The following is a 110,618-nucleotide window of genomic DNA, read 5'->3' on the forward strand; positions in this document are numbered from 1 at the left end:
AATGGCGTAGCGCAATGGAAATACCGCCGCCAGCAGCGGGCAGGTGCCGGGTTTGAAGGTGTATTTAGGCATGAGTTGAAGGCCTCGAATGGACCTTCGGACTCAAGGCGAGTGAGCTTGAAAACAGGGCGATCATGGGCGCTGAAGTGAACATCCGTAGTCCTTTACTCAGTCAGTAAAGGTCGGATTCTGCGTGTCCTGGGTGGTGGGTTGAATGGGTCTGATAAAAAACAGAAAGGTCTGACGTTGCCTGGTTAAAAAGGCTGACGCGACGGCGGAATGCCTTGTCCGCAGGGAGTAAAAATGCCATCGCTGGCAGCGGTACTGGCACGTATTTCAGGGTGTAAAAGCGGCAGCTATTCGGCGAGTCACTGGACTATAGTTCGGTGGTCATCGACGAATCGGTGACCGGTCTTAGCCGATCGAAACTGTTACGAAACGCAGAAGCGCCCTATGATATCGGCGCTTTTTGCTGCCTGGTTTTTTGCTATGGCGGCTGTGCGTGGGACACCTGCGGGTGTGCCGGGTTTCGTAATAGTCCCGGTCGGCTAACCCGCGTACAGCTGCCACCCTCGTTTGTTTAGCCGCAGATGTTGGTGACTCTATGACTATTACGGAGTGACACCATGACTAATTTCCGCCCGCTACAAAGCAACCTCACTGACGCCCCGGTCCTCTACCTCAAGCTCGATGTCCCGGTGCGTAACCTCTACGAATTTGCCATACAGCGCCTCAAGGCGGCTCGCGACCTGAGCCACAGCCTGACTTGCATGAGCATCGGAAATACCTGCGATCGCGATCTCCAGCATTTCGCCGCAGCAGCCTATCTGTTGCAGCAGGATGGATGCGATGCGTTGGATGCGATGCAGGGGCGGTTCACGGATCCGCAGGCAAGCGCCTTGCAGGCCTGATTGGACACAGCACGAGACTCTGAAAACGCCACGTAACCTGTAGGAGCCGGCTTGCTGGCGATGGCGGCCGATCAGGCTCTGCAAGGCTCAAGGGCCTCATCGCTGGCAAGCCAGCTCCTACAAGGGATCGTGTTCGACCGTTGCCGTGTGGGTGGGATCAGTCGTGGAAAACCATCTCCCGGTTTTTCCCCATCAACAGCGCCTGATTGCGCTCCGTCACATCCCGGATGTAGTCCCACAACAAGGTAATCCGCTTCAACTTGCGAAGATCCTCCCGGCAGTACATCCAGAACTGCCGGGTGATATTCACCTCATCCGTCAGCACCGGCAGCAACTTCGGGTCCTGGGCCGCCAGGAAACACGGCAGGATCGCCAGCGCCCGACCCTGCTGCGCTGCCACGAACTGGGCGATCACGCTGGTGCTGCGCAAGTTGGCGGTTGCATTCGGTAGAGCATTGGCCAGATAAAGCAGCTCATTGCTGAACGCCAGGTCATCGACATAACTGACAAACCGATGCCGACCCAAATCACTGGCGCGGCGGATCGGCGGGTGCTGGTCCAGATACTCCTGGGTCGCATAGAGCTGCAGGCGGTAGTCGCACAGCTTGCAACACACATAGGGCCCATGCTCTGGCCGCTCCAGCGCAATGACGATATCCGCCTCGCGCTTGGACAGGCTGATGAAGTGCGGCAACGGCAGGATATCGACGGAAATCGCCGGGTACGCGTCGACGAAATGACTCAACTGCGGGGTGATGAAAAAGCTGCCGAAGCCTTCCGTGCAACCCATGCGCACATGCCCCGACAGCGCCACGCCAGACCCCGAGACCTGCTCGCAGGCCATGTGCAAGGTGCTCTCGATGGACTCCGCATACCCCATCAAGCGCTGGCCTTCGGCCGTCAGCACAAAGCCATTGGTGCGCGACTTCTCGAACAGCAGGGTGCCCAGCGCACCCTCCAGCGAGCTGATGCGCCGCGACACCGTGGTGTAGTCCACCGCCAGGCGTTTGGCCGCGCTGCTAGCTTTACGGGTACGGGCGACCTCGAGGAAAAACTTCAGGTCGTCCCAGTTCAATGAACCCAAAGACGTGATGTTTTTTTGCATGTTGGTCCGGTTTTTATGTGCATTCTTATTAGAAGAACGCACATCTATACTCCAAAAACAGTCCAGTCACCATGCCCGGGCGCTGCCTCGCCCGCTTCGGATTCGGCCCCACAATAATTCAGGAGAATTCCATGAACGTTTCTCTCAAGCCCGACGCCACCCTCAAGACCGCCAAGCTGCTGATCGATGGCGAGTGGGTCGAATCCAAAACCGATGAGTGGCATGACATCGTCAACCCGGCGACCCAGGAAGTCCTGGCCAAAGTCCCGTTCGCCACCGCCGATGAAGTGGACGCCGCCATCGCGGCCGCCCAGCGCGCCTTCCAGACCTGGAAGCTGACCCCCATCGGCGCCCGCATGCGCATCATGCTCAAGCTGCAAACACTGATCCGCGAACACTCCAAGCGCATCGCCGTGGTCCTCAGCGCCGAGCAGGGCAAGACCATTGCCGACGCCGAAGGCGATATCTTCCGTGGCCTGGAAGTGGTGGAGCACGCCTGCTCCATCGGCACCCTGCAAATGGGCGAGTTCGCCGAGAACGTCGCCGGTGGTGTCGACACCTACACCCTGCGCCAGCCCATCGGTGTCTGCGCCGGGATCACCCCGTTCAACTTCCCGGCGATGATTCCGCTGTGGATGTTCCCGATGGCGATCGCCTGCGGCAACACCTTCGTCCTCAAGCCGTCCGAGCAGGACCCGCTGTCGACGCTGCTGCTGGTGGAACTGGCGCTGGAAGCCGGTGTGCCGCCTGGTGTACTGAACGTGGTGCACGGCGGCAAGGATGTGGTGGATGCGCTGTGCACCCACAAGGACATCAAGGCGGTGTCCTTCGTCGGTTCGACCGCGGTCGGCACCCATGTCTATGACCTCGCCGGCCGTCACGGCAAGCGTGTGCAGTCGATGATGGGCGCGAAGAATCACGCGGTGGTGTTGCCCGATGCCAACCGCGAACAGGCCCTCAATGCCTTGGTCGGTGCCGGCTTCGGCGCGGCCGGCCAGCGCTGCATGGCCACCTCGGTGGTGGTGCTGGTGGGCGCGGCGAAACAGTGGCTGCCGGACCTCAAGGCCCTGGCGCAGAAACTCAAGGTCAACGCCGGCAGCGAGCCGGGCACCGATGTCGGTCCGCTGATTTCCAAGCGGGCGAAAGAGCGCGTGCTGGGGCTGATCGAAAGCGGTATCAAGGAAGGCGCCAAGCTGGAGCTGGACGGTCGCGGCGTCCAGGTGCCGGGCTTCGAACACGGCAACTTCGTTGGCCCGACCCTGTTCTCCGGGGTGACCACCGACATGCAGATCTACACCCAGGAAATCTTCGGCCCGGTGCTGGTGGTGCTGGAAGTCGACACCCTCGACGAGGCGATTGCCCTGGTCAACGCCAACCCGTTCGGCAACGGCACCGGCCTGTTCACCCAGAGCGGTGCCGCGGCGCGCAAGTTCCAGAACGAAATCGATATCGGCCAGGTCGGTATCAATATCCCGATTCCGGTGCCGGTACCGTTCTTCAGTTTCACCGGTTCGCGCGGTTCGAAGCTGGGCGATCTCGGTCCGTACGGCAAGCAGGTGGTGCAGTTCTACACTCAGACCAAGACGGTCACCGCGCGCTGGTTCGATGACGACAGCGAGAACCACGGCGTGAACACCACCATCCATCTGCGCTGAACGAGGAAGCTGCCATGAAGATTGCATTTATCGGCCTGGGCAACATGGGCGCGCCGATGGCGCGCAACCTGATCAAGGCCGGGCACAGCCTGAACCTGTTCGACCTGAACAAGACCGTGTTGCAGGAGCTGGCGGCCCTCGGCGGGTCGATCAGCGAATCGCCGAAAGCCGCGGCCCAGGGCAGCGAGCTGGTGATCACCATGCTGCCGGCGGCGGCCCATGTGCGCAGCGTCTGGCTGGGCGAGGACGGGGTGCTGGCCGGTATCGGTCGGGGCGTGCCGGCGGTGGACTGCAGCACCATCGATCCGCAGACCGCCAAGGATGTCGCGGCGGCGGCGGCCAAGCAGGGCGTGGCGATGGCCGACGCGCCGGTTTCCGGCGGTACCGGCGGTGCCGCGGCCGGGACCCTGACCTTCATGGTCGGTTCTTCCCAGGAACTGTTCGACACCCTGCAACCGGTGCTGGCGCAGATGGGCCGCAATATCGTCCATTGCGGCGAAGTGGGTACTGGGCAGATCGCCAAGATCTGCAACAACCTGCTGCTGGGCATTTCCATGGTCGGGGTCAGCGAAGCCATGGCCCTCGGCGCGGCGCTGGGGATCGACACCCAGGTGCTGGCCGGGGTCATCAACAGTTCCACCGGGCGTTGCTGGAGTTCGGAGACCTATAACCCCTGGCCGGGGATCGTCGATACGGCACCGGCGTCGCGCGGGTATACCGGCGGTTTCGGCGCCGAGTTGATGTTGAAGGACCTGGGGCTGGCGACGGAAGCGGCCCGTCAGGCGCATCAGCCGGTGGTGCTGGGTGCGGTGGCGCAGCAGCTTTACCAGGCGATGAGTCTGCGTGGGGAAGGCGGCAAGGATTTCTCGGCGATCGTTAACTCCTATCGCAAACCGTAGACCTTGTGGGAGCCGGCTTGCTGGCGATGGCGTCCGATCAGGCGCTGCAAGGCTCAAGGGCCTCATCGTCGGAACGCCGCCCGCAGCAAGCTGGCTCCTACAAGGTTTTGTGGTGTTCTCTCGACCTGTGAGACACCTGAACGGCCAGGACGCGTAGAATCATCCCCCTGAAAAAGTTTTCGAGGTACGGGTGGTGGATCTACAGCAGGGTTTTGTCCTGACCCGGCATTGGCGCGACACCCCCACGGGCACGCAGGTCGAGTTCTGGCTGGCGACCGACCACGGTCCCCGGCATGTCCGGCTGCCGCCGCAACCCTCCGTCGCCTTCATTCCCGTTGCCCATCGCCAACGCGCCGAAGCCTTGTTGCAGGGCGAGCGCGGGGTCGAATTGCGTCCCCTGGAACTGCAGGACTTCCACCATCGCCCGGTGCTCGGCCTGTATTGCCAGCAACACCGGCAACTGATGAACCTCGAAAAGCTGCTGCGCAAGAGCGGCGTCGATGTCTACGAAGCCGATATCCGTCCGCCCGAGCGCTACCTGATGGAGCGCTTCATCACCGCGCCGGTCCTGTTCAGCGGCACGGCCAACGCGGACGGCCCGTTGCTCGACACCCAGATGAAACCGACGCCGGGCTATCGCCCGCGCCTGAAACTGGTATCCCTCGACATCGAGACCACCATGCAGGGCGAGCTGTACTCCATCGCCCTGGAGGGCTGCGGCGAGCGTCAGGTGTACATGCTGGGACCGCCGAACGGCGATGCCACGCAGGTCGACTTCAAGTTCGACTACCGCGACACCCGCGCCGGCTTGCTCGAAGCCCTGAACGACTGGCTGGCCCTGCACGACCCCGACGCGATCATCGGCTGGAACCTGGTGCAGTTCGACCTGCGGGTGCTGCATGAGCACGCCGAGCGCCTGAAGGTGCCGCTGCGCCTGGGCCGTGGCGGCGACGTCATGGGCTGGCGCGACAACGGCGCGCGCAACACCCATTATTTCGCGGCGGCCGCCGGCCGGCTGATCATCGACGGCATCGAGGCCCTGCGTTCGGCCACCTGGAGCTTTCCCTCCTTCAGCCTCGAATACGTGGCGCAACAGCTGCTGGGCGAGGGCAAGTCCATCGACAACCCGTACCAGCGCATGGACGAGATCGACCGCATGTTCGCCGAGGACAAGCCCGCCCTGGCGCGCTACAACCTCAAGGACTGCGAGCTGGTGACGCGGATCTTCGACAAGACCCAGTTGCTGACCTTCCTGCTGGAACGCGCCACGGTCACCGGCCTGCCCGCCGACCGCAGCGGCGGTTCGGTGGCGGCCTTCACCCATCTGTACCTGCCGCTGATGCATCGCCAGGGCTTCGTCGCGCCGAACCTGGGCGAGCGCACCCCTGAAGCCAGCCCCGGCGGTTTCGTGATGGATTCGCGGCCCGGCTTGTACGAGTCGGTGCTGGTGCTCGATTACAAAAGCCTGTATCCGTCGATCATCCGCACCTTCCTGATCGACCCGGTGGGGCTGGTGGAGGGCCTGCGCCATCCCGACGACAGCGACTCGGTGGCCGGCTTTCGCGGGGCGCGTTTCTCCCGCACGCGGCATTGCCTGCCGGCCATCGTCGAGAGCGTCTGGCAGGGCCGCGAGACGGCCAAGCGCGAGCACAATGCGCCGCTGTCCCAGGCCCTGAAGATCATCATGAACGCCTTCTATGGCGTGCTCGGTTCCAGCGGCTGCCGCTTCTTCGATACACGCCTGGCGTCCTCCATCACCCTGCGTGGCCACGAGATCATGCGACGGACCCGACAGCTGATCGAAGCCCAGGGTTATGCGGTGATCTATGGCGACACCGACTCCACCTTCGTCTGGCTCAAACAGGCCCATAGCGAGGAAGACGCCGCGCGGATCGGCCGCAACCTGGTGGCGCAGGTCAACCAATGGTGGCGCGAGCACCTGCAACAGGAACTCGGGTTGAGCAGCGCCCTGGAGTTGCAGTTCGAAACCCACTTCAGCCGCTTTCTGATGCCGACCATCCGCGGTGCCGAGGAGGGTAGCAAGAAGCGTTATGCCGGCCTGGTGAGCCGTGCCGACGGTTCCCGGGAGATGGTCTACAAGGGCCTGGAAACCGTGCGCAGCGACTGGTCGCCGCTGGCCCAGGACTTCCAGCAGGAGCTGTACCGGCGCATCTTCGACCGGGTGCCGTATCAGGATTATGTGCGCGACTATGTGCGTCGGACCCTGGCGGGTGAGCTGGATGAGCGGCTGGTCTATCGCAAGCGCCTGCGCCGCCAGTTGGGCGACTACCAGCGCAATGTGCCGCCCCATGTCCGGGCGGCGCGCCTGGCCGACGAGTACAACGACGCGCAAGGTCGACCCCGGCAGTACCAGAGCGGTGGCTGGATCAGCTACGTGATCACCCTGGCCGGCCCCGAGCCGCTGGAGATCCGGCGCGCGCCAATCGACTACGACCACTACATCACCCGGCAGCTGCAACCGGTGGCGGACGCAATCCTGCCGTTTGTGCAGGACGACTTCAGCACCCTGATCGGCGGGCAGCTGGGGTTGTTCTGAAGCGCGTCGGTGGGGCGGCTTCCAGAGGCTGAAGCGCGCCACCCACCGATGCGTGTCTGCCGTCGGTCGCGGCAGTTCGGTCCAGGCTGGGCGGGATCAGGCGAAGACGAAGTACTTGCGCACGGTTTCCACGACTTCCCAGGTGCCTTTCATCCCGGGCTCGATCACGAAGATATCGCCGGCGCGCAGGTGGATCGGCGCCAGGCCGTCCGGGGTGATGATGCAGTAGCCTTCCTGGAAGTGGCAGTACTCCCACTTCACGTATTCGACCTGCCATTTGCCCGGGGTGCAGATCCAGGTGCCCATGATCTTGCTGCCGTCTTCGCTGGTGTAGGCGTTGAGGTTGACGGTGTGCGGGTCGCCCGCCAGTTTTTCCCATTTGCAGGCATCGAGGACCGGCAACGGGTGGGTGTCGCGCAGAACGGTGATCGGTGGATTGGACATGCTGGGCTCCGGACGCAGGTTCTTGAGGAAGCCTGCACCCTAGCGGTCGTCGGGGCGGGGCAGTTGTCCAGGTTCGACATCGACCTGCCCATGAGCGCATAAGGCGTCGAGCAAGGCCCGGGCATAACCCGGCAGGTGTTCGAACGAACGGGCGCACAGCAGCAGCTTGCGCCTGGCCCAGGGCTCGGGCAGTGGGCGGCTGACCAGGGACGCCGCGTCCGGCCAGCGGTCCAGGGTCGCCTGGGGCACGATGCCTGGACCGGCACCGCGGGTGACCATGCGCAGCACACCGTCAAATCCGTCTGCCCGCACGCGCAGTTGCAGGCGCATCCCCAGGTGCAGGGCCTGCTCTTCCAGGTACACCGCCAGGGCACTGCCGGCGGGCAGGCCGACCTGTTCGTGGCGCAAGGTATCGCTGAAGCGCAACTGCGGCTGCCGTGCCAAAGGGTGGTCGCGGGGGATCGCCAGCACCAGCGGATCGTCGCAGAAGGCGCGGGTCTGCAAGTCCAGGGTATCCACCGCGTCGGAGACGATGCCGATCTCCGCCGCGCCTTGGCTGATGGCGTGGACAATGCGCAGGCTGGGCAACTCCTGCAGGTCGATGTCGATGTGCGGGTGGCTGCACAGGAAGTCCGCGAGCCGTTCTGGCAGGTATTCGCTGATCGCGGCACTGTTGCCTAGCAGGCGGACCTGGCCTTTTACGCCACGGGCGTACTCGGCCAGGTCCTGGCGCAGGTGTTCGGCCTGTTGCAGCATCAGCCGGGCATGCTGGGCCAGGGCCTTGCCCGCGGGCGTGGGGGTGACGCCACGGCGGCCGCGCTGGAAGAACGGTGTGCCGAGGGACGCTTCCAGGGCCCGTATCCGCGCACTGGCGGCAGGCAGCGACAAATGACTGCGCGCCGCCCCGGCGGTGATATTGCCGGCGTCGAGAATATTCAGGTACAGCCGGAGGTCGATCAGGTCGAAGTGCATGTTCAGCCTCTCTCTTTGCAAGAGGCTAGCTCAAGGCATGACAGATTTTCAAACCCGTCGCGCGGGTCCAGTCTGTGGCCATGAAGACCGTTATCGAGTTTTACCAATCCCTGGGCCTGGCCCTTTCGCTGCTGGTGCTGGGCACCTTCTTGCTGGCGGGCATGGTCAAGGGCGTGATCGGCCTCGGACTGCCGACGGTTGCCATGGGCCTGCTGGGCCTGGCTATGGCACCGACGCAGGCTGCGGCCCTGTTGATCATCCCGGCGACCCTGACCAATGTCTGGCAACTGGCGGCGGGTGGGCATCTGCCGGCCCTGCTTGGGCGATTGTGGCCGATGCTGCTGGCGATCTTCCTCGGCACCGCCGCCGGCACGCTGTGGCTCGGCGGGATGGACGGCGCTCATGGGGTGGTGCGGGCGTTGGGCGCCGCCTTGCTGTTGTACGCGTTGAGCGGCCTGTTGCTACCGGCGCTGCGGCTCGGTGTTCGGACGGAGCGTTGGTTGGGGCCGGTCTGTGGACTGGTCACGGGCATCATCACCTCGGCCACCGGCGTCTTCGTGATTCCCGCCGTGCCTTATCTGCAGGCGCTGGGGTTGAACAAGGATGAGCTGGTGCAGGCGCTGGGCCTGTCGTTCAGCGTCTCGACCCTGGCGCTGGCACTCGGGTTGTTCTGGCGTGGGGTGCTGGGGGATGGCGCCCTTGGCGCCTCATTGCTGGTCCTGGCCCCCGCGCTCCTCGGCATGCTGTTCGGGCAGTGGTTGCGCCAGCGGGTCAGCGCCGTGCTGTTCAAGCGGGTGTTCTTTATCGGCCTGGGTTTACTGGGAACCCACCTGCTGATCGGCGGCTAGCCGGCGAGGGGAGGCGCCGTTCCGAAAGCTGGAGAAGGCAACAATCAGCACTCTATTCCTGCGTTTACAGCAAAAGCGATTTGCTTCGAGGCTGTGGGCGGCTACTCTCAAGGCTGTTTTTCCAGCGAGGGACACAGGTGAAAGCCAGATCCGATGAGTTGCAGATCTTCGTGTGCGTGATCGAGTGCGGTTCGATTTCCGCCGCGGCCGAGCAGGTCGGCCAGACGCCTTCGGCGGTCAGTCGAAGCCTGTCGCGGCTCGAGGCCAAGCTGGAAACCACCTTGATCAACCGCACCACGCGGCGCATGGACCTGACCGAGGAGGGCAAGTTCTTCTTCGAGCGGGCCAAGCAGATCCTGGAGCAGATGGATGAACTGGAAGAGCGCCTCTCCCTGCGCCAGCAGACGCCGGCCGGACGCCTGCGGATCAATGCCGCTTCGCCTTTCATGCTGCATGCGGTGGTGCCTTACATCGCGGAGTTTCGCCGCCTGTACCCGGATATCCAACTGGAGCTCAACAGCAACGACCTGATCATCGACCTGCTGGAGCAAAGCACCGATATCGCCATCCGTATTGGCAACCTGGCGGACTCGACCCTGCATGCGCGTTCCCTGGGCAGCAGCCCGCTGAATATCCTCGCCAGCCCCGCGTATCTGGAGAAACATGGGGGGCCGGCCAGCGTCAGTGAGTTGTCCACGCATACGCTGCTCGGCTTCACCCAGACCGAGAGCCTGAACCATTGGCCGTTGCGGCATGCCCAGGGCGATCGTTGGCAGATCCAACCGGGTATCAGCGCATCCAGCGGCGAGACCTTGCGCCAGTTGGCGCTGGAAGGACAGGGCATTGTCTGTCTGTCGCATTTCATGACCCACCAGGATATCCAGTCCGGGCGTCTGCAGGTGATTCTGCCCGAGGCCAATAGCGGCTATCGCCAGCCGATTCACGCGGTGTACTACCGCAACTCGCAACTGGCGTTGCGGATTCAATGCTTCCTCGATTTTATCCAGGACAAGCTGGCGGGTTATGCCGTGTAGGCGCTGGTTTGCTCCCGGAGGTGCTCCGACGATGACGTCGATTTTTTCAGGTAATTCGTGATTCCCGCGCAAGAGTGAATTGGGTCATACGGGCTTATTCGGCACGGATAAGTCTTCGATACTGGCCCTATCACTTATCCCTGCACGGAGTTTCTCCATGAACGTCTTCATTACCGGCGCCGCCGGCTTTATCGGTGGTTCCATCGCCACTGGCCTGGTCAAGGCCGGTCATCAGGTCACGGGCCTTGTGCGCAGCGCCGAACAGGCTGAGGAAATGCGTCATCTGGGCATCATCCCGGTGATCGGCACCCTGGATGACAGCACGCTGCTCGCCGAGCAGGCACGGCAGGCCGACGCGGTGATCAACGCCGCCAGCAGTGATCATCGCGGTGCGGTCGAAGCCTTGCTCGGCGCCCTGCGCGGTTCCGACAAGGTGTTCCTGCACACCAGCGGTTCGAGCATCGTCGGCGACGCCTCCGGCGGCCTGGCCAGCGATAGCATCTACCACGAAGACCAACTGCCCGAACCGACCGTCGACAAGGCCGCACGCGTGGCCATCGACAATCTGGTCCTGGGCGCGGCAGCGTTCGGCGTGCGCTCGGCGGTGCTCTGCAACACGCTGATCTACGGCCACAGCCAGGGCGTGAACCGCGACAGCGTGCAATTGCCACGTCTGCTCAAGCAGGCACGCAAGAGTGGTGTGGTACGCCATGTCGGCACCGGCCGGAACATCTGGTCCAACGTGCATATCGATGATGTGGTGGCGTTGTACCTGCTGGCACTGACGAAGACCCCGGCGGGAGCCTTCTACTTCGTGGAAAGCGGCGAGGCCGCGTTCATCGAGATGACCACCGCCATGGCCCGGGCCCTGAACCTGGGCGAGCCGCAGGACTGGCCGCTGGCCGACGCTGAAGCCGAGTGGGGTTATGAGATGGCCAACTACGGCCTGGGCTCCAACAGCCGGGTGCGCGGCAAGAAAGCCCGCGAACAGCTGGGCTGGGTGCCCAAGCGCACTTCGGTCACCGAGTGGATTCTCAACGAGATGGCGTGACGCGGGACCGGCGCTTTGCGACGCGGTTTTTGCGACTGACTTCGCGCTTTTGGGGGTGGTGGCACCTGGCTATTAAAGAATCTGCTTTCCAGGCCGAAGTGCTTTGATCAGGTAGCCAGGAAGACCCGTCATGAGCTTCGGTAAAACCACTCCCATCTTGCGGATCCACGACGAGGGCAAGGCGTTGGCGTTCTACGTTGACTTCCTCGGGTTCCGTGTCGATTGGCAGCACCGTTTCGAGCCCGGGTTTCCGTTGTACCTGCAAGTGTCCCGGGGCGATTGCGTGCTGCATTTGAGCGAGCACAATGGCGATGCCATGCCGGGGGCGGCGCTGCGGATCGAGACCGACGAACTGGAGGTCTTCAGGGCGCAGTTGCTGGACAGGGCAAGCGGCGACACGCCGCTCGAGATCCAGGCCATGCCTTGGGGCAGCCTGGACATGACGATCAACGATCCGTTCGACAATCGGCTGGTGTTCACCAACGCGATTTGCGTCTGATCCCATCACCTTCACGCTCGCCTGCTCCATGGATTCCGTTCCGTGGAGCAGGCGAGGCCGTGATGTCACACGCGGAAGTGACTGACCATCATCTGCAATTGATTGCCCAGGCGGGCCAGTTCGACGCTGGATGCCGCGGTTTCTTCGCTGGCCGAAGCGGTCTGTTCGGACACGTCTCGTACGTTGATGATGCTGCGGCTGATTTCCTCGGCCACCGCGCTTTGCTGTTCGGCCGCCGCGGCGATCTGCTGGTTCATCGACTGGATGTTCGACACCGTGCGGGTGATGTTTTCCAGTGAGCTACCGGCCTTGCGGGTCAGGGCGACGCTGCTGTCGGTCAGGCTGCGGCTGTTGTTCATCACGTTCGCCACTTGCTGGGTGCCGTTCTGCAAGGCGGCCACTAGGCCCTCGATCTCCTCGGTGGACTTCTGCGTGCGCTGGGCCAGGCCGCGCACTTCGTCGGCCACCACGGCAAACCCGCGTCCGGCTTCGCCGGCCCGGGCCGCTTCGATGGCGGCGTTGAGCGCCAGCAGGTTGGTCTGTTCGGCCACGGCCTTGATCACGTCCATGACGGCGCCGATCTTGTCGCTTTCCTGCTGCAACACGGTCATGGCTTCGGTCGAGCGCACCACTTCGGTGGCCAGGCGTTCGATCTGGGCAATGGCCTCGCCGACCACCTTGTCGCCTTCACGGGCCTCACCGTCCGCCGCGGCGGCGGCCTGGGACGCCTCTTCGGCATTGCGCGCGACTTCCTGAACGGTGGCGGTCATCTCGTGCATGGCCGTGGCGACCTGGTCGGTTTCGACTTTCTGGCTGTTGACCCCGGCGCTGGTCTGCTCGGTGACCGCGGACAGTTCCTCGGCGGCGCTGGCGATCTGGGTGACGCCGTCGCGGATACTGCTGATCAGGTCGCGCAGGGTCGTGCCCATGCGCTGGATGCCTTGTTGCAACACACCCAGTTCGTCACGGCGGGTCACCACCAGGTTGTGGGTCAGGTCGCCGGCGGCAATGCGTTCGACCACGGCCAGGGTGTCGCGGATCGGGCGGGTGATCTGCCGGGTAATGATCACGGCGGCGAGAATCCCGACCAGCAACGCCAGCAGCGTGCTGCCCAGCTGCAAGGTGCGGGCCTGGGCGCTTTCGCTGTCACGACGGTCCAGCTGGATCTGGTACAGCGTTTCGCTGAGCGAGACGATGTCGGTACCCTGGTCGGTCATTTCCTTGCGTGACAGCACGATGGCGGCGTTGGCCGCCTTGTAGGCCTGCAAGGCGTTGCGGTAGTTGCCCAGGGCGGTTTCGAGCTGGCTCACGGAGCCTTGTTCGGCGCTACTGAACGCTTGCGCCAGTGCCTTGAGGCCGTCGATCGCTTCGTTCAGTTGGTTGAAGGCTTTCTGCTCGGTTTCCGGGGTGCTGTTGGCGGCATAGCCGCGTACTTCATAACGTGTCAGCTGGAACTGTTCCTTGGCCCGGTTGATGGCCTGGAAGCGTTCGAAGCGACCCTCCTCGCCGGGCGGCATTTGCAGCACCTGGTCGTGGATGGTGGTGATCAGCTTGCCGACGACCTCGGCGTTGTCGCCCATGGTCTGGCGTGCGCCGTTGCCGGTGCGATAGGCATCGCGCATCTTCTTCAGCGATTGCTGGTATTGGCTGATGACGTCGGCCTGTTGCTTGAGCAGCTTGAGGTTTTCCGGACTCTTGAAGCTGGCGATCAGCTTCTGCTGTTGCGCGACGAACGCGTCCAGGTTGACCTGGACGTTCTGTGCGGCGGTTTCGTCGCCGTTGGCCAGCATGTATTGCAGGCGTGCCACGCGCAGTTTGGTCAGCGAGGCATTGAGCTGGGTGATGTCGCTCATCCAGTTGCTGCGGTCGATCAGACCGCCCAGGCTGCTCCAGCCAGTCAGGGCCAGGATAGTGGTCAGAAGCAGAACCAGGCCGAATCCCAGGCCCAGTTTCAGGTTGACGCTGATATTGCCAAACCAGCTATTCATCGAATTCCTCCAGGAACTTGGTGTCGCGTGCTATCGGGTGGCTGGAAGGTGTTGTTGTTGGAGCCAGCTGAATTTGTCGGTAGAGCTTGTATCGGCGGTAGCACAAATAGCTGAACGGCATTTTGTCATACAGCATGTTTCTGAACGGCCGGGTGGCGAGGATAGCGTTGTTTGTCTGTGAGGGAAGCCGGTTTTTCCCTGGCGAAAAAAAACCGGCGCTTCGAGGCGCCGGTTTTTTACCCATGGAGCGGGTGGGGCAACTTACTGCCCATAGAAGTTGTAGATCCGCTTGCCCCCGATGGTGACCGTGGCCAGGACCTTGGCCGGTGCCGGCGGTGCCGACACTTTAATGCCCTGGTCGATGATGACCACGTTGTCCGGCGAGGCGGCCAGGAAGGTCGTCAACTCGGCTTCGGTCATCAGCACCTGCTGCTGGCGCTGGGTATAGAACACGGTGGAGGCCAGGCGTTCTTCCGGTTGGAACAAGGCAACCTGCTTGTCGTGGGCCTGCAGTTCGATGACCTGGTCGGTCAGCGGCTTGAAGGAGTTCTTGAGGTCGGAGCGCGACTCCATCACCGCCGCGACCAGGTAGCCGCAGACCACCAGCGCCAGCAGCCCCATGGCCAGGGGACGGTGATGTTTCACCAGTTTGGCGCTGAAGGACGAGGTGGCCGAGCGCCGGCGCAGCCATTCGAGAATCACCGCCGCGTATTCGGCGGCGATGATGGCGGCGGCGGGTGCCATGGACATCATGTAGACCATGCGCTTGCTGGAGGCCAGGGTCAGCAGGGTGAACTGGGCCAGGATCCAGACGGTGGCGAACAGCAGGTGGCGATTGTCCGCCAGGCGCTTGCGCAGGTTCCACAGGCCCAGGTACACCAGCAGGTTCCAGGGCAGGAAGGTTTCCGGCAGCTTGGCCAGGTAGTAGTAGAACGGCTCGTAGTGCCCGGCGCTGGTGAAGGAGCCGCTGAAGCGACCGACACTGTTGGCCCACAGCACTTGAGTGACGGCCTGCATGCCGCCGCGCTGGTGGAGCAGGACCAGCCAGATCAGCAGGGGGATCAGCCCGATCGCGGCGAACAGCGCCGGACGCAGCCAGTCGCCGAAGGTGAAGCGTTTGTCGATCAGGCTCTGGCTTACCAGGTAGGCGAAAATCACCACTCCGGGCAGGGCGAGGCCCAGTACCCCTTTGCTCAAGGTCGAGATCACGATACCGAGGGCGAATACACACCAGGCGGCCAGGGTCTGGTTGCCCTGTGCCCGTTGCTCGGTGGCGCGGAAGAAGGCCAGCAGGGCGAGGGTCACCCCGAGGCTCAGCAGCGCGTCTTCGCCGACCTGGCGGGCATTGCCGAGGTAGCTGGCCATGGTGGCGAGCATCGCGGCGGCGGTCCAGGCCAGCAGGGTGGGACGACCGATCTTGCGCAGGAAAGCAAACAGCGCGAGCACCGTGAACAGGCCGGCGAAGGCCGAGGCGAGGCGCACGGCCAGGGGCGTGCCGCCGAACAGCTGGATGGCACTGGAGTCGAGCCAGAGGCTCAGCGGTGGTTTCTCCAGAAAGGGCTCGCCCAGCAGGTGCGGGGTGACCCAATCCTGGGTCAGGTGCATTTCCATCGCGATCCCGGCCACCCGGGATTCAGTGGAGCCTTGCAGCTCGCGGTTGCCCAGTCCGAAAAAGAACAATAGGCAACTCATCAGGAGCAAAAGCAGGAAGGGGCGTGTCATTCGCATAGTGATACCGAAAGGGAGGAGTCGGGTCGCAAGACAATCTGTTGATCGAAAAAGTATACGGGGCGGTTTCTCAACATATTGTGAAGAGCTGTCCTGTCAGGGTGTGTCGAGATGTTTCAGTCGCCCAAGGCCGCGCCTTCACGCCGCGGATCGGCGCCGCCGGCCCATGACGACTGTCCCTTGTTGTCACGTACCCGCATGATTGCCTGGGTGCCGCTGGTCATGTCCAGTTCGCTGACGGTGTGCCCCTTGTCCTGCAGGGCCTTCACCAGTGGCGCCGAGAACAGGCCTTGCTCCAGTTCGGTGGGACCATTGCGGCTGCCGAAGTTGGGCAGGTTGATGGCCGATTGCGGATCGAGCTTCCAGTCCAGCAGGCCGACCAGGGTCTTGGCGACGTACTCGATGATCTGCGAGCCGCCGGGGGAGCCGACGGTGCCGAGGAAGTCGCCGCTCGCACGGTCGAACACCAGGGTCGGCGCCATGGACGAGCGTGGACGCTTGCCCGGCTCGACGCGATTGGCCACCGGCTTGCCGTCTTCGCTCGGGACGAAGGAGAAGTCGGTCAACTGGTTGTTGAGGATAAAACCCTCGACCATCAGGTGCGAACCGAACGAGCTTTCCACCGTGGTGGTCATCGACACGGCACCGCCCTGGTCGTCCACGGCGACGATCTGCGAGGTGGAAATGCGCATCGGCGAGCGGTCCGGGGCCAGGGCCACCTGGATCCCGGCCGGCACCCCGGGCTCGGCCTGGCCCAGGCTGCGTTCGCCGATCAGGCGGGCGCGGCTGGCGAGGTAAGCGGGGTCGACCAACCCGGAGACCGGCACCGGGATGAAATCGCTGTCGGCGACATACAAGCCTCGATCGGCATAGGCCAGGCGATCGGCTTCGGCGATCAGGTGCACGGCTTGCGGGCGTGGTTCGAGACCGGCGGGGCTGGTGCTTTTCACCGGGCCGAGCGGGGGCAGCGCCAGGCGTTTGTCCTTCGCCTCCAGGGCCTGCAAGGTGCCGAAGATCTGGGCGATGGCGATGCCGCCGGAGGACGGCGGTGGCATGCCGCAGAGCTTCCATTGCTTGTAGTCGGAGCACAGCGGTGTGCGCTCCTTGGCCTGATAGCCCTGCAGGTCGGCCAGCGAAAGCGTTCCGGGGTTGGCGCTGCCATTGACCGCCGCGACGATCTCCTCGGCGATGGCGCCCTTGTAGAGCGCGTCCGTGCCTTCGTTGGCGATGCGCTTGAGCACGGCGGCCAGCATCGGGTTCTTCAGCGTTGTACCGACGGCTTTCGGGCTGCCATCGGCATTGAGGAAGTACGCGGCCATGGCTGGCGAGTGGGGCAGGAACGGGCTGGCGACGATCTGCTTGTGCAGCCGCGGTGAAATGGGGAAGCCTTGTTCGGCCAGGTGGATGGCGGGCTCGAAGAGTTTCGCCCAGGGCAGGCGGCCCTGGGTGCGATGGGCCAGTTCCAGGGCACGCATCACTCCAGGAATACCGACCGAGCGCCCACCGATCTGTGCCTGGGTGAAGGCCATCGGCGTGCCGTCAGGGTTGAGGAACAATTTCTCGGTGGCGCCCGCCGGTGCGGTTTCACGCCCGTCGTAGGCATGCACCTGCTTGCCGTCCCAGACCATGATGAAGGCGCCGCCGCCGATCCCGGTGGCCTGCGGTTCCACCAGGGTCAGGACGGCTTGCATGGCAATCGCGGCGTCCACGGCGGAGCCGCCCTGGCGCAGGATCTCCCTACCGGCCTCGGCCGCCAGCGGGTTGGCCGCCGCGGCCATGTGCCGAGCAGCGTGTTGCGTGAGCAGGCCGGTGCGATAACCCGTGCCGATTTCCGGTGCGGCGGGCAGGGCGGTGTCAGTAGAGGGCGGTGGTGCGTTACAGGCCGTGAGCGCCAGGCTGATGACCAGGGCACAAAGGGAGAAACGACGCGATGGGAAATGTGAGTGCACTGTGTAGGCTCCTGCCTTGGACGTGCACGGCACTATAGTCCGGGTGCGGTGGCTGGAACAATCGTCGATCAGGATGATGCGAAAGTGTCAGCACTGCTGACACAAAGACAAGGGACGGGTGAGGGCGGCGCTGAATCAATACGCCCGGATCCAGCGCACTTTCGTCGAGGCCTGGGTCGCCGAGCCGCCACCTCCCGTGCTGGGCGGGGTGGTGGTGATGGTCTGGTCGGCGGTCACGCTCGACACGTCGATGGCGATGCCGCCCTGGGAAATGGTGGTCGTGCTGGTGCCGTTGCCGCCGGTGGAGAGCGCGCCCTTGATATTGGTGGTGCTCCCCGTGGTGGTGACGAGGCCGCCGAGGATGACGTTGCCATAGAGGGTCCAGCCGCTGCTGGCGAGCCCGCCGTTGGCCTCGATGGCGATGTTGCCGATGGGCAGGCCGCTGTGGACCACATTGGACGAGTCGGTCCAGGTGGCCAGGGTCCCTGCCGTTTTGTTGCACAGGTTGGTCGGGTAGAACGAACCGGTACACAGGTTGGTGTAGCCGGCAAAGTTCGGCGAGTACAAGGGCACATGGCCGCTGCTGGTCAGGGTGACATTGCCGTTGCTGAGCACGGTATTGTTCAACTGGCTCAGGCTCTGTACGCCATCGAGGGTGATATTGCCATTGAACCAGAGTACGCCCGGCGGCAGGGCCTTGATACCGGTGAAAGTCCATCCGTTGCTGGGGGACGCGCTGCTGCCGCACGTGGTGTTGCCATAGTTGCAGGTCAGGAAGTTGAACCCCAGCAGGGTGCGCATATCGGTGGTTGCAAGGTTGTAGGGGCCGGCTGACACCGTCGTACCGGCGGAGGTCTTGACGTTTTGGATCGTCAACGTCGGCACGCCGCTGACAAAGTCGAACACGTAGTTGGCCTGGCTTTTCAGGGGGGTGACGTCCACCGCGGAGACGGTGATGTTGCAGTACGGCACACCGGGCAGGCCGGGCGAGGCACCGGCGACATTCTGCGTCAGGTTCGCCAGTGCGGTGCCGGTGTAGGTCGTGCCGTCCTGGTTGAGCACCTTGCCGGCGATCTGGCTGGCCGTGGTGAACGATGGCGTGTTGGATGACTTCACGCTCAAATTGCCGCCGCCCTGGAACTGACCCACAGTCGCGGTGAGGATCGATACGTCGCTGTTCGCCTTGAGCGTGGTGTAGGTGCCGCTGTAGCCGCCGAACGTCAGGGTGTCGCCCCAGACGGTGCCGACGGTACCGGTGAGGAAGTTGACGCCGCCGCCGTATACCGAGTTGTAGGTCAGCGAGATGCTGGCGGGCAGGGTGCCGGTCCCGGAAATCAGCGTCGCGCCGGCCGTCGTGGTGATAACCCCGCCGGACTGGGTGACCTTGCTCAGGTTCAGGGTATAGACCGTACCGTCGGTGAGGGTGATCAGGGCGGTGCCGGTGCTGGCGGCGGTGATCGAGTTGTCGGTGTTTTTCGTGCCGCCGACCAGGGCGGTGCCGATCGTCGAGCCGCCCGACAGCACATTGGCCTTGAAGGCGCCCGCGGTGATCGCCACATAGCTGCCGCCGGACTGGGTGATATTGACGGTCTTGGCCCCCACGGTCAGGCCAGACGGCTGGCTGCTGGAACTCATGGAGAAGGTGCCCTCGGTGTTGAGGGTCGCGTTGGCCACGATACCGCCGCCACTGAGGTTGATACCACCCTTGGCGCAGCCGGAGACAGTAGCCTGTGAACCGTTGGAAATGGTCAGCACGCCCATCACGGCGATATTCGCCAGGGTCGTGCCGTTGGTGATCGACAGGCTGCCACCGCTGTAGTTGAAGTCACCGTTGAACTGCAGTGCCGGCGGCAGGTTGCCGCTGGCGGGCGCGCTCGCGGCGGTGGCCGGGGTCAGCAGGTAGACCACCTGCAGGGTGTTGGTCGCCAGGTTGTTGGTGGCGGTGATGGTGGCGGTGACCAGCGTGCTGCTGCCGCTGGCGACCTTGGAGATGATCTGCGCGCTGAGCCCGGTGGCGCTGATGGGCAGGTTGCCCACGGTGACATTGGCCAGGGTACTGTCCTGCAGCAACTGCTGCTGCAAGTACAGGCGCACCCATTCCACACCGCTCCAGACCCGCGACTCCGCCGGCGAGGTGGCGTGTGCCGCCACTTGCTGCTGCTGGGCACCGCGTATGCCGTACATCATCCCCAGGGCGGTCACGGTCAGCGCCATGCCGACGAACAGGATCATCAGCGTTGCGGCCATGCCGCGTTGAGCGGCGCGTGTCGATGTGGAAAACGAGGGGACTGGCATCGAGCGCTCGGCTAGGAAGTGGGCTTTTCGAAATTGATCAGACAGGCCGTCGCCTTGCTTTTGACGTAGGCGGGCTGGGGATCGGTGCTGTTGGGGTCCAGCGTGCTGTTATTGGCGCTCAGGGTCACTTGCAGGCGATAGGCGGTATTGGTGGTGTCGGTGGTGCGACCGTAGGGCCAGCAGGTGGCGAAGCCTACCGAAAACATCGTGGCGCCCTGGCCGGCTTCGATCAGCGTGGTACTGGTCCAGGTCGTACTGCTCCACTGCGATGAGGCCTGGGTACAGCCGGCCGCGCCCTTGAGGCTGACCAGGGCGCCGTTGATGACCGCCAGCCCTGAGCAACTGGCTACAGCCGTGGAGCTGGTCTGATAGGACCAGACAATGGCGTTGCCGGTGATGCCATTCGGTGCGGCGCTGGTCAGGGTCGGGAAGTTGGCCTGGGCGGTGGCGGTGCCGGCCAGGGTGCCGTTGGTCAGGGTGGCGCCGGACAGCAGCACGAAATAATTGTCGATATCGGAGCTGGCGCGCGCGGTGGCGCTGCCGCTCCAGAAACCTCCGTTCATCAGTTCGCGCTGGGCCGTCAACAGCGCCGAGGACACCTGGCCATCCTGCCTGGCGCTCTGGATCGAGGTCGCCGAGGTGTAGACCAGGTTTTTATACAGCGAGAGCATGGCCAGAATGCCGAGCAGGGAAATGACCGTGCCCACCATCAGGCTGATCAGCGTGAAGCCACGCTGCCCGCGGCTCATGACTCGTCACCCACGCGGATGATACCGCCAAAAATGCTGCTGTCCGAGCTGCGGGTGGTGAGCACGACCGAGCTCTGCGGCGCCCCGCCGGTGACGACGGTGTTGGTGCCGACCGTGACGGACGGGGCGCTGGTGCAGGTCGCTATGATCGGCACGGTGGCGGTCTGGGTGGGGATGGAGACGACAAGCAAGGCGGCGTTGGTGGTGCACAACAGCGCACCGTTCTGCTCCAGCAGGCTGCGCATCTGGCTGACCACGATATTCTGCAGTTTCATGTCGCGTTGGCTCACCGCTGCCCGTGACGCGGCATAAGTGATGCCCAGGCCGATGAGCGCCATCAGCAGGATGCCGACCAGGGACTCGAGCAGCACATCGCCCCGTTGCCGCCTTGAGGCCGGCTTATATGAGCGGGACATTGACTGAACTCTCGCTGCCTGCGGTCACCTGGATGGTACCGGTGGTGCACGAGGTGGTGCTGACCGCGAAGCCGCGGTTGCTGAAGGCGACGCAGGCCAGATCGGCGTTTGCGACCTGGATAACGGCGGCGCTCGGAAGTGGGGTGCTCCAGAGGATCTGCGTGGTCGAGGTACAGTCGATGGTCTGTCCGGGGGTGAGGCTGAACAGTTTCAGGTTCTGGCCGGAGCGGCACAGGACGGCGGCGGGCGCGGAGTCCTGCACGGCGCCCTGGTTGCGCAGGGCGATGGCCTTGGCGCGGCTGATTCCTTGCTTCAAGAGACCGGCGGCATCGCGCTGATAACCGCTGTTGGTCCACGACTGGGTCAAGGGCACCCCCACGAGCAGCAAGAGACCGAAGATGGTGATGGTAATCATCAACTCGATCAGGGTGAAGCCGCGGCCGTACATCACAACCAACTGCCGTTATACGGACTGCAGGAGGCGATGCTGCGGTTGTTGCCTTGATCCAGTGTGATGACGCAGCCATTGACGTTGCCGCTGGTGCCCGTTGCGGTCACGGTATAAGTCGTGGCGGTGGAGTTGATGGAGTAGCCGAAGGTGCTGGACTGGCTGGGTTGCCAACCCGACGACGGGCTGGTGCAGGGCGACGGGTTGCCGATCAGCGCGCACTGGATCGAGGTCGTGCCGCTGGCCGTCGAGACCGGGTAGGCCAACTGTTTCTGGTAGTAGTTTTCCAGGTTGAGGCTCAGCGCGACCAGGTCGGCCTGGGCCGCCTTGATGTTGCTCTTGGTGACGTAGCTGTTGTAGGCCGGAAGGGCGATGGCGGCAAGGATGGCGACGATCGCGACGGTGATCATCAACTCGATCAGGGTGAATCCCGGTTGTGTTCTGGTGTTGTTCATAGGCATTTGATTGAGATCTCCCCCTGACTCAATGGTCACGCAACATTATATGACATCATTGAATGACGGACTGGGAATCAGGCAAGGCAGAGCGCCCCGTCCTGAATAATCTTTCAGCATGCCGCTTATTTCAGATCCTTCTGTTGATCCCCATCAGTTCGCCGGCCAGCCTGACCGAACGCCGCTCCGCCCATGGCAGGGCTGCGTTCGGTCAGGTTGGCCGGCCTGTGTGTTCAGCTCGAGGCGGTTACGCCATCGCCAGCTGGACCACCTTGAAAATCACCATCCCCATGGCGACGACCAGGTAGCCGCGCAGCACCCCCATCCAGATCCGATTACGCCGCGACAGGACCATGGGCTTGAGCTTGCCCAGTGGCGGCATACGCCAGGCGTGCATCATCTGCTGAGTGAAGGTGGCGTCGTTGGCGGCCTGGCCGACCTTGTCCACGGCTTCACGGGCATGCACCACGTTCACCGCAATGGCGACGATCAGGCCCACGATACTACCGCCGATCAGGATGTCGGTGATGGTTTCGCCGGACATGTCCGGGAAGGCCACGGACGAGGTCAGGATCACGGACAACAGCACCAGGATGGCGACGATGACCGCCGTCACCACATTGGTGAAGCGCTTGTTTACCCAAGGGCCCAGTACTTCCTTGTCATTGCACAGCAGCAACAGGAACACCGTGGCGCTGGGCAGCAGTACGCCGGCGAGGGTCTGCACCGCGTTGGTCAGCAGGCCCAGCGGTACGCCGGGGATCAGCACCAGGGCTGCCGCGAGGGCGATCAGGCCGCAGTACATCAGGTAGAAACCCTTGGCATCGCCGGGTTTGCGGTGCAACGAGTGCTTCAGACTCAGAACGTCGCCCAAGGCGTAGGCGGTCGACAGCGACACTGCCATGGCGCCGATGATACTGGCGTCGATCAGCGCGACGGCGAACAGCACGCCCGGCAGGCGGCCGTGGTACTTGGCGATGCCCGCGGCGATGGCGCCGGCGTCGGTGAAGTTGCCGAACTCCGGGTGGCCGGCGAAGACCTGCGCGGTGAAGGCAATCATCGCCACCGCACCGATCACCACCAGGGCGATGCCCAGCCACAGGTCGGCGCGTTCGTACTTGATGAAGCGCGGGGTGATGCGCTTGTCGATCACGTAGCTTTGCTGGAAGAACAGCTGCCAGGGCGCCACAGTGGTGCCGACGATTCCGATGATCAGCAGCAACACTTCCGACAGCTTGCCGTCAGCCGGCAGTTGCGGGATGAAGAAGTCGTGGGCGACCTGCGTCATGGGTGGGTGAATCATCAGGAAGATCGGCACCAGCAGCAGGCTGCCGAAGACCAGGATCAGCGAGAAACGCTCGAAGCGCCGGAAGTCGCCCGTGCTCGCCGCGAACATGATGAACACCGCGGCCAGGCATACGCCGACCACCTTGGGCACCCCGAGGAAATCCATCCCCAGGCTGATGCCGATGAACTCGGTGACGATGGTCAGGGCGTTGAGGATAAACAGGTCGATGGCGCTGAATGCACCCCAGAACTTGCCGAAGCGGTCGAGAATCAGGCGGGCATGGCCGACGCCGGTCACCACGCCCAGGCGCAGGACCATTTCCTGGTTGACGTAGAGCACCGGGACCAGCAGGGCCAGGGTCCACAGCAGCAGCGTGCCATAGTTCTGGCCGGCCTGGCCGTAGGTGCTGAAGGCGCCGGCGTCGTTGTCGCCGACCATCACGATCAGGCCCGGGCCGAGAATCGCCATCAGGGTCTTGAGACGTTGCAGCCAGCCGGTGCGTGGGGCGATATCGTCATGGCGGATGGTGCCGAAGGCGCCGCGGATATCGCCGACGTGGGCGCTGTCGAGGACAGCGGATTCTGTATTCAGGTTGGACATAGTGAGTTCCTCCAAAGCGTGGCATTGGCAGCCGCTTTCGGTTCCCATCGGACAGACGTGCAAAGGTCTTCCTTCTCCTGGCCACGATCCGTGGGCGTTATATGGAGACGAAATGACAGGCATTCCTGGCGTTACGGGAAGCGCAAAAATTTGGGTATTCAACCGCTGACCGAGATCGGTCGGGGTCGCTTGGAGGTCACACGGAAGGGAATTGCGTAAAGCGAGGGGCGTTCGAGCGGGGGGAGATCAACCAGGGTCAGTCCTACCTGCCAGGCGGCACCATTCCAGTCAGTGTGACCGGCCTACTAGAGCTGGGGTCCATAGGAGTTCTCCGTGGGTATTTCTGTAAATGTAACAGAATGTGAGAAAAATGCTGAGTGAAACTTTATGAAACTTTTATGTGGGGCTGCCAAGGGGGAGGTGGGGGTAAGGTTTTGACCTAAGAGGGCATGTCCTGTATACGATACATTGTGAAGGTAATGTCGTGAATTCGAGACATGGACTATCAAACGATTACTCAACGGCTGGGGCTACAGATACGCGACAAGCGTGTGAACCGTGGTCTGACCCAGGCGCAACTGGCGCACCTGGCGGGGCTCACCCGGCAGAAGGTGGTGGCTGTGGAGAAAGGTAGCGGCACTGTCAGCGTGACGGCTTATGCGCGGGCGCTCGGGGCACTGGATTGCGAGTTGCGGGTTATTCCGGCGGTGATGCCGACGCTGGATGATGTGAAAGATCTTTTTGAATGAAGATGCGTTCGACGCGTGATGGCGGGAGGCCCCTGCGCTGATGCTGACCGGCCTGAATCATCTCACCTTGGCTGTTACGAATCTGGATCGTAGCGTCGACTTCTATGAGTCTTTGCTTGGCTTTCGCTTGAAGGCCCGTTGGGGGGCGGGAGCCTACCTTTCTCTGCAGGATCTTTGGCTCTGTTTATCTCTTGATGAGTCACGGGCTGCACAGCCACATGCTGATTACACGCACTATGCGTTTTCGGTCGGACAGGAGGACTTCGAAGCCTTCACGGCGTGCTTACGAGGACATGAGGTTACTCAATGGAAGCGCAATTCGAGTGAAGGGGACTCATTCTACTTTTCAGATCCAGATGGCCATAGGCTTGAGGTACATGTAGGTACTCTCGCCAGCCGGCTTGAGCAGTGCCGACGTCAGCCCTATGAGGGGATGGAGTTTTTTGACTGATAGCATCTGAGTGATGGCCGCGATTGACAGGCTGATAGCCAGTAGGCTGATCTATGGGGGGCAAGGATTGAGCTGTCTCAATCGATAGATACTTCTCGAAACGATACTTGTAAAGATTGCTGGCCCAAGGCTCATTGGTGTTCTGACAAGCTGGTTTCTTTCGATAGAAACAGTGAATCTTTATGGCACTGACGTACAGTCCGAAGGTTGGCGAAATTCTCGAATGTGATTTTGGTGATTACCGTAACCCACCTCTAGACCCCTCCTATGACGGGCTGATTCCCAACGAAATGCGCAAAAGGCGAATGGTCGTGGTGATCAATGGGAAATTGCCCAACGGTTGTTGCCTGATTGTTCCTGTTTCGTCGAGCGGGAACCGTAACTGCATAGACCGTGGTTTTCACGTTCCAATTCCGGCAGCACTGATCACTTCAACACGCTTCTATGATCGGCGTGATCGTTGGGCTGTGATAGAGTGTGTTACCCATGTGAGCAAAGATCGCCTGTTCAAAATCAAGAACCAGGGGGCTCCGGTCAGCGATGTTATGCCACGTGATGTGGTGGCTAAAATACAGCGGGCTATGATCAAGACGCTGAACGCAGCTGTGCTGCTGATTCCTGAAACAACTCCTGAAACATCCGCCGTTGACCTCGTTTCGGAGGGTTGCTAGCATTTAATCATTGCCCTAGAGGCCTTAGCTTCACCCTAGAGCCCTTCGAGGCCTAGAAAAAGCCCAGCTTATGCTGGGCTTTTTCGTCTCTGGCCATTCCATCGTCAGGCTTTGATCACTCACGGAGAAGAGATATGGCCATCCACTTCAGAACGCTTCGCTTGGTTTGCTCCGGCGCTCTAGTTGGGTTGGCGGTCGCCGGAGTCCTGGGTGTCGACACTTCCTCTCTCTCGGCGTCCTTCGGTTTTGCCGCAATCGGCGCTGGATCAACGTTCGTTGCAATTAAATCGCTCGCGATCATCTGACGCTGAGCAGATCCCGCCGGGGCATCCGAGGATGCCGTTCAGTCAGGGCTTCAAGGCGTCACATTGGCTGCGCAGGTCGCTGTTGGAGATCGAAAGGCAGCTACCCTGACCTGTCTTGGCATAACAATAGCTACGCTGGTCACTATCTCCGATGCTGCTACAGTCGGCATAGGCGTAACCACTCAGCATTAACAACACTGCAATGATGACTCTCATCACACCCTTCTATGATTTGCCAGGGAACAGCCTGGCACTGCTGGGGCCAATATGCATCAGCGCTACAAGGCGCTATCAAATTGACGTTATCGTGGGGAAAGTTCCCTTGAGTATTCCTGGAGGCTTTTGACATGTCGCTTGCGCTCTACGGTCATCCCTTCTCGTCGTACACACAAAAAGTGCTCATCGCGCTCTACGAAAACGGGACCCTCTTCGAGTTCCGCTGCCTCGGGCCGGACACGCCGCAGCACGCGGCCGAATGGCTGCGGCGCTGGCCGCTGGGCAAGTTTCCGTTGCTGGTGGACGGTGAGCGCAACGTAGTCGAAACCAGCATCATCATCGAGTACCTGCAACTCGTGCATCCCGGGCCGGTGCGCTTGCTGCCCGGGGACCCGCTGGTCGCGCTGGACGTGCGCTTCCTCGACCGCTTTTTCGATTTGCACGTAATGAGCCCGGTGCAGCACGCGGTAGGCGGTGCTCTGACAGGGGACCCGGTGAAGCGCCAGGAGGGACTGGCGTTTGCTGAGCAAAAGCTGGACCTCGCCTATGCGTGGCTCGAAGGGCAGCTCGCCGACAGGACCTGGGCCGCAGGTGCGGATTTCACACTGGCAGACTGCGCGGCCGCGCCGGCGCTATTCTACGCGGACTGGACGCATCGGATTTCCGAGGCGTTTCCCGTGCTCCGCGCGTACCGTGCACGGTTGCTTGCCCACCCGTCCTTCGCCCGGGCGGTGGAGGAGGCACGGTCGTTCCGTCCGCTGTTCCCGCTCGGGGCGCCCAATCGAGACTGAAAGACATAGATGTTCTGGCAGCAGGAAGATTGAAGTTGTTGCGGCTGGCCTCATCGCCAGCAAGCTGGCTCCTACAAATGGACCGCGTGGTGGCAGACCTGCCCCGAAAAGAGAAAGCCCAGATGCAACAAAGCCCGCACAAGGCGGGCTTCGTTTTGCTTCGTTTGGGCCGGGGACGTTTGAACTGGAGGTTGTGAGGCCCGATTTATATGGTGCGTGCAGGGTATGCTTCGGCTAGGCATACATGAGGGCATACATGGTGCTGGCTGCTACCCCCTTGTCGCAGGAAAAAAGCCTCACAGCCCCCGATGCGAAATTGCACTCCACCTGACCAGTGATTCCATCGGTTTAACCATCCTTGGCGTTGGCGTGACTCGCCATCGGAGTCATTGTCCTAGGCGAGTTGAGGTGCTTTTGCTGATCTCGGCATTGGCCAACTACATCATTTGCTTAACGGGTTTGCAGGCCCGCGAAGCGGGTCATGAACATCGCTTTCAAAGCAACAGCCTTAAACATCGAAGGGTGCTGTCGCTGTGGCGGCTGGGCTTGGAATACTGGCGCAGCGGACGCGGCTCAAACTCTCGAAAAACCTTGGAGAGGCTTGAGCACGCGTTACGAGACGAGGTACGTCAACAGGCGCAGGCTTTGGAGTAGATTTGTGGGGATCCCTCAGGGGCTGTCCCCTTTGCTGATAGTGGACAGCGTAATGGCAAAATAGTAGCGTCGCGCCACTTTCTTCATCTTTGTAATGGACTACACATGCTCACTGTCGCTCCAGCCTCGCGTCTGTTCTGCGCGATCACTTTCGCCGTCGTGATGACACCGGCGCTCGCCGATTGGGAAGAAACCCCGGAATACGCCTGGAAGACCTACCTCTCCGATTGCCAGCAATTACAGCGGGCAGTGACCAATGTTCAGAACGGGCGCCAGACGGCCAAGGATGTCTTGCCCACTATCGAGAGTTATCTGCGAACCTTTACTGTACATCGCAAGAACCTCGCCCAGCCAAGCCTCGGCTCCCCCGATTACGCCCGCTGTGAAAGCGTCATCCCCCGAGCGCAAGACATAGCGGCCAAGGGCCGTGCTGAATACGACGAGGAAATAGCTCAGCATTTGCAGCAAGCCCAGAATGATCACCTGAACTCCTCGGAGTACAAGCGCGCTCGCTCTCTGGGCTTCAGCGACGTCGGCGAAATCGGGGCCCTCGACCAGCACGCCGACCTGGATGGCGAAGCGAATCTGAAGACCTTGATGATCAAAGTCGATTTTGGTTGCGGCCGCCATTTCCGCGCCGCGCACTATGTCAAACCCTATGTGGTCTACACCGTCCATCGTTCGGATGGCAGCTGCGGCGTCTATAAGCACGTCGCCGTGCTGGACGGTCAAACCGTGGAGCGAGGCGACTATATTGATGAGAAAGGGATTTTTCAGTACGTGGGGTGGAAGAAATTGGCCGGACCGGAAGGATTTCCCATCGACGTTCGAGTCGTAAAGGCGCTGAAGTAACCTGCAGAGAAAAAAGGGGACAGATTCTGAGAAATCCCCGCTTTTGCGCTGTGCGCCTAACGGTTTCCGGGCTGCTAAGCCCGATCACTGATATGCAGTGATGGATCGAAGACGAGTCAGCGGAATTGGCAGGCGCAAGCGAACGGGAGTTTCTAGGAAATTTCAGGCAAGGGAAAGCGAGTCGTCTTGCAGGTTGTGAAAAGTTGCCCAGGCGTGGAGCGGGGTTTTGGGTGATTGGGTGGCTGGCGGGATCATGCAAGAGAGAGATTGAGGGCGTGGCGGCTGGCCTCATCGCCAGCAAGCTGGCTCCTACAAGGGGATCGAGTCGGGTCCGAAAAAGCCAAAACCCAGATGCAACAAAGCCCGCACAAGGCGGGCTTCGTTTTGCTTCGTTTGGTGGAGCCGGGGGGATTTGAACCCCCGTCCGCCAGTACTCCGCTGTCGGTACTACATGCGTAGCCGTGTCTATTGAGTTAACCCGCAGCGACCCGACGGGCAGGGTGCTTTGGGCGAGTTGTGTAAGTTTTAGCCGCTTCGTCCACAACGTACTGCACGGCGATTCTGTTCTATATGACAATCATTTTGGGTTTACAGACATCCCCTGATGATTGCTGGCACCGAAGTAGCCAGGAGGAAGGCTAGCGCCGCTTACGCAGCGAGAGCTTGTTCCCCGTAGTGGTCGTCATTGGCAACTATAAGTAGTTGCAACAGTGGATTTACGAGTTCTGTTACCAACTCGGCATGCACCTAGAGTTTCGCAACCGGCGTCGAATCCTAAACGGCCCCGAACCTGCTGTGCATAAATAGCAGGTATGCATAGTGTACGCCAATCCGCCTCGCAAGGCCATCCCGGCGCGCTCCAGCTTTACTGGGTGCTTTTGGGGTGGTTCTGGATTTCCTGGAGCGCCCGGCTGGTGATGGCGACGCATTCCCTGGCGCTGTCGTTGGTGTTCCTATCCGCGGCGGCCTTGGCTTGCTGGATGCTGGTCTCGAGGTTGGCCTGCTGGTTGGCATCCAACTGGGTCTTGGCACTGTTGAGGCTCTGCAGGTTGACCGCGCAAAGGTCCTTCTCGGCCGAGGCGAACGCAGGGGCGGCGAGGACGCAAGCGCTGACGAACAGACCCAGCAGCACAGAACGGTTCATGCATTTCTCCTTGAACGGAATGGCTCGAAGTCATCAGCCATCAGGGCGACTCTCGAGTAGAGGAAGAAGTCCCGCGCTCGCGGGACTTGATCTATGGACTGCCGCCGGTTGCCAAGGTTCTATTTTTTATCCGCGCGCCGACTTGGCCCGGGTGACCCGATCCACCAGGTACACCAGTCCGTGGTAGTCGATCCCACCATGCTGGCTCAAGCCGATCTCGCAGGTGCGGCTGGTGGAGATACCCTCTTCGCAATACTGCACGGCGTCCTTCAAGGTCCGCAGCGAGTGGGCATTGAGTTCCGGGGTGGTGAAGCCCTTGTCGCCGGCAAAACCGCAGCAGTGAATGCCTTCCGGAATCACCACGTTGCGGCTGCAAAGCCGCGCCAGGTCGATCAGGGCCTGGCTCTCGCCCAGGTGCTGGGTGCTGCAGGTCACGTGCACTGCGATCGGTGCTTCCTGCGGCGTGAACTCCAGCCGTTCCAGCAGGTGCGTGCGAATGAAACGCACCGGGTCGTAGAGATCGAGTCGGGTATCGCCCAGGTCCTGCACCAGGCGCAAGGTGCACGGGCTGGTGTCGCAATAGATCGGGTCGAGACCGCCGCGGCTGGCAAGCAGCAATGCGCCGATCAACTCCTGGCGCTTGTGCTCGGCCTGTTCGGCATAGCCCTTGGAGGCAAACGGCTGGCCGCAGCAGAGTTGGTCGGTGTTGTCCGGGAACACCACCTGGTAACCGGCCTTCTCCAGCAGGCCACGGGTCTTGTCCAGCAGCGACATCTGCTCCTTGTCGCCCGCCGCCGGGCCCATCACCCGTGACACGCAGGCGGCCAGATAAACCACGCGAGGTCGTTCGTCGCTGACCGCTGGACTGAAGCGCACCGCGTGCTCCGGCTGCGGCATCGCGCTGGTCCATTGCGGTACGCGGCCGTTGGACAAGCGCGTCAGGGTCGACGACAGCTTCTCCAGGCGTGGCGCCCCGAGCAGCCTGCGCGCACCATTGGCGACATGCAGGGTAAAGCGTGCGCCCTGCAATACTGTATCGAAATGCGTCCCGACCCAGTCGGCGGCTTTCCCGTGGCTGGCGTGCTCGCCCCGCAGCTTTTTCACCAGCTCGCCGGTGTTGATCCCCACCGGGCAGCGTTGTGCGCACAACCCGGTCGCGGCGCAGGTATCGATGCCCTGGTACTGATAGGCCGCCTCCAGTTCCGTGGTGTCCAGGCCTGCGCGTTTTTTCGCCTGGATATCACGCCAGATCACGATCCGCTGGCGCGGGCTCAAGGTCAGTCCCTTCGACGGACAGACCGGTTCGCAGAAACCGCACTCGATGCATTTGTCGACGATCTCGTCGGCGGCGGGCAACGGCTTGAGGTGCTTGAGGTGGATCTGCGGATCGTCGCTGAGCACCACGTCCGGATTGAGAATGCCCTGGGGATCGAGCAGGCGCTTGATGGCCCACATCAACTGATAGGCATCCCGACCCCATTCCAGCTCGACAAAAGGCGCCATGTTGCGACCGGTGCCGTGCTCGGCCTTGAGCGAACCGCCGAACTCGACGGCCACCAGCTGCGCGACGTCATCCATGAACGCTTGGTAGCGGGCCACTTCGGCGGGGCTGTTGAAGCCCTGTGTGAAGACGAAGTGCAGGTTGCCTTCCAGGGCATGGCCGAACAGGATCGCTTCGTCGTAGTGGTGTTTGTCGAACAGGGCGATCAGGCGATTGACGCCGGTGGCCAGTTGTTCGACCGGGAAGGTCACGTCCTCGATGATCACCGTGGTGCCGGTCTTGCGCACGGCGCCGACGGCGGGAAAGGTGTCCTTGCGGATGGCCCAGAGTCGGGCGTTCTCGGTTGGGTCTTCGGTGAAGTCGACCTGCTTTTCCACCGGGAACGCTGCCAGCGACGCCATGATCTGCAGCAATTGCTCCTGCAACAAGGACGAGGAAGCGGCGCGGGATTCGATCAGCAGCGCGCAGGCATTGGCCGACAGTTCACGAACGAAGGCCGGCATGCCCGGTTTGTCCTGTACCGAACGCAGGCTGCGGCGGTCCAGCAGCTCCACGGCGGACACCGGTTGGCTTTTCAGCACGGTGACGGCGGTGCAGCAGGTCTCCACATCGGGGAAGACGATCAGCGCCGACGCCTTGTTCGGGTGGTCGATCACGGTGTCGTAGGTCACCGCGCTGATAAACCCGAGGGTCCCTTCGGACCCCACCAGAAGATGGCTGAGGATCTCCAGCGGTTCATCGAAATCCACCAGGGCATTGAGGGACAGGCCGGTGGTGTTTTTCAGCCGGTACTTGTGCCGGATCTTCGCCGCCAACTCGGTGTTGGCGCGGGTTTCCCGGGCCAGTACGGCAAGCTGATGAAGCAGTGGGCCATGGCTCTGGCGAAAGGCTGCGACGCTGGCGGCATCCTCGGTGTCCAGGCGGCTGCCGTCGGCCAGTACCAGGCGGATTCCGGCCAGGGTGTGATAGGTGTTCTGCGCGGTTCCGCAGCACATGCCGCTGGCGTTGTTGGCGACGATGCCGCCGATCTTGCAGGCGTTGATCGAAGCCGGGTCCGGACCGATCTTGCGACCGAACGGCGCCAGCCAGGCGTTGGCCTGGGCGCCGATCACGCCGGGTTGCAGGCGGATTTGCGCGCCTTGATCGCGAATCTCCCGACCGTTCCAGTGGTCGCCGAGTACGATCAGCACCGAGTCGCTGATGGCCTGGCCCGACAGGCTGGTGCCGGCGGCGCGGAAGGTCACCGGGACCTGGTCGCGGCTCGCCAGCTTGAGCAGGGCCACCACTTCGTCTTCGGATTCGACGCGGATCACCAGCTTGGGGATCAGCCGGTAGAAGCTGGCGTCGGTGCCGAAGGCCAGGGTCGAGAGCGGGTCGTCAAAGCGGCGCTCGCGGGGGATCAGGCGTTCGACCGCGTGGAGGAACGGGTGGGGTAGGCTCATGCAAACTCCTCACGGGGTCGCGGCGTCTGGTGCGCTACGTGCCCCGTTCAATCAAGCGGTGATTCGTGCGGGTGCGATGTTCAGGCGCCCAGTTCACGAACCAGCGAATCACGGTTGATCTCGCTGATGGACTTGGCGCCGGTGAGCACCATGGCAACGCGCATTTCCTTCTCGAACAGGTCCAGCAGGTTCTTCACGCCGGCTTCGCCCGCGACGGCGAGTGCGTAGAGGAACGCGCGGCCGATCAGCACGGTGTCCGCGCCCAGGGCGATCATGCGCACCACATCCAGGCCGCTGCGGATGCCGGAGTCGGCGAGGATCTTCAGGTCGCCTTTCACGGCATCGGCGATGGCCGGCAGGGCGCGGGCGCTGGACAGCACGCCGTCGAGCTGGCGACCGCCATGATTGGAGACCACGATGCCGTCGGCACCGAACTTCACCGCGTCCCTGGCATCCTGCGGATCGAGAATGCCCTTGATGACCATCGGACCTTCCCAGAACTCGCGGATCCACTCCAGGTCCTTCCAGGAAATCGACGGGTCGAAGTTGGCGCCCAGCCAGCCGATGTAGTCGCCCAGGCCGGTCGGGTTGCCGCGATATTTCGAGATATTGCCCAGGTCGTGGGGCTTGCCCAACAGGCCCACATCCCAGGCCCACTGTGGGTGGGTCATGGCTTGCCAGACACGGCGCAACGGCGCATTCGGGCCGCTCATCCCGGAGTGCGCATCACGGTAGCGGGCGCCGGGCACCGGCATGTCCACGGTAAAGACCAGGGTGGTGACGCCCGCTGCCTTGGCGCGCTCCAGGGCATTGCGCATGAAGCCGCGGTCCTTGAGGACATAAAGCTGGAACCACATGGGGCGGTCGATGGCCGGGGTCACTTCCTCGATCGGACAGACCGACACGGTCGACAGGGTAAAGGGAATGCCCTTGGCCGCCGCCGCGCGGGCCGCCTGAACCTCGCCGCGACGGGCGTACATGCCGGTCAGGCCGACAGGGGCCAGTGCCACCGGCATGCTCAAGGTCTCGTTGAACAGCCGGGTTTCCAGGCTCAGCTCGGACATGTTCTTCAGTACGCGCTGACGCAGGGCAATGTTGGCCAGGTCCTCGACGTTATGGCGCAGGGTGTGCTCGGCGTAGGCACCGCCGTCGGCATAGTGGAACAGGAACGGCGGCAGCTTGCGTTGGGCGGCTGCGCGGTAGTCGGTAGAGGCGGAAATGATCATGGGGGCTCGCAGCGTTGGTTGAAGGGAGCGGTTGCCGGGGGCTTGGACAGGCCCCCGGCCCTTGTCACTTTAGTGCACCAGCATGCCGGTGAAGATATAGCCCTGGAGCAGGGTGATCAGGCCGACAATCGTGGCGAAGAACAGGCTGTGCTTGAGGGTGAAGCGGAACAGATCCGACTCCTTGCCCACCAGGCCGGTGGCGGCGCAGGCCACGGCGATCGATTGCGGCGAGATCATCTTGCCGGTCACGCCGCCGGTGGTGTTGGCCGCCACCAGCAGGATGTCGTTGACCCCGATCTGGTGCGCCGTGGTGGCTTGCAGCGAGCTGAACAGGGCGTTGGAGGAGGTGTCGGAACCGGTGAGGAACACGCCCAGCCAGCCGAGGAACGGCGAGAAGAACGGGAACGCTGCGCCGGTCGCGGCCAGGACCAGGGCCATGGTCGAGGACATGCCCGAGTAGTTGGTGACGAAGGCGAAGGCCAGCACCATGCCGATGGACAGGATCGGCCAGCGCAGCTCGTAGAAGGTCTCTTTCAAAGTGGTCAGACCAGTTTTGATGCTGATCTTCAGGATCAGCATCGACACCAGCGCCGAGAAGAAAATCGCCGTGCCGGTGGCTGCGATCGGGTCGAGCTTGAAGACGGCCGGAATCGCGGTGGGCGTGGCGACGATCGGCGCGGTCTTGATCACCAACTGATCCAGGTGCGGGATGGCGAAGTTGAACACGCTGCTGTACATCGCGCCGCCGGTGGCGAACATCGCCTTGAACGACTTCAGGGTCCAGATCGTCACCAGCACGGTGAGGATCAGGAACGGCGACCAGGCCTTGAGGATCTGCCCCAGGTTGTAGGGCGAGGCGAGGCTGCTGCGTGGCTGGCCGAAACCGCCGACACTGGCGGTGACCGTCGCGCCCGAGGTGGCGCCGGCGAGCTGTGCGCCCGCGGTGCGCTTGGGTTGCCAGACTTTCAGGAACAGGGTCAGCGAGACCAGGCTGACCAGTGCCGAGGTGATGTCCGGCAATTCCGGGCCGATGAAGTTCGAGGTGAAGTACTGGGTCACGGCAAAGCTCAGGCCCGCCACCAGGGCGGCCGGCCAGGTTTCCCGCACGCCGCGCAGGCCGTCCATCATGAACACCAGCCAGAACGGCACGAACAGCGACAGCAGCGGCAGTTGGCGACCGGCCATGGCGCCGATCTTGAACGCGTCGAGGCTGGTGACCTGGCCCGCGACGATGATCGGGATGCCCAGGGCGCCGAAGGCCACCGGTGCGGTGTTGGCGATCAGGCACAGGCCGGCGGCGTAGAGCGGGTTGAACCCCAGGCCCACGAGCAGGGCGGCGGTGATTGCCACGGGAGCACCGAAGCCGGCGGCACCTTCCAGGAAGGCACCGAAGCAGAAGCCGATCAGCAGCACCTGCAGGCGTTGGTCATCGGTAATCGACAGCACCGAACTGCGGATGATTTCGAACTGGCCGCTCTTGACCGTCAGTTTGTAGAGGAACACCGCCGCGACGATGATCCAGGCGATGGGCCACAGGCCATAGGCGAAACCATAACCGGCAGCGGCGAGCGCCATGTCGGCCGGCATCTTGAAGGCGAAGATCGCCACCAGGATCGCCAGGACGAGGGTGATGCTGCCCGCCACATGCCCCTTGAGGCGAAACACCGCCAGGGCCAGGAAGAAGAACACGATGGGAATCACGGCCGCGAGAGCGGACAGGCCGAGGCTGCCGAGCGGGCTGTAGAGCTGTTGCCAGGTTTGCATAGTGGGGTGGCCCCTAATTGTTGTTGGTCAGGCACTGATCGATGATTTGGATAATTGGTAATACCAATTTACAATCGCCGGACGCTAGGTTAAAAGCCTTGTTGGTGATGTGTCAATTTGTCGCCCTGAAACTTTCGTCTGAGAGGTGTTCGGCGCCAGGGCTGAGCAGGTGATTTATGTCGTGCCTGGCAGGTGCTGGCGGCGTCTCTATAGGCCAGAATAGGCGGTCCCGGCGAGGGTTCGGGATCGTGAGGAGTGAGTAATGGGGTTTGATCAGATTCGTCAGCGCCGTTTGTCTGACGATATTGTCCAGCAGCTTGAGGAGATGATCCTCGAGGGCACGCTCAAGGCCGGTGAGCGGCTGCCGGCCGAGCGTGCGCTGGCCGAGCAGTTCGGTGTCTCACGCCCGTCGCTGCGCGAGGCGATCCAGAAGCTGGTGGCCAAGGGGCTGCTGGTCAGCCGTCAGGGTGGTGGAAATTATGTGGTGGAGTCGCTGGGGTCGACCTTCAGCGATCCGTTGTTGCATCTGCTGGAAAGCAATCCGGACGCCCAGCGCGATCTGCTGGAGTTTCGCCATACTCTGGAAGCTTCCTGCGCTTATTACGCGGCGTTGCGCGCGACCGAGGTGGATCGGGAGCGCTTGCGCGTGGCCTTCGAGCGGTTGCAGAGCTGCTACGGGCGGGCGGACGAAGTGAGTCGGGCGGAGGAGGGGGCGGCGGACGCGAGTTTTCACCTGGCGATTGCCGAGGCGAGTCATAACGCGGTGTTGCTGCATACCATCCGTGGCTTGTTCGACCTGCTCAAGCGCAATGTGGTGACCAATATCGGCGGCATGTACAAGCAGCGCAGCGAAACCCGGGACATGCTGATCAGCCAGCATCGCGAGCTGTACCTGGCGATTATCGAGGGGCGTGCGCAGGATGCGCGGGAAGTGTCCAGCCGGCACATTCTGTATGTGCAGGAGGTGCTGGAGGAGGTGCGTCAGGAAGTGCAGCGGGTGGCACGGGCGGAGCGGCGCAAGGGATTGTAGGGCTGTCTCGACCTGTGGGAGCCGGCTTGCTGGCGATTGCGATGGAGAATGTGGCACCGCTATCGCTGGCAAGCCAGCTCCTACAGGGGGGGGCGCGTTGACCGGTATCTACAGGTCGCCCTCGGGCTCAGTCTTCCTTGCCCTTGTTGCGCACGGCGCGCTGCAAGTCCCGGTTGGCATCGCGCTCGCGCTCGGTATCGCGCTTGTCGTATTCCTTCTTGCCCTTGCCCAGGGCAATCTCGCACTTGACCAGGTGCTTGCTCCAGTACAGCGACAGGCAGACACAGGCATGGCCTTTCTGCTGCACAGCCGCGAATATCTTTTCCAGCTCGCGCTGGTTGAGCAGCAGCTTGCGCGTGCGCGTCGGGTCGGCAATGACGTGGGTGCTGGCGGTGGTCAGCGGTGTGAAATGGCTGCCGAACAACCAGGCCTCACCGTCCTTGAGCAGCACATAACTGTCGACCAGCTGTGCCTTGCCTGCACGTAGACTCTTTACTTCCCAGCCGGCCAGGACCAGACCAGCCTCGAACCGTTGTTCGACGAAGTAATCGTGGCGCGCCTTTTTGTTTTGCGCGATGGTCCCTGTGGGGTGTTTCTTCTGTTTAGCCATAGGGGCGGCATTATAGGGAGTTGCGCGTCACTCGGCTACGGTGAAGCTGTGTGCTTGAGCGCGTAGGATGAATCCCGGACAATGCGCCCACTTTTTGTTTGCCGCCCAGCCGTGGAATCAACGCTGACATGACGACCCATATTCAACGTTCGGCCTTGCTGCCTTATCCGGCACAGGCGCTTTATGACCTGGTGAACGACGTGGCGCGTTACCCGGAATTTCTCCCGTGGTGCTCGGCGGCCCAGGTGCTGGAAAGCTCGGATGTGCTCATGCGCGCCACGCTGACGGTGGCCAAGGGCGGTTTGAGCCAGCATTTCGTCACCCGCAATACGCTGGTGCCAGGGCAGTCGATTGAAATGAACCTGGATGAAGGTCCGTTCAATCAACTGCACGGCATCTGGGTGTTCAAGCCCCTGGGGGCGAAGGCCTGCAAGATCAGCCTGGACATGACCTTCGATTACGCTGGGCCCATCGTGCGGGCAACCCTGGGGCCGCTGTTCAACCAGGCGGCCAATACCCTGGTGGATGCCTTCTGTCAGCGGGCCAAGCAGCTCCATGGTTGAGTCATTGATCGCGATAGAGGTGGTCTACGCCGATGTCGGGCGTCAGCGTCTGCAGAGGGTTTCGGTGCCGGCGGGGACGACGTTGCGGGCGGCGGTGCGCCTGTCGGGGATCGGCGAGCAATTTCCCGAGCTGGATGTGCTGGGCTGTCCGCTGGGGATTTTCGGCAAGCTGATTGCCGATGCGGATACCCGCGCGGTTGAGGTGGGTGACCGCATCGAAATCTATCGCCCCTTGCTGGCCGATCCCAAGGAGGTCCGGCGCCTGCGTGCGGAGAAAGCGGCCAGGGCCAAGGCGCAAAACCTGTAGGCAGCAAAAAGCCCGGACATGCCGGGCTTTTTTGTGCCGCTTGTTTTACTGCGGTGAAGTCTCGAGCGGTGCCGGGGTCGGTACCGGTACGGTTTTCACGCTGTCGACATCTTTCTGGATCTGGTCCAGCAGCGAACCCGGCTTGACCGGCTTCTCGGGTTTCGGCTGCTCGGCGTTCTGTGCCGGCGCCGTCACCGTCGTGCCGCTGTCCTTGCCGAGAATGGCCTCGTCGCGGCTCACGCCCGGCTTGAAGTCGCCGGACAGGCTGACCAGTTGGTCGTTGCCATTGAACAGCAGGCTGATACGTTCCTGTTGGCGTTCACCGCCACCGGGTTGCAGGCTATACAGATAATCCCAGCGATTGGCGTGGAAGGTGTCAACCAGCAGCGGGTTGCCCATGATAAACCTTACTTGTTTGCGGGTCATTCCGGGGCGCAACTGGTCTATCATGTCTTGCGTGACGACATTGCCCTGTTGGATGTCGATTTTGTAAACCCCGGGGAATGAACAACCGGCGAGTGCGAGCAGTCCCACTAAGGTAAAACTGGTTAGCAACAGCTTGGTGTTTTGCATCGGTGGGCGACTTCCACTATCTTGGCTGGGACAACGTAAACCCCGATCATACCCGTATTAAGAGAAGCTGCGAAGCAGCATCGCGAGAAAGCTGACCATGGTTGAAAATAGCGAACTACGTAAAGCCGGCTTAAAAGTGACTCTGCCACGGGTCAAGATTCTGCAAATGCTCGATTCCACCGAGCAGCGTCACATGAGCGCCGAGGACGTCTACAAGGCGCTGATGGAAGCTGGTGAAGATGTAGGCCTGGCAACGGTCTACCGCGTACTGACCCAGTTCGAAGCGGCCGGGTTGGTGGTTCGCCACAATTTCGACGGCGGCCACGCGGTATTCGAGCTGGCGGACGGCGGGCATCACGATCATATGGTCGACGTGGAGACCAGTGAGGTGATCGAATTCACCAGTCCGGAAATCGAGAAGCTGCAGAAGGCGATCGCCGAAGAGCACGGTTTCGAGCTGGCGGATCACAACCTGGTGCTGTACGTGCGCAAGAAGAAAAAGTAAGGCTGTCGCGAATACAGCTTCGCAAAGCGATCAAAGGCGACCCAAGGGTCGCCTTTGTATTTTTGTTGCCTGATTTTTCCTGGCGCAGATGTCCGGGCTCAGGCTTTGGCCGTGACCACCATCTTTTTCGCGTGAGCCAGGGATTCCTTGGTCAGGTCAATGCCCCCGAGCATGCGCGCGACTTCTTCGATCCGTTCGGTCTTGCCCAGTTTCGAGACGGCCGTGCGGGTGGCATCGCTGCCGCGCATTTTATGCACGAATAGATGGTGATGCCCTTGCGCTGCCACCTGGGGCAGGTGCGTGACCGTCAGTACCTGCCCGCGTTCGCCGAGACGGCGCAGCAGTTGGCCAACGATCTCGGCGGTCGGGCCGCCGATGCCCACGTCCACTTCATCGAACACCAGCGTCGGGATGCGCGAGGTTTGCGCGGTGATGACCTGGATCGCCAGGCTGATCCGTGACAGTTCACCTCCGGAGGCGACCTTGGCCAATGCCTTGAGCGGCTGGCCAGGGTTGGCGCTGACCAGCAGTTCGACCTGTTCGAGGCCATAAGGCAGCAGCTCGCCGCCGGCGTTGGCATGCAGTTCGATGCTGAAGCGTCCACCGGGCATGCCCAGGCGCTGGATTTCCTGTTCCACGGCTCCGGCGAGGCCGGTCGCCGCCTGATGGCGCAGGTCGCTGAGCTCCCGTGCCCGCTCCTGATAATGCCGGGCATAAGCCGCCAGCTCTTCAGTGAGGCGTTCGATGGCTTCATCGTTGGCGTTGAGGGTTTCGATTTCATCCAGCAGCTTTTGCTGGAGGGTTGCCACTTCTGTCGGCTGGATACGGTGCTTGCGCGCCAGGGTGTAGATCGAGTCCAGGCGTTCCTCGAGCTGTTGCAGGCGAGCGGGGTCGGCGTCGAAGTGATCGAGGAAGCGGTTCAGTTCGCCGACGGCCTCCTCGACCTGGATCTGGGCGCTGGCCAGCAGGTTGGTGGCTTCGCCCAGGGCGCCGGAGACGTTGCTGACGCTGGACAGGCGGTTGAGGCTCGCCGTCAGGGCGTTGAGCACATTGCCCGAATCGCTCTCGCTGCACTGCTCCACCACCTGGCGGCAAATGCCGAGCAAGGCTTCGGCGTTGGTCAGGTTCTTGTGTTCCTGCTCCAGGTCCTCCAGCTCGTTTTCCCCGAGGTTCAGGTTCTCCAGCTCTTCGCGCTGATAGCTGAGCAACTGGTGGCGCGCGCGCTGTTCGTCGCCGGAGTTGGAGAGGCGCTCCAGTTCCTGGCGGGTCTGGCGCCAGCGCTGGGCCGCGAGCTGCACCTGGCGGGCGAGATCGGTGGCGCCGGCGTATTCGTCGAGCAGCCGGCGATGGGTGTCGGTCTTCAGCAGGGACTGGTGTTCGTGCTGGCTGTGGATGTCGATCAGCAGCTCGCCGAGGGCCTTGAGGTCACCCTGGGGGCAGGGCGAGCCGTTGATATAGCCGCGCGAGCGGCCTTCGGCGGTAATGACCCGGCGCAGGATGCACGGGCCGTCGTTGTCCAGGTCGCGCTCGGCCAGCCAGGCCCTGGCTTCGGGGATGTCTTCCAGGTCGAAGGTGGCGAGGATGTCGGCCTTGTCCGCGCCGGGACGGACCACGCCGCTGTCGGCGCGATCGCCCAGGGTCAGCCCGAGTGCGTCGAGCATGATCGACTTGCCGGCGCCGGTTTCGCCAGTGATTACGCTCATCCCGCGATCCAGCTCCAGATCGAGGTGTTCGACGATTGCGTAGTTGTGTACGGACAGGTGCACCAGCATGAAGGCCGCTCCCAGGCTTTAGGTATGGTTATTTATACAGTGCTTTGATTTGCGCTGACAATGCTTGCCCTTAGTTCGATTGGCTTGAATGTCGAGTTTTTTTAGCGCGATCGGTAATCTCGCCGGGCATGCCGGGAGGCGATTGCCGTGCTCCCGGCCCTTGAACCTGAAAATTGCGGCCCCATATACCGGGGCAGAAGCGCGAGTCGAGCTCGCGGACGATATTGAAAGGAGGTTTTTTATGGCTGACGAACAGACTCTGGATTCGCAAAATCAGGAAGCCGGCCCGGCCGCACAGGCCCAGGGCGACGATCTGGCCGCCCGCGTCCAGGTGCTCGAGGAGCAACTGGCGGCGGCGCAGGATCAAGGGTTGCGCGTCGCAGCCGACCTGCAGAACATCCGCCGGCGTGCCGAGCAGGATGTGGAGAAGGCGCACAAGTTCGCCCTGGAGAAGTTTTCCGGCGACCTGCTGCCGATCATCGACAGCCTGGAGCGTGGGCTGGAGTTGTCCAATCCGGACGATGAAAACATCCGGCCGATGCGCGAAGGCATCGAGCTGACCCTGAAGATGTTCCAGGACACCCTCAAGCGTTATCAGCTGGAAGCCATCGATCCGCACGGCGAACCCTTCAACGCCGCCCTGCACCAGGCCATGGCCATGCAGGAAAGTGCCGATGTCGAGCCCAACAGCGTGCTGAAAGTGTTCCAGAAAGGCTACCAGCTCAACGGTCGCCTGCTGCGCCCGGCGATGGTCGTGGTCAGCAAGGCGGTCGCTCCGGTTTCGCCGACGATCGACGAGCAGGCTTGAAATCGGTCGTAAGGCCCCCATCTACAAGTCAAGCGTTTAAGTGCTACCGCAGTTGGCCATAACCGCTGCGGCAAAAAATCAAAGTTTCGGGAGAGTGAAATGGGCAAAATTATCGGTATCGACCTGGGGACCACCAACTCCTGCGTCTCCATTCTTGAAAACGGCAAGGCCAAAGTGATCGAGAACGCCGAGGGTGCGCGCACCACCCCGTCGATCATTGCTTACGCCAACGATGGCGAAATCCTGGTTGGTCAGTCGGCCAAGCGCCAGGCCGTGACCAATCCGCATCACACCCTGTACGCGGTGAAGCGTCTGATCGGTCGCAAGTTCGACGAAGAAGTCGTTCAGAAAGACATCAAGATGGTCCCTTACAAAATCGCCAAGGCTGACAATGGCGACGCCTGGGTTGAAGTGAGCGGCCAGAAAATGGCACCGCCACAGATCTCGGCTGAAATCCTCAAGAAGATGAAGAAGACCGCCGAAGACTACCTCGGCGAGGCTGTGACCGAAGCGGTGATCACCGTTCCGGCCTACTTCAACGACAGCCAGCGTCAGGCGACCAAGGACGCCGGCCGTATCGCCGGTCTGGACGTCAAGCGCATCATCAACGAACCGACCGCAGCCGCTCTGGCCTACGGTATGGACAAGGCCAAGGGCGACCACACCGTCATCGTTTATGACCTGGGTGGCGGTACCTTCGACGTGTCCGTGATCGAAATCGCCGAAGTCGATGGCGAGCACCAGTTCGAAGTGTTGGCCACCAACGGCGACACCTTCCTCGGCGGTGAAGACTTCGACATTCGTCTGATCGACTACCTCGTCGACGAATTCAAGAAAGAAAGCGGCATGAACCTCAAGGGTGACCCGCTGGCCATGCAGCGCCTGAAAGAAGCCGCTGAAAAGGCCAAGATCGAGCTGTCGTCCGCGCAGTCGACCGACGTCAACCTGCCGTACATCACCGCTGATGCAACCGGTCCGAAGCACCTGAACGTGAAGATCTCCCGCGCCAAGCTGGAAGCGCTGGTCGAAGATCTGGTTCAGCGCACCATCGAGCCTTGCCGCATTGCAATGAAAGACGCCGGTATCGACGTCGGTTCGATCAACGACGTGATCCTGGTCGGCGGTCAGACCCGCATGCCGCTGGTGCAGAAGCTGGTGACCGACTTCTTCGGCAAGGAAGCTCGCAAGGACGTCAACCCGGACGAAGCCGTTGCCATGGGTGCTGCTATCCAGGGCGCCGTTCTGGCCGGTGACGTGAAGGACGTTCTGCTGCTCGACGTCAGCCCGCTGACCCTGGGTATCGAAACCATGGGTGGCGTGATGACCGCGCTGATCGAGAAAAACACCACGATTCCTACCAAGAAGTCGCAAGTGTTCTCGACTGCCGACGACAACCAGGGCGCCGTGACCATTCACGTCCTGCAGGGTGAGCGCAAGCAAGCCGCGCAGAACAAGTCCCTGGGCAAGTTCGACCTGTCCGAGATTCCACCGGCTCCACGTGGCGTGCCGCAGATCGAAGTGACCTTCGACATCGACGCCAACGGCATCCTGCACGTGGGTGCGAAGGACAAGGCCACCGGCAAAGAGCAGAAGATCACCATCAAGGCCAACTCGGGCCTGTCGGATGAAGAAATCCAGCAGATGGTTCGCGATGCCGAGCTCAATGCCGAGGAAGACCGCAAGTTCGAAGAGCTGGCCAGCGCCCGCAACCAGGGCGATGCCCTGGTGCACTCGACCCGCAAGATGATTGCCGATGCCGGCGACAAGGTGACCGCGGAAGAGAAAACCGCGATCGAAGCGGCCGTGGTAGCCCTGGAAGCCGCCGTCAAAGGCGACGACAAGGCGACCATCGAAGCCAAGGTCGAGGAGCTGTCCAAGGTCTCCGCGCCTGTGGCCCAGAAGATGTATGCCGAACAGGGCGCCAAGCCTGAAGCCGGTGCACAGCCTGCCCAGGAAGAAGCGCACCACAAGGATGACGTCGTCGACGCCGAGTTCGAAGAAGTCAAAGACCACAAGTAATCCACTTGTTGGTCGGCCGGTTGACTGCGCTTGAGCGGTGACTGGTAGGATGTCGCCGCGCGGGGGCTTGCTCCCGCGTTGGCGTGTCTGGAATAAGCAAATTTTTACAGCATGCGACAGCGTTCGGATGCTGATAGTAGGGGCGGGACTGTTCCAGTCGGGAGTCCCGAACATCCTCAAGAGTGCAAAGAACCATGGCAAAGCGTGATTATTACGAGGTATTGGGGGTCGAGCGCGGCTCCAGCGAGGCGGAGCTGAAAAAGGCCTACCGCCGTCTCGCGATGAAGCATCACCCGGACCGCAATCCGGATGACAAGTCATCGGAAGAGCTGTTCAAGGAGGCCAACGAGGCCTACGAAGTGCTGTCCGACTCCAGCAAGCGTGCGGCCTACGACCAGTACGGCCATGCGGGCGTCGACCCGAGCATGGGCGGTGGCGGTGCCGGCTTCGGTGGGCAGAACTTCTCCGATATCTTCGGCGACGTATTCAGTGATTTCTTCGGTGGCGGTCGCGGCGGTTCCCGTGGCGGTGCACAGCGTGGCAGCGATCTGCGCTACACCCTGGAGCTGAACCTGGAAGAGGCGGTGCGGGGTACGACCGTCAATATCCGCGTTCCGACGCTGGTCAACTGCAAGCCGTGCGACGGCTCCGGGGCCAAGAAAGGTTCTTCGCCGGTCACCTGCCCGACCTGTGGCGGTATCGGCCAGGTGCGCATGCAGCAAGGCTTCTTCTCGGTGCAGCAGACCTGCCCGCGTTGCCATGGCCAGGGCAAGATCATTTCCGATCCGTGCGATTCCTGCCATGGTCAGGGTCGTGTGGAAGAGTACAAGACCCTGTCGGTGAAGGTGCCGTCGGGCGTCGATACCGGCGATCGTATTCGCCTGTCCGGTGAGGGCGAGGCGGGGGCGCAGGGTGGTCCGACCGGCGACCTGTATGTCGTGATCAATGTGCGCGAGCACGATATTTTCCAGCGTGACGGCAAGCATCTGTTCTGCGAAGTGCCGATCAGCTTTGTCGATGCGGCGTTGGGTGGCGAGCTGGAAGTGCCGACCCTGGACGGTCGCGTCAAGTTGAAGATTCCGGAAGGCACCCAGACCGGCAAGCAGTTTCGCCTGCGCGGCAAGGGCGTTGCACCGGTGCGTGGTGGTGGCGCGGGCGACCTGATGTGTCGCGTGGCCGTCGAGACTCCGGTGCACCTGAGTCGTCGCCAGCGTGAGCTGCTGGAAGAGTTCCGTGCCTCCCTGGCTGGCGACAGCTCTCATTCGCCCAAGGCTAGCGGCTGGTTCGAAGGTATGAAGCGCTTCTTCGGCGACCTGTAAGGAGCTTGGCATGCGACGTATAGCTGTAATGGGCGCCGCCGGGCGCATGGGCAAGATCCTGGTCGAGGCGGTGCAGCAGCGTGCGCCGCTGACCGGCCTGACGGCGGCGATCGTGCGTCCCGGCAGCTCGCTGGTCGGTGCGGATGCCGGCGAGCTGGCCTCGTTGGGGCGTATCGGCGTGCCGTTGTCCGATGGCCTGGAGGCGGTGGCGGATGAGTTCGATGTGTTGATCGACTTCACGCTGCCCGAGGTGATGCTGAAAAACCTGGCGTTCTGTCGCAAGGCGGGCAAGGCCATGGTGATCGGCACCACCGGCCTGGACGCGGCGCAGAAAGCGTTGCTGGCCGAGGCGGGCAAGGACATTGCGATTGTCTTCGCGGCCAATTTCAGTGTCGGCGTGAACCTGTCGTTGAAGCTGCTGGATATGGCGGCGCGGGTGCTGGGCGATGAGGCGGATATCGAGATCATCGAGGCGCATCACCGGCACAAGATCGACGCGCCTTCGGGTACGGCGCTGCGCATGGGCGAAGTGATCGCCAAGGCGCTGGATCGCGACCTGCAGAAGGTGGCGGTGTATGGTCGTGAAGGGCACACCGGTGCGCGTGAGCGGGAAACCATCGGTTTTGCCACGGTGCGCGGCGGTGATGTGGTCGGTGATCACACCGTGCTGTTCGCTGCTGAAGGCGAGCGGCTGGAGATCACCCACAAGGCCTCGAGTCGCATGACCTTCGCCAAGGGTGCGGTGCGTGCGGCGTTGTGGCTGGAAGGGCAGGCGCCGGGCCTGTACGATATGCAGGACGTGCTTGAACTGCACTGACAGGTTTGACGCGGTACTTAACTGTAGGAGCCGGCTTGCTGGCGATGAGGCCCTGGAGCCTTGCGGTGTCTTGATGGGCGCCATCGCCAGCAAGCCGGCTCCCACATTAGAATTGTGGTGTTTTGGTCTCTGTTTCAAACCGCCTGGCGACGTCCTGTCGCATTCCCTGGCCTTTTCGGCTCATTAGCGGTGGATTAAAAAAGCCTTTTTCTGTAAGCTACAGCTTTAGTGTGTCCACTAAAAGCGCGCAGAATAATTCAGTGAACGAGCGGGGTGACGTGTCCATACGTCACTCCGCTTTTTTACAACCTGCGATCGCCCTTTCAGGCTTTATTTACGGGAGGTCTTCTTGACTAAGCCAGCCATACTCGCCCTTGCTGATGGCAGCATTTTTCGCGGCGAAGCCATTGGAGCCGACGGTCAGACCGTTGGTGAGGTGGTGTTCAACACCGCAATGACCGGCTATCAGGAAATCCTTACCGATCCTTCCTACGCCCAGCAAATCGTTACCCTGACCTACCCGCACATCGGCAACACCGGCACCACGCCGGAAGATGCCGAGTCCAATCGTGTCTGGTCGGCCGGCCTGGTCATTCGCGACCTGCCGCTGGTGGCGAGCAACTGGCGCAACACGCTGTCCCTGTCGGACTACCTGAAGGCCAACAACGTGGTGGCCATCGCCGGTATCGACACCCGTCGCCTGACCCGTATCCTGCGGGAGAAAGGCGCGCAGAACGGCTGCATCCTGGCCGGCGACAATATTTCCGACGAGGCGGCCATCGCCGCCGCGCGCGGTTTCCCGGGCCTGAAGGGCATGGACCTGGCCAAGGTCGTCAGCGCCAAGGAAGCCTACGAATGGCGTTCGACGGTCTGGGACTTGAAGACCGACAGCCACGCGACCATCGACGCCGCCGACCTGCCTTACCACGTGGTGGCCTACGACTACGGCGTCAAGGTCAACATCCTGCGCATGCTGGTCGAGCGCGGTTGCCGCCTGACCGTGGTGCCGGCCCAGACCCCGGCCAGCGAGGTCCTGGCCCTCAAGCCGGACGGCGTATTCCTGTCCAACGGCCCGGGCGATCCCGAGCCGTGCGACTACGCTATCCAGGCGATCAAGGACATCCTGGAGACCGAGATTCCGGTCTTCGGCATCTGCCTGGGTCACCAATTGCTGGCCCTGGCCTCCGGCGCCAAGACCCTGAAGATGGGTCACGGCCACCATGGTGCCAACCACCCGGTGCAGGACCTGGACACCGGTGTCGTCATGATCACCAGCCAGAACCACGGTTTCGCGGTGGACGAAGCGACCCTGCCGGGCAATGTCCGGGCGATCCACAAGTCGCTGTTCGACGGCACCCTGCAAGGCATCGAGCGCACTGACAAGAGCGCGTTCAGCTTCCAGGGTCACCCTGAAGCCAGCCCGGGCCCGAACGACGTTGCACCGCTGTTCGATCGCTTCATCAATGAGATGGCCAAGCGTCGCTGATCGCCTGGACACCCAGGGCGGCCCCGGACAACGGCGGCCCCCTCGGTGTCTCAAGGATTGTTCAACGGCTAGCCGACTGACCCGCGGATTTGAGTGACAAACCCATGCCAAAACGTACAGACATCAAAAGCATCCTGATTCTCGGTGCCGGCCCGATCGTGATCGGCCAGGCCTGTGAATTCGACTACTCCGGCGCCCAGGCCTGCAAGGCTCTGCGCGAAGAGGGTTACCGCGTCATCCTGGTGAACTCCAACCCTGCCACCATCATGACCGACCCGGCCATGGCCGACGCCACCTACATCGAACCGATCAAATGGCAGACCGTGGCCAAGATCATCGAGAAAGAGCGTCCGGACGCCCTGCTGCCGACCATGGGTGGCCAGACCGCCCTGAACTGCGCCCTGGACCTGGAGCGCGAAGGCGTCCTCGAGAAGTTCGGCGTGGAAATGATCGGCGCCAACGCCGACACCATCGACAAGGCCGAAGACCGTTCGCGTTTCGACCAGGCGATGAAGTCCATCGGCCTGGCCTGCCCGCGTTCCGGTATCGCCCACAGCATGGAAGAGGCCAATGCGGTCCTCGACAAGCTCGGCTTCCCGTGCATCATCCGTCCGTCCTTCACCATGGGCGGCACCGGTGGCGGTATCGCCTACAACCGTGAAGAGTTCGAAGAAATCTGCGCCCGTGGCCTGGACCTGTCTCCGACCAAGGAACTGCTGATCGACGAATCGCTGATCGGCTGGAAAGAGTACGAGATGGAGGTGGTCCGCGACAAAAAGGACAACTGCATCATCGTCTGCTCCATCGAGAACTTCGACCCGATGGGCGTGCACACCGGTGACTCGATCACCGTGGCGCCGGCCCAGACCCTGACCGACAAGGAATACCAGATCCTGCGTAACGCCTCCCTGGCGGTGCTGCGCGAGATCGGCGTGGAAACCGGCGGTTCCAACGTCCAGTTCGGTATCTGCCCGAACACCGGCCGCATGGTCGTGATCGAGATGAACCCGCGGGTATCGCGTTCCTCGGCCCTGGCTTCGAAAGCCACCGGCTTCCCGATCGCCAAGGTCGCCGCCAAGCTGGCCGTGGGCTACACCCTGGACGAGCTGTCCAACGACATCACCGGCGGCAAGACCCCGGCGTCCTTCGAACCGTCCATCGACTACGTCGTGACCAAGCTGCCGCGCTTCGCCTTCGAGAAGTTCGCCAACGCCGACGCCCGCCTGACCACCCAGATGAAGTCGGTGGGTGAAGTCATGGCCATCGGCCGGACCTTCCAGGAATCCCTGCAGAAAGCACTGCGCGGCCTCGAAGTGGGCGTCTGCGGCCTGGACGAGAAGCTCGACCTGCGCAACCCCGAGAGCATGAGCGTGCTCAAGCGCGAACTGACCGTGCCGGGTGCCGAGCGCATCTGGTATGTCGCGGACGCTTTCCGTGCCGGCATGAGCGTCGAAGACATCTTCGGCATGAACATGATCGATCCATGGTTCCTGGTGCAGATCGAGGACCTGGTCAAGGACGAAGAGAAGGTCAAGACCCTCGGTCTGTCGGCCATCGATCGCGACCTGATGTTCCGCCTCAAGCGCAAGGGCTTCTCCGACCAGCGTCTGGCCAAGTTGCTGGGCGTGACCGAGAAGACCCTGCGTACCCATCGCCACAAGCTGGAAGTGTTCCCGGTCTACAAGCGCGTCGACACCTGCGCGGCCGAGTTCGCCACCGACACCGCCTACCTGTACTCGACCTATGAGGAAGAGTGCGAGGCCAGCCCGTCGACCCGCGACAAGATCATGATCCTCGGCGGCGGTCCCAACCGTATCGGCCAGGGCATCGAGTTCGACTACTGCTGCGTGCACGCGGCCCTGGCGCTGCGCGATGACGGGTACGAGACCATCATGGTCAACTGCAACCCGGAAACCGTTTCCACCGACTACGACACCTCGGACCGCCTGTACTTCGAGCCGGTGACCCTGGAAGACGTGCTGGAAATCGTCCGCGTCGAGAAGCCGAAAGGCGTGATCGTCCAGTACGGCGGCCAGACCCCGCTGAAACTGGCCCGTGCCCTGGAAGCCGCCGGCGTGCCGATCATCGGTACCAGCCCTGACGCCATCGACCGTGCCGAAGACCGCGAGCGTTTCCAGCAGATGGTCGAGCGCCTGAACCTGCGTCAGCCGCCGAACGCCACCGTGCGCAGCGAAGACGAAGCCGTGCGGGCTGCCAGCAAGATCGGTTATCCGCTGGTGGTGCGTCCTTCCTATGTACTGGGCGGCCGGGCGATGGAAATCGTCTACAAAGAGGAAGAGCTCAAGCGCTACCTGCGTGACGCGGTGCAAGTGTCCAACGACAGCCCGGTGCTGCTGGACCACTTCCTCAACTGCGCCATCGAGATGGACGTGGATGCGGTCAGCGACGGCACCGACGTGGTGATCGGCGCGATCATGCAGCACATCGAGCAGGCGGGCGTGCACTCCGGTGACTCCGCGTGCTCGCTGCCACCGTACTCGCTGCCGGCGCACATCCAGGACGAGATGCGCGAGCAGGTCAAGAAAATGGCCCTGGAACTGGGCGTGATCGGCCTGATGAACGTGCAGCTGGCGTTGCAGGGCGAAGACATCTACGTCATCGAAGTCAACCCGCGCGCCTCGCGTACCGTGCCGTTCGTCTCCAAGTGCATCGGTGTGTCCCTGGCGATGATCGCGGCCCGCGTCATGGCCGGCAAGACCCTGAAGGAGCTGGGCTTCACCAAGGAAATCATCCCGAACTTCTACAGCGTGAAAGAGGCGGTGTTCCCGTTCGCCAAATTCCCTGGCGTGGACCCGATCCTGGGCCCGGAGATGAAGTCCACCGGTGAAGTGATGGGTGTCGGTGACACCTTCGGCGAAGCCTTCGCCAAGGCCCAGATGGGTGCCAGCGAAGTGCTGCCGACCGGCGGTACCGCCTTCATCAGCGTGCGCGACGATGACAAGCCACTGGTTGCGGGCGTGGCCCGTGATCTGATCAACTTGGGCTTCGAAGTGGTGGCAACCGCCGGCACGGCCAAGCTGATCGAAGCGGCCGGCCTGAAAGTGCGTCGGGTCAACAAAGTGACGGAAGGTCGTCCGCATGTCGTCGACATGATCAAGAATGACGAAGTTACCCTGATCATCAATACGACCGAGGGCCGCCAGTCGATCGCCGACTCGTACTCCATTCGTCGTAACGCGCTGCAGCACAAGATCTACTGCACGACTACCATTGCTGCTGGCGAAGCCATCTGCGAAGCGCTCAAGTTCGGTCCTGAGAAGACCGTGCGTCGCTTGCAGGATCTACACGCAGGATTGAAAGCATGAGTGTAAACAAGTACCCGATGACCGTTCAGGGCGCGCGCGCCCTGGAGGAAGAGCTGACCCATCTGACCAAGGTCGTGCGTCCCAAGCTGAGCCAGGATATCGGCACGGCGCGGGAGCTGGGCGACCTGAAGGAAAACGCGGAATACCATGCGGCCCGTGAGCAGCAGGGGATGGTCGAGGCGCGGATCCGTGATATCGAAGGCCGCATGCAGAATGCGGTGATCATCGATGTCACGACCATTGCGCACACCGGCAAGGTGATTTTCGGCACTACCGTCGAAATCGCCAACGTCGAGACCGATGAAAGCGTGACCTACCAGATCGTCGGCGAAGACGAGGCGGACATCAAGCAGGGCAAGATTTCGGTGGGTTCGCCCATCGCCCGCGCGCTGATCGCCAAGGAAGAAGGCGATGTGGTTGCCGTCAAAACGCCTAGCGGCGTTATCGAGTACGAGATTGTCGAAGTCCGTCATATCTGAACGCAGGCGCCCGCTACGTGCGGGTGCGATGCTCTGGCAACTGACCCAGATGCTCTGGGTCGGTGGCCTGTGGCTGCTGCACGTCGGATTGTTGCCGGTTTTGGCGAAAATAGGCCTGGCACCGCTGTTGATCGACGAGATCAATAGCCTGCTGGGCTCTTTATTGATAGGGTTTGCAGCGGTGTGTGTGATCGTGCAGACCCTGGTGTTGCTCCATGCCGAAGGCCGGGCAAGCCTGTGGCGCGATGTGCGCGGGCAACTGCTGCTGCTGGCGCTCTATGCGTGCGGGATGTATTTCGCGGTGCGAACCTGGATGCCGGGTGCGCCGCGCTGGCAGTTGTTCAGTTACCTGATATTGGCGCTTTGTGGCCTGGTGCTGGTGCTGCAGCCGGTGCCCGGCGAGAGTGGCAGGGTACGCACGGCGTACCCTTGACTCTGTCCCTACGTCACTTGAAGCGATGGACGTTGGACAATTGCTTGTTGACGCTGAAGTTCTTGCGATAGATCAGCGCCATCTTGCCGATGACTTGCACCAGGTCCGCCTTGCCGGCCTGGCACAGTTGCGCAATGGCCTCCAGGCGCGATTCGCGGTCGAGGATGTTGAGCTTGATCTTGATCAGCTCATGATCGGACAGCGCGCGTTCAAGCTCGGCCAACACACCTTCGGTCAAGCCGTTGTCAGCCACAATCAATACTGGTTTCAGATGGTGGCCAATGGATTTGTACTGTTTCTTCTGCTCTTGAGTGAGCGGCATAATCTGACCCCTGCGTCTGATCTTGTAAAAAAGCGGCGGCCAGTTTACCCGAGCGCGTCCGGGACCGCCCAGTTAATCGCGATTCGACTATTTTTTTGAGGTGGCCCGTGGCCCGTTCCAAGACTAGCCATAACTGGCTGAAAGAACATTTCAACGATCCGTTTGTCAAAATGGCGCAAAAAGACGGATACCGCTCCCGCGCCAGCTACAAATTGCTGGAGATTCAGGAGAAGGATCGGATCATTCGCCCGGGCATGACCGTGATCGACCTCGGCGCGGCGCCGGGTGGCTGGTCCCAGGTGACCAGTCGTCTGATTGGTGGGCAGGGGCGTCTGATCGCTTCCGACATCCTGGACATGGACAGCATCCCCGATGTGACCTTCATCAAGGGCGACTTTACCGAGGACGCCGTGCTGGCCCAGATCCTCGAAGCGGTGGGAAATTCCGAGGTGGACCTTGTGATTTCCGATATGGCCCCCAATATGAGTGGTACACCCGCGGTGGACATGCCGCGTTCGATGTTCCTTTGCGAGCTGGCACTCGATCTCGCAGGACGCGTCCTACGTCCGGGTGGTGATTTTTTGATCAAGATTTTCCAGGGTGAAGGCTTCGACGAGTACCACAAGAACTTCCGCAAGCAGTTCGACAAGGTGCAGACGCGCAAGCCGACGTCCTCCCGCGATCGGTCCCGCGAGCAGTATCTGCTGGGCCGTGGTTTTCGCGGACGGGGTGAGTAAATCGAGGTTTTTGGCCGGGGTGATAGGTTTTTCGTATTTCGCCCCGTGAGAATAAGCGCATATTGTGTAGTGATTGTTTCACAAAGGGTTACAGACGGCGCCTGCAGGATCTGTAGGTAATGTAGTAAGTTATGCCGGTGAATATCATGCGAAGCGCGCGCCAGTAGCGGATCCCGCTTCATGAGGGTAGTTAATTGAACGATATGGCAAAGAATCTGATCCTGTGGTTGATCATCGCGGCTGTCCTGGTGACGGTGATGAACAACTTCTCCAGCCCTAGCGAGCCGCAGACCCTCAACTATTCCGACTTCATCCAGCAGGTCAAGGATGGCAAGGTCGAGCGCGTGGCCGTGGACGGCTACATCATCACCGGCAAACGCAACGATGGCGACAGCTTCAAGACCATCCGCCCGGCGATCCAGGACAACGGCCTGATCGGCGACCTGGTGGACAATCACGTCGTGGTCGAAGGCAAGCAGCCTGAACAGCAGAGCATCTGGACCCAGTTGCTGGTTGCCAGCTTCCCGATCCTGGTGATCATCGCGGTGTTCATGTTCTTCATGCGCCAGATGCAGGGCGGCGCGGGCGGCAAGGGCGGGCCGATGAGCTTTGGCAAGAGCAAGGCGCGCCTGCTTTCGGAAGACCAGGTGAAAACCACCCTGGCTGACGTGGCCGGTTGCGACGAAGCCAAGGAAGAAGTCGGCGAGCTGGTGGAGTTCCTCCGCGATCCGGGCAAGTTCCAGCGCCTGGGTGGCCGTATTCCCCGCGGCGTGCTGATGGTCGGTCCTCCGGGTACCGGTAAGACCTTGCTGGCCAAGGCCATTGCCGGCGAAGCCAAGGTGCCTTTCTTCACCATTTCCGGTTCCGATTTCGTCGAAATGTTCGTCGGTGTCGGTGCCAGTCGTGTTCGTGACATGTTCGAGCAGGCGAAAAAACACGCACCGTGCATCATCTTCATCGACGAGATCGATGCGGTCGGTCGTCACCGTGGCGCCGGCATGGGCGGCGGTCACGACGAGCGCGAACAGACCCTCAACCAGTTGCTGGTGGAGATGGACGGTTTCGAGATGAACGACGGCATCATCGTGATTGCCGCCACCAACCGTCCTGACGTACTCGACCCGGCGCTGCTGCGTCCAGGTCGCTTCGACCGCCAGGTGGTGGTCGGCCTGCCGGACATCCGCGGGCGCGAGCAGATCCTCAAGGTCCATATGCGTAAAGTGCCGATGGGCGAGGATGTCGCACCGGCGGTGATCGCACGGGGTACGCCGGGCTTCTCCGGTGCCGACCTGGCCAACCTGGTGAACGAGGCTTCGTTGTTCGCCGCACGCGCCGGCAAGCGCCTCGTCGAGATGAAGGAGTTCGAGCTGGCCAAGGACAAGATCATGATGGGCGCCGAGCGCAAATCCATGGTCATGTCCGAGAAGGAAAAACAGAACACCGCGTATCACGAGGCCGGTCACGCGATTGTCGGTCGTGTGGTGCCCGAGCACGATCCGGTCTACAAGGTGTCGATCATCCCGCGCGGTCGCGCGCTGGGCGTGACCATGTTCCTGCCGGAAGAAGATCGCTACAGTCTGTCCAAGCGTGCGCTGATCAGCCAGATCTGCTCGCTGTACGGCGGCCGTATCGCCGAAGAGATGACCCTGGGCTTCGATGGTGTCACCACCGGTGCCTCCAACGACATCATGCGGGCCAGCCAGATTGCCCGGAACATGGTCACCAAGTGGGGCCTGTCCGAGAAGTTGGGTCCGCTGATGTATGCCGAGGAAGAGCAGGAAGTGTTCCTGGGTCGTGGCGGCGGCGGTCAGGGCGGTAGCTTCTCCGGCGAAACGGCCAAGCTGATCGACTCGGAAGTGCGCAGCATCATCGACCAGTGCTACGGCACGGCCAAGCAGATCCTGACCGAACACCGCGACAAACTCGACGCCATGGCGGACGCGCTGATGAAGTACGAAACCATCGATGCCGAGCAGATCGACGACATCATGGCTGGTCGTCCGCCGCGCGAGCCGCGTGACTGGGAGGGCGGTTCGGGTACTTCGGGCACCCCGCCGGTCATCCAGAACGAACGACCTGAAACGCCGATCGGCGGCCCTGCGGCTGATCATTAAGGTTTGAAATGACTTCTGTTCAGTCCTCGACCCGGTTGCCTTGCGGCAACCGGGTTCTTGATTTGGCCCAGACCCATGTCATGGGCATTCTCAACGTCACCCCCGACTCCTTTTCCGACGGTGGTCGCTTCAATCACCTGGATGCCGCCCTGCGTCATGCGCAGGCCATGGTCGAGGCCGGCGCGACCCTGATCGATATCGGCGGCGAGTCGACACGTCCCGGTGCCCGCGCGGTCTCTCCCGGCGAGGAACTGGAGCGTGTCGCGCCGGTGGTCGAGCGTATTCACCGGGAACTGGGTGTGATCATCTCGGTCGATACGTCGACGCCGGAGGTCATGCGCGAGAGCGCGCGGCTGGGGGCGGGCCTGATCAATGACGTACGCTCGCTGCAGCGCGACGGTGCCCTGGAGGCCGCCGCGGCGACGGGGCTGCCGGTGTGCCTGATGCACATGCTCGGCGAGCCGGGCAACATGCAGGACGACCCGCACTACGAGGATGTGACACGCGAGGTGGTGGATTTCCTCGCCGAGCGCATGGCCCGGTGCGCGGCGGCAGGTATCGCGGCCGAGCGGATCGTGCTCGATCCGGGGTTCGGCTTTGCGAAAAACCTGGCGCACAACCTGAGTCTGTTCAAACACATGGAGGCGCTGCACACCCTGGGCCGGCCCTTGTTGGTCGGTGTCTCGCGAAAGAGCATGATAGGGCAGGCCCTGGGTCGCCCGGTCGGTGAGCGCCTTTACGGCGGCCTGGCCCTGGCTGCATTGGCGATGAGCAAGGGGGCGCGGATCCTTCGTGTGCACGATGTCGCCGAAACGGTTGACGTGGTGCGCATGATCGCCGCCGTTGACGCTGCGCAATAGGAATGATGGAGCACTGATGAAGAAAAAATATTTCGGCACCGACGGTATCCGTGGGCGCGTAGGGCAATACCCGATCACTCCGGACTTCATGCTCAAGCTCGGCTGGGCCGCCGGCATGGCGTTCCGCAAGCTGGGTGCGTGCCGGGTGTTGGTGGGCAAGGACACGCGGATCTCCGGCTACATGTTCGAATCGGCCCTGGAGGCCGGTCTTTCCGCTGCCGGTGCCGATGTGATGCTGCTAGGGCCGATGCCGACACCCGCCATCGCCTACCTGACCCGGACCTTCCATGCCGAGGCCGGGATCGTGATCAGCGCTTCGCACAATCCCCATGACGACAACGGCATCAAGTTCTTCTCCGGTGCGGGCACCAAGCTGCCGGACGAGGTCGAGCTGATGATCGAGGAATTGCTCGATGCGCCGATGACCGTGGTCGAGTCGGAAAAGCTCGGCAAGGTCTCGCGGATCAACGACGCGGCCGGTCGCTACATCGAATTCTGCAAGAGCAGCGTGCCGACCGGGACCAATCTCGCGGGCCTGAAGATTGTCATCGACTGCGCCCACGGTGCCACCTACAAGGTCGCGCCTAGCGTGTTCCGCGAATTGGGCGCGCAAGTGACGGCCCTGTCGGCGGCGCCCAACGGCCTGAACATCAACGACAACTGCGGCTCGACGCACATGAAGCCGATCCAGGCGGCCGTGCTGGCCGAGCAGGCGGACCTGGGGATCGCGTTCGACGGCGACGGCGACCGGGTGCAGATGGTCGATCACACCGGTGCGGTGGTCGACGGTGACGAGCTGGTGTTCATCATTGCCCGGGATATGGCTGAGCGCGGCAAGCTGAACGGCGGCGTGGTCGGCACCTTGATGAGCAACCTGGGCCTTGAGCTGGCGTTCAAGGAGCTGAACATTCCTTTTGTGCGCGCCAATGTCGGCGACCGTTATGTCATTGCCGAACTGCTGGAGCGCGAATGGCTGGTGGGCGGCGAAAACTCCGGACACATTCTTTGCCTGAATCACACCACCACGGGGGATGCGATCATCGCGGCCCTGCAAACCTTGATGGCGCTGCAACGCCGCGGTGAAAGCCTGGCGCAGGCGCGCCAGGCGATACGCAAGTGCCCGCAGGTGCTGGTCAATGTGCGTTTCGCCGGCGGCGTCGATCCGGTCAAGCACCCGAAGGTGGTCGAGGCCTGCGAGCAGGTCACCCAGGCCATGAACGGTCGCGGCCGCGTGCTGTTGCGCAAGTCCGGCACCGAGCCGCTGGTGCGTGTGATGGTCGAAGGCGAGGACGAGGCAACGGTTCGTGGCCACGCCGATGCGCTGGCAAAACTGGTGACTGAAGTTTGCGCCTGATTTCGGCTTGCCAGTAAGGATGCGGTTGGGTAACATCTGCGCCCACTTTGACCTGCGAGGTACAGCATGCGTCGCCCAATGGTAGCTGGTAACTGGAAAATGCACGGTACCCGCGCCAGTGTCGTCGAGCTGATCAAAGGCCTGCGAGACCTGGCCTTGCCGAGCGGTGTTGACGTGGCGGTGTTCCCGCCTTGTCTGCATATCAGCCAAGTGGTTGAAGGTTTGGAAGGCCAGTCGATTTCGGTCGGCGCGCAGAACTCGGCAGTGGAATCCATGCAGGGTGCGCTGACCGGTGAAATTGCGCCGAGTCAGTTGGTCGATGCAGGGTGTTCCCTGGTGCTGGTAGGGCATTCCGAGCGTCGCCTGATTCTGGGCGAGTCGGATCAGACCCTTAATCGCAAGTTTGCGGCAGCGCAGGCTTGTGGCTTGATCCCGGTGCTCTGTGTAGGGGAAACCCTGGAGCAGCGTGAAGCCGGCAAGACGCTGGAAGTGGTTTCGCGTCAGCTGGGCAGCATTATCGAGGAGCTGGGTGTCGGCGCTTTTGCCAAGGCTGTCATCGCTTACGAACCGGTCTGGGCCATTGGCACCGGGCTGACAGCTTCGCCGCAGCAGGCGCAGGATGTGCACGCAGCCATTCGCGCGCAGTTGGCGGCAGAGAATTCTGAGGTCGCGCAAGGTGTGCGGCTTCTATACGGCGGCAGCGTGAAGGCGGCCAATGCGGTCGAACTGTTCGGCATGCCGGATATCGATGGGGGGCTCATTGGTGGAGCGTCCCTGAATGCAGATGAGTTCGGTGCGATCTGTCGCGCCGCGGGAAACTGAAAAATGCTGGAAACAGTCGTAGTCGTTCTTCATCTGTTGGGTGCGCTGGGCGTTGTTGGTCTGGTATTGCTGCAACAGGGTAAAGGTGCGGACGCTGGCGCGTCTTTCGGAGCAGGTGCATCAAATACTGTGTTCGGAAGCCAAGGTTCCTCTACCTTTCTTAGTAAGTTTACTGCTATACTTGCCGCAGGTTTCTTCATAACCAGCTTGGGGTTAGGTTACTTTGCTAAAGAGAAGGCTCATGAGCTGACTCAAGTAGGTTTGCCAAACCCAGCGGTGTTGGAAGTACCAAAGCAAAAACCGGCATCTGATGATGTACCGGTGCTCCAGGAGCAGAAGTCGGCCTCACCGACTGATGTACCCAAGGCTCCAGAGCAGAAGTAAAATGGGTTTCATGTTGTAAACGTTGTATTGCCGAGGTGGTGGAATTGGTAGACACGCAACCTTGAGGTGGTTGTGCCCATAGGGTGTAGGGGTTCGAGTCCCCTTCTCGGTACCAATTATCAGGAGAGCCCGCTGTTGCGGGCTTTCTTGTAGGTGGAAGGTTACATTGACCCTGCAAGGGATCGGTCGTATACTTTCGCCCCAGCTTTGTCGCGGGGTGGAGCAGTCTGGTAGCTCGTCGGGCTCATAACCCGAAGGTCGTCGGTTCAAATCCGGCCCCCGCAACCAGTTTTCGCGGAGCCCCTTTTCAGGGGCTTTTTGTTGGCTGGGCACTTCATGACGCCGCTGTTCGACGGCGTTTCAGGGATGGGCGATTCGCCCATTTTTTGTTTATTTCAATAGCATGCACAGAGATGCACGAGGGGGTTCAGGTGTCGAGCAAGCTAGAACAGTTGCAGGCCTTGTTGGCCCCGGTGGTCGTGGCCCTTGGCTATGAATGCTGGGGTATTGAGTATTCGGCTCAAGGTCGCCATTCCGTGTTGCGCGTTTATATCGATAAAGAAGGCGGCGTGCTGGTGGACGATTGTGCCATCGTCAGCCGCCAGATCAGTGGTGTGCTGGATGTCGAAGATCCGATCTCCACTGAGTACACCCTTGAGGTTTCCTCTCCTGGCATGGAACGCCCGCTGTTCACCCTTGAACAGTTTGCCTCGCATGCCGGCGAACAAGTGAAGATCAAGTTGCGCTCGCCTTTCGAAGGTCGACGTAATTTTCAGGGCCTTCTGCGCGGAGTGGAAGAGCAGGACGTCGTGGTGCAGGTGGAAGACCACGAGTTTCTGTTGCCGATCGATTTGATCGACAAGGCCAACATTATTCCCAGTTTTGACTGAGACGCGGATCCCGCGGATCCAATGGCTTGCGAAAGGCGAGGCGTACGATGAGCAAAGAAGTATTGCTGGTTGTTGAGTCGGTATCCAACGAAAAGGGTGTACCGGCAAGCGTGATTTTTGAGGCGCTGGAGATTGCTCTGGCGACCGCAACCAAGAAGCGCTTTGAAGATGAAGTTGACCTGCGTGTGGAAATCAACCGCCACACCGGTGCCTATGAGACTTTCCGTCGCTGGACAGTCGTCGAGGAAGCCGATCTTGACGATCCGGCGATCGAGACCTGGCCGAGCAAAGTGGCGCAAACCCATCCGGGCGCCAAGGTGGGCGACGTCGTCGAAGAGAAGATCGAGTCCATCGAATTCGGTCGCATCGCCGCTCAGACCGCCAAGCAAGTCATTGTGCAGAAGGTTCGCGAAGCCGAGCGTGCGCAGGTGGTCGACGCCTATCGCGAGCGCCTGGGGGAAATCATCTCCGGCACCGTGAAGAAAGTCACCCGTGACAACGTCATCGTTGACCTGGGCAACAACGCCGAAGCGCTGCTGGCCCGCGAAGACATCATTTCCCGCGAGACTTTCCGCGTGGGTGTCCGGGTTCGCGCCCTGCTCAAGGAGATCCGCACCGAGAACCGCGGCCCTCAGTTGATCCTGTCGCGTACCGCGCCGGAAATGCTGATCGAGCTGTTCCGTATCGAAGTGCCGGAAATCGCCGAAGGCCTGATCGAAGTGATGGCAGCGTCCCGTGACCCGGGTTCGCAGGCCAAGATCGCGGTCCGTTCCAAGGACAAACGCATCGACCCGCAAGGTGCCTGCATCGGCATGCGCGGTTCGCGCGTCCAGGCCGTCTCCGGCGAGCTGGGCGGCGAGCGCGTGGACATCGTCCTGTGGGACGACAACCCGGCGCAGTTCGTGATCAACGCCATGTCGCCGGCGGAAGTCGCGGCAATTATCGTTGACGAGGATGCCCATGCCATGGACATCGCCGTCGGCGCAGACAATCTGGCTCAGGCCATCGGTCGCGGTGGTCAGAACGTGCGTCTGGCCAGCCAGTTGACCGGCTGGACCCTGAACGTGATGACCGAATCGGACATCCAGGCTAAGCAACAGGCAGAAACCGGTGACATCCTGCGCAACTTCATCGACGAGCTGGAAGTCGACGAAGAGCTGGCACAGGTGCTGGTCGATGAAGGTTTCACCAGCCTGGAAGAGATTGCCTACGTACCGTTGGAGGAAATGCTCAACATCGACGGCTTTGACGAAGACATCGTCAACGAGCTTCGCGCTCGGGCCAAGGATCGCTTGTTGACCAAAGCCATCGCTACTGAGGAAAAGCTGGCAGACGCCCATCCGGCCGAAGACCTGCTCTCGCTTGAGGGTATGGACAAGGATTTGGCGATGGAACTGGCGGTGCGCGGCGTAATTACCCGCGAAGACCTGGCCGAGCAGTCTATTGACGACCTGCTCGACATCGACGGCATCGACGACGATCGTGCCGGCAAGTTGATCATGGCCGCCCGAGCCCATTGGTTCGAGTAATAGGCGCGGCCTGAGGAGAGAAGTGCATGACGCAAGTCACGGTGAAACAACTGGCCGATGAGGTCAAAACACCGGTAGAGCGCCTGTTGCAGCAGATGCGTGAGGCAGGTCTGCCGCACACCGCCGCCGATGAAGGTGTGAGCGACAGTGAGAAGCAGTCTTTGCTGACTCACCTGAAGAGCAGCCACAAGGCGAAAGTGGAAGAACCGCGCAAGATTACCTTGCAGCGCAAGACCACCAGCACCCTGCGTGTTGCCGGTAGCAAGAGCATCAGCGTTGAAGTACGCAAGAAGAAAGTCTTCGTACAACGCAGCCCGGAAGAAATCGAAGCCGAGCGCAAGCGCGAGCTGGAAGAACGTCGTGCCGTAGAGAATGCGGCCCGTCAAAAGGCTGAAGAAGAAGCCAAGCGTCGCGCCGAAGAAGAAGCGCGCCGCCAGCCCGCTCCTGCTCCGGTGGTCGCTCCAGTGGTTGAAGCGGTTGCCCAGGCGCCTGTCGCCGAGCCTGTACGTGAAGCCGTAATGGCCGCTCCCGCACCGGCCGTCGAGCGCAAGCGCGAAGAGCCGCGTCGTCCGGACAAACCCCGTGCCGACGATAGCAATCGTCGTAGCGGCGGTGGCGACGGCGAGCGCAAGAACGCTCCGCATCGTGCTTCGGTCAAGGAAAAGGCTCCGGCGCCACGTGTGGCACCGCGCACTACCGACGAAGAAAGCGATGGTTTCCGTCGTGGCGGTCGCGGCAAGGCCAAGCTGAAGAAACGCAACGCCCACGGTTTCCAGAGCCCTACCGGGCCAGTGGTGCGCGACGTGAAGATCGGCGAGACCATCACCGTCGGCGACCTGGCACAGCAGATGTCGGTCAAGGCGGCCGAGATCATCAAGTTCATGTTCAAGCTGGGCACCCCAGCCACTATCAACCAGGTGCTGGATCAGGAAACTGCCCAGCTGGTTGCCGAGGAACTGGGCCACAAGGTGACCCTGGTCAGCGACACCGCCCTGGAAGATTCCCTGGCCGAGTCCCTGAAGTTCGAAGGTGAAGCGTTCTCCCGTGCACCGGTCGTGACCGTCATGGGCCACGTTGACCACGGTAAGACCTCGCTGCTCGACTACATCCGTCGTGCCAAGGTTGCCGCCGGCGAAGCCGGTGGTATCACCCAGCACATCGGTGCGTACCACGTGGAAACCGATCGCGGCATGGTCACCTTCCTCGACACCCCGGGTCACGCCGCGTTTACCGCGATGCGTGCCCGTGGTGCCAAGGCGACCGACATCGTGATCCTGGTGGTCGCCGCCGACGACGGCGTGATGCCGCAGACCATCGAAGCCGTTCAGCATGCCCAGGCAGCTGGCGTGCCGCTGGTGGTGGCGGTGAACAAGATCGACAAGCCGGGCGCCGATCTCGATCGCATCCGCAGCGAACTGTCGGTTCACGGCGTGACTTCGGAAGAGTGGGGTGGCGATACGCCGTTCGTTCCGGTTTCGGCGAAAGTCGGTACGGGCGTTGACGAGCTGCTCGAGGCCGTTCTGCTGCAAGCCGAGGTTCTGGAGCTCATGGCAACGCCATCGGCACCTGGACGTGGCGTGGTGGTCGAATCGCGTCTCGACAAGGGCCGTGGTCCGGTGGCAACCGTGCTGGTACAGGACGGTACGCTGCGTCAGGGCGACATGGTGCTGGTCGGTTCGAACTATGGCCGCGTGCGCGCCATGCTCGACGAGAACGGCAAGCCGATCAAGGAAGCCGGTCCTGCCATTCCGGTCGAGATCCTCGGCCTGGACGGTACGCCGGACGCTGGCGACGAGATGAGTGTTGTTGCCGACGAGAAGAAAGCCCGCGAAGTGGCGCTGTTCCGTCAAGGCAAGTTCCGCGAAGTCAAACTGGCTCGCGCGCATGCCGGCAAGCTGGAAAACATCTTCGAGAGCATGGGCCAGGAAGAGAAGAAGACGCTCAACATCGTCCTCAAATCCGACGTCCGTGGTTCGTTGGAAGCACTGCAAGGTGCGCTCAACGGCTTGGGTAACGATGAAGTGCAAGTGCGCGTCGTCGGTGGCGGTGTCGGTGGTATCACCGAGTCCGACGCCAACCTGGCACTGGCCTCCAACGCTGTACTGTTCGGCTTCAACGTGCGTGCCGATGCTGGCGCACGCAAGATCGTCGAGCAGGAAGGCCTGGATATGCGTTACTACAACGTGATCTACGACATCATCGAAGACGTCAAGAAAGCCTTGACCGGTATGCTGGGCAGCGACGTCCGGGAGAACATCCTGGGTATCGCCGAAGTCCGCGACGTGTTCCGTTCGCCGAAGTTCGGCGCGATCGCCGGTTGCATGGTGATCGAGGGTACTGTCCACCGTAACCGTCCGATCCGTGTACTGCGTGAAGACATCGTGATCTTCGAAGGCGAGCTGGAATCCCTGCGCCGCTTCAAGGATGACGCTTCCGAAGTCCGTGCCGGCATGGAATGCGGTATCGGCGTGAAGAGCTACAACGACGTCAAGGTCGGTGACAAGATCGAAGTCTTCGAGAAGGTCCAGGTTGCTCGCAGCCTCTGACTCGTACACTTCAGGAGCCGTGATGGCCGGTCGCATGCAAATGCCCGGCACCTCGTCCGGACTCTAAACGCAACGCCCGGTCCGGCTTCTGCCAGGCCGGGCGTTTGCCGCTTTCAGACCTTGCGGGTTTCACCGCAGGGCAGCTACAGGTAACAAGACATGGCAAAAGAATACAGCCGTACCCAACGCATCGGCGACCAGATGCAGCGCGAGCTCGCGCAGCTGATCCGTCGTGAAGTCAAGGACCCGCGCGTCGGCCTGGTCACCATTACCGCCGTCGATGTCAGCCGTGACGTCGGTCACGCGAAGATCTTCATCACCGTGATGGGCCAGGACAATCCGGACGACATCGCCCAGAGCATCAAGGTGCTCAACGCGGCGGCGGGCTTCCTGCGCATGCAACTGGCCCGCGAGATGAAGCTGCGCAGCGTGCCGCAGTTGCACTTCCACTATGACGAAAGCGTCGTGCGTGGCGCGCACCTGTCGGCGTTGATCGAGCGTGCCGTGGCCGAAGACAGCCAGCACGTCGACGGCGCGGCGGCACAAGACAATCTTCCAGAAGACGCCCGGGAGTAATCGGTGGCTCAGGTCAAGCGTATCCGTCGTAATGTCAGCGGCATCATTCTGCTGGACAAGCCGTTGGGGTTCACCTCCAACGCCGCCTTGCAGAAAGTCCGCTGGTTGCTCAACGCCGAGAAGGCCGGCCACACCGGCAGCCTCGATCCGTTGGCCACCGGCGTGCTGCCGCTGTGCTTCGGCGAGGCCACCAAGTTCTCGCAATACCTGCTCGATTCCGACAAGGGTTACGAAACCCTGATGCAATTGGGCAAGACCACCACCACCGGGGATGCCGAAGGCGAAGTTTTGCAGACGCGTGCGGTAACCGTTGGTCGCGCCGATATCGACGCGGTGTTGCCGGAATTTCGCGGTGAAATCAGTCAGATACCGCCCATGTACTCGGCACTCAAGCGTGACGGACAGCCGCTTTACAAGCTGGCGCGTGCCGGTGAGGTAGTGGAGCGCGAACCGCGTTCTGTTACTATTGCGCGCTTGGAATTGCTCGCCTGCGAAGGCGATACTGCTCGACTGGCGGTGGACTGCAGCAAGGGCACCTATATTCGTACCCTGGTGGAGGATATCGGTGAGAAGCTCGGTTGTGGCGCGTACGTTGCCGAACTGCGACGGACCCAGGCCGGACCCTTCACCCTGGCCCAGACGGTCACGCTCGAAGAGCTGGAAGCGGTACATGCCGAAGGCGGCAACGAGGCGGTCGATCGCTTCCTCATGCCTTCGGACAGCGGTCTGCTAGACTGGCCGCTGCTGCAATTCTCGGAGCACAGTGCGTTCTATTGGCTCAACGGCCAACCGGTACGTGCCCCGGACGCGCCGAAGTTCGGCATGGTGCGGGTACAGGATCATAACGGTCGCTTCATCGGTATCGGTGAAGTGAGCGAAGACGGGCGCATCGCGCCGCGTCGACTGATTCGGTCAGAATGACCGGAACCAGCCTGTGTAACAGCAGGCTGGCGAGGGTGGCTGTCAACAGGCACGGTCACTGCTCATTTATAGATACAGGGATTTGTCCCTGGCCTGTTGAAACCGTTTCTTTGAAACAGTTTCCTGATAAAAGGATTGCCTCATGGCTCTCAGCGTTGAAGAAAAAGCTCAAATCGTTACCGACTACCAGCAAGCCGTTGGTGATACTGGTTCGCCAGAAGTGCAAGTTGCACTGCTGACCGCCAACATCAACAAACTGCAAGGTCACTTCAAGGCCAACGGTAAAGATCACCACTCCCGTCGTGGTCTGATCCGCATGGTTAACCAGCGTCGCAAGCTGCTGGACTACCTGAAAGGCAAGGACGTGAGCCGTTACAGCGCTCTGATCGGTCGCCTGGGTCTGCGTCGCTAATCAGCGATTGCGCTATGAGGTTGGTTGTTTGTCATGCGTCAGCGGGTTTCCCGCAGGCGCCTGGCAAGCTCCCAGCCTCTAGTTTTATCTGGACACCTGTTTTGCCTGAGTGACAGCAGCACCTGGACAATTACAGTCGGGCCGATTCCCGGCGTTGCCCAAGAATTTCGCAAGAAGACAAGTTCCCCAAGAGCCACAAAAGAAGGTAGGACACCGTGAACCCGGTTATCAAAAAATTCCAGTTCGGTCAGTCGACCGTTACCCTCGAGACGGGCCGTATCGCCCGCCAGGCCTCCGGCGCCGTATTGGTCACCGTTGACGACGACGTCAGCGTATTGGTGACCGTGGTGGGTGCCAAGCAAGCCGATCCAGGCAAGGGCTTCTTCCCTCTGTCGGTTCACTACCAGGAAAAGACTTACGCTGCCGGTAAGATCCCTGGCGGTTTCTTCAAGCGCGAAGGCCGTCCTTCCGAGAAAGAAACCCTGACTTCCCGACTGATCGACCGTCCGATCCGTCCGCTGTTCCCGGAAGGCTTCATGAACGAAGTGCAGGTTGTCTGCACCGTCGTCTCCACCAGCAAGAAAACCGATCCGGACATCGCTGCGATGATCGGTACCTCGGCGGCCCTGGCCATCTCCGGTATTCCTTTCGACGGCCCGATCGGCGCTGCTCGCGTAGCCTTCCACGAAAGCACCGGCTACCTGCTGAACCCGACTTACGAGCAACTGAAAGCCTCGAGCCTGGACATGGTCGTTGCCGGTACCTCGGAAGCGGTACTGATGGTTGAATCGGAAGCCAAGGAGCTGACCGAAGACCAGATGCTGGGTGCCGTACTGTTCGCCCACGACGAATTCCAGGCCGTGATCCAGGCCGTCAAGGAACTGGCTGCCGAAGCCGCCAAGCCAACCTGGACCTGGGCTCCACAAGCCGAAGCCACCGAACTGCTGGGCGCTATCCGTGCCGAGTTCGGCGAGGCGATCTCCCAGGCCTACACCATCACCGTCAAGGCCGACCGTTACGCTCGCCTGGGCGAGCTGAAAGACCAGGTGGTCGCCAAGCTGTCGGGTGAAGAAGGCCAGCCTTCCGCCGCTGACGTGAAAGCCGCATTCGGCGAAATCGAATACCGCACCGTTCGCGAAAACATCGTCAACGGCAAGCCGCGTATCGATGGTCGTGACACCCGCACCGTACGTCCTTTGAACATCGAAGTCGGTGTTCTGCCCAAGACCCACGGTTCGGCCCTGTTCACCCGTGGCGAAACCCAGGCCCTGGTCGTCGCCACGCTGGGTACTGCCCGTGACGCACAGCTGCTGGACACCCTGGAAGGCGAGAAAAAAGACCCCTTCATGCTGCACTACAACTTCCCTCCGTTCTCGGTGGGCGAGTGTGGTCGCATGGGCGGTGCGGGTCGTCGTGAAATCGGTCACGGTCGTCTGGCCCGTCGTTCGGTCCAGGCCATGCTGCCAAGCGACAGCGATTTCCCGTACACCATCCGTGTGGTCTCGGAAATCACCGAATCCAACGGTTCCAGCTCCATGGCTTCGGTCTGCGGTGCTTCCCTGGCCCTGATGGACGCCGGTGTGCCGATGAAGGCGCCGGTGGCCGGTATCGCCATGGGTCTGGTGAAAGAGGGCGAGAAGTTCGCCGTCCTGACCGACATCCTGGGTGACGAAGACCACCTCGGCGACATGGACTTCAAGGTAGCCGGTACCGCCAAGGGCGTCACCGCGCTGCAGATGGACATCAAGATCAAGGGCATCACCGAAGAGATCATGGAAATCGCCCTGGGCCAGGCCCTGGAAGCGCGCCTGAACATCCTCGGTCAGATGAACCAGATCATCGGTCAGTCCCGCAGCGAGCTGTCCGCCAACGCTCCGACCATGATCTCGATGAAGATCGACACCGACAAGATCCGTGACGTCATCGGTAAAGGCGGCGCGACCATCCGTGCGATCTGCGAGGAAACCAAGGCTTCGATCGATATCGAAGACGACGGTTCGATCAAGATCTTCGGCGAAACCAAGGAAGCAGCTGAGGCGGCTCGCCAGCGCGTCCTGAGCATCACCGCGGAAGCCGAGATCGGCAAGATCTACGTCGGCAAGGTCGAGCGTATCGTCGACTTCGGTGCGTTCGTCAACATCCTGCCGGGCAAGGACGGTTTGGTGCACATCTCCATGCTGAGCGACGCTCGCGTTGAGAAAGTGACCGACATCCTGAAAGAAGGCCAGGAAGTGGAAGTGCTGGTACTGGACGTGGACAACCGCGGCCGTATCAAGCTGTCCATCAAGGACGTTGCAGCAGCCAAGGCGTCGGGCGTTTAATCGCGCTTCGACTTCAAGCTGAAAAAAAGCACCCTCCGGGGTGCTTTTTTTATGGGCGTTGTGCTGCGGCTCAGTGGCCGCGCTTGCTGTCGATGCGCTCCAGGCGTCCGCCGACGAAGCGCAGGTACTGGACCATGCCGCCGCTCTGGGGATAGACCCACTCTTCGATCGGCACCTCGACCCGCCGGTCGAAGCTGCGTTGATAGCCCACCACGTCCTGGGAGCGAGGTGCCCCGCACTTGTCGAGCACCTCCGACTTCCTGTCCCCCACACTGATCAACTGGCTGCCGCAACGCAAGCTGTCGGCCTGGACCTGGCCGGCGCTCAACGCCAGCGCCAGGCCGAACATCACGGGCTTGAACATGTTCACTCGCTATCCAGGTGCAACGGCGTCACGACGCTGCCATCTTTCTGCGCCTCGCCGAGGTTGGCGTCGATAAAGTACACGCGGTCGTCGGCCAACTGGCCCTTGTCCACCAGGAAGTCCTTGATGCTGCTGGCGCGGTCCTGGCCGAGCTTGCGCAGCAGCAGCTCATTGCCGCTCCAGGCCGTGATCACCCCGGCCTGCAGCTTGGCGGTACGCTCGTCGCGGCCCAGCTTGGCCCATTCGGCAGGCGGCTGCTGCTTGAGCAGGGTGCGATAGATGCCTTCGAGCATCGGCGCTTTTTCACTGTCCGGCACCTGGATCATCGAGGCCTGGGCCGGGACCTTGTCGCCACGGCGCTGGAGCATCTTGTAGTAGGTGTCCTGGTACTCGCGATCCAGGCGCTGCTGGGCGATCAACGCGCCGTCGCTGCCCTGGGCCGCGGTGCCTTCGATCTCCAGGCGCAGGTTGGGGCGTTCCTTCAGGGCGGCCGCTAGCTTGGTCAGGGACGCTTGGGCACCACCGCTCAGTTCGCTGGAGCCGGGGGCAAAGGACACGTTGCTGAGGTCCTGGGCGTCGCCGCCGGAGATCAGCCCGCCGATGAACTTGAAGGGCGCGGTGGCGGCGCGCACGATCAGGTTGCGCAGGGTCTGCCAGACAATCGGCATCACGCTGAACTGCGGATTGTTGAGGTCGCCGCTGACCGGCAGTTCGATGGAGATGTTGCCGTCGGAGTCCTTGAGCAGGGCAACCGCCAGCTTGATCGGCAGGTCCACGGCATCCGGGCTGTCGACCTTCTCACCCAGTTGCAGCTGTTCGACCAGCACTTTGTTTTCGGCTTTCAGCTGGCCCTTGGTGATCAGGTAGTGCAGGTCGAGATTGAGCCGGCCCTTGCGGATGCGGAAGCCGGCGAACTTGCCGGAATAGGGGGTCAGCGTCGTCAGCTCGACCCGCTTGAAGCTGGTGGCGATATCCAGGCTGGTCATCGGGTCGAAGGGCGTCAGGGCGCCCTTGATGGTCACCGGCGCATAACGGTCGACCTTACCCTTGATATCGACGCCGGCAGGTTTTGGCTGGCGGTTGTCGATAGTACCGATCTGGCCGTTGAGCTGTTGGATCGCCGTGGCGAAGTGGGGCGTCAGGCTGAAGTCGGCAAAGTTGGCCGAGCCGTCATTGATGGCAATGCCGCCGACGTGGATACCCAGCGGCTTGCTGTTCGAGGCCGCGGGTTGCGCCGTGGCTTTTTCATCGGACTTGCTCGCGGGCGGCTGCGGGATCAGCAGGTCATCGATGTTGGTGGTGCGGTCATCGTTGATCATGAAGCGCGCATAGGGTTGCAGCAGGTTGACCTTGTCGATCGACAGGCTGTCGCCGTGCTGATAATTCAGCCCGTCGACCGTCAGTTTCTGCCACTTCACGAAGTCGCGGCTCTTGAGGGTGTCGAGGGTGTGCAACTGGTCGACCTGGGCCTTGCCGGTCACGCTGAAAGCCAGCGGGTCGGTGCTTTTCAGGTTGACCGCGAGGTCGCTGCCGAGCATGCCGCTGCGCACTTCCAGGCGCATGAACGGCTCGACATAGGCCTGGGCCACCCGCAGGTCGATGTCCTGGGTATTGACCTTGAGCCTGGCACTGATCGGGCTCAGGTTGACGTCGCCGCTGGCGAGGATCTTGCCCTGCTTGCCCAGCCCGGTGTCGAGCTTGAGGGTGAAGGGCGACTGGTTGAGGCTGTCGAAATTCTCCAGGTCCAGGTTCAGCGGGCCGAGCTCCAGGGCCACCGCGGTTTTCGGTACGCGGTCGGCCAGGTGCACGCGGTAGTCGCGCAGTTGCACGTCCTTGAGCAGGACCTGCCAGGGCTTGCTCGGCGCCGGCGGTTCGGCCTTGGCGCTGTCGGAGGCGGCCGGGGCTTCCTTGGGCGCTGGTTTGGCCGGTTGCGAGGCGAAGAGTTTCTGCCAGTCGAGTTGCCCGTCCTGCTCGCGGGCGGCCCAGGTTTCCAGTTTGTTGCTGCGAATCTTGCCGACGACCACCTGCTGTTTGGCCAGGTCGAGGCTGGTTTCGCTGACGTCCAGGCGTTCCAGACGCACCAGCGGGCGACCGTCCGGGGCCTTCATGGCGAAGGGGGCGACGCTGACGGCGGCGTTGCTCAGCTGCAACTCGGTGCCTTTGGCGAGGCTGAAGGTGTAGTCGCTGCTGAGGTTGACGACGCCGTCTTCCAGCTCCAGCGGCAGGGCATCGCGCACATAGGGCCACCAGGCTTTCATCCGGTTGTCGGTGACCTTGAGCGAACCTGCGGAGGTGACGGGCACCAGGCTGAGGTGACCTTTCCAGTCGATCCGTCCCCCGTCGGCGCCGATGGCCGCCAGGGTCATGTCGGCGTTGTCGTCAGGCAGGGTGCTGAGGTTCTTCAGCGCCAGGTCCATCGGGGTGTAGGTGAATTCGATCGGTTCGCTGGGGCGCAGGTCCTGGAAATGCAGGCGCCCTCCCGCCAGTGTGATCTGGTCGATGCGTACTGGAAACGGCTTGCTGTCGGGGGCGGCCGGGGTCGGCTGGCTGGGCGGCAGCTTGAACAGCTGGGTGAGGTTCAGGGTGCCGTCCTTGCTGAACGTCACCTCGGTGTTGGGTTTGTCCAGCTGGATGTCGGCCAGGTGCAGGGCGTGGGTCCAGAGGCTGTCGATCTGCAGGTTGACATAGAGGCGTTCGAAGGCGACCTGTTCCTTGCCCGGTTGGCCGATATTCAGGCCCCACAGCGTCAGTTCGAGACTGAAGGGGTTGAACTCCAGGCGTTGGAGGCTGGCGGGCACCGTGGCGTAGTTCGCCAGTTGCTGGTTGGCGATACGCAGGCCGACGCCGGGAAGGATCAGGAACCCCAGCACGGCGTACAGCGCGAGGACGGTCAGCAAGGCGCCGAGGGCGCGTTTCAATCCTTTGGACATGTGAATCGTCGTCTTTCTCAGTCGGAGGTGCCTTGGAGTATGGCATGCGTTTGCGGTTCCAAAGCAAGGCTCTTGTTGCGCCGCAATAATGGGTGTTTGCGAGCCATTCCTAGAGTTGCAGAACCAGGGTCTTCAGCGGTGGTTGCAGGTCGCGGGAAGGGAAGTCGGCGGCGGGACTCAGCACCTGCCATTCGCGTACCGGACGCCCGGCTTTTTCCGCACAGCGCAGGACCTGTTCGCGCCAGTCCTCCATGCTGACTTTCGCCAGGTTGTTGCAGCAGATCAGCACGCCGTTGTCGGCGGTCGCCAGCAGGGCCGGCTTGAGCAGGCTCTGGTAGTCGCGCAGCAGGTCGACGGTGCCGAAGGCGCTCTTGGCCCAGGCGGGCGGGTCGAGCAGCACCAGGTCGTACTGGCGTTGGTCCAGGCGCGGGTAGCTGGGCAGCTTCTGTCCGCGGCGCTGGCTGATGGGCAGGCCGGCGAGCTGGCGAATGGCGGGGAAGTAGTCGGACTGGATGAAGTCCATCTCCGGCAGTTGCGGGTTGAGCCGACCGTTTTCCCGGCCTACCGCCAGGTTGCCTTCGGCGAAGTCCAGGTTGCAGACCTCCCGGGCACCCCCGGCCGCAGCACTGAGGCCGACGCCGCAGGTGTAGGCGAAGAGGTTCAGTACGCTTTTGCCGGCGCTGTGCTGCCTGACCCAGCCGCGAGCGTTGCGCAGGTCGAGGAACAGCAGCGGGTCCTGGCCGGGGTGACGGCCACGGACGCGATAGTTCAGGCCCCATTCGTGGCCCACCAGGTCGGCGAGGGCGGCGGCGTCGGCACGATAGACCGGGTCTTCGCGATCGATGCGCGAGTTGCCCCGGGAGCGGTCGTTGTAGACCAGCAGGGTGTCCAGGTCCAGATGTTGGTTGATCGTCGCGTGCAGCGCCAGCAGGTCTTCACGTTCCAGAGTCTGGTGGAAGGTCTGCACCATCAGTTGGGGACCGTAGCGGTCGACGGTCAGGCCGCCGGCGCCTTCCTGGCTGCCGTGGAACAGGCGATAGCAGTCGGTGCCCTGGCTGTGCAGCTCGGCGAGCAGGTCCTGGCGATGATCGAGGGCGGCGCGCAGCGCCTGGTTCAAGGAAGACATGCACGGCGCCTTGGAATCGGATTTGGCGCGGGAGTTTACCAGCCTTCAGGGGGTCAGGCCCATGCGGCGTTTGGCGCGTTGGGCGGCGCCGTTGCGCATGGCCCAGCGCAACAACGGTGCGCTGCGTTTGACGCCGGCCCGGATGGCCTGGCGTTGCAGCGGGCTTTGCGACTGCCCGAGCATCTCGGCGGCCCAGTCCGGCAGCAGGTCGATACCGGCCTGCATGATCAGGCTGCCGAATGGCTGGGCCAGGCGGCTCGGCGCGGGGGCGGCCAGCAGCAGGCGTACGACTTCGAGGCTGCGGTCATCGCAGAGCAACTGCGGACGCATCCGTTGCAGGTAGTCGGCGATGGCCTGGCGCGAGCGCGGCACGTCCCGCGCGCCCAGGCGTTCGGCGATCAGCGCGATCTCATCGTAGTAGCGGTCCTGGTCCGCCGCCGACAGGTCTGGATTACGGTAGCGCAGATGGGCTTTGAGAAAGCTGCTGACTTCGGCCACATGTACCCAGGTCAACAGTTCCGGGTCGCTGGCGGCGTAGGGCCGGCCATCCGGTGCGGTGCCGACCACCTTCAAGTGGATGGTGCGTACCCTGTCGATCAGCCACTCGGCGTCCTTGCGTGAGCCGAAGGTGGTCCCGGCAATGAACTGGCTGGTGCGGCGCAAGCGTCCGAGCATGTCCTGGCGGAAGTTGGAATGGTCCCAGACCCCGGCCAGGGCCAGCGGGTGCAGGGCTTGCAGCATCAGGGCGCTGGTGCCGCCGATGAGCATGCTGCTGAAGTCGCCATGCACCCGCCAGCACACCGAGTCCGGGCCGAAGAGGCCGGGGTCGCCCTTGGGTTTTTCCAGGTCGAGCATGCCCAGGGACAGGCCGGTCAGACTCATGATCTGGGTTTCGATGCGGCGACGAAGGAATTCCATGCTGGCTCGGTGGTTGGGGCGGCGAATGTTGTTCGCCACCCGGGGTTCAGGGATTCAGGCGTTGTTCGATCAGGCCGTCGACCACCCCCGGGTCGGCCAGGGTCGAGGTATCGCCCAGGTTGTCCAGCTCGTTGCTGGCAATCTTGCGCAGGATACGCCGCATGATCTTGCCCGAACGGGTTTTCGGCAAGGCCGGGGCCCATTGGATCAGGTCCGGCTTGGCAAAGCTGCCGATCTCCTTGCCCACCAGGGCCAGCAGGGCCTTCTTGAGGGTGTCGTCCGGCTCGACGCCTTTCATCGGGGTGACGAAGGCATACAGGCCCTGGCCCTTGAGGTCGTGGGGATAGCCGACCACGGCGGCTTCGGCCACGTTTTCATGCAGCACCAGGGCGCTTTCCACCTCGGCGGTGCCGATGCGGTGGCCGGAGACGTTGATCACGTCGTCGATACGGCCGGTGATCCAGTAGTCGCCGTCCTCGTCGCGGCGGGCGCCGTCGCCGGTGAAGTAGTAGCCCGGGTAGGGTTTGAAATAGGTCTCGAGCATGCGCTGCGGGTCGCCATAGACGCTGCGGATCTGCCCCGGCCAACTGCTTTTCAGGGCGAACACGCCGCTGCCGGCACCGCTGATTTCCCGACCCTGTTCATCCAGCAGGACCGGCAGCACGCCGAACATCGGCTGGGTGGCGCAACCGGGCTTGATGCGGCTGTTGGCGACCAGCGGGGTGAGCATGATGCCGCCGGTCTCGGTCTGCCACCAGGTGTCGACGATGGGGCAGCGCTGCTCGCCGACGGCATTGAAATACCATTCCCAGGCTTCCGGGTTGATCGGCTCGCCGACGCTGCCGAGCAGACGCAGGCTGGCCCGCGAGGTGTTTTCCAGGGGCGCGTGGCCTTCGCGCATCAGGGCCCGCAGGGCGGTGGGCGCGGTGTAGAAGATATTCACCAGGTGTTTGTCGATGACCTGCCAGAAACGCGAGGCATCCGGATAGCTCGGTACGCCTTCATAGATCAGGCTGGTCGCGCCGTTGGCCAGGGGGCCGTAGACGATATAGCTGTGGCCGGTGACCCAGCCGACATCGGCGGTGCACCAGAAGACTTCGCCGGGGCGGTAGTCGAACACGTACTGGAAGGTCATGGCGACCTGCAGCAGGTAACCGCCGGTGCTGTGCAGCACGCCCTTGGGTTTGCCGGTGCTGCCGGAGGTGTAGAGGATGAACAGCGGGTCTTCGGCGTCCATCGGTTCCGGCGGGCAGTCGGCGCTGATGCCGTGCAGGGCTTCGTGGTACCAGAGGTCGCGTCCCGCGACCCAGTTCACCTCGGCCTGGGCGCGTTCCACCACGAGCACTGTGCTGACATTCGGGCAACTGAGCAGCGCCTGGTCGACATTCTGCTTGAGGGGGATGTATTTGCCGCCGCGTACGCCCTCATCGGCGGTGATCACCGTGCGGCAGTCGGCATCGAGGATGCGGTCGCGCAGGGCGTCGGGGGAGAAGCCGCCGAAGACCACCGAGTGAATGGCGCCGAGGCGGGCACAGGCGAGCATGGCGTAGGCGGCTTCGGGAATCATCGGCATGTAGATGCAGACCCGGTCGCCTTTCTTCACGCCGCGGCCCTTGAGCACGTTGGCCAGCCGGCAGACGTTGTGGTGCAGTTTGCGGTAGGTGATCTGCGCCGATTCGTGGGGATTGTCGCCTTCCCAGATCAGGGCGATCTGGTCGCCCCGGGTGGCGAGATGACGGTCGATGCAGTTGTAGCTGACATTCAGTTGTGCGCCGGCGAACCAGCGGGCCTCGCCGCTGTGCAGGTCCCATTGCTGGACCTTGTCCCAGGGGCTGGACCAGTCGAGAAAGCGTTTGGCCTGTTCAGCCCAGAAAGTGTCGGGTTGGTCGATGGACTGGCGGTAGAGGCGCCGATAGTCGTCCTGGCTCAACTGCGCGGCCTGGCGCACGGCGTCGGCCTTGGGATAGGTGCGAAGATCGAACATGGCGGTTCCTTGTTCTTGTCTGCGACAAGTCTCAAGGTTGCACCCTGTTGGGGCGGGGTTCAAGGGGGTAAAAGGGTGAGCCTGCTCCAATTGACGTCCCGGGCAGATGCGCCCGGGATGCCTCTGTCTGCACACGGTCTTTGTGGGAGCCGGCTTGCTGGCGATGGCGGCCGCAAGATCGACGCAAGCCTCGAGGGCCTCATCGCCGGCAAGCCGGCTCCCACAGGTCTTGTGTCGATCACTGCATTGCGCGCAGGCGCGTGCGATCAGCCGCGATGGCGACCACGGAAGTAGTTGATCAACCCTTGGGTCGAAGCGTCTTCCGCCGCGCTTTCCTCGCTGCCGGTCAGGCGGTTGTAGACGCCCTTGCCCAGTTCCTTGCCCAGCTCCACGCCCCATTGGTCGAAGGCGTTGATGCCCCAGATCACGCTCTGCACGAAGACCTTGTGTTCGTACATCGCCACCAGGGCGCCGAGACGGCGAGGGCTGATGCGCTCGACCACCAGGGTGTTGCTCGGACGGTTGCCCGGGATCACCTTGTGCGCTGCCAGTTTTTGCACCTCGGCTTCGCTCAGGCCCTTTTCACGCAGCTCGGCTTCCGCTTCGGCGCGGGTCTTGCCGAGCATCAACGCCTGGCTTTGCGACAGGCAGTTGGCGTACAGCCACTGGTGGTGGTCGGCCACCGGGTTGAAGCTGACAATCGGCACGATGAAGTCGGCCGGGATCAACTGGGTGCCCTGGTGCAGCAACTGGTGGTAGGCGTGCTGGCCGTTGCAACCGACGCCACCCCAGATCACCGGGCCGGTATCGGTAGACACCGGCGTGCCGTCCTGGCGCACGCTCTTGCCGTTGGATTCCATGTCCAGCTGTTGCAGGTGCTTGGTGATGTTGCGCAGGTAGTGATCGTACGGCAGGATCGCGTGGCTCTGCGCGCCCCAGAAGTTGCCGTACCAGACCCCCAGCAGGGCCAGCAGCACCGGCATGTTCTGTTCGAACGGCGCGGTCTGGAAATGCTGGTCCATGGTGTAGGCACCGGACAGCAGTTCCTTGAAGTTCGACATGCCGATGGCCAGGGCGATCGGCAGGCCGATGGCCGACCACAGCGAGTAGCGCCCGCCGACCCAGTCCCACATCGGGAAGATGTTTTCTTCACGGATACCGAAGGCCACGGCGGCGGCGTTGTTGCTCGATACCGCGATGAAGTGCTTGTACAGCTCCGCTTCGGAGCCGCCCTGGGCCAGGTACCAGTCACGTGCGGCACGGGCGTTCTTCAGGGTTTCAAGGGTGGTGAAGGTTTTCGACGAGACGATGAACAGGGTGGTCTCGGCGCGGATCTTGGCCGACAGCTCATGGAACTCACTGCCATCGATATTCGCCAGGTAATGGCAGCGCACGCCTTTCTGGGCGTAGGACAGCAACGCCTCGGAAACCAGTTCCGGACCCAGGAACGAACCACCGATACCGATGTTCACCACGTCGGTGATCGGCTTCTCGCTGTAGCCGCGCCACAGGCCGTCGTGGATTTTTCCGACCAGCTCGGTCATCTGGTTCAGCACTTTGTGCACGTCGGGCATCACGTTGACGCCTTTGACCGACAGCTTGTCGCCTACCGGGCGGCGCAGGGCGGTGTGCAGCGCCGGACGACCTTCGGAGGCGTTGACCAGCTCACCGGCGAACAGCGCCTTGATCGCGCCTTGCAGGTCGACTTCGTTGGCCAGGCCTACCAGCAGGTTGCGGGTTTCCTGGGTGATCAGGTTCTTGGAGTAGTCGAGGAACAACCCGCAGCTGCTGAGGGTGAACTGATTGAAGCGCTGCGGATCGGCATTGAAAGCTTCGCGCATGCTGAAATTGTGCATGTTGTCGCGGTGTTGGTTCAGCGCCTGCCAGGCGGGCAGAGCGGTCACGTCGTGAGGAGTGCGGTAGTACGCCATCGCTGCGGGTTTCCTTTTACGAGAGCTGCCTTTTGGACATTTGGCTTGTTGGACACCAGAAACGCCGGAACGTCCCTTTAATCGGTGGCAGTGTCCGGCAACCTGCGTCAGCACGGTTGAATGATGCAGGGGCGATTACAGTAACGCTCGCGCCTGCATCTGTCTTGGCTTTGTCTGACCTTTACTCGGTACTTTTTCGCACTCTCGGGGCTGAAAGGCGTTTTTTGCGTACGCGGCCGGGCGGCGATCAGGCGACCTGCACCGGAATCGAGTGGCTGGTGTGGCTCAACTCGTTGCCCGGGGCCATGTAGAGCATGCGGGGTTTGAAGTCGACCAGCTCGGCCTCGCTGTAATGGGCGTAGGCGCAGATGATCACCCGGTCGCCGACGCCGGCCTTGTGGGCCGCGGCACCGTTCACGGAGATGATCCGCGAACCTTCTTCGCCGCGAATGGCGTAGGTGGTGAAGCGCTCGCCATTGTCGACGTTGTAGATCTGGATCTGTTCGTATTCACGGATGCCGGCCAGGTCCAGCCACTCGCCGTCGATGGCGCAGGAACCTTCGTAATCGAGCACCGCGTGGGTGACTTCGGCGCGATGCAATTTGGCTTTGAGCATGATGGCGTGCATGGGCTGTTTCCTTGGTCGGATCCTCGTGCGGCGCCACGCATTTGCGGTGCGTGGCGCCGGGCGGCGGCAGTTTGCCCGAAGCCGTGGGGTCGGGCAATCGGGCGATCAGGCCGGGCTGTCGAGGTTCAGGTGCAGGTTGTCGATCAGGCGCGTGGTGCCGAGGAACGCGGCGACCAGGATCACCAGGTCACGGTCCTCCGGCGTGGCCGGGCGTAGGGTCAGGGCGTGGCGGATTTCCAGGTAGTCGCCCCGGAAACCGGCGCTTTCGATCTGCCGGTTCTGCTCGGCCAACAGCTTGGGATAGTCGCGCTCGCCCTGTTCGATGGCGTCGGCGATCTGTTTCAGGCTGCGGTACAGCGTCGGCGCCTTGGCCCGCTGTTCTTCGCTGAGGAAACCGTTGCGCGAGGACAGCGCCAGGCCGTCGTTGGCGCGTACGGTCGGCTCGCCGATGATCTGGATCGGCATGTTCAGGTCATGCACCAACTGCCGGATCACCGCCAGTTGCTGGAAATCCTTCTGGCCGAACACCGCCAGGTCCGGTTGGACCATGTTGAACAGTTTGCTGACCACCGTCGCCACCCCTTCGAAATGCCCGGGACGGCTGGCACCGCACAGGCCTTCGGACAGTTGCGGGACGCTGACGCGGGTCTGTCCGCTCATGCCGCCGGGGTACATTTCCTCGACGCTGGGGGCGAACAGCAGGTTGCAACCGGCCTCGAGCAGCTTCTCCTGGTCGGCGGCGAGGGTGCGCGGGTATTTGTCCAGGTCTTCGTTGGCGCCGAATTGCAGCGGGTTGACGAAAATGCTCGCCACCACGAAGTCCGCGCGCTGGGCGGCCTTGGTCACCAGGGCCGCGTGGCCGCTGTGCAGGTTGCCCATGGTCGGCACGAAACCGATGCGTTTGCCCTCGCTGCGGGCACGGGCCACGGCGGCGCGCAGTTCGAGAACGGTCTTGACTGTGTTCATGCGCTGAATCCGTGTTCGATGCCGGGGAAAGTGGCGGCCTTGACCTCGCTGACATAGGCGCTGAGCGCCCCGTGGAGGCTGTCCTGGCCGGCCATGAAGTTCTTCACGAACTTGGGCACGCGACCGCTGATGGACAGGCCGAGCATGTCGTGCAGGACCAGGACCTGGCCGTCGGTGGCGCTGCCGGCGCCGATGCCGATCACCGGGACCTTCACCGCCTGGGTGATTTCCGCGGCCAGTTCGCTCGGTACGCATTCGAGGAGGATCATCGCCGCGCCGGCCTGCTCCAGGGCGATGGCGTCGGCACGCATCTGCCGGGCCTGGGCTTCGCCGCGGCCCTGGACCTTGTAGCCGCCGAAGAGGTTCACCGACTGCGGGGTCAGGCCCATGTGCACGCACACCGGTACGCCGCGTTCGGCCAGCAGGCGGATGGAGTCGGCCAGCCAGGCGGCCCCTTCGACCTTCACCATGTGCGCGCCGGCCTGCATCAGCAGGCCGCTGTTGTGCAGGGTCTGCTCGACGGTGGCGTAGGCCATGAACGGCAGGTCGGCCATGATGAAGGCCCCCTGGTTGCCGCGCTTGACGCTGGCGGTGTGGTAGCAGATGTCGGCCACGGTGACCGGCAGTGTGCTGTCATGCCCTTGGGTAACCATGCCCAACGAATCGCCGATCAGCAGCACTTCGACACCGGCGGTGCAGCAGGCATGGGCGAAGGTCGCGTCGTAGCAGGTCAGCATGGTGATTTTCTCACCCTTTTGCTTGAGGCCTTGCAGGGTGGTCAGGGTAATGTCTGGCATGAAAAAGTCCTCATTCAGGCGCCGTGCAAATGACTGCGAGTAACGCGCGTGATTCGTCGTGTATACAGGCGCACGTTCTGATGTCGTGCTTGCAAAGCCTGGATTGCGCCCTTTAAACGCCGCAGGGGCGGCAACGGGACGCCTATAGTCGTGAGGAGAACTGGGGAAGTCAATCGTGTGTGTTACCGCCATGTTACGCCGTGAGTGTTACCGGCGTAACTGATGCGATTCAGCAAGGCCGTAGCACCACGCGGTCACTGTAGGAGCCGGCTTGCCGGCGATGGCGTTCGTCAGAACGCCACAAGGCTTGAGGGCCTCATCGCCAGCAAGCCGGCTCCCACATTAGGTCGGCGTTTCAAGCCAGATGTCACGGGTGCCTGTAGCCCATCAAGAGCCGCTGCCCGTGGTTCCTAGTGGGGAAGACGTTCCAGGCCGACGAACGGGCAGTCCGCCAGCAGCGCCTTGAGGGTGCGGCCATCGGCCAGTTGCAGATCGACCGGTGCCAGTTCCGCCAGCGGATACAGCACGAACGGTCGGGCCTGCATATGGTAGTGCGGGACCTTCAGGCGCGGCTCGTCGATCAGGCGGTCGCCGAACAACAGGATATCCAGGTCGAGGGTGCGTGGCCCCCAGCGCTCGTGGCGCTCGCGGCCCTGGTCGATTTCGATGGCCTGCAGCGCATCCAGCAACGCCAGGGGCGCCAGGTCGCTGTCGAGGGCGACGACGGCGTTGGTGTAGCGCGGCTGGCCAGGCAGCAACGAATCGCTCTGGTAGAACGCGGAAACCCCCACCAGCACGCTGTCGGGCAGTTGCCCCAGGGCCTGGACGGCGTTGCGCAACTGCTCCGCCGGGTCCGCCAGGTTGCTGCCCAGCCCGATATACACGTGTTCCATCGACTTACTCGTCCGAACCGGCGGTACGCTTGCGCTTGCCGGCACTGCTGCGACGGCGTTTGCGCGGACCGGTGCCTTCTTCCTTGCTGCCCAGGTCGCGGATCATGTCGCGACGACCGGCGTCGTTGGCATCCTGGTAATCGGTCCACCAGTCACCCAGGCCATCGGTCTCCTCGCCTGCGGTTTCGCGCAGCAGCAGGAAGTCGTAGCCGGCGCGGAAGCGCGGGTTGTCCAGCAGCACGTCGGCACGCTTGCCGCTACGCCGTGGCAAGCGTTCCTGCATGTCCCAGATCTCGCGGATCGGCAGGGTGAAGCGCTTCGGAATCGCAATGCGCTGGCACTGTTCGCTGATCAATTCGTGGGCAGCTTCCTGCATCGCCGGAATCGGCGGCATGCCACGGGCCTGCAAGCGCAGGACGCGGGCGGGCAGGGCCGGCCAGAGCAGCGCGGCGAACAGGAACGCCGGGGTCACCGGCTTGTTCTGCTGGATGCGCAGGTCGGTGTTGATCAAGGCTTCGCTGATCAGCGTGTGGGTGTAGGTCGGGTTGTGCTCCAGGGCCTCGAAGCTGGCCGGGAACAGCGGTTCGAACAGCTTGAGGTCCACCAGCATTTCGAAGGTGTCGGCGGCATAGCCCGAGAGGAACAGCTTGAGCACTTCTTCGAACAGGCGGGCCGACGGGATCTCGCGCAGCATCGGCGCCAGGTTGCGAATCGGCGTGACGGTGTGCTTCTCGATACCGAAATCCAGCTTGGCGGCGAAACGCACGGCCCGCAGCATGCGCACCGGGTCTTCCTGGTAGCGCTGGGTCGGGTCGCCGATCAGGCGGATCAGGCGGTTGCGGATATCGTGCACGCCATTGGCGTAGTCGAGGATGCGCTCGCTGACCGGATCGTAATACAGGGCGTTGATGGTGAAATCGCGGCGTTGCGCATCGTCTTCGAGGGTGCCGTAGACGTTGTCGCGCAGGATCCGCCCGCTTTCGTTGCGCGAGGACTGGTTGCTGTCCTCGTCTTCGTCTTGCGGGTGGTTGGCGCGAAAGGTCGCGACCTCGATGATTTCCCGACCGAAGTGGATATGCACCAGTTTGAAGCGACGACCGATGATCCGGGCGTTGCGGAATTCGGCGCGGATCTGTTCGGGCGTGGCGCTGGTGGCGACGTCGAAATCCTTGGGGGTGATGTTCAGCAGCAGGTCGCGCACGCAGCCGCCGACCAGGTAGGCCTGGTAGCCGGCGTTCTGCAGGCGCTCGACGATATTCACCGCATACCGGCTGAACTGGGCCTTTTGCAGCGAGTGTTGGCTGCTGTTGAGCACTTCAGGGGTGCTGCGTTTATGTTGCGTTCGACGCGAGGGAGAACGGAATGACTGGAACAGCTTCTTCAGCATGGGAGGCACTGTTTGAAGGAATATTCGGCCACCACGAAGAATGACCGCACGATGGGCGAGGATTCTAGCATTTAGTCGAGGGATGGTGTAGGAAGCCGCCGCAGTATCGGGCAGAGACAGGGGGAGACCGCTGCCTACGGGCGTTGCGAGGCCGCGAATCGATCGATCCGGCATCAGGGTGGGGGCTTGCTGGGGCTGTATCGCGGAAACTATATCGCGGAAACTACAAGGGGAGCCGAAGCTCCCCCAGAAGTAGTTGCGTGCTCTATTTTTATTATGGTTGCGGGCTTCTTGTTTTTGTTGATCGCCCTGTGCCACTAGGCTTCAAGCCTGTGGGCGCTCCCAACCGGGAGCCAAGAGCAAACGGATTGCTTTGATCGCTGTAGTGTGATGATCCGAGGGATCCAACCAGTTCAGGCGCTGCCTTGAGGGCAGTTTTTGTTGTTCTCGGCCTGGTCGTGGGGCAAGCCCCAATTACAGTACTTCTCCAAAAGAATCAGTTAGCTACGCCTCTCGCCGTGTTGTTTTTATTGTGCGTGAGTCGATACGTCTTGTTTTTATTGTCTGCTGCATTGCTTGTTATTGTTCTTGTACCAAAGCTATAGCAGGTGCCGTGCCAACTTTTGCGAAACCCCGTAAACATTGGGTTTTCCCGGGCGGATGGTTTTTTCGGGGCAGAAAAAAGCCGGATCCTCGTTACCGATAGACCCGGCTTTTGTTACGTGAAAATCCTCGGGTAACAGTTTTTTCAGCGCACGGAGTGTTACCCGTGCGCGCGCCCGGCTCAGCTCTCGCTGGCCACGCCGGTCTTGCGCCGTGGAATGCCCAGGCGCTGGCGCCGTTCCCACAGGCACTTGCGGCTGACGCCGAGCTTGCGGGCCAGCTCGGTCTCGGTCATGTGGTCCTGGTGCTCGAGGACGAAATGCTGGAAGTAATCTTCCAGCGACAGGTCTTCGGTCGGCTCATGGCTGGCGTTGCTGGCGCTGACCGGTTGCGGCGCCAGGCTGATGAATTCTTCCTCTTCCAGGTCGCCGAGCTCGATGTCGATGCCCAGCAGGTCGGCGGAGATTTCCGGGCTCTCGCACAGGATCACCGCGCGCTCGACCGCGTTCTCCAGTTCGCGGACGTTACCTGGCCAGGCGTAATGGCGAATGGCCTGTTCGGCGTCGGGGGCGAATCGCAGGTCGCTGCGGCCCACCCGTGCGCTCTGGCGGGCGAGGAAGGCATTGGCGATCTCGTTGACGTCGGCCCCACGCTCGCGCAACGCCGGCAGCTTCAGGGCGATGACGTGCAGGCGGTAGTAAAGGTCTTCGCGGAACTGGCCGATCTTGGCCAGGCTCTTGAGGTCGCGGTGGGTCGCGGCGATCAGGCGCACGTCGACTTTCTGCGACTGCACCGAGCCGACCCGACGGATCTCGCCTTCCTGCAGCACCCGCAGCAGACGCGCCTGGGCTTCGAGGGGCAGTTCGCCGATTTCGTCGAGGAACAGGGTGCCACCGTCGGCGGCTTCCACCAGACCGGCGCGACCGGCGCTGGCACCGGTGAAGGCGCCTTTTTCGTGGCCGAACAGTTCGGACTCGATCAGGCTTTCCGGGATCGCCGCGCAGTTGACCGAGATCATCGGCGCCTTGGCTCGCTTGGACAGGTTGTGCAGGGCGCGGGCCACCAGTTCCTTGCCGGTGCCCGACTCGCCCTGGACCAGGACGTTGGAGTCGGTGGGCGCCACTTTGCGGATCTTGCCGTAGAGGTCCTGCATCGGCGCACAGGAGCCGATGATGCCGATTTCGCCGTTGCCGGCACCGGCTTTTTCCGCCGCGCCATTGCCCTTGCCGGCGACTTTCTCGGCCGGGGCGCCTTGTCCGCCCTGCCGATCGCGCAGGATGCGGGCCACGGCCTGGAGCATCTCATCGTGGTCGAATGGCTTGGCGATGTAGTCCACCGCGCCCATTTTCATCGAGTCCACGGCCGAGCGCAGGCTGGCGTAGCTGGTCATGATCAGCACCGGCGTGCCTTGGCCGAGCTTGATCAGTTCGGTGCCGGGGGCGCCGGGCAGACGCAGGTCGCTGACGATCAGGTCGAACGAGGGGATACTGAAACGTTCCTGGGCTTCCTGCACCGAACCGGCTTCGCTGACCTGGTACTGATTACGTTCCAGCAGGCGACGCAGGGCGGAGCGGATAATGGTTTCGTCTTCGACGATCAGAATGTGAGGCATTGATTCGGTTCTCTCGACGGTCTCAGTTCACAGCGGACGTCGCTTCGACATGACGCGGCAGGGTGACCCGGATACGGGTGCCGCGTTGGCTTTGGATGTCAGCCGGGCTGTCGATGGTGATTTGTCCATAATGCTCTTCAACGATGGAATAGACCAGAGCGAGGCCCAGTCCAGTGCCCTCGCCAGGATCCTTGGTGGTGAAGAAGGGTTCGAACAAACGGTCCATGATGTTCTTCGGGATGCCAGTGCCTTCGTCTTCGACGATCAGGTCGACCGTGTGTTCGAAAGCTTCGCTCTTGACCCGCACCGCAGCGCCGGCAGGGGAGGCGTCGCGGGCGTTGGAAAGCAGGTTGATCAGCACCTGGGCCAGGCGCTGGGAATCGCCGTCGACCCAGTGCTCGGGATCGCACAGGTTGAAGAACTGTACTTCGAAGTTGCGCCGATTCAAGGCCAGCAGACCAATGGCATCCTGGGCGACCTCGGCCAGGCAGACGGCTTCGTCGTTGTGCTGGTGACTGCCGGCGTGGGTAAAGCTCATCAGTGACTGGACGATGCGCGACACACGCTTGGTCTGTTCGAGGATCTGTCCGCTGATTTCGGTCAGTTCACCGTCGTCCTCGCGCTCTTCGCGCAGGTTCTGCGCCAGGCAGGCGATGCCGGTGATCGGGTTGCCGATCTCGTGGGCGACGCCGGCCGCCAGGCGGCCGATGCTGGCCAGGCGTTCGGAGTGCACCAGCTTGTCTTCGAGCATCTGGGTTTCGGTCAGGTCTTCGACCAGTAGCACCAGGCCGCTGTTGCCCGGCGCCAGCGGCTCGTCGATGGCCGCTTTGTGCAGGTTCAGCCAGCGGGTCTGGCCGTCGAGGGCCAGGTGCTGCTTGTGCAGGTGTTCGTCCGGCAGGTTGATGAAGCCTTGCAGCAAATCCTTCCAGGGTTCGCCCAGGGTGCCCAGGCGCGAACCGACCACGCGCTGCGCGGTCACGCCGGTGAGCTCTTCCATGGCCTTGTTCCACATCAGGATTTCCTGGTCCTTGGCCAGGGAGCAGACGCCCATGGGCAATTCCTGCAGGGTCTGGCGGTGGTAGCGACGCAGGGCATCGAGTTCGGCGGCCAGGCCCGTGAGACGCGAGTGGTAGTCTTCCAGGCGGCTTTCGATGAAGTGGATGTCTTCGGTGACGTAGCTTTCGCCGCCGGCCTTGTAGGGCAGGAAGGTTTCCACCATGTCCTGGGCCACGCTGGGGCCCATCAGCCCGGACAGGTTGGCTTCGATGCGGTCGCGCAGGCGGCGCAAGGCGTACGGCCGGCGTTCGTCGAAGGGCAGGTAGAGATCGCGCAGGGCCTGTTCGACCTCTTTCTGCGCGGCCTTGGCCCCCAGGGGCTTGGCCAGTTGGGTGGCGAATTCCTGCGGCGAGGCGGCGTGCAGTTCGCGGCGTTGCGGGCGCCGCACGTTGTCGACCGCGCAGGCTTCGGCGGCGCTGGCCTCTTCGGGGCTGGCGGCGGTGAACAGCGAGATCAGGGTGAACATCAGCACGTTGGCCGCCAGGGAGGCAATGGCCGCCATATGCCAACTGGTGTCGTCGAGCACATAGATCATGTTCAACAACGGAATATAGAAACCCTGCAGGTTGCCGACCAGCGGCAGCAGCATGGTCACCAGCCAGACCGTGATCCCCGCCAGCAGGCCGGCGATGAAGCCACGCCGGTTGGCGGTCGGCCAGTAGAGCACCGAGAGCACGCCGGGAAGGAATTGCAGGGTCGCGACGAAGGCGACGATGCCGAGGTGGGCGAGGTCCTGCTCGGCGCCCAGCAGCAGGTAGAAACCGTAGCCGGCCATGATGATGGCGACGATCAGGGCGCGGCGCGTCCACTTCAGCCAGCGATAGATATTGCCTTCGGCCGGGGGCTGGTAGAGCGGCAGCACCAGGTGGTTCAGGGCCATGCCGGACAGCGCCAGGGTCGTGACGATGATCAAGCCGCTCGCCGCCGAGAGTCCGCCGACGTAGGCCAGCAGGGCCAGCGCCTCGTTGTTGGCGGCAATGCCGATGCCGAGGGTGAAGTATTCCGGGTTGGTGGTGGCGCCGAGCTTGAGCCCGGCCCAGAGAATCAGCGGCACCGCCAGGCTCATCAGCAGCAGGAACAGCGGCAGGCCCCAGCTGGCGCTGACCAGCGAGCGCGGGTTGAGGTTCTCGGTGAAGGTCATGTGATACATGTGCGGCATCACGATGGCCGAGGCGAAGAACACCAGCAGCAGGGTGCGCCACGGACCTTCCTGCAACGGTGTGTGCAGCGCGGCCAGGGCAGTCTGGTTCTGCAACAACCAAAGCTCGAGCTGCTGCGGGCCGTCGAACACCCCGTACAAGGCGTACAGGCCGACCCCGCCGATGGCGATCAGCTTGATCACCGACTCGAAGGCGATGGCGAACACCAGGCCTTCGTGCTTTTCCCGGGTGGCGATGTGGCGCGAGCCGAAGAAGATGGTGAACAGGGTGATCAGGGCGCAGAAGCTCAGGGCCACCCGATGCTGCACCGGTTCGCGGGTGAGGATGCCGATGGAGTCGGCCACCGCCTGGATCTGCAGGGCCAGCAGCGGCAGCACGCCGATCAGCATGAACACCGTGGTCAGGGCGCCGGCCCAGGTGCTGCGAAAACGGAAGGCGAACAGGTCGGCCAGCGACGAGAGCTGGTAGGTACGGGTGATTTTCAGGATCGGGTAGAGCAGCACTGGCGCCAGCAGGAACGCCCCGGACACCCCCAGGTAGCTGGAGAGGAAACCGTAGCCGTACTGGTAGGCCAGGCCCACTGTGCCATAGAAGGCCCAGGCACTGGCGTACACGCCCAGGGACAGGGTGTAGGTCAGCGGGTGGCGAATGATCGAGCGCGGGATCACTCCCCGCTCACTGATCCAGGCCACGCCGAACAGCGCCAGCAGGTAGGCGGCGCTGATCAGCAGCATCTGGGTCAGGCTAAAGCTCATCGGCATCTTTTTGGCTCTGCAGGATGAAGGTCACGACGATCAGGATCAGCCAGAGCAGATAAGGGCGATACCAGGCGCCTGTGGCGTCGATCCACCAGTCCATGATCGCCGGCGAGAACAGGTAGATCCCGACCACCAGCAGCAGGACCAAGCGATAGATGTACATCCCGGCCTCTCTTTATTGTGTGCGTGCCCGAAAACGTGCGGCGATGGTAACGGATGGGCGCCAACCTGCAAGGGGCGTCAGTGCAATTGCGCTTCGGCCAGCGTCGCTGTCCTGGGAATCAGTGTGGCATCCCAATGGCCGATTCCCCAGTCGAGGACCTCCCGCGGCGTGCCCTGCTCCAGTGCCGCCGGTGGGCGTTGCCCCAGCGTACGCAGGGCGCGCATCAGCAGGGGCGTGGCCTGGTCGGTCGCCAGCGGTGGCGAACGGTAGGACTTGCCGAGCTTGTGGCCGTCGGGCTGGATGATCAGCGGGACGTGCAGGTAACGTGGCTGCGGCAGCCCGAGCAGCTCCTGCAGGTAGAGTTGTCGCGGGGTGGAGTCCAGCAGGTCGGCGCCCCGCACGATATCGGTCACGCCTTGCCAGGCGTCGTCCAGCACCACCGCCAGTTGGTAGGCGTAGAGCCCGTCGCGGCGGCGGATCACGAAATCGCCGGCTTCACGGCCCAGGTGCTGCTGGAACGGGCCTTGTACCCGATCCTGGAAGCGGTAGGTCAATTCCGGTACGCGCAGGCGGATGGCGGCATTGTCGATGCCGTGGCCGAGGTTGCGGCACAATCCCGGGTAGATGCCGTGGTAGGCCTCCAGGTCCTTGCGCGAGCAGGTGCAGGCGTACGCCAGGCCTTGGCTGAAGAGACGCTCGAGCACTTGGGCATAGGCCTCGTGGCGTTCGCTCTGGCGGACCAGTTCGCCGTCCCATTCGAAACCGTAACGCTGCAGGGTGTCGAGGATCGAGGCCTGGGCGCCGGGCACTTCGCGCGGCGGATCGAGGTCTTCCATGCGCAGCAGCCAGCGTCCGCCGACCGAGCGTGCGTCCAGGTACGAGGCCAGTGCGGCGACCAGCGAGCCGAAGTGCAGGTGGCCGCTGGGGGTAGGGGCGAAGCGGCCGATATAGGCGGAAGTGGCAGTCATGGTTCGCAGATTACTGGACAATCCGTAGGCGGTGGACGGCGCCGGCGGCGCAAACGAAAACGGAGCGTTCGCACGCTCCGTTTGCTCAGGCATCGGCGGGGATTACTTGCCGACCTGTTTTTCCTTGATTTCCGCCAGGGTCTTGCAGTCGACGCACATGTCGGCGGTCGGTCGGGCTTCCAGTCGGCGGATGCCGATCTCGACGCCACAGGACTCGCACCAGCCGTACTCTTCGTCTTCGATGAGCTGCAGGGTCTTGTCGATTTTCTTGATCAGCTTGCGCTCGCGGTCGCGGGCGCGCAGTTCGAGGCTGAATTCCTCTTCCTGACTGGCTCGGTCAGCCGGGTCGGGGAAGTTGGCCGCTTCGTCCTTCATATGATCAACGGTGCGGTCGACTTCATGCATCAACTCCTGCTTCCATTTCTGCAGGATCTTGGTGAAGTGTTTGCGCATGGGCTCGCCCATGTACTCCTCGCCCTGGCTTTCAACATAGGGTTCGAAGCCGCCGATCTTTGGCTCAATGCTTTGCTGCTTTGCTTGGGTGGGCATGAATGGACCGCCTCTACTCTTCTAATCCATTGCGCAGGATTTCAACATCACCGACACCTGCCGGCCCTGCGGCTGCAAGCGGGCGAACTTACCAGATCGAATCGGGGTGCGCTACTCCCGGTTGTCGAGGCTGGGTTTGTCGGGTCGAACGCGTGACTGAACTCTCCCTGTTGGTAGGAGCGAGCCAATGTATGCCGGATGGAAGACGTCAGCTTCGTGAAATAATGGTTAATTGTTTATTTTAGTCAATCTTCCGGGAAGCGTAGGATGCGTTAAACACTCCGGGTTGCCCGAGGTTGGGTAGAATCGGTGTTCGCCCATTTCCCCGTCGAATCAAGGTAGGCCAATGGCTCAGCACTACAGTGCGCGCAGTCGCGCAATCGAACCGTTTCATGTGATGGCCCTGCTGGCGCGCGCCAACGAGCTGCAGGCGGCCGGGCATGATGTGATCCACCTCGAGATCGGCGAGCCGGACTTCACCACCGCCGAGCCGATCATCCGCGCCGGCCAGGCCGCCCTGGAGGCGGGCAAGACCCGTTACACGGCGGCGCGCGGGCTGCCGCAACTGCGCGAGGCGATCTCGGGTTTCTATCAGCAGCGCTACGGGCTGGCGATCGATCCGCAGCGCATCCTGATCACGCCGGGCGGTTCCGGTGCCTTGCTGTTGACCAGCGCCCTGCTGGTGGACCCCGGCAAACACTGGCTGCTGGCCGATCCGGGCTACCCGTGCAACCGGCATTTCCTACGGCTGGTGGAGGGCGCGGCGCAACTGGTACCGGTCGGGCCGGAGGTGCGCTATCAGCTGACGGCGGACCTGGTGGAGCGTCATTGGGACCAGGACAGTGTCGGGGCCCTGGTGGCATCGCCGGCCAACCCCACCGGTACCCTGCTGACACGCGACGAGTTGGCATCGCTGTCGGTGGCGATCAAGGAACGCCATGGCCACCTGGTGGTGGACGAGATCTATCACGGCCTGACTTACGGCTGCGATGCGGCCAGTGTGCTGGAAGTCGATGACAGTGCTTTCGTGCTCAACAGCTTTTCCAAGTATTTCGGCATGACCGGCTGGCGGCTGGGTTGGCTGGTGGCGCCGCCCGAGGCGGTGGCAGACCTGGAAAAACTCGCGCAGAACCTCTACATCAGTGCGTCGAGCATGGCCCAGCATGCGGCGCTGGCCTGTTTCGAACCCAATACCCTGAGCATTCTCGAAGAGCGCCGGGCCGAGTTCGCCCGGCGTCGGGACTTCCTGTTGCCGGCGTTGCGCGAATTGGGTTTCGGGATCGCCGTGGAACCGCAGGGCGCCTTCTACCTGTACGCCGACATCAGCGCGTTCGGCGGCGATGCCTTCGCGTTCTGTCGTCATTTCCTTGAAACCGAGCACGTGGCCTTTACCCCGGGACTGGACTTCGGGCGCCACCTGGCCAGTCATCATGTGCGATTTGCCTACACCCAGAGCCTGCCGCGCCTGGAGCAGGCGGTGGAGCGGATTGCCCGGGGCCTGCGGACCTGGCAAGGCTGATGCGCTTTTCTCCTGACCTCGAATTAGGCCGTCTGATCCAGCGCTACAAACGTTTCCTGGCGGACATCGAAACCGCCTCCGGCGAGTTGCTGACGATTCACTGTCCCAATACCGGCTCGATGCTCAATTGCATGGTTCCGGGCGGGGAAGTCTGGTTCAGTCGTTCCAACGACCCCAAGCGCAAGTTGCCCGGAACCTGGGAAATCGGCGAGACCCCGCAGGGACGGCTGGCCTGCGTGAATACCGGGCGGGCCAACCCCTTGGTCGAAGAGGCGCTGCGGGCCGGGGTCATCCACGAGCTGGACGGCTTTACCGGCCTGAAGCGCGAGGTGGCCTATGGTCAGGAGAACAGTCGGATCGATTTTCGCCTCGACTACCCGACAGGTTCGGCGTTTGTCGAAGTCAAAAGCGTCACCCTCGGTTTCGACGGCACGGCGGTTGCGGCCTTTCCGGATGCGGTCACCCAGCGCGGTGCCAAGCACCTGCGCGAGTTGGCGGTCCTGGCGCGCGAAGGTGTGCGGGCGGTGCAGCTGTATTGCGTGAACCTGACCGGCATCGAGGCGGTGCGTCCGGCCGAGGAGATCGATCCGGGCTATGCCGCCGCCCTGCGTGAAGCGGTGGCGGCCGGGGTCGAGGTGCTGGCCTATGGGGTGAGCCTGACGCCGCAGGAGATCCGCGTCGATCGCCGTTTGCCGGTGCTTCTCTAGGGTCTGTACGAGAACTCGCCGAGCGGCTCAGGACGCCAGCCAGATGCCCCGGGCGTCTTCCGTGCAGGGTATCGCCAGCAGTGATTGTCCGGCGCAAGGCCCGGCCACGCACTCGCCGCTTTCAATCAGGAACAGGGCGCCGTGGGTCGCGCATTGGATCAGGCTGGCGCTGGGGTCGAGAAACTGGTCGGGTTGCCACTCCAGGGCGATGCCCCGGTGCGGGCAGCGATTCTGGTAGACGTAGACCCGGCCCTCACGGCGTACGGCCAACAGCGGTCGACCTTCCACGACAAAGCCACGACTGCCGTTGTCGACCAGGGTGTTCGAGTCGCAGAGAAACTTCATGCTGATCCTTGGGGATGGTGGGAGTAGGGTATTTCTTGTTCTGATGTGGGCTAAGTCCTTGTCATGGGCTGGCACCTGCGTTGGCCAAGGCGAGTCCTTTATTGTGGCCCCCATAGCGTATTTCGCGCCATCCGGCTGCCCAAGGCTGCCGAGGAGGCGCCTCGGACGCTCGTCACGTTTATGCAACGATCCGGGTTGGGGGTGAATGATGAAGCAGATGAATGAAGCAGATCAGCAACTGGCACGTCAGGCCATCGGCCTGCTCGACTTGACCTCGCTGAGCGGTGATGACGATGCCGAGCGCATTATCGCGCTATGCCAGCGGGCGCAGACACCTTTCGGCCCGGTGGCGGCGGTCTGTGTCTTTCCCCGTTTCGTCGCCCTGGCGCGGCGGACCCTCGATAGCCTGGGCGGGCAGGCTATCCGGGTCGCCACGGTGGTCAACTTCCCCCACGGCGGGGCCAATGTCGCCTCGGTTGTCGCTGAAACCCTGGAGGCGATCGATGCCGGTGCGAATGAAGTGGATCTGGTCTATCCCTACCGTTCATTGTTGATGGGCGACGCGCAGACCGGCTTGAGCATGGTTGCCGCCTGCCGTGATACCTGTGCGGGGCGCGCCAGGCTCAAGGTGATCCTGGAGACCGGCGAACTGCGCGATCCGCAGATGATCCGCCAGGCCAGCCAGGACGCGATTGCCGCCGGCGCCGATTTTCTCAAGACCAGTACCGGCAAGGTGCTGGTCAACGCCACCGAGCAGGCGGTGCGCATCATGCTCGAAGCCATTGCCGAGCGTGGCGGGCTGGTGGGCTTGAAGGCGGCCGGCGGCATACGCACGTTCGACGACGCGCGTACCTATATCGAACTGGCGCGTTCGCGCTTCGGCACGGCCTGGATCAACGCCGACCATATGCGGCTGGGGGCCTCGGGGTTGCTGGATGAACTGCTGGCGCAGCTGGAGTGTCCGGTGGGCGGGGAGGCGTGACGCGCCTTGATGGCCGGCTTTTCGAGCAGGCAAAAAAAGACCCGGCAAAAAAAGCCGGGTCAATAACCGTGATTAGCCTGATGAGGAGATAATCGGAGAGTCCGAACCAGGGCCCTCCAGAAAATCCAACCGATCTCGCGATCGGTTGTGATAATCATAGTGATTCTCATTTGTAAGTCAACGTCTTTTTATCGACCGCCCGTCCAGGCTATGACGCTGGGCGAACGGTCGGCGCGGGGGAGGTTCAGCGAGCGGCGTTGGCAGCATTCAAGCGCGTCACTTCCTTGTTCAGCAGGTCGATGCGCCGCGCCATGCTTTCGATCAGGCTGTGAGCGATGCGCGGGTTGCTCTGGGTCAGGCTGAGGAACTGGTCCTTGGGGATCAGCATGACGGTGCAGGGCTGGCTGGCAATCACGCTGGCGCTGCGCTTCTCGCCGGTGAACACCGCCATGGCGCCGAAAATCTCGTCCTTGGGCACATCGCCGACCTTGTGGCCGTCGACAAAGGCCTCGGCGTGCCCGTCGGTGATGATGAACACATGATCGGCATCGTCGCCCTGGCGGATCATCACCTCGCCGCTCGCCACCTGCTGGAAACCGTTGCTGCTGCGGAACTCCGGCTGTTTCAGGCGCGAGACGGCATCGGAGAGCAGCGCCGTCTGGCCGATCAGGTAACGCAACAGCGCTTCGGCGCGGGCCTCATCGGCGTAGATATGGGCGAAGACCTCGGCACGCCGATAGGGGATCAGGCGCAGTGGGTTGTCACTGCTCAGGACGCAGCGCGGCCAATCGATGCCCTGGCGCAGCCCGACCAGATCGCCTTCGTGCAGATAGAACAGCGCACGCTCATCGACCCGGGCATGCAGCAGGCCACTGTCGATCAGGAAAAGTTGATCGTCCCGCAGCAAGGCGCTCAGGTCGTTGGTTTCTTCAAGCTCCAGGGGTTGTGCACAGGGGCTCAAGCCTTTGAGCAGTTGTGCCGGGATCGCCTGCAGACGATTGATCAATTCATCGGCGTAGGCCGGTTGCTCCCCGAGTAAATACATGCCAAACCTGCGAAATCAGTTTTTATGACGCGACGATATCGATTCCAACTGTTTATTCAAGGCTTCTTTGCGTTCTTGAGGGATATCGTTCCAGTGAATGTCCATCAAGGCCCCTTCGATGGCGTACAACAGTACTTTCGATGCGCGAAATCCGCGGGTCCTGACCGCGCGGTAGGCATCAACCGCTCCCAGTCGACGCAAATCCGATGCGCTGTGGATACCCACCGCGTGCAGCCATTGCGCCGAAGTCTTGCCAAGGTTTTTCAGGTGTTGCAGTTCATCGTTCATCAAGCCTCCTTGCGACGGCCGAATGCTGCGTGGACGAAAGTAGGCAAGCCTGAAAAGAGTGTAGCGGTCAGCAGGAAAAGCGTGGTTCTTTGCTCGGCGTTGGTGCAAATGCTTCTAAGCCGCGGGGCAGGGGGAGGCGCGTAGAGGCGAACGGTCGCACGACAGGCACTTTGTCCGGGCGTGAGTGAGCATAGGGACAGGCGGTGCAGTCCCCTGGAGAGTCGCGAGGACTAGACGCTGTAACGCAGTCGGGTACCGAACTGCATCGACATGAGGATCTCGGCGGGGCTCAGTTCCACCGGGAAGTAGGCGCCGGAAATCTGTGCATGGGCCACGCTGGCACCGATCAGGATGGATTTCTGGAAGTCCACGCCGCGCAGGTCGGCGGAGCGGAAATAGGCATCGGTGAAGTCGATCCCGTCGGCGTTCAGTTCACGCAGGTCCAGGCCGCGGAAGTCACCGCCACGCATATCGATCGGGCCGTCCTTGGGACGTGCCTTGTTGAAGCCTGCAATGTCATCCTTGTGCAGCAGGGCATACAAGGGCGAATCGAGCAGCTTGGGATGGCTCATGGGGCGTCTCCTGTTGGATTTATGGCGCCAGTATAATGCCACTATGTTTCAGCCGTGAAGCACTTGCGGCCCCACGGCTGAAATACTTTCCTACAGGCCTGGCAGGCGCTGGCGAATCTGCTCGATCAGGGCGTCGAGGCTCCCGCTTTCATGGGTTTCGACGCGCTTGGTGCGCAGGATTTCATCGGCGCCGAGGGCTTCGCGGCTGGCCTGTTGGGCGGCGATCACTTCCAGTGTGGCGTCGGACGGGTCGACGGCATCGGCCTGACGCTGTGCCAACCAGTTTTCGATCACGGCCTGCGGGGCGTTGCAGTCGAGGATCAGGCAAGGCGCGCCCGTGGCTTCGGCGACCTTGGCGGCGGCATCGCGTTGTTCGCGCTTGAGGTAGGTGGCATCGATCACCACCGGGAAGCCGGCACGCAGGACGCTGTCGGCGATTTCATGCAGGCGCTGATAGGTGCTGACGCTGGCGTCGCGGCTATAGATGCCGTCGCCGACCCCGTTCTCGACCTGCTGGTCGCCGAACAGGCGCTTGCGCTCCACATCCGAGCGCAGCCGCACGGCACCCAGTGCTTCCACCAGGCGCAGGGCGACATGGCTCTTGCCGACGGCGGAGACGCCGCTGGTGATCGCCAGGAAGCGCGAAGGAATGGTGCTGTAGCTTTCCGCCAGGTTGGCGTAGTTGCGGTACTGGCGCATGCTGCTGGCGCGTTGTACCGGGTCCTCGGCCGACATGCTGAACAGCGCGACCTTGGCGCGCACCAGGGCGCGGTAGGCCTTGTAGAAGTTCAGCAGGGCCAGGCCCTGGTAGTCGCCGGTCAGTTCCAGGTACTGGCTGATGAGGCGCCGGGCCAGGCTCTTGAGACCGCGGTCTTCCAGGTCCATCGCGAGGAAGCCGGTATCGGCATAGACGTCGGTGAAGCGGAAGGGTTCGTTGAACTCGATGCAGTCGAAGATCACTACCTTGCCGTCGATGACGGTGGCGTTGCCCAGGTGGATGTCACCGTGGCATTCACGGATGAAACCCTCGGCCTTGCGCTGGGCCAGCAGCGGCTTGAGGCGTTCGAAGCTGGTCTCGGCCCAGGCTTGCAGGGCGTCGAGTTGCAGCAGGTCGGCCTTTTCGCTGAGGAACGGGCGGATCTGTTCGAAGTTCTGGCGGACCGGGTCCATGACCGCTTCCGGGGTGCCCTGGTAGTGCGCCTTCGGCACTTCGGGGGCGCTCTGGTGGAAAGCCGCAATCTGTTGGGCCATGGCATCGATGTGCGCGGTGGTCAGTTCGCCGTTGGCCTGCAGGGTGCTCAGCAGCTGGCTCTGCGGGAACTGGCGCATTTTCAGCACGTATTCGATGGCCGGGCCGGTGCCGCCGAGTACGGGCGCCTCGGCGCTGCCGGTGATCGGCAGGACTTCCAGGTACAGATCGTCGGTCAGGCGCTGGTTCAGGCGCAGTTCTTCAGCGCAGAAGTGCGCGCGCGCGGACAGCTCGGTGAAGTCGAGGAAACCGAAATTGACCGGCTTCTTGATCTTGTAGGCATAGGAACCGGTGAGCAGGACCCAGGAAATATGGGTTTCGATAACCTGGAATCCGTCCACCGGATGGGGGTAGAGGGCCGGGTTTTGCAGGGCGGTAATCAGGGACTGGCTCACTGGCGATCCTTCAGAAGGCGGTAAATTCAAGTCGGTCATTATGGCTGCTGAAGGCGTTGGTGCAAACCGCCGGACGTGCATGTTGATCATCAATAAAGTGCGTATAATCCGCCGCCATGACTCGTACCCGATCCCCCCGTTCCCGTCCCAAATCCAAACCTTCCGCTGGTCGCCTGCGTCCCTGGCTTGGCTGGGTGATCAAGCTCAGCCTGGTCGGCCTCGTCGTGCTCGCCGGTTTTGCCGTCTACCTCGATGCGGTGGTGCAGGAGAAGTTCTCCGGCAAGCGCTGGACCATTCCGGCCAAGGTCTATGCCCGGCCGCTGGAGTTGTTCGTCGGCCAGAAGCTGAGCAAGGAAGACTTCCTCACCGAACTCGATGCCCTCGGCTATCGTCGCGAAGCCGTGGCCAACGGTCCGGGGGCGGCGCAGGTCAACGGCAATACCGTGGACCTGAACACCCGCGGCTTCCAGTTCTATGAAGGCATGGAGTCGGCCCAGCCGGTGCGCGTGCGCTTCTCCGGCGACTATGTGGCCGAGCTGTCCTCGCTCAACGGTGCGAAGCTGTCGGTGGTGCGCCTCGAGCCGCTGCTGATCGGCGGCCTGTACCCGAAGAACCTCGAAGACCGGATCCTGATCAAGATCGACCAGGTGCCGCCGTACCTGCTCGACACCCTGGTCGCGGTCGAGGACCGGGATTTCTATCATCACTTCGGCGTCTCGCCCAAGTCGATTGCCCGGGCCCTCTGGGTCAATACCTCGGCCGGCCAGATGCGCCAGGGCGGCAGTACCCTGACCCAGCAGTTGGTGAAGAACTTCTTCCTGACCAACGAACGCAGCCTGAGCCGCAAGCTCACCGAGGCCATGATGGCCTTGTTGCTGGAGCTGCATTACGACAAGAAAGAGATTCTCGAGGCTTACCTCAACGAGGTCTTTATCGGCCAGGACGGCCAGCGCGCGGTGCACGGCTTCGGCCTGGCCAGCCAGTTCTTCTTCAGCCAGCCGCTGGCGGAGCTGAAGTTGCATCAGGTGGCCTTGCTGGTGGGCATGGTCAAGGGCCCGTCCTACTACAACCCGCGGCGCTCCCCGGAGCGGGCGCTGGAACGACGTAACCTGGTCCTCGACCTGCTGGAGCAGCAGGGCGTGGCGACCGCCGAGCAAGTGGCGGCGGCGAAGAAAATGCCGTTGGGGGTGACCACCCGCGGCAGGTTGGCGGACAGCTCGTTCCCCGGTTTCCTCGACCTGGTCAAGCGGCAACTGCGTGAAGACTATCGCGACGAAGACTTGACCGAGGAGGGCTTGCGCATCTTCACCAGCTTCGACCCGATCCTGCAGATGAAGGCCGAGGCGTCGGTCAACGACACCTTCAAGCGTCTGGCCGGTCGCAAGGGCGGTGACGATGTCGAGGCGGCCATGGTGGTGACCAATCCGGAAACCGGTGAGGTCCAGGCCATGATCGGCAGTCGCCAGGCCAGCTTTGCCGGTTTCAACCGGGCGCTGGATGCGGTGCGCCCGGTGGGCTCGCTGATCAAGCCGGCGGTCTATCTGACGGCGCTGGAGAAGCCCAGCCAATACACCCTGACCAGTTGGCTGTCGGACGAATCCTTCTCGGTGAAAGGCGCCGACGGTCAGATCTGGAAACCGCAGAACTACGACCGGCGTTCCCACGGCACGATTTTCCTCTATCAGGGCCTGGCGCACTCCTACAACCTGTCGACCGCCCGACTGGGCCTGGAAGTCGGCGTGCCGAATGTCCTCAAGACCCTCGGGCGCCTGGGGATCACCCGCGAGTTCCCGGCCTTCCCTTCGATGTTGCTGGGGGCCGCGAGCATGACGCCGATGGAAATCGCGACCATGTACCAGACCTTGGCCAATGGCGGATTCAATACGCCGATGCGCGGTATTCGCAGCGTCCTGACGGCCGAGGGCCAGCCGCTCAAGCGTTATCCGTTCCAGGTCCAGCAGCGCTTCGATCCGGGGTCGATCTACCTGATCCAGGCCGCGATGCAGCGGGTGATGCGTGAGGGTACGGGGAGCGGGGTTTACAATGTACTGCCCAAGACCCTGACCCTGGCCGGCAAGACCGGTACCAGCAACGACTCGCGTGACAGCTGGTTCGCCGGTTTCGGCCAGGACCTGCTGGCGGTGGTCTGGCTCGGTCGCGACGACAACGGCAAGACGCCGTTCACCGGCGCCACCGGTGCCTTGCAGGTCTGGACCAGCTTCATGCGCAAGGCCGATCCGCTGCCATTGGACATGCCGCAACCGGATAACGTGGTCCAGGCCTGGGTCGATCCGCGCACCGGGCAAGGCTCCGATGGCAATTGCCCGGGGGCGGTGCAGATGCCGTATATTCGCGGCAGTGAACCGGTGCCCGGCGCGGCATGCGGTGGCGCTGCGCCTACGCCGGCCACGGAAGTGATGGATTGGGTCAAGGGCTGGTTGAATTGAGCGAAGAGGATTTGACGTGAACAAGTGGTGGATTCCAGCTTTTGCAGCGCTGACCGTGCTGGGCGGTTGTTCCAGCGTGCCGCGGGGTTCGATCCCGGTGGTCGACTCGGGGACGGCGGTCTCCAACAACGAGCGGATCTCGTCCTCGGGCGGTTTCCGCAAGACCATCGTCAAGGGCGCGGTGCCGAACCAGACCCAGGCGGTTCCCCAGGACTCCGGCGTAGTGGTGATGGTTCCGGGCGGTGGCGCGGCCACGTCGGCACCGATCAGCACCGAACCGTTCACACCGGGGCCGATTACCCCGGGCCCGGCGAACAACGCGCCGATCCAGACTGCGCCGATCGACTCGGGTGCCTATAACCAGGGCGCTTACAATCAGAGCACTTACAATCAGGGTGCCTACAACCCGGGCGCCAATCAGGGCACCTACAATGCGCCGAGCCCGGTGGCACCGAGCGGTATTCCGTCCAACAACAACAGCGGCGGCCTGTCCGCTGACGAGCAACTGGACGGACCGGTGCTGGCGCTGTTGACCACGGCCCAGCAGCAGCAATCCAGCGGCGACCTCAATGGTGCCTCGTCCAGCCTCGAGCGTGCCCAGCGCGTGGCACCGCGTGAGCCGCAAGTGCTCTATCGACTGGCCCAGGTGCGCATGGCCCAGGGCGATGCGCCGCAGGCCGAGCAACTGGCTCGGCGTGGCCTGAGCTTCGCCAGCGGACGCCCGGATCTGCAGGCCAACCTCTGGGGCATCATCGCCCAGGCGCGGGACAAGCAGGGTGACGCCGCGGGGGCTGCGCAGGCCCGGCAGAAGGCCCAGGGCGGTTACTGATGGATGCGCGTTTTCCGTTGATTGCCGAGCAACTGCTGCTGATCGAGCGGGAGTTGCGCGTCCAGGGTAGCTGGGATGAGGTGTCGCCCAGCGCCGAGGCCCTGGCCAGTGTCGAGCCGTTCAGCGTCGACACTCTGGAATTCGAACAGTGGCTGCAATGGATTTTCCTGCCGAGGATGAAGGTGATCCTCGAGCGGGATCTGCCGCTGCCCAATGCCTCCGGGATTCTGGCCATGGCGGAAATGGTCTATGCCCAGCGGCCCGGGCAGGGGCGGGGACTGCAGCGGTTGCTGGCGCAGTTTGACCGGTTGATTGCAGAGACGCGCTGATAGATGTGGGAACCGGCAAGCCGGCTCCCACAGTGTGCTTACGAGCAGTTTTCCTCGATGTTCTTGCGCGTCTCCTTCAGTCGCGCCTGGCGCTCCTCTTCGCTCAGGCGACGCTGTTCGCCATTGACCTCTTCGCGCACCCGCGCATTGTTTTCCAGTTGGGCCAGGTTGGTCCGCACCTTCTCGCAATACGCCTTGCGGGCGACTTCCTGATCGGCAATCTGTTTCTTGACCTTGGCATCCACGGCCTGCTGGTCACCCACCGGCGTGCTCGCTGGCACGGCCGGACGCGGTGGCGGCGCGGGCGCATTGCCGATCGCCGGCGTCACCACCGTGGCCGCTTGCCCGGCCGGCGGTTGCGCGTCGAAATGCGTCACGCCCTGGGCGTCGACCCATTTGTAGATCGGGCTGGCCTGGCATAGGGGGATCAAGGCGAATAACAGGCCCGTCATCAGAATGCTTCTACGCATCAGGTTTCCTTGTCAGACAATGCGATAAGCAACGTAGCACATTCCCCTGGGAAAGGTTTTCTTCTGCGTTGTCATGCGCTTAGTTCGAAGAAAGCTCACAAGATGACTTGACTTAGGCGGGGCGAATCAGAACAATCCAAAGTCCGCTGTAGAGGGGCTGCCAGAAGCAGGCCCACTCGGCAGATCATGAGGCGCACATCCGCGCCGACCTGTTACACCCGCAACGCGTTACCTCGCGCTGGGTGGGAAACCCCCGCAACACTTGGGGCACTCCCAATACTTGCTCAGTCAGTGCTGACGTAGTCGGCGACCACCGTCGCTCATGCTCTGTCGAGAAGTAAACCTATTAAGACCCGTCTCCAGTGTCTGTGGACGGTATTCTGGCGTTTTAGAGGTGAACAACGTGGAGCTTTTATCTGGCGGTGAGATGCTCGTCCGCTTCTTGCGTGACGAAGGCGTCAAATATATCTACGGGTACCCGGGTGGTGCTCTTCTTCATGTCTACGATGCCCTGTTCAAAGAACCGGAAGTGACCCACATCCTGGTTCGCCACGAGCAGGCCGCGACCCATATGGCCGACGGCTACGCCCGTGCTACCGGTAAAGCCGGCGTGGTCCTGGTGACCTCGGGCCCAGGCGCCACCAACGCAATCACCGGTATCGCCACGGCCTACATGGACTCCATTCCGATGGTGATCATCTCCGGTCAGGTGCCGAGCACCCTGGTCGGTACCGATGCGTTCCAGGAGACCGACATGATCGGTATCTCCCGGCCGATCGTGAAGCACAGCTTCATGATCAAGCACGCCTCGGAAATCCCGGAAGTCATGAAGAAGGCGTTCTACCTGGCGCAATCCGGTCGTCCTGGTCCTGTCGTTGTCGATATCCCGAAAGACATGACCAACCCGGCCGAGAAGTTCGAATACATCTTCCCGAAAAAAGCCAAGCTGCGTTCCTACAGCCCGGCGGTACGGGGGCACTCCGGGCAGATTCGCAAGGCGGCCGAAATGCTCCTGGCGGCCAAGCGTCCGGTGCTCTACTCGGGCGGCGGGGTGATCCTCGGCGGCGGTTCCGCGCCGCTGACGGAACTGGCGAAAATGCTCAACCTGCCGGTGACCAACACCCTGATGGGCCTCGGTGCCTTCCCGGGCACCGACCGGCAGTTCGTCGGCATGCTCGGCATGCACGGCAGCTACACCGCCAACCTGACCATGCACCATGCCGATGTGATCCTGGCCGTGGGCGCGCGCTTCGATGACCGGGTAATCAACGGCGCCTCGAAGTTCTGCCCGAACGCCAAGATCATCCACATCGACATCGACCCGGCGTCGATCTCCAAGACCATCAAGGCAGACGTGCCGATCGTTGGGCCGGTGGAGAGCGTGCTGACCGAGATGGTCGCGGCCCTGAAGGAAATCGGCGAGACGCCGAACAAGGAGTCGGTGGCCAGCTGGTGGAAGCAGATCGACGAATGGCGCGGTGATCGCGGCCTGTTCCCTTATGACAAGGGCGACGGCAGCATCATCAAGCCGCAGACCGTGATCGAGACCCTGTGCGAAGTGACCAAGGGCGATGCCTACATCACCTCCGACGTGGGCCAGCACCAGATGTTCGCGGCGCAGTACTACAAGTTCAACAAGCCCAACCGTTGGATCAACTCCGGCGGCCTGGGCACCATGGGCTTCGGTTTCCCCGCGGCCATGGGTGTGAAACTGAGCTTCCCGGATGCCGACGTCGCTTGCGTCACCGGCGAGGGCAGCATCCAGATGAACATCCAGGAGTTGTCGACGTGCCTGCAGTACGGCCTGCCGGTGAAGATCGTCAGCCTGAACAACGGCGTGCTCGGCATGGTTCGCCAGTGGCAGGACATGAGCTACGGCAGTCGTCACTCGCACTCGTACATGGAATCGCTGCCTGACTTCGTCAAGCTGGTCGAGGCCTATGGTCACGTCGGCATCCGTATCACGGATCTGAAAGACCTGAAGCCGAAGATGGAAGAAGCGTTCGCCATGAAGGATCGCCTGGTGTTCCTCGATATCCAGGTCGACACCAGCGAGCACGTCTACCCGATGCAGATCAAAGACGGCTCCATGCGCGATATGTGGCTGAGCAAGACGGAGCGTACCTAACATGCGGCACATCATTTCCCTGCTTCTGGAAAACGAACCTGGCGCTCTGTCCCGTGTGGTTGGCCTGTTTTCGCAGCGCAACTACAACATCGAAAGCCTGACCGTGGCCCCGACCGAGGACCCGACCCTGTCGCGTCTGACGCTGACCACCGTGGGGCATGACGAGATCATCGAGCAGATCACCAAGAACCTGAACAAGCTGGTCGAAGTGGTCAAGCTGGTGGACCTGTCGGAAAGCGCTCACATCGAGCGCGAGCTGATGCTGGTCAAGGTCAAGGCCACCGGCGCCCAGCGTGCCGAGATCAAACGCACCACCGATATCTATCGCGGGCAGATCGTCGATGTCAGCGCCAGCGTTTATACCGTGCAATTGACCGGTACGAGCGACAAACTGGACAGCTTCATCCAGTCGATCGGGACGGCCTCGATTCTGGAAACCGTACGCAGCGGCGTCACCGGGATTGCCCGTGGCGACAAAGTACTGAGCATCTAATCTTAATTTAGCGAATGGCCTGAACGGCCTGGATATAAAGGGGAATTTCATGAAAGTTTTCTACGATAAAGACTGTGACCTGTCGATCATCCAGGGCAAGAAAGTCGCCATCATCGGCTACGGCTCCCAGGGCCACGCGCAAGCTTGCAACCTGAAGGACTCCGGCGTTGACGTGACTGTCGGCCTGCGTAAAGGTTCGTCCACTGTCGCCAAGGCTGAAGCCCATGGCCTGAAAGTGACCGACGTGGCCAGCGCCGTTGCTGCTGCCGACCTGGTCATGATCCTGACCCCGGACGAGTTCCAGTCCCAGCTGTACAAGAACGAAATCGAGCCGAACATCAAGAAAGGCGCCACCCTGGCCTTCTCCCACGGCTTCGCGATCCACTACAACCAGGTTGTGCCGCGCGCCGACCTCGACGTGATCATGATCGCGCCGAAGGCTCCAGGCCACACCGTGCGTTCCGAGTTCGTCAAGGGCGGCGGTATCCCTGACCTGATCGCGATCTACCAGGACGCCTCGGGCAACGCCAAGAACGTTGCACTGTCCTACGCTGCAGGCGTTGGCGGTGGTCGTACCGGTATCATCGAAACCACCTTCAAGGACGAGACCGAAACCGACCTGTTCGGCGAACAGGCCGTTCTGTGCGGCGGTACCGTCGAGCTGGTCAAGGCCGGTTTCGAAACCCTGGTTGAAGCCGGCTACGCGCCGGAAATGGCCTACTTCGAATGCCTGCACGAACTGAAGCTGATCGTTGACCTCATGTACGAAGGCGGTATCGCCAACATGAACTACTCGATCTCCAACAACGCCGAATACGGCGAGTACGTGACCGGCCCTGAAGTCATCAACGCCGAATCCCGCCAGGCCATGCGCAACGCTCTGAAGCGCATCCAGGACGGCGAATACGCGAAGATGTTCATCAGCGAAGGCGCTACCGGCTACCCATCGATGACCGCCAAGCGTCGTAACAACGCCGCTCACGGCATCGAGATCATCGGCGAGCAACTGCGCTCGATGATGCCGTGGATCGGTGCGAACAAGATCGTCGACAAAGCCAAGAACTGAGTTGACGTTCAACCCGTGCTCAACCCCAGGGGTTGAGCGCGGGAAGAGCTTGCACACACAAACGCCCCGACTTGTCGGGGCGTTTTGTTTTGTAACATAAAGCCTTTGTGTCGGACGTTGAACAATTCAGGCAAAGGCCGTAATTTGCTTACATGTAAGATTTTTCGGAAGATCGATGCCCCGTAGAAAAGCACCGGATGACCAGGCCTTGCCGGGCGACAAGCCGACTGACACATCGTCATTGCCTTCCAAGGCCAAGACGACGGCTGACTATGTTCGCGACATGCGTACGCGCTTGCGCGAAGCGGGCCTGGTGAAACGGGAGTTCTGGATTCTCCCCGAGAATGCGGCGGCCCTGCGGGGTATCGAAAAGGCGTTACGCCAACCCTTCCTGGGTGAACGGATCAAACTGGAGGCATTCATGACTGAGAACATCAACTGGACGATCAACTCGCTGCACAAGGCGCTGGCGGAGCTGGAGGTCGTGACCCATGGCGAAATTGCCCTGACCCTCGCCGAGAATGCAGAGCAGAGCCTCAAACTGACCATGACCGAGTTCGGCGACCTGCCGCTCTACCTCGCGGTGTCCGGCGACCAGATCCTGGTGGACGCGACCCTGGTGGAGGTCAGCCGGGTCAAGGATCCGACCGTCTTCAACAGCCTGGTGCTGCGCAGTCGCGACCTGTTCCCGCTGTCCTCCGTGGGCATCGAGCGGGTCGGCGACGGCACCGAGGTCTACTGCATGTTCGGCGCGCTGAGCGCGGCTTCCACGATCACCGTGATCGTCCAGGAGATCTACACCCTGGCGGAGAACGTGATCCGTGCGGTGGAAGCCTTTGAAGACCACATCCACGTTTAATGAAGTCCCCAAGGAGTTTTCGATGAGTATCTGGAAGAAAGTCATGACCGCCATTCGCGGCGGTGTTTCCGAGGTGGGCGAGAGCATCGTCGACGCCAACGCCATTCGCATCCTCGAGCAGGAACAGCGCGACGCCGAGAATGCCGTGGCCAAGGCCAAGAACGGCCTGGTGGACATCAAGGCCCGGCACAAACTGTCGCAACAGCGCCTCGACGGCCTGAACAACGACATCACCAACTGGGAAGGCAAGGCCATGGCCGCGCTGGACAAGGGCCAGGAAGGCCTGGCTGGCGAGTGCGCCAACAAGGTGGCCGAGATCGAGGCCCAGCGCGACCAGGAGAAAATCCTGGCCGATCAGTTCGGTGCCCAGGTGCAGATGCTGCAAGCCCAGTTGAGCAAGGCGGAAAGCCAGATCAAGGGGTTGAAGCAGCAGGTCGAGATGGCCAAGGCCCGCGAGACGGTGCAGCAGGCACGCGTTGCCACTGCGGCAGCCACCGGCGGGGCGAACGGCAAGCTGGAAACGGCGGTCGGTTCGCTGGCGCGGATCAAGCAGCGCCAGGACGAGCGGGATGCCAAGCTGGATGCCGCGCAGGAAGTGGCCGACGGGGCCAATGGCGGCGATCTGGAACGCCGTCTGCAGGAGGCCGGCATCGGGGCCAAGTCGGGCAGTGGCAGTGATGTGTTGGCGCGGTTGAAGGCCCGGCAGAATCCTGGCTCGGGCCAGTAAGCAACGGTCACAGGGCAAGTGCGTGAGCGCCTTGCCCTTTTTGCCGTCTGGAAAACCGGCGGGATAGCCGGTTGTCGCGACAGGAAGGAGAGGCACGATGAGTTGGATCAAGCGCGTCATGGGGTTCGAGGCGCCGAAGCCTGCCGCGGACGCGAACCCGGTAGCACGGGGCAATCCCTTGGGGCTGGCCTCGGGGCGGATGCTCTGCCTGGACCGTTCCTTGAAACTGTTGCTCGAGGGGCAGTCCCATGTGGTGGTGCCTGATGACGAGAAGGTCTGGGCGGTGGGTGACATCGATCTCGGGCAGTCGATGCGCCTGCAACGGTTTTACCTCGACAACGAAGATTACTTCCTGCAAATGGTCATGAACGGGCCTGCAGCCGAGGACATTCAGGACATCATCCTGTTCGGCTATCACGACGTCACCACGATCAACAGCAAGGAACAATTGCTGAGCCTGACCGGTCCCAACGCGAAGATCGGCATGCCGGTCTACGAGCTCGAGGGCGAGGAGTATGGGCGGCAATGGGGGAGCGAAGACGGGCAGACCGAACTCACGCCCCTGCAGGAGTTCGTCAGGAGTCCGGACGCTGCCTACTCGATCAAGCACCTGAGCATGCTTTATGCGCGGGAGATCGGCCTGCTCAATCGCCGGGAGTTCCTGCTGTTTTCGGTCGAGGAAGACGAGGAGGGGGTGATCACCCTGTCCACCGCTGTTGGCGTGACGCTGCAAATCACCGATATCGAAGTTCTCTGACAAGGAAATCATCATGCTCGATGCGCTGCGCATCTCGCTCAACGCCACCGCGGTATTCGGCTTCATCATCTATATGGCGGTGGCAGCTGTTCTGTTCGTGCTCTTTCAGTTCATCTACACCTGCCTGACACCCCACAAGGAATTCACCCTGATCCGCGAGGGCAATAGCGCCGCCGCGGTCGCGCTGGGTGGTTCGTTGGTGGGGTTTGCCCTGCCGGCCAGCAATATCATCGCCAACAGTATCAGTGTCGTGGACGTCGTCGTCTGGGTGCTGATCGCGGCCGTGGTGCAGTTGCTGGCGTTTGCCGTGACCAGCCTGGTGCTCAAGGGGTTGTCCGCGCGTATCGTGCGTGGCGAGATGGCGGCGGCGATCTATTCGGCGGCGGTGGCCATCAGCGTCGGCTTGCTGAATTCGGCCTGCATGACACCATCGGCCTGAGCCCAGGGCAAGGATAAGGATCATTCGATGAGAACCCGTAGCTGCGTAACACTGGTGCTGGCTGGCACCCTGCCGTTGGCGCTTTCCGCCTGCGGTGCATCCCAGGACAGTGTTGAGGTGACTTCGAAGAGCAACTTCAAGTCGGTCGAGGAATGTGTGGGGGCGAAAGTGCCGGTGGAGGTCTGCTCCGACGCCTTCATGCAGGCGCTGGCCGATCACCGGCGTATCGCGCCGACCTATGACGACCAGGCTTCCTGTGACAGCGATTTCGTCCCCGGTTATTGCCAGGTCACCCCGGACGGCAAGTACATGCCGAAGATGGGCGGCTTCGAACTGGCGATGTCCGGTGAGGTTCCACGCAAGGACCTCGAACAGGCCCAGCAACAAGCGGCCACACAGTCGGGCGGCAACTCCGGTGGTGGAGGCAATGGCGGGCTGCTGACCGGGCTGTTGCTCGGCAATCTGCTCAGCAACAGCGGTGGGGGCGGGCGCTACTATTCACAGCCGATCTATGACAGCCGCGATGACCGCGGTTCCTATACCAGTTCGACGCTGTCCCGGCAGATCGAGCAGGGCAAGTCGTTCAGTCGTTCGACCCAGGCCCGCAGCAGTTCCACCAACACCTACACCCCGACTACCCTCGGCAAGAGCCTGGGCAGCGGTTCCGGCTCGGTTTCCTCGACGGTCTCGCGTGGCGGATTCGGCAGCCAGGCCACCGCGCGCAGCGGCTGGGGCGGCAAGAGCAGCAGCAGCTTCTTCAGTTCCGGCGGTTGAGGAGAGCAGCCAGGGTGAAAAAGATCGGTATCGAAGAACGCCCGCACTGGCGCGAAAGCGTCGAACGTGAAGGTTTCGGTTTCCACACCATCGGTGGCGAGCGCTATTGGGATGAACGCGGTTATTACCTGTTCACCGAGGAGCAGATCACCCGGGACCTTGAAGCACCGACCAAGGCGCTTCACGACCTGTGCCTGGATGTGGTCGGGCGCGTGGTGGACAGCGAAGAGCTATTGACAGGGCTGGCCATACCGCCGGCGTTTTTCGATCTGGTCCGTGATTCCTGGAAGCAAGGGCATCCGCATTTGTATGGCCGCTTCGACCTGGCGTATGACGGCAGTGGCCCGGCCAAGTGCCTGGAGGCCAACTACGACACCCCCACCAGCCTGCTCGAAGCCGGTGCCGTGCAGTTGCTCTGGCTTGAGGAGCAGATTGCCCGGGGTGTGCTGCCGGCGCATGCCAACCAGTTCAACACCCTGGCCGAAGATCTGGTCAGGGCCTTCGCGGCGTTTCCACCGGGTGGGGCGTTCTACTTCTCGGCCATGTCGGGTTCGGAAGAGGACCGGGGGACGACGGACTTCCTGCGCAAGATGGCGGCGCATGCGGGTATCGAGGCGCGCCATATCGATATCGAAGACATCGGCCTCACGGCGCAGGGTCGCTTTGTCGACCTGGACGGGCAATGGATCGAGCGGCTGTTCAAGCTGCATGCCTGGGAGCATATCTTCCACGAGGCGTTCGGCCGGGCGGTGCCGGGCTGCGACACCCAGTTTATTGAACCGGCCTGGAAATCCATTGTCAGCAACAAGGGCATATTGCCGTTGCTGTGGAAATTCCATGAAGGGCACCCCAACCTGCTACCCGCCTATGTCGACCAGAACCCGCAGCACCCCGTGCCCAAGGGCTGGGTGCGCAAACCGTTCTTTTCCCGTGAGGGGGCGAACATCGAGATCCGTACCGGCGACGATCGGGTGGTGGCCGAGGACGGGCCTTACACCGATGCGCCCTATATCCTGCAGGCGTTTTCCCCGCTGCCGAAGTTCGGCGACAGTTACACCGTGATCGGCTCCTGGGTGGTGGGGGATGTGGCGTCGGGGATCGGCATTCGTGAAGACGATAGCCTGATCACCAAGGACAGCAGTCGATTCCTGCCGCATGTGGTCCTGGATTGATTGACCTGGCTCCTGGGTTTTTCCGCAGGCAGGGACGCTTCTGGTATAAAGCGGGATCGTTTTGCGCTCCCACAGCGGTCGCCGAGTGCTGTTGAAATCATTCATTTAGCTGCAAGGTAATGTCATGACTGAACGTCCCGAAGAGCCTGGTCAGGTCTCCGACGCCGAAAGCCTGCTGCCCATCGACGAACATGTCGAGGAAGGGCATGACGCCAATGGCCAGAAAGTCCGCCATCGCGGTATCTATCTGTTGCCGAACCTGTTCACCACCGCCAACCTGTTCGCCGGTTTCTACGCCATCATCAGTGCGATGAGCGCGCAGAACGCTGCCAGTGCCGGGGACCCTGCGGGGGCGAGCAAGTATTTCGCGTTTTCCGCCATCGCGATCTTCGTCGCCATGGTGCTCGACGGCCTCGACGGTCGCGTGGCGCGCATGACCAATACCCAGAGTGCCTTCGGTGCCGAGTATGACTCGCTGTCCGACATGGTGGCCTTCGGTGTTGCCCCGGCACTGCTGGCATTCGGCTGGGCGCTGGGCGACATGGGCAAGGTCGGCTGGATGGTGGCTTTCATCTATGTGGCTGGCGCGGCATTGCGTCTGGCGCGCTTCAATACCCAGGTCGGCACCGCCGACAAACGCTACTTCATCGGCCTGGCCAGCCCGGCGGCGGCCGGCGTGGTGGCGGGTACTGTCTGGGCGTTCAGCGACTACGGAATCCAGGGGTCGAAGATGTCGTTCCTGGTGGCCCTGCTGGTAGCGGCGGCCGGGATGCTGATGGTCAGCAACATCAAGTACAACAGCTTCAAGGAGCTGGATCTCAAGGGGCGCGTGCCGTTTGTGGCGATTCTCGCCGTGGTGCTGGTGTTCGCCGTGGTGTTCAGCGATCCGCCGCGCATCCTGCTGCTGATTTTCCTCGCCTATGCGGCCTCTGGCCCCATCCAGTACCTGTTGCGTCTGCGTCGGCACAAAGCCGGCGAGTGATGTAATTTCCCGCAGACTCCGTAGTCTATTGGTGCATCTGTCCTCCAATGCTACGGAGTTGCCATGTTCATCAAGTTTCCCAAGCGATCCGATTGCAAAGAATCGGACGTCACGCCTGAATCCCTCTATCTCTCCCGTCGCACTTTGCTCGGTGCCTCCGTCGCCGGTTTGGCTCTCGGCAGCTTGCCGCGTTGGGCCAGTGCCGCCGAGGCGGCGCGGTATGCCGATGTGGAGGCGGGGAATGCGCCCTCGTGGTTTGCCGGGAAACTGCCCGGGACCCAATGGGGTGCGGTGACGGTCAAGGGGGAGGCGATTACGCCGTACAAGGATGCGACCCACTACAACAACTTCTATGAGTTCGGCACCGACAAGGGGGATCCGGCGCAGAACGCCGGTTCGCTGAAGACCGAACCCTGGTCGGTGGTGGTGGACGGTGAGGTCGGTAAGCCGGGGCGGTATGCCCTGGAGGACTTCATGAAACCTTATCAGTTGGAGGAGCGGATCTATCGCCTGCGCTGTGTCGAGGCCTGGTCCATGGTGATCCCCTGGATCGGCTTTCCCGTCTCGGCGTTGCTCAAGCAGGTCGAGCCGACGTCGAAGGCCAAGTACATTCGTTTCGAAACCCTGCAGGATCCCAAGAGCATGCCGGGCCAGCGTTCCGGTTTCGCCCTGATCGACTGGCCTTATGTGGAAGGGCTGCGTCTGGACGAGGCAATGAATCCCTTGGCGATTCTGGCGGTGGGCATGTATGGGCGAGAGCTGCCCAATCAGAACGGTGCGCCGTTGCGTCTGGTAGTGCCCTGGAAGTACGGGTTCAAGAGCGTGAAGTCGATTGTGCGTATCAGCCTGGTGGAGGAGCAGCCCAAGACCACCTGGCAAAGCATTGCCGCGGATGAGTATGGCTTCTATGCCAATGTGAATCCTACCGTCGACCATCCGCGCTGGACCCAGGCACGGGAGCGGCGCTTGCCCAGTGGTCTGTTCAGTCCCAATGTGCGCGAGACGCAGATGTTCAACGGCTACTCGGATGAGGTCGCCTCTTTATATACCGGTCTCGATCTGCGGAAGAACTACTGATGCGATATTCGTTCTGGCGCGTGGGTGTCTTTATTGCCGCGGCGATCTGGCCGTTGCTCTGGTTGTATCAGGCCTGGAGCTTTGCCCTGGGACCTGATCCGGGAAAGGTCCTGGTTGATCGGCTGGGTTTGGGGACGCTGGTCCTGTTGTTGGTGACCTTGAGCATGACGCCGCTGCAGAAGCTCACTGGCTGGCCGGGCTGGATCGCGGTGCGGCGTCAATTGGGCTTGTGGTGTTTTGCCTATGTGCTTCTGCACTTGGCGGCTTATTTGGTGTTTGTGCTCGGGTTGGACTGGTCGCAATTGGCGGTCGAGTTGCGCAAGCGGCCCTACATCATTGTCGGTGCGCTGGGGTTCCTCTGTTTGTTGGCGCTTTCCGTGACGTCGAACCGTTACAGTCAGCGTCGCCTGGGTACGCGCTGGAAGAAGTTACACCGCCTGGTTTATGTGATCCTGGGGTTGGGGCTGCTGCATATGTTGTGGATCGTGCGGGCCGATCTGAAGGAGTGGACGGTATATGCCTCTATCGGTGCGCTGCTTATTGCGTTGCGTATCCCTGTGGTGACACGTCGAATTCCCCGTCTTGTATCAAGGAAACCGATCTCCCCGGCAACGCGGTCCCTGTAGGAGCTGGCTTGCCAGCGATGAGGCCCTTGAGCCATGCGTCGTTTGTGCGGACGCCA

The 110,618-nt window shown here is 62.3% G+C and carries 98 protein-coding genes, 2 tRNA genes, 1 other RNA gene and 2 pseudogenes; 59 read left to right on the forward strand and 44 right to left on the reverse strand.

What is annotated here, in order from left to right; genetic code table 11:
* The first annotated feature begins 626 nt into the window (after positions 1–626).
* Positions 627–911 carry a hypothetical protein gene (locus UCMB321_RS04000; protein ID WP_040064046.1) on the forward strand — a complete coding sequence of 95 codons (285 nt, stop codon included), beginning with the start codon at positions 627–629 and terminating at the stop codon, positions 909–911.
* A 157-nt stretch (positions 912–1,068) separates the two neighbouring features.
* Here the strand turns inward: UCMB321_RS04000 and UCMB321_RS04005 are convergent, their stop codons facing one another.
* Positions 1,069–2,016, reverse strand: coding sequence for a LysR family transcriptional regulator (locus UCMB321_RS04005; protein ID WP_040064047.1), 948 nt, complete (start codon positions 2,014–2,016; stop codon positions 1,069–1,071).
* Positions 2,017–2,147: 131 nt separating this feature from the next.
* Here UCMB321_RS04005 and UCMB321_RS04010 point away from each other — a divergent pair, with 131 nt between their 5' ends.
* The 3 genes from UCMB321_RS04010 (at position 2,148) to UCMB321_RS04020 (ending at position 7,127) form a co-directional block, all read left to right on the forward strand.
* On the forward strand, positions 2,148–3,671 hold the full coding sequence (locus UCMB321_RS04010; protein ID WP_040064049.1) for a CoA-acylating methylmalonate-semialdehyde dehydrogenase: 1,524 nt from the start codon (positions 2,148–2,150) through the stop codon (positions 3,669–3,671).
* Between the two features lie 14 nt (positions 3,672–3,685).
* A complete protein-coding gene (mmsB, locus tag UCMB321_RS04015) occupies positions 3,686–4,570 on the forward strand; it encodes a 3-hydroxyisobutyrate dehydrogenase (protein WP_040064051.1) in 885 nt (294 codons plus the stop codon).
* Between the two features lie 193 nt (positions 4,571–4,763).
* A complete protein-coding gene (locus UCMB321_RS04020) occupies positions 4,764–7,127 on the forward strand; it encodes a DNA polymerase II (protein ID WP_040064189.1) in 2,364 nt (787 codons plus the stop codon).
* Positions 7,128–7,223: 96 nt separating this feature from the next.
* Here the strand turns inward: UCMB321_RS04020 and UCMB321_RS04025 are convergent, their stop codons facing one another.
* Positions 7,224–7,571, reverse strand: coding sequence for a cupin domain-containing protein (locus UCMB321_RS04025; protein ID WP_040064052.1), 348 nt, complete (start codon positions 7,569–7,571; stop codon positions 7,224–7,226).
* Positions 7,572–7,610: 39 nt separating this feature from the next.
* Complete coding sequence (locus tag UCMB321_RS04030) at positions 7,611–8,543, reverse strand: LysR family transcriptional regulator (RefSeq protein WP_052451067.1); 933 nt, start codon at positions 8,541–8,543, stop codon at positions 7,611–7,613.
* 80 nt (positions 8,544–8,623) lie between these two features.
* On the opposite strand from UCMB321_RS04030, the gene UCMB321_RS04035 reads away from it, so the two are divergent.
* The 4 genes from UCMB321_RS04035 to UCMB321_RS04050 all read left to right on the forward strand — a co-directional run bounded on the left by UCMB321_RS04035 (position 8,624) and on the right by UCMB321_RS04050 (position 11,975).
* Positions 8,624–9,391: a sulfite exporter TauE/SafE family protein gene (locus tag UCMB321_RS04035; RefSeq protein ID WP_040064054.1), complete on the forward strand. Its 768-nt coding sequence runs from the start codon at positions 8,624–8,626 to the stop codon at positions 9,389–9,391.
* Between the two features lie 137 nt (positions 9,392–9,528).
* Entirely contained in the window at positions 9,529–10,425 is an 897-nt protein-coding gene (locus UCMB321_RS04040; protein ID WP_040064056.1) for a LysR family transcriptional regulator, read from the forward strand.
* A gap of 157 nt (positions 10,426–10,582) precedes the next feature.
* On the forward strand, positions 10,583–11,476 hold the full coding sequence (locus UCMB321_RS04045; protein WP_040064058.1) for an NAD-dependent epimerase/dehydratase family protein: 894 nt from the start codon (positions 10,583–10,585) through the stop codon (positions 11,474–11,476).
* A gap of 130 nt (positions 11,477–11,606) precedes the next feature.
* On the forward strand, positions 11,607–11,975 hold the full coding sequence (locus UCMB321_RS04050; protein ID WP_040064059.1) for a glyoxalase superfamily protein: 369 nt from the start codon (positions 11,607–11,609) through the stop codon (positions 11,973–11,975).
* 65 nt (positions 11,976–12,040) lie between these two features.
* Here UCMB321_RS04050 and UCMB321_RS31690 read toward each other — a convergent pair whose 3' ends face one another.
* The 10 genes and pseudogenes from UCMB321_RS31690 to UCMB321_RS04095 form a co-directional block, all read right to left on the reverse strand.
* On the reverse strand, positions 12,041–12,904 hold the full coding sequence (locus UCMB321_RS31690) for a methyl-accepting chemotaxis protein (RefSeq protein WP_425338531.1): 864 nt from the start codon (positions 12,902–12,904) through the stop codon (positions 12,041–12,043).
* A 39-nt stretch (positions 12,905–12,943) separates the two neighbouring features.
* Positions 12,944–13,963: pseudogene (locus UCMB321_RS31695) on the reverse strand (methyl-accepting chemotaxis protein); the annotation flags it as partial.
* 261 nt (positions 13,964–14,224) lie between these two features.
* Positions 14,225–15,691 (reverse strand): ArnT family glycosyltransferase, encoded by a 1,467-nt coding sequence (locus UCMB321_RS04060; RefSeq protein ID WP_040064062.1) that lies wholly within the window; start codon positions 15,689–15,691, stop codon positions 14,225–14,227.
* 116 nt (positions 15,692–15,807) lie between these two features.
* Entirely contained in the window at positions 15,808–17,640 is a 1,833-nt protein-coding gene (gene ggt / locus UCMB321_RS04065; protein WP_040064063.1) for a gamma-glutamyltransferase, read from the reverse strand.
* A 135-nt stretch (positions 17,641–17,775) separates the two neighbouring features.
* Positions 17,776–19,935, reverse strand: coding sequence for a beta strand repeat-containing protein (locus UCMB321_RS04070; RefSeq protein ID WP_040064064.1), 2,160 nt, complete (start codon positions 19,933–19,935; stop codon positions 17,776–17,778).
* Positions 19,936–19,946: 11 nt separating this feature from the next.
* Entirely contained in the window at positions 19,947–20,684 is a 738-nt protein-coding gene (locus UCMB321_RS04075; RefSeq protein WP_040064065.1) for a PilW family protein, read from the reverse strand.
* Positions 20,681–21,100: a hypothetical protein gene (locus UCMB321_RS04080; protein ID WP_040064068.1), complete on the reverse strand. Its 420-nt coding sequence runs from the start codon at positions 21,098–21,100 to the stop codon at positions 20,681–20,683. The genes UCMB321_RS04075 and UCMB321_RS04080 overlap by 4 nt, the downstream gene beginning before the upstream one ends.
* Entirely contained in the window at positions 21,084–21,548 is a 465-nt protein-coding gene (locus tag UCMB321_RS04085; protein ID WP_040064071.1) for a pilus assembly FimT family protein, read from the reverse strand. The genes UCMB321_RS04080 and UCMB321_RS04085 overlap by 17 nt, the downstream gene beginning before the upstream one ends.
* Complete coding sequence (locus tag UCMB321_RS04090) at positions 21,548–22,003, reverse strand: type IV pilin protein (RefSeq protein ID WP_040064072.1); 456 nt, start codon at positions 22,001–22,003, stop codon at positions 21,548–21,550. Before UCMB321_RS04090 ends, UCMB321_RS04085 begins: the two co-directional genes overlap by 1 nt.
* 247 nt (positions 22,004–22,250) lie before the next feature.
* A complete protein-coding gene (locus tag UCMB321_RS04095; protein ID WP_040064073.1) occupies positions 22,251–23,891 on the reverse strand; it encodes an NRAMP family divalent metal transporter in 1,641 nt (546 codons plus the stop codon).
* Positions 23,892–24,388: 497 nt separating this feature from the next.
* Between UCMB321_RS04095 and UCMB321_RS04100 the strand changes: the two genes are divergently transcribed.
* The 6 genes and pseudogenes from UCMB321_RS04100 (at position 24,389) to UCMB321_RS04115 (ending at position 28,580) form a co-directional block, all read left to right on the forward strand.
* Positions 24,389–24,640: a helix-turn-helix transcriptional regulator gene (locus UCMB321_RS04100; RefSeq protein ID WP_040064074.1), complete on the forward strand. Its 252-nt coding sequence runs from the start codon at positions 24,389–24,391 to the stop codon at positions 24,638–24,640.
* 40 nt (positions 24,641–24,680) lie between these two features.
* Positions 24,681–25,091, forward strand: a complete 411-nt coding sequence (gene fos, locus UCMB321_RS04105) for a fosfomycin resistance glutathione transferase (RefSeq protein ID WP_040064076.1) — start codon at positions 24,681–24,683, stop codon at positions 25,089–25,091.
* A 182-nt stretch (positions 25,092–25,273) separates the two neighbouring features.
* Positions 25,274–25,762, forward strand: a complete 489-nt coding sequence (locus UCMB321_RS29835; RefSeq protein WP_084614800.1) for a type II toxin-antitoxin system PemK/MazF family toxin — start codon at positions 25,274–25,276, stop codon at positions 25,760–25,762.
* Positions 25,763–26,414: 652 nt separating this feature from the next.
* Complete coding sequence (locus tag UCMB321_RS04110) at positions 26,415–27,074, forward strand: glutathione S-transferase family protein (RefSeq protein ID WP_040064078.1); 660 nt, start codon at positions 26,415–26,417, stop codon at positions 27,072–27,074.
* Between the two features lie 357 nt (positions 27,075–27,431).
* A pseudogene (locus tag UCMB321_RS29840) lies at positions 27,432–27,728 on the forward strand (IS4 family transposase); the annotation flags it as partial.
* Between the two features lie 105 nt (positions 27,729–27,833).
* Complete coding sequence (locus UCMB321_RS04115) at positions 27,834–28,580, forward strand: hypothetical protein (protein WP_040064079.1); 747 nt, start codon at positions 27,834–27,836, stop codon at positions 28,578–28,580.
* A gap of 394 nt (positions 28,581–28,974) precedes the next feature.
* On the opposite strand, the gene ssrA is transcribed toward UCMB321_RS04115, so the two are convergent.
* From ssrA to UCMB321_RS04135, 5 genes are all read right to left on the reverse strand, one after another.
* Positions 28,975–29,366: a transfer-messenger RNA gene (gene ssrA / locus UCMB321_RS29845) on the reverse strand.
* Positions 29,367–29,445: 79 nt separating this feature from the next.
* Complete coding sequence (locus tag UCMB321_RS04120; RefSeq protein ID WP_040064082.1) at positions 29,446–29,724, reverse strand: hypothetical protein; 279 nt, start codon at positions 29,722–29,724, stop codon at positions 29,446–29,448.
* Between the two features lie 126 nt (positions 29,725–29,850).
* Complete coding sequence (locus UCMB321_RS04125; protein WP_040064084.1) at positions 29,851–32,667, reverse strand: FAD-binding and (Fe-S)-binding domain-containing protein; 2,817 nt, start codon at positions 32,665–32,667, stop codon at positions 29,851–29,853.
* 80 nt (positions 32,668–32,747) lie between these two features.
* Complete coding sequence (gene lldD / locus UCMB321_RS04130; protein ID WP_040064086.1) at positions 32,748–33,893, reverse strand: FMN-dependent L-lactate dehydrogenase LldD; 1,146 nt, start codon at positions 33,891–33,893, stop codon at positions 32,748–32,750.
* Positions 33,894–33,962: 69 nt separating this feature from the next.
* Positions 33,963–35,657 carry a lactate permease LctP family transporter gene (locus tag UCMB321_RS04135; protein WP_040064087.1) on the reverse strand — a complete coding sequence of 565 codons (1,695 nt, stop codon included), beginning with the start codon at positions 35,655–35,657 and terminating at the stop codon, positions 33,963–33,965.
* 262 nt (positions 35,658–35,919) lie between these two features.
* Here UCMB321_RS04135 and UCMB321_RS04140 point away from each other — a divergent pair, with 262 nt between their 5' ends.
* Positions 35,920–36,687, forward strand: a complete 768-nt coding sequence (locus tag UCMB321_RS04140) for a GntR family transcriptional regulator (protein ID WP_040064089.1) — start codon at positions 35,920–35,922, stop codon at positions 36,685–36,687.
* 127 nt (positions 36,688–36,814) lie between these two features.
* Here UCMB321_RS04140 and smpB read toward each other — a convergent pair whose 3' ends face one another.
* Positions 36,815–37,297 carry an SsrA-binding protein SmpB gene (gene smpB, locus UCMB321_RS04145; RefSeq protein WP_040064091.1) on the reverse strand — a complete coding sequence of 161 codons (483 nt, stop codon included), beginning with the start codon at positions 37,295–37,297 and terminating at the stop codon, positions 36,815–36,817.
* 128 nt (positions 37,298–37,425) lie between these two features.
* Between smpB and UCMB321_RS04150 the strand changes: the two genes are divergently transcribed.
* A complete protein-coding gene (locus tag UCMB321_RS04150; protein WP_040064093.1) occupies positions 37,426–37,860 on the forward strand; it encodes a type II toxin-antitoxin system RatA family toxin in 435 nt (144 codons plus the stop codon).
* Positions 37,853–38,167, forward strand: a complete 315-nt coding sequence (locus tag UCMB321_RS04155) for an RnfH family protein (RefSeq protein ID WP_040064094.1) — start codon at positions 37,853–37,855, stop codon at positions 38,165–38,167. The genes UCMB321_RS04150 and UCMB321_RS04155 overlap by 8 nt, the downstream gene beginning before the upstream one ends.
* Positions 38,168–38,212: 45 nt before the next feature.
* On the opposite strand, the gene UCMB321_RS04160 is transcribed toward UCMB321_RS04155, so the two are convergent.
* On the reverse strand, positions 38,213–38,740 hold the full coding sequence (locus tag UCMB321_RS04160; RefSeq protein WP_040064096.1) for an outer membrane protein assembly factor BamE: 528 nt from the start codon (positions 38,738–38,740) through the stop codon (positions 38,213–38,215).
* A 97-nt stretch (positions 38,741–38,837) separates the two neighbouring features.
* Between UCMB321_RS04160 and fur the strand changes: the two genes are divergently transcribed.
* On the forward strand, positions 38,838–39,245 hold the full coding sequence (gene fur / locus UCMB321_RS04165) for a ferric iron uptake transcriptional regulator (RefSeq protein ID WP_040064097.1): 408 nt from the start codon (positions 38,838–38,840) through the stop codon (positions 39,243–39,245).
* Between the two features lie 98 nt (positions 39,246–39,343).
* Here the strand turns inward: fur and recN are convergent, their stop codons facing one another.
* Complete coding sequence (gene recN, locus UCMB321_RS04170) at positions 39,344–41,017, reverse strand: DNA repair protein RecN (RefSeq protein WP_040064099.1); 1,674 nt, start codon at positions 41,015–41,017, stop codon at positions 39,344–39,346.
* 241 nt (positions 41,018–41,258) lie between these two features.
* Here recN and grpE point away from each other — a divergent pair, with 241 nt between their 5' ends.
* The 8 genes from grpE to UCMB321_RS04210 all read left to right on the forward strand — a co-directional run bounded on the left by grpE (position 41,259) and on the right by UCMB321_RS04210 (position 51,704).
* The gene (gene grpE / locus UCMB321_RS04175) at positions 41,259–41,825 is read left to right on the forward strand and encodes a nucleotide exchange factor GrpE (RefSeq protein WP_040064101.1); all 567 of its coding nucleotides are present in this window, start codon (positions 41,259–41,261) and stop codon (positions 41,823–41,825) included.
* A 99-nt stretch (positions 41,826–41,924) separates the two neighbouring features.
* Positions 41,925–43,844 (forward strand): molecular chaperone DnaK, encoded by a 1,920-nt coding sequence (gene dnaK, locus UCMB321_RS04180; RefSeq protein ID WP_040064103.1) that lies wholly within the window; start codon positions 41,925–41,927, stop codon positions 43,842–43,844.
* Between the two features lie 194 nt (positions 43,845–44,038).
* Complete coding sequence (gene dnaJ, locus UCMB321_RS04185; RefSeq protein WP_040064105.1) at positions 44,039–45,163, forward strand: molecular chaperone DnaJ; 1,125 nt, start codon at positions 44,039–44,041, stop codon at positions 45,161–45,163.
* A gap of 10 nt (positions 45,164–45,173) precedes the next feature.
* The gene (gene dapB, locus UCMB321_RS04190; protein ID WP_040064107.1) at positions 45,174–45,980 is read left to right on the forward strand and encodes a 4-hydroxy-tetrahydrodipicolinate reductase; all 807 of its coding nucleotides are present in this window, start codon (positions 45,174–45,176) and stop codon (positions 45,978–45,980) included.
* 349 nt (positions 45,981–46,329) lie between these two features.
* Positions 46,330–47,466 carry a glutamine-hydrolyzing carbamoyl-phosphate synthase small subunit gene (gene carA, locus UCMB321_RS04195; RefSeq protein WP_040064109.1) on the forward strand — a complete coding sequence of 379 codons (1,137 nt, stop codon included), beginning with the start codon at positions 46,330–46,332 and terminating at the stop codon, positions 47,464–47,466.
* A gap of 104 nt (positions 47,467–47,570) precedes the next feature.
* A complete protein-coding gene (gene carB / locus UCMB321_RS04200) occupies positions 47,571–50,792 on the forward strand; it encodes a carbamoyl-phosphate synthase large subunit (protein ID WP_040064110.1) in 3,222 nt (1,073 codons plus the stop codon).
* A complete protein-coding gene (gene greA / locus UCMB321_RS04205) occupies positions 50,789–51,271 on the forward strand; it encodes a transcription elongation factor GreA (RefSeq protein WP_040064113.1) in 483 nt (160 codons plus the stop codon). Before carB ends, greA begins: the two co-directional genes overlap by 4 nt.
* Positions 51,272–51,299: 28 nt before the next feature.
* Positions 51,300–51,704 carry a hypothetical protein gene (locus UCMB321_RS04210; RefSeq protein ID WP_040064115.1) on the forward strand — a complete coding sequence of 135 codons (405 nt, stop codon included), beginning with the start codon at positions 51,300–51,302 and terminating at the stop codon, positions 51,702–51,704.
* A 13-nt stretch (positions 51,705–51,717) separates the two neighbouring features.
* Here the strand turns inward: UCMB321_RS04210 and UCMB321_RS04215 are convergent, their stop codons facing one another.
* A complete protein-coding gene (locus UCMB321_RS04215; RefSeq protein WP_040064117.1) occupies positions 51,718–52,026 on the reverse strand; it encodes a YhbY family RNA-binding protein in 309 nt (102 codons plus the stop codon).
* A 107-nt stretch (positions 52,027–52,133) separates the two neighbouring features.
* Between UCMB321_RS04215 and rlmE the strand changes: the two genes are divergently transcribed.
* From rlmE to pnp, 15 genes are all read left to right on the forward strand, one after another.
* On the forward strand, positions 52,134–52,763 hold the full coding sequence (gene rlmE / locus UCMB321_RS04220; protein WP_040064118.1) for a 23S rRNA (uridine(2552)-2'-O)-methyltransferase RlmE: 630 nt from the start codon (positions 52,134–52,136) through the stop codon (positions 52,761–52,763).
* Between the two features lie 203 nt (positions 52,764–52,966).
* Positions 52,967–54,877, forward strand: a complete 1,911-nt coding sequence (ftsH, locus tag UCMB321_RS04225) for an ATP-dependent zinc metalloprotease FtsH (RefSeq protein ID WP_040064119.1) — start codon at positions 52,967–52,969, stop codon at positions 54,875–54,877.
* Between the two features lie 8 nt (positions 54,878–54,885).
* The gene (gene folP, locus UCMB321_RS04230) at positions 54,886–55,737 is read left to right on the forward strand and encodes a dihydropteroate synthase (protein ID WP_040064120.1); all 852 of its coding nucleotides are present in this window, start codon (positions 54,886–54,888) and stop codon (positions 55,735–55,737) included.
* 16 nt (positions 55,738–55,753) lie between these two features.
* The gene (glmM, locus tag UCMB321_RS04235) at positions 55,754–57,091 is read left to right on the forward strand and encodes a phosphoglucosamine mutase (RefSeq protein ID WP_040064121.1); all 1,338 of its coding nucleotides are present in this window, start codon (positions 55,754–55,756) and stop codon (positions 57,089–57,091) included.
* A gap of 66 nt (positions 57,092–57,157) precedes the next feature.
* The gene (gene tpiA / locus UCMB321_RS04240) at positions 57,158–57,913 is read left to right on the forward strand and encodes a triose-phosphate isomerase (RefSeq protein WP_040064122.1); all 756 of its coding nucleotides are present in this window, start codon (positions 57,158–57,160) and stop codon (positions 57,911–57,913) included.
* Positions 57,914–57,916: 3 nt separating this feature from the next.
* Entirely contained in the window at positions 57,917–58,297 is a 381-nt protein-coding gene (secG, locus tag UCMB321_RS04245) for a preprotein translocase subunit SecG (RefSeq protein WP_040064123.1), read from the forward strand.
* Positions 58,298–58,326: 29 nt separating this feature from the next.
* Positions 58,327–58,412 (forward strand) — tRNA-Leu (locus UCMB321_RS04250).
* 96 nt (positions 58,413–58,508) lie between these two features.
* Positions 58,509–58,585 (forward strand) — tRNA-Met (locus tag UCMB321_RS04255).
* A gap of 143 nt (positions 58,586–58,728) precedes the next feature.
* Entirely contained in the window at positions 58,729–59,187 is a 459-nt protein-coding gene (rimP, locus tag UCMB321_RS04260) for a ribosome maturation factor RimP (RefSeq protein WP_040064193.1), read from the forward strand.
* Between the two features lie 47 nt (positions 59,188–59,234).
* Positions 59,235–60,716: a transcription termination factor NusA gene (nusA, locus tag UCMB321_RS04265; protein ID WP_040064124.1), complete on the forward strand. Its 1,482-nt coding sequence runs from the start codon at positions 59,235–59,237 to the stop codon at positions 60,714–60,716.
* Positions 60,717–60,742: 26 nt separating this feature from the next.
* On the forward strand, positions 60,743–63,262 hold the full coding sequence (gene infB / locus UCMB321_RS04270; RefSeq protein ID WP_040064125.1) for a translation initiation factor IF-2: 2,520 nt from the start codon (positions 60,743–60,745) through the stop codon (positions 63,260–63,262).
* Between the two features lie 159 nt (positions 63,263–63,421).
* The gene (rbfA, locus tag UCMB321_RS04275) at positions 63,422–63,838 is read left to right on the forward strand and encodes a 30S ribosome-binding factor RbfA (protein ID WP_040064126.1); all 417 of its coding nucleotides are present in this window, start codon (positions 63,422–63,424) and stop codon (positions 63,836–63,838) included.
* Between the two features lie 3 nt (positions 63,839–63,841).
* Positions 63,842–64,759, forward strand: coding sequence for a tRNA pseudouridine(55) synthase TruB (truB, locus tag UCMB321_RS04280; RefSeq protein ID WP_040064127.1), 918 nt, complete (start codon positions 63,842–63,844; stop codon positions 64,757–64,759).
* Between the two features lie 142 nt (positions 64,760–64,901).
* Positions 64,902–65,171 (forward strand): 30S ribosomal protein S15, encoded by a 270-nt coding sequence (gene rpsO / locus UCMB321_RS04285; protein WP_002555121.1) that lies wholly within the window; start codon positions 64,902–64,904, stop codon positions 65,169–65,171.
* A gap of 215 nt (positions 65,172–65,386) precedes the next feature.
* Positions 65,387–67,492, forward strand: coding sequence for a polyribonucleotide nucleotidyltransferase (gene pnp, locus UCMB321_RS04290; RefSeq protein WP_040064129.1), 2,106 nt, complete (start codon positions 65,387–65,389; stop codon positions 67,490–67,492).
* Between the two features lie 70 nt (positions 67,493–67,562).
* Here the strand turns inward: pnp and UCMB321_RS04295 are convergent, their stop codons facing one another.
* The 16 genes from UCMB321_RS04295 to dksA all read right to left on the reverse strand — a co-directional run bounded on the left by UCMB321_RS04295 (position 67,563) and on the right by dksA (position 88,285).
* On the reverse strand, positions 67,563–67,856 hold the full coding sequence (locus UCMB321_RS04295) for a DUF2845 domain-containing protein (protein ID WP_040064132.1): 294 nt from the start codon (positions 67,854–67,856) through the stop codon (positions 67,563–67,565).
* A gap of 2 nt (positions 67,857–67,858) precedes the next feature.
* Positions 67,859–70,786 carry a DUF748 domain-containing protein gene (locus UCMB321_RS04300; protein ID WP_040064134.1) on the reverse strand — a complete coding sequence of 976 codons (2,928 nt, stop codon included), beginning with the start codon at positions 70,784–70,786 and terminating at the stop codon, positions 67,859–67,861.
* A gap of 109 nt (positions 70,787–70,895) precedes the next feature.
* Positions 70,896–71,912: a class I SAM-dependent rRNA methyltransferase gene (locus UCMB321_RS04305; protein WP_040064136.1), complete on the reverse strand. Its 1,017-nt coding sequence runs from the start codon at positions 71,910–71,912 to the stop codon at positions 70,896–70,898.
* Positions 71,913–71,957: 45 nt separating this feature from the next.
* On the reverse strand, positions 71,958–72,830 hold the full coding sequence (locus UCMB321_RS04310) for an oxygenase MpaB family protein (protein ID WP_040064137.1): 873 nt from the start codon (positions 72,828–72,830) through the stop codon (positions 71,958–71,960).
* A 46-nt stretch (positions 72,831–72,876) separates the two neighbouring features.
* The gene (gene acs, locus UCMB321_RS04315; RefSeq protein ID WP_040064138.1) at positions 72,877–74,814 is read right to left on the reverse strand and encodes an acetate--CoA ligase; all 1,938 of its coding nucleotides are present in this window, start codon (positions 74,812–74,814) and stop codon (positions 72,877–72,879) included.
* A 266-nt stretch (positions 74,815–75,080) separates the two neighbouring features.
* Positions 75,081–76,745, reverse strand: a complete 1,665-nt coding sequence (pgi, locus tag UCMB321_RS04320; RefSeq protein WP_040064139.1) for a glucose-6-phosphate isomerase — start codon at positions 76,743–76,745, stop codon at positions 75,081–75,083.
* A 247-nt stretch (positions 76,746–76,992) separates the two neighbouring features.
* Complete coding sequence (gene panD / locus UCMB321_RS04325) at positions 76,993–77,373, reverse strand: aspartate 1-decarboxylase (RefSeq protein ID WP_040064140.1); 381 nt, start codon at positions 77,371–77,373, stop codon at positions 76,993–76,995.
* Between the two features lie 105 nt (positions 77,374–77,478).
* The gene (gene panC / locus UCMB321_RS04330) at positions 77,479–78,339 is read right to left on the reverse strand and encodes a pantoate--beta-alanine ligase (protein ID WP_040064141.1); all 861 of its coding nucleotides are present in this window, start codon (positions 78,337–78,339) and stop codon (positions 77,479–77,481) included.
* A complete protein-coding gene (gene panB, locus UCMB321_RS04335; RefSeq protein ID WP_040064142.1) occupies positions 78,336–79,136 on the reverse strand; it encodes a 3-methyl-2-oxobutanoate hydroxymethyltransferase in 801 nt (266 codons plus the stop codon). Before panB ends, panC begins: the two co-directional genes overlap by 4 nt.
* A gap of 410 nt (positions 79,137–79,546) precedes the next feature.
* Positions 79,547–80,029, reverse strand: coding sequence for a 2-amino-4-hydroxy-6-hydroxymethyldihydropteridine diphosphokinase (gene folK / locus UCMB321_RS04340; RefSeq protein ID WP_040064143.1), 483 nt, complete (start codon positions 80,027–80,029; stop codon positions 79,547–79,549).
* Positions 80,030–80,033: 4 nt separating this feature from the next.
* Positions 80,034–81,416 carry a polynucleotide adenylyltransferase PcnB gene (locus UCMB321_RS04345; protein ID WP_040064145.1) on the reverse strand — a complete coding sequence of 461 codons (1,383 nt, stop codon included), beginning with the start codon at positions 81,414–81,416 and terminating at the stop codon, positions 80,034–80,036.
* Positions 81,417–82,200: 784 nt separating this feature from the next.
* The gene (locus UCMB321_RS04350; protein WP_040064146.1) at positions 82,201–83,631 is read right to left on the reverse strand and encodes a sigma-54-dependent transcriptional regulator; all 1,431 of its coding nucleotides are present in this window, start codon (positions 83,629–83,631) and stop codon (positions 82,201–82,203) included.
* Between the two features lie 22 nt (positions 83,632–83,653).
* Positions 83,654–86,608 (reverse strand): sensor histidine kinase, encoded by a 2,955-nt coding sequence (locus UCMB321_RS04355; protein WP_167337416.1) that lies wholly within the window; start codon positions 86,606–86,608, stop codon positions 83,654–83,656.
* A complete protein-coding gene (locus UCMB321_RS30580) occupies positions 86,592–86,768 on the reverse strand; it encodes a hypothetical protein (protein WP_003176118.1) in 177 nt (58 codons plus the stop codon). The genes UCMB321_RS04355 and UCMB321_RS30580 overlap by 17 nt, the downstream gene beginning before the upstream one ends.
* Positions 86,769–86,845: 77 nt before the next feature.
* Positions 86,846–87,736, reverse strand: coding sequence for a tRNA glutamyl-Q(34) synthetase GluQRS (gene gluQRS, locus UCMB321_RS04365; protein ID WP_040064194.1), 891 nt, complete (start codon positions 87,734–87,736; stop codon positions 86,846–86,848).
* A gap of 102 nt (positions 87,737–87,838) precedes the next feature.
* Positions 87,839–88,285 carry an RNA polymerase-binding protein DksA gene (gene dksA / locus UCMB321_RS04370; protein WP_040064153.1) on the reverse strand — a complete coding sequence of 149 codons (447 nt, stop codon included), beginning with the start codon at positions 88,283–88,285 and terminating at the stop codon, positions 87,839–87,841.
* A gap of 346 nt (positions 88,286–88,631) precedes the next feature.
* Here dksA and UCMB321_RS04375 point away from each other — a divergent pair, with 346 nt between their 5' ends.
* Complete coding sequence (locus UCMB321_RS04375) at positions 88,632–89,804, forward strand: pyridoxal phosphate-dependent aminotransferase (RefSeq protein ID WP_040064154.1); 1,173 nt, start codon at positions 88,632–88,634, stop codon at positions 89,802–89,804.
* On the forward strand, positions 89,804–90,511 hold the full coding sequence (gene sfsA / locus UCMB321_RS04380) for a DNA/RNA nuclease SfsA (protein ID WP_040064156.1): 708 nt from the start codon (positions 89,804–89,806) through the stop codon (positions 90,509–90,511). The genes UCMB321_RS04375 and sfsA overlap by 1 nt, the downstream gene beginning before the upstream one ends.
* A gap of 27 nt (positions 90,512–90,538) precedes the next feature.
* Here sfsA and UCMB321_RS04385 read toward each other — a convergent pair whose 3' ends face one another.
* Positions 90,539–90,856, reverse strand: a complete 318-nt coding sequence (locus UCMB321_RS04385) for a Rieske (2Fe-2S) protein (RefSeq protein WP_040064158.1) — start codon at positions 90,854–90,856, stop codon at positions 90,539–90,541.
* A gap of 208 nt (positions 90,857–91,064) precedes the next feature.
* Here UCMB321_RS04385 and deoC point away from each other — a divergent pair, with 208 nt between their 5' ends.
* Entirely contained in the window at positions 91,065–91,838 is a 774-nt protein-coding gene (deoC, locus tag UCMB321_RS04390) for a deoxyribose-phosphate aldolase (RefSeq protein WP_040064196.1), read from the forward strand.
* A gap of 244 nt (positions 91,839–92,082) precedes the next feature.
* On the opposite strand, the gene UCMB321_RS04395 is transcribed toward deoC, so the two are convergent.
* The 4 genes from UCMB321_RS04395 to UCMB321_RS04410 form a co-directional block, all read right to left on the reverse strand.
* Positions 92,083–92,883, reverse strand: a complete 801-nt coding sequence (locus UCMB321_RS04395; RefSeq protein ID WP_040064159.1) for a Crp/Fnr family transcriptional regulator — start codon at positions 92,881–92,883, stop codon at positions 92,083–92,085.
* A 15-nt stretch (positions 92,884–92,898) separates the two neighbouring features.
* On the reverse strand, positions 92,899–93,171 hold the full coding sequence (locus UCMB321_RS04400; protein WP_040064161.1) for a TfoX/Sxy family protein: 273 nt from the start codon (positions 93,169–93,171) through the stop codon (positions 92,899–92,901).
* A 230-nt stretch (positions 93,172–93,401) separates the two neighbouring features.
* Entirely contained in the window at positions 93,402–93,743 is a 342-nt protein-coding gene (locus UCMB321_RS04405; RefSeq protein ID WP_040064163.1) for a pentapeptide repeat-containing protein, read from the reverse strand.
* A gap of 90 nt (positions 93,744–93,833) precedes the next feature.
* Positions 93,834–95,387 (reverse strand): bifunctional aminoglycoside phosphotransferase/ATP-binding protein, encoded by a 1,554-nt coding sequence (locus UCMB321_RS04410; protein ID WP_040064164.1) that lies wholly within the window; start codon positions 95,385–95,387, stop codon positions 93,834–93,836.
* Between the two features lie 116 nt (positions 95,388–95,503).
* Here UCMB321_RS04410 and mrcB point away from each other — a divergent pair, with 116 nt between their 5' ends.
* The 3 genes from mrcB to UCMB321_RS04425 are packed head-to-tail and all read left to right on the forward strand — an operon-like array spanning position 95,504 to position 98,992.
* Positions 95,504–97,834 carry a penicillin-binding protein 1B gene (gene mrcB / locus UCMB321_RS04415; RefSeq protein WP_040064165.1) on the forward strand — a complete coding sequence of 777 codons (2,331 nt, stop codon included), beginning with the start codon at positions 95,504–95,506 and terminating at the stop codon, positions 97,832–97,834.
* A 16-nt stretch (positions 97,835–97,850) separates the two neighbouring features.
* On the forward strand, positions 97,851–98,663 hold the full coding sequence (locus UCMB321_RS04420) for a tetratricopeptide repeat protein (RefSeq protein ID WP_040064167.1): 813 nt from the start codon (positions 97,851–97,853) through the stop codon (positions 98,661–98,663).
* Positions 98,663–98,992 carry a YqcC family protein gene (locus tag UCMB321_RS04425; protein WP_040064169.1) on the forward strand — a complete coding sequence of 110 codons (330 nt, stop codon included), beginning with the start codon at positions 98,663–98,665 and terminating at the stop codon, positions 98,990–98,992. The genes UCMB321_RS04420 and UCMB321_RS04425 overlap by 1 nt, the downstream gene beginning before the upstream one ends.
* 38 nt (positions 98,993–99,030) lie before the next feature.
* Here the strand turns inward: UCMB321_RS04425 and UCMB321_RS04430 are convergent, their stop codons facing one another.
* Positions 99,031–99,462, reverse strand: coding sequence for a DUF4124 domain-containing protein (locus tag UCMB321_RS04430; protein ID WP_040064171.1), 432 nt, complete (start codon positions 99,460–99,462; stop codon positions 99,031–99,033).
* A gap of 403 nt (positions 99,463–99,865) precedes the next feature.
* On the opposite strand from UCMB321_RS04430, the gene UCMB321_RS04435 reads away from it, so the two are divergent.
* The 12 genes from UCMB321_RS04435 to msrQ all read left to right on the forward strand — a co-directional run bounded on the left by UCMB321_RS04435 (position 99,866) and on the right by msrQ (position 110,562).
* Positions 99,866–101,590: an acetolactate synthase 3 large subunit gene (locus UCMB321_RS04435; RefSeq protein WP_040064198.1), complete on the forward strand. Its 1,725-nt coding sequence runs from the start codon at positions 99,866–99,868 to the stop codon at positions 101,588–101,590.
* Position 101,591: 1 nt separating this feature from the next.
* Positions 101,592–102,083: an acetolactate synthase small subunit gene (gene ilvN / locus UCMB321_RS04440; RefSeq protein WP_040064172.1), complete on the forward strand. Its 492-nt coding sequence runs from the start codon at positions 101,592–101,594 to the stop codon at positions 102,081–102,083.
* A 49-nt stretch (positions 102,084–102,132) separates the two neighbouring features.
* The gene (gene ilvC / locus UCMB321_RS04445) at positions 102,133–103,149 is read left to right on the forward strand and encodes a ketol-acid reductoisomerase (RefSeq protein WP_040064174.1); all 1,017 of its coding nucleotides are present in this window, start codon (positions 102,133–102,135) and stop codon (positions 103,147–103,149) included.
* A gap of 283 nt (positions 103,150–103,432) precedes the next feature.
* Positions 103,433–104,008: a YjfI family protein gene (locus UCMB321_RS04450; RefSeq protein ID WP_422393941.1), complete on the forward strand. Its 576-nt coding sequence runs from the start codon at positions 103,433–103,435 to the stop codon at positions 104,006–104,008.
* Positions 104,009–104,030: 22 nt separating this feature from the next.
* Positions 104,031–104,735 (forward strand): PspA/IM30 family protein, encoded by a 705-nt coding sequence (locus UCMB321_RS04455; protein WP_040064176.1) that lies wholly within the window; start codon positions 104,031–104,033, stop codon positions 104,733–104,735.
* Between the two features lie 97 nt (positions 104,736–104,832).
* On the forward strand, positions 104,833–105,492 hold the full coding sequence (locus UCMB321_RS04460; protein WP_040064178.1) for a DUF2491 family protein: 660 nt from the start codon (positions 104,833–104,835) through the stop codon (positions 105,490–105,492).
* A 13-nt stretch (positions 105,493–105,505) separates the two neighbouring features.
* Positions 105,506–105,931 (forward strand): DUF350 domain-containing protein, encoded by a 426-nt coding sequence (locus UCMB321_RS04465; RefSeq protein WP_040064179.1) that lies wholly within the window; start codon positions 105,506–105,508, stop codon positions 105,929–105,931.
* Between the two features lie 27 nt (positions 105,932–105,958).
* Entirely contained in the window at positions 105,959–106,705 is a 747-nt protein-coding gene (locus UCMB321_RS04470) for a DUF1190 domain-containing protein (RefSeq protein ID WP_040064181.1), read from the forward strand.
* A 14-nt stretch (positions 106,706–106,719) separates the two neighbouring features.
* The gene (locus UCMB321_RS04475; protein WP_040064182.1) at positions 106,720–107,877 is read left to right on the forward strand and encodes a glutathionylspermidine synthase family protein; all 1,158 of its coding nucleotides are present in this window, start codon (positions 106,720–106,722) and stop codon (positions 107,875–107,877) included.
* Positions 107,878–108,001: 124 nt separating this feature from the next.
* Positions 108,002–108,859 (forward strand): CDP-diacylglycerol--serine O-phosphatidyltransferase, encoded by an 858-nt coding sequence (pssA, locus tag UCMB321_RS04480; RefSeq protein WP_040064183.1) that lies wholly within the window; start codon positions 108,002–108,004, stop codon positions 108,857–108,859.
* A 63-nt stretch (positions 108,860–108,922) separates the two neighbouring features.
* Complete coding sequence (gene msrP / locus UCMB321_RS04485) at positions 108,923–109,936, forward strand: protein-methionine-sulfoxide reductase catalytic subunit MsrP (protein WP_040064185.1); 1,014 nt, start codon at positions 108,923–108,925, stop codon at positions 109,934–109,936.
* Entirely contained in the window at positions 109,936–110,562 is a 627-nt protein-coding gene (msrQ, locus tag UCMB321_RS04490) for a protein-methionine-sulfoxide reductase heme-binding subunit MsrQ (protein ID WP_040064187.1), read from the forward strand. Before msrP ends, msrQ begins: the two co-directional genes overlap by 1 nt.
* The last annotated feature ends 56 nt before the right edge of the window (positions 110,563–110,618 follow it).

Origin of the sequence: Pseudomonas batumici (assembly GCF_000820515.1) — a bacterium.
Taxonomy (GTDB): Bacteria; Pseudomonadota; Gammaproteobacteria; order Pseudomonadales; family Pseudomonadaceae; genus Aquipseudomonas; species Aquipseudomonas batumici.

Excerpts from the sequence above, each read along its gene's own strand:
- greA (WP_040064113.1), top strand. The coding sequence starts at position 50,789 with ATGAGTGTAAACAAGTACCCGATGACCGTTCAGGGCGCGCGCGCCCTG.
- UCMB321_RS04450 (WP_422393941.1), top strand. The coding sequence starts at position 103,433 with ATGCGTACGCGCTTGCGCGAAGCGGGCCTGGTGAAACGGGAGTTCTGG.
- UCMB321_RS04355 (WP_167337416.1), bottom strand. The coding sequence starts at position 86,608 with ATGCCGATGAGCTTTAGCCTGACCCAGATGCTGCTGATCAGCGCCGCC.
- UCMB321_RS04155 (WP_040064094.1), top strand. The coding sequence starts at position 37,853 with ATGGTTGAGTCATTGATCGCGATAGAGGTGGTCTACGCCGATGTCGGG.
- UCMB321_RS04125 (WP_040064084.1), bottom strand. The coding sequence starts at position 32,667 with ATGAGCCTACCCCACCCGTTCCTCCACGCGGTCGAACGCCTGATCCCC.
- UCMB321_RS04465 (WP_040064179.1), top strand. The coding sequence starts at position 105,506 with ATGCTCGATGCGCTGCGCATCTCGCTCAACGCCACCGCGGTATTCGGC.
- UCMB321_RS04305 (WP_040064136.1), bottom strand. The coding sequence starts at position 71,912 with ATGTCTTCCTTGAACCAGGCGCTGCGCGCCGCCCTCGATCATCGCCAG.
- UCMB321_RS04075 (WP_040064065.1), bottom strand. The coding sequence starts at position 20,684 with ATGAGCCGCGGGCAGCGTGGCTTCACGCTGATCAGCCTGATGGTGGGC.
- UCMB321_RS04310 (WP_040064137.1), bottom strand. The coding sequence starts at position 72,830 with ATGGAATTCCTTCGTCGCCGCATCGAAACCCAGATCATGAGTCTGACC.
- infB (WP_040064125.1), top strand. The coding sequence starts at position 60,743 with ATGACGCAAGTCACGGTGAAACAACTGGCCGATGAGGTCAAAACACCG.
- dksA (WP_040064153.1), bottom strand. The coding sequence starts at position 88,285 with ATGCCCACCCAAGCAAAGCAGCAAAGCATTGAGCCAAAGATCGGCGGC.
- UCMB321_RS29835 (WP_084614800.1), top strand. The coding sequence starts at position 25,274 with ATGGCACTGACGTACAGTCCGAAGGTTGGCGAAATTCTCGAATGTGAT.
- msrQ (WP_040064187.1), top strand. The coding sequence starts at position 109,936 with ATGCGATATTCGTTCTGGCGCGTGGGTGTCTTTATTGCCGCGGCGATC.
- panD (WP_040064140.1), bottom strand. The coding sequence starts at position 77,373 with ATGCACGCCATCATGCTCAAAGCCAAATTGCATCGCGCCGAAGTCACC.
- UCMB321_RS04070 (WP_040064064.1), bottom strand. The coding sequence starts at position 19,935 with ATGCCAGTCCCCTCGTTTTCCACATCGACACGCGCCGCTCAACGCGGC.
- fur (WP_040064097.1), top strand. The coding sequence starts at position 38,838 with ATGGTTGAAAATAGCGAACTACGTAAAGCCGGCTTAAAAGTGACTCTG.
- dnaK (WP_040064103.1), top strand. The coding sequence starts at position 41,925 with ATGGGCAAAATTATCGGTATCGACCTGGGGACCACCAACTCCTGCGTC.
- grpE (WP_040064101.1), top strand. The coding sequence starts at position 41,259 with ATGGCTGACGAACAGACTCTGGATTCGCAAAATCAGGAAGCCGGCCCG.
- UCMB321_RS04430 (WP_040064171.1), bottom strand. The coding sequence starts at position 99,462 with ATGCGTAGAAGCATTCTGATGACGGGCCTGTTATTCGCCTTGATCCCC.
- secG (WP_040064123.1), top strand. The coding sequence starts at position 57,917 with ATGCTGGAAACAGTCGTAGTCGTTCTTCATCTGTTGGGTGCGCTGGGC.
- dapB (WP_040064107.1), top strand. The coding sequence starts at position 45,174 with ATGCGACGTATAGCTGTAATGGGCGCCGCCGGGCGCATGGGCAAGATC.
- dnaJ (WP_040064105.1), top strand. The coding sequence starts at position 44,039 with ATGGCAAAGCGTGATTATTACGAGGTATTGGGGGTCGAGCGCGGCTCC.
- sfsA (WP_040064156.1), top strand. The coding sequence starts at position 89,804 with ATGCGCTTTTCTCCTGACCTCGAATTAGGCCGTCTGATCCAGCGCTAC.
- UCMB321_RS04150 (WP_040064093.1), top strand. The coding sequence starts at position 37,426 with ATGACGACCCATATTCAACGTTCGGCCTTGCTGCCTTATCCGGCACAG.
- rpsO (WP_002555121.1), top strand. The coding sequence starts at position 64,902 with ATGGCTCTCAGCGTTGAAGAAAAAGCTCAAATCGTTACCGACTACCAG.
- UCMB321_RS04375 (WP_040064154.1), top strand. The coding sequence starts at position 88,632 with ATGGCTCAGCACTACAGTGCGCGCAGTCGCGCAATCGAACCGTTTCAT.
- carB (WP_040064110.1), top strand. The coding sequence starts at position 47,571 with ATGCCAAAACGTACAGACATCAAAAGCATCCTGATTCTCGGTGCCGGC.
- folK (WP_040064143.1), bottom strand. The coding sequence starts at position 80,029 with ATGGAACACGTGTATATCGGGCTGGGCAGCAACCTGGCGGACCCGGCG.
- UCMB321_RS04050 (WP_040064059.1), top strand. The coding sequence starts at position 11,607 with ATGAGCTTCGGTAAAACCACTCCCATCTTGCGGATCCACGACGAGGGC.
- UCMB321_RS04045 (WP_040064058.1), top strand. The coding sequence starts at position 10,583 with ATGAACGTCTTCATTACCGGCGCCGCCGGCTTTATCGGTGGTTCCATC.
- UCMB321_RS04460 (WP_040064178.1), top strand. The coding sequence starts at position 104,833 with ATGAGTTGGATCAAGCGCGTCATGGGGTTCGAGGCGCCGAAGCCTGCC.
- UCMB321_RS04345 (WP_040064145.1), bottom strand. The coding sequence starts at position 81,416 with ATGCTGAAGAAGCTGTTCCAGTCATTCCGTTCTCCCTCGCGTCGAACG.
- UCMB321_RS04405 (WP_040064163.1), bottom strand. The coding sequence starts at position 93,743 with ATGAGCCATCCCAAGCTGCTCGATTCGCCCTTGTATGCCCTGCTGCAC.
- fos (WP_040064076.1), top strand. The coding sequence starts at position 24,681 with ATGCTGACCGGCCTGAATCATCTCACCTTGGCTGTTACGAATCTGGAT.
- panC (WP_040064141.1), bottom strand. The coding sequence starts at position 78,339 with ATGAACACAGTCAAGACCGTTCTCGAACTGCGCGCCGCCGTGGCCCGT.
- panB (WP_040064142.1), bottom strand. The coding sequence starts at position 79,136 with ATGCCAGACATTACCCTGACCACCCTGCAAGGCCTCAAGCAAAAGGGT.
- UCMB321_RS04095 (WP_040064073.1), bottom strand. The coding sequence starts at position 23,891 with ATGTCCAACCTGAATACAGAATCCGCTGTCCTCGACAGCGCCCACGTC.
- deoC (WP_040064196.1), top strand. The coding sequence starts at position 91,065 with ATGAAGCAGATGAATGAAGCAGATCAGCAACTGGCACGTCAGGCCATC.
- smpB (WP_040064091.1), bottom strand. The coding sequence starts at position 37,297 with ATGGCTAAACAGAAGAAACACCCCACAGGGACCATCGCGCAAAACAAA.
- UCMB321_RS04470 (WP_040064181.1), top strand. The coding sequence starts at position 105,959 with ATGAGAACCCGTAGCTGCGTAACACTGGTGCTGGCTGGCACCCTGCCG.
- UCMB321_RS04110 (WP_040064078.1), top strand. The coding sequence starts at position 26,415 with ATGTCGCTTGCGCTCTACGGTCATCCCTTCTCGTCGTACACACAAAAA.
- UCMB321_RS04455 (WP_040064176.1), top strand. The coding sequence starts at position 104,031 with ATGAGTATCTGGAAGAAAGTCATGACCGCCATTCGCGGCGGTGTTTCC.
- ftsH (WP_040064119.1), top strand. The coding sequence starts at position 52,967 with ATGGCAAAGAATCTGATCCTGTGGTTGATCATCGCGGCTGTCCTGGTG.
- recN (WP_040064099.1), bottom strand. The coding sequence starts at position 41,017 with ATGCTGGTGCACCTGTCCGTACACAACTACGCAATCGTCGAACACCTC.
- UCMB321_RS04400 (WP_040064161.1), bottom strand. The coding sequence starts at position 93,171 with ATGAACGATGAACTGCAACACCTGAAAAACCTTGGCAAGACTTCGGCG.
- msrP (WP_040064185.1), top strand. The coding sequence starts at position 108,923 with ATGTTCATCAAGTTTCCCAAGCGATCCGATTGCAAAGAATCGGACGTC.
- UCMB321_RS04030 (WP_052451067.1), bottom strand. The coding sequence starts at position 8,543 with ATGCACTTCGACCTGATCGACCTCCGGCTGTACCTGAATATTCTCGAC.
- UCMB321_RS04295 (WP_040064132.1), bottom strand. The coding sequence starts at position 67,856 with ATGTTCAAGCCCGTGATGTTCGGCCTGGCGCTGGCGTTGAGCGCCGGC.
- acs (WP_040064138.1), bottom strand. The coding sequence starts at position 74,814 with ATGTTCGATCTTCGCACCTATCCCAAGGCCGACGCCGTGCGCCAGGCC.
- UCMB321_RS04000 (WP_040064046.1), top strand. The coding sequence starts at position 627 with ATGACTAATTTCCGCCCGCTACAAAGCAACCTCACTGACGCCCCGGTC.
- ilvN (WP_040064172.1), top strand. The coding sequence starts at position 101,592 with ATGCGGCACATCATTTCCCTGCTTCTGGAAAACGAACCTGGCGCTCTG.
- UCMB321_RS04395 (WP_040064159.1), bottom strand. The coding sequence starts at position 92,883 with ATGTATTTACTCGGGGAGCAACCGGCCTACGCCGATGAATTGATCAAT.
- UCMB321_RS04300 (WP_040064134.1), bottom strand. The coding sequence starts at position 70,786 with ATGTCCAAAGGATTGAAACGCGCCCTCGGCGCCTTGCTGACCGTCCTC.
- UCMB321_RS04115 (WP_040064079.1), top strand. The coding sequence starts at position 27,834 with ATGCTCACTGTCGCTCCAGCCTCGCGTCTGTTCTGCGCGATCACTTTC.
- UCMB321_RS04035 (WP_040064054.1), top strand. The coding sequence starts at position 8,624 with ATGAAGACCGTTATCGAGTTTTACCAATCCCTGGGCCTGGCCCTTTCG.
- ilvC (WP_040064174.1), top strand. The coding sequence starts at position 102,133 with ATGAAAGTTTTCTACGATAAAGACTGTGACCTGTCGATCATCCAGGGC.
- UCMB321_RS04120 (WP_040064082.1), bottom strand. The coding sequence starts at position 29,724 with ATGAACCGTTCTGTGCTGCTGGGTCTGTTCGTCAGCGCTTGCGTCCTC.
- glmM (WP_040064121.1), top strand. The coding sequence starts at position 55,754 with ATGAAGAAAAAATATTTCGGCACCGACGGTATCCGTGGGCGCGTAGGG.
- UCMB321_RS04350 (WP_040064146.1), bottom strand. The coding sequence starts at position 83,631 with ATGCCTCACATTCTGATCGTCGAAGACGAAACCATTATCCGCTCCGCC.
- UCMB321_RS31690 (WP_425338531.1), bottom strand. The coding sequence starts at position 12,904 with ATGGGCACGACCCTGCGCGACCTGATCAGCAGTATCCGCGACGGCGTC.
- UCMB321_RS04010 (WP_040064049.1), top strand. The coding sequence starts at position 2,148 with ATGAACGTTTCTCTCAAGCCCGACGCCACCCTCAAGACCGCCAAGCTG.
- mrcB (WP_040064165.1), top strand. The coding sequence starts at position 95,504 with ATGACTCGTACCCGATCCCCCCGTTCCCGTCCCAAATCCAAACCTTCC.
- UCMB321_RS04160 (WP_040064096.1), bottom strand. The coding sequence starts at position 38,740 with ATGCAAAACACCAAGCTGTTGCTAACCAGTTTTACCTTAGTGGGACTG.
- mmsB (WP_040064051.1), top strand. The coding sequence starts at position 3,686 with ATGAAGATTGCATTTATCGGCCTGGGCAACATGGGCGCGCCGATGGCG.
- UCMB321_RS04135 (WP_040064087.1), bottom strand. The coding sequence starts at position 35,657 with ATGCAAACCTGGCAACAGCTCTACAGCCCGCTCGGCAGCCTCGGCCTG.
- gluQRS (WP_040064194.1), bottom strand. The coding sequence starts at position 87,736 with ATGACTGCCACTTCCGCCTATATCGGCCGCTTCGCCCCTACCCCCAGC.
- UCMB321_RS04005 (WP_040064047.1), bottom strand. The coding sequence starts at position 2,016 with ATGCAAAAAAACATCACGTCTTTGGGTTCATTGAACTGGGACGACCTG.
- UCMB321_RS04385 (WP_040064158.1), bottom strand. The coding sequence starts at position 90,856 with ATGAAGTTTCTCTGCGACTCGAACACCCTGGTCGACAACGGCAGTCGT.
- UCMB321_RS04210 (WP_040064115.1), top strand. The coding sequence starts at position 51,300 with ATGCTCTGGCAACTGACCCAGATGCTCTGGGTCGGTGGCCTGTGGCTG.
- UCMB321_RS04425 (WP_040064169.1), top strand. The coding sequence starts at position 98,663 with ATGGATGCGCGTTTTCCGTTGATTGCCGAGCAACTGCTGCTGATCGAG.
- UCMB321_RS04085 (WP_040064071.1), bottom strand. The coding sequence starts at position 21,548 with ATGTACGGCCGCGGCTTCACCCTGATCGAGTTGATGATTACCATCACC.
- UCMB321_RS04090 (WP_040064072.1), bottom strand. The coding sequence starts at position 22,003 with ATGAACAACACCAGAACACAACCGGGATTCACCCTGATCGAGTTGATG.
- UCMB321_RS04025 (WP_040064052.1), bottom strand. The coding sequence starts at position 7,571 with ATGTCCAATCCACCGATCACCGTTCTGCGCGACACCCACCCGTTGCCG.
- UCMB321_RS04080 (WP_040064068.1), bottom strand. The coding sequence starts at position 21,100 with ATGTCCCGCTCATATAAGCCGGCCTCAAGGCGGCAACGGGGCGATGTG.
- pssA (WP_040064183.1), top strand. The coding sequence starts at position 108,002 with ATGACTGAACGTCCCGAAGAGCCTGGTCAGGTCTCCGACGCCGAAAGC.
- lldD (WP_040064086.1), bottom strand. The coding sequence starts at position 33,893 with ATGATCATTTCCGCCTCTACCGACTACCGCGCAGCCGCCCAACGCAAG.
- rbfA (WP_040064126.1), top strand. The coding sequence starts at position 63,422 with ATGGCAAAAGAATACAGCCGTACCCAACGCATCGGCGACCAGATGCAG.
- pgi (WP_040064139.1), bottom strand. The coding sequence starts at position 76,745 with ATGGCGTACTACCGCACTCCTCACGACGTGACCGCTCTGCCCGCCTGG.
- UCMB321_RS04140 (WP_040064089.1), top strand. The coding sequence starts at position 35,920 with ATGGGGTTTGATCAGATTCGTCAGCGCCGTTTGTCTGACGATATTGTC.
- UCMB321_RS04100 (WP_040064074.1), top strand. The coding sequence starts at position 24,389 with ATGGACTATCAAACGATTACTCAACGGCTGGGGCTACAGATACGCGAC.
- nusA (WP_040064124.1), top strand. The coding sequence starts at position 59,235 with ATGAGCAAAGAAGTATTGCTGGTTGTTGAGTCGGTATCCAACGAAAAG.
- UCMB321_RS04215 (WP_040064117.1), bottom strand. The coding sequence starts at position 52,026 with ATGCCGCTCACTCAAGAGCAGAAGAAACAGTACAAATCCATTGGCCAC.
- folP (WP_040064120.1), top strand. The coding sequence starts at position 54,886 with ATGACTTCTGTTCAGTCCTCGACCCGGTTGCCTTGCGGCAACCGGGTT.
- tpiA (WP_040064122.1), top strand. The coding sequence starts at position 57,158 with ATGCGTCGCCCAATGGTAGCTGGTAACTGGAAAATGCACGGTACCCGC.
- UCMB321_RS04060 (WP_040064062.1), bottom strand. The coding sequence starts at position 15,691 with ATGCGAATGACACGCCCCTTCCTGCTTTTGCTCCTGATGAGTTGCCTA.
- UCMB321_RS30580 (WP_003176118.1), bottom strand. The coding sequence starts at position 86,768 with ATGTACATCTATCGCTTGGTCCTGCTGCTGGTGGTCGGGATCTACCTG.